Source organism: Klebsiella michiganensis (assembly GCF_002925905.1).
Classification (GTDB): domain Bacteria; phylum Pseudomonadota; class Gammaproteobacteria; order Enterobacterales; family Enterobacteriaceae; genus Klebsiella; species Klebsiella michiganensis.
In genome coordinates this window covers 285,517-392,021 of sequence record NZ_PRDB01000006.1, presented here as the reverse complement: position 1 = coordinate 392,021, position 106,505 = coordinate 285,517, and the positions used below count along the sequence as shown (strand labels likewise).

Below are 106,505 nucleotides of genomic sequence, written 5' to 3'. Positions count from 1 at the left end.
CGCCGGTGACAGGCGGCGCTGAAAACTTAGCTGAACAGAGAGAAGAAAATAGCGGAGATGGCAATCAGTCCCATTACCACCACAAACGCGTTACTGATATGGCCGCTGTACTTGCGCATGGCCGGTACTTTGTTGATGGCATACATTGGCATCAGGAACAGGATCATCGCGATGACCGGGCCGCCCAGCGTTTCAATCATCCCCAGGATGCTGGGGTTCAGGGTGGCAACAATCCAGGTGGTCACCAGCATGAACAGCGCGGTGATCTTGTTCAGTTTGTTGATTTCGATCGATTTCCCTTTTCCGCGCAGTGACTTAATCACCATGCCGTTGAAGCCTTCACGCGCGCCGAGGTAGTGGCCGAGGAAGGATTTAGTAATCGCAATCATCGCGATGATCGGCGCCATCCAGGCAATCACCGGCGCGTTAAAATGGTTCGCCAGATATGAGAGGATGGAGATGTTCTGCGCTTTCGCTTCCGCCAGGTTTTCCGGGGAGAGGCTCAGTACGCAGCTGAACACAAAGAACATCACCGTCAGCACCATCATGATGTGGGCGAAGCCCAGAATACGGGAGCATTTGCGCTCGGCGTCCTGGCCATATTCTTCACGTTTAGCCACCGCAAAAGAGGAGATAATCGGCGAATGGTTGAAGGAGAAGACCATGACCGGGATAGCCAGCCACAGGGTCATCCACAGACCATTTCCCGTTGCCGAAGCGCTGCTCAGCGACAGCGTATCCAGTACCGCGCCGTTCCATTGCGGGATCAAATACAGCGCCAATACCATCAACGCGAACACGAACGGAAACACCAGCACGCTCATGGCCTTAACAATCATTTTTTCGCCAAAGCGGACAATCCCCATCATGCCGACAATTAAAATCAGCGACAAAATAGCGCGCGGCGGAGACACCAGACCAAGCTGGTGAGTAATAAAGCTGTCGACGGTGTTGGTAATAGCAACGCTATAAACCAGCAGTATCGGATAAATAGCGAAGAAATAAAGCAGCGTGATAAGCTTACCTGCACCGGTGCCGAAATGTTCTTCCACCACTTCGGTAATATCTTCTCCCGGATTTTTGCCCGACAGGACAAAACGGGTTAAACCGCGGTGGGCAAAAAAGGTCATCGGGAAGGCAAGAATGGCCATGATGATTAACGGAATTAAACCGCCAACCCCGGCGTTAATTGGCAGGAAAAGCACCCCTGCACCAATTGCGGTACCGTACAGGCCCAGCATCCACACGGTATCACTTTTTCTCCAGCCGCTGCTCTCGCGAGCAACGAGGGTATTTTGAACGGTTTCCATAATATGGCCTCAGTAATATAGAGTAGGGTCAAATTAATTTGACTCTGATTCAGGTAATAAAAACGCTGTGTTTGTTTGGCTATTTTATAAAATGCAACTATGCTGATTCACTAACAGCGATCACATAACCTGATTTATAGTGGCAGCTTTTAACGCATCAAAATTAGTACTGAAATATTATTATTTTTTAAAGTATCATTTTTAATACGTTATTATTTATATGGGGGTGCTTAACTTGCTGGATATTTATATAATTCACGTGCAGAGATAACAACCACTATTTGTCACACGATTAATAAAACGCAAAAAATCAGGGGCAAGGAAATAAACGCCCTCCCCCTCAATTTTCGCTAAAAGCCCTTGTAGTGCTCTTTACTCAGGCCATATTTCTTCATTCTGAGATAGAGTTTTTTACGCGGAATAAGCAGATACTCCGCCACTTCATTAATGCGCCCCTGATGGAGATTCAGCGCTTCGGTGATGATCTGCCGCTCTACGTCCTCAACCCGTCGATCGAGCGGCGTCGGCTCGCCGACGTGCATCAGCGGATTCACCGTATCCGCGAGCGGTAATACCCCCACCGCATACAGTTCGGCAGCGTTCGCCAGTTCGCGGACGTTGTTCGGCCACGCCCGACGTATCATCCCTTTTAACAGATGGCTATCCACCTCCGGGACGGGATGATTCAGCCGCTGACAGGTTTTTTGCAAATAGTGGTGGAACAGCGGCTCGATATCATCAGGCCGCCTTGACAGCGGCAGGCAGGCAATTTGCGTCATCGCGAAGCAGTAATAGAGCTCCGCCACGATCTGGCTACTGCCCGCCAGCGCCACTAGCGACGCACTGCCGATACCAATCAGGCGAAAAGGCCGCTTCTCATGGCTCTGCGCCTGTACCAGCTGATGTTGTTGCTCATGAGTCAGGTGCTCCGGGTGGCTTAATACCAGCGTTCCGCCCTGCGCCTGCGCGATCGCGTCATTCAGCTTATGGGCGTTGGCCGCAGTCAGTTCGCAGTAGATAAAAGGGCCTTCGGCGTTACGCCCCAGCTGGTGCAGGTAACGTGCGCCGGTCATACGCCCGGTTCCCGCTTCGCCGTAAAGCCAGACCGCAATATCCGTCTCTGCCAACTGCTGTAAACGCTGGCGATACTGTTCAGTCCATTGGCTGCGCCCGATCAGCTCAACCCGTAATTTTTGCTGGCCGTACTGGCGACGCGCGATCACCGCTTGCCGCTGGCGCAACGCGGCGTCCACCAGCGAGAGCAGCTTACCCGGATCGACCGGCTTTTGCAGAAAATCCCAGGCCCCCTTTTTCACCGCATCCACCGCCATCGGTACGTCGCCATGCCCGGTGATAAGCAGAATCGGCAGCTGCTCGTCATCCTGATGAAACAGCGTCATCAAATCGATGCCGGAGCAGCCGGGCATGCAGACATCGCTCAGCACAATGCCGGGCCAGTCCTTCTGCAGCCACGCCCGCGCATCAAAGGGGTTATCGCAGGCGTGGACGTGATAACCCGCTTGCTCAAGCAGCTGCGTATAGGCATCCAGCACGTCGCGATCATCATCAATCAGCAGAATCGAACACTCATTACTCAACATCATTTACATCCGTTAAATTAAATTGCAGCACCACGCAGGCATTGCGCGTTAACGTCGACGCCAGGCGCAGCGTCCCTTCCATTTGCGTCATCAGCGAAACAGAAATCGACAGCCCAATCCCCAGCCCCACATCTTTGCTGGTGGTGAACGGCTTCAGCAGTGACGGTAGCAAGGCCGCAGGCCAGCCGGGACCGTTATCGGCAATCAACACGCGCAGGGTATCGCCGTGGATTTGCCAGCTCACCGTTATTTTCGCCGCGGTCGGACAGGCGTCGAGCGCATTCGACAGTACGTTGACCAGCACCTGATGAACCCGCACTTCATCGCCGCGGATCCAGACGGTTTCATCCGGTATCTCCAGCGTCCCCTGCTGCGGCTTATGGCGCATCGCCAGCAGTTCCCACGCCACCGTAAACGTCTGACGCAAATCAACCGGATGCAGCGGCGTTTCCAGTTCAGCGCGGCGGGTAAATTGACGCAGCGAGCGGATAATCGCGTCAATGCGGTTAATCAACCCTTCCGCTTTACTTAACGTCGCCCGCGCCTGCGCCGTCTGTCCCTGCTCAATCGCCCGTCCTGCCGTAAACAGATACATCGACAGCGCGTTCAGCGGCTGGTTGATCTCATGCGCCAGGGTGGTCATCGTCTGCCCCACCACCGCCAGTTTAGCGGTCTGGATCAGCTCGTCCTGGGTGGCGCGAAGATCGGCCTCAATCGTTTTTCGCTCGCCAATCTCCTGTTCAAGCTGCTGTTTTTGCGCGTTAAGCTGACCCAGCGTATGGCGAAGCAAACAGGCAATACGCCCCAGCTCATCCCGGCCATAAACCGGAATGGTGGCATCCGTCCGGCCTAAACCAATCTGCACCACCGCCTGGTTCAGCGCGGTAAAGCGCTTCACCAGCCGCGATCGGATGAAATAATGATTCAGCACCCACGCCAGCAGCAGCGCCAGCAGCGTCGCCACCAGAATCAACCCGCCGCTCACGCGGACAATCTGTCCCATACGCTGATTAAACATCTGCATTTGCTGATGACTGCTGCCAAGCTGGGCTTCAAGCAGCGTCCTGAAACGCCCCAGCGTGGCTTCTCTGGCGCGACTGGCGTCCACTAACGCTTTTTGCGCCGTCACGTAGTCGCGCATGGTATCCGGCATCTTATTTTTCACCATGCCGATTTCCAGCAGCTCATCAATCGTTTGTCGCAGCGTGATCGTGCTCGGCCAGTCGTCCAACGCGCGAATATTTTCATCCGACGTTTTCTTCAGGTTTTCGAGATAGCGGATATGCGTCTCCACCAGCATGCCGTCATCATTTCCGGATTTCAGTTCATTAAGCCTGTCGCGCAGGTCGTCAACGATTTGATTCTCAATGCGGGCCAGCGTATAGACCTGCTGCTGTTCGTTCTGGACTTCTCTGGAACGCTTCAGGTACTGCGCCGCGTCGCCCTGGCGGGCTTCTATCTGATCGAGCAGCGTTCCCTGCTGCCAGGTAAAGTCCTGCACCAGTGAATTCAGCTCAGTGGTAAAATCATCGTGCAGCCAGTCGATACGCGCCGAGAGTTCCCCCACCTTTTCGCGTACCAGAAACATGTTGTAGAGCACGCGATCCAGCTCCGACAGCAGCGCGCGGCTGTCCTGTAAAATCACCGCCAGCTGCTGGCGTTCCGCGGGCGACAAGCCCTGGCTCAGCCGCTCGATTTTATCCAGATGCTGAATAATCTGGTTACGCAGCTGCAGGCGCACCGTGGTATTCGGCGCCAGCAGAAATTCATTCAGCTGATCGACCACTAGATTGAGATTGCCTTCAATCAGAAAAGCAGAGTGGATGCGGGGAAAATACTCGTCCAGCGAATAGGGTATCTGCGAGCTTTGCTCATGCCATGAATAGAGGCTGACGCTGCTGACAATAAGCGTCAGCAGCGCGCCCATCAGAAAGGCCCCGCGCAGGCTGCTGCTGATACTGATTTGCCGCAGACGTTGCAGTATGGAACGGGCCATCATTTCAGCTCTTCCAGTTTATTGATCGCCTGCCGCTGGTTGTTGAGAAACCAGAGCTGCCACTCCATCATTTGCTGCTCCGCAAAGCTCTTATTATCGAACTTAGCCAGCCAGGCTTCATCCTCGCTGCTTGCCGGATCGACCGGGACGCCGGTTAGCAGCGCGCGTATTTCGGGCAGCGGACGCTTAAGGCGAGCCTCCGCGCTGTGCAGCGCTCGCCAGGCATCTTTCAGCTGGGCGAGACGAAAGCTGATCGCCGTATCAAACATCCGCTGAACCAGGCGCTGACGCTTAAGGATCAGGCGATAGTTCAGCGGCGGTTGATTCATCAGCACCGCCTGCTGCGCCGCCCGTGGATTGCCTGCCGTCAGCGGCGTCACCGGGTATTTCCCGGTATTCGCGTCGGCGAGGATCCGCTGGCCTTCCGGGCTCAGCAGATAGCGAATAAACCGCCGCGCCTCGCTGGCGTGCTGGCTATTTTTGAGCACCGCAACGTAGGTAGGCGACACCGCCGACTGCGGAAAATAGATAAAGGCAAGGTGCGGATCGTTCAGCAACAGATTGGCATAGTTATCAATCACCGGACCGGCTACGCCCAGCCCGCTTTTGATCTTATCCGCCACGCCAAAGCTGCGGGATGAAATCGTCACCAGATTTCCCGCGCTTGCCAGCAGCGTTTGCCATCCCTTAAGCCAGCCTTTTTGTTGCAGCAGCGACTCCACCATCAGATGATTAGTGTCCGAGCGCGACGGGCTGCTCATCAGCAGCGCCCCCTGATATCGGGGATCGGTGAGATCGTCCCAGTCCGCTGGCGCAGGCAGATGCCGCGTCGTCAGCGCCGAGCGGTTAATCAGCAAGCCAAACCCCGACATCGCCACGGCAACGGAGGTGGCGCGGATGGATTCCGGCACCAGGCGTTGACTGGCCGCCGGCGCGCCGCTGAACGGCGCCAGCTTTTGATGCTCCTGAAGATGCTGCAGCAGCATCGGTGATGAGGTCAGGACCAGATCAACGTTCTCCGCATTTGCCGTATCAAGCAGCTGTTCCAGCGAGGCGCTGGTGCGGTTGAGGGTGCGAATCATCACCGACCCCGGCTCCGTTTGCCAGCGTGCGATAATCCACGCGGTGGCGCTGGGGGAAAATGTTGTCGCCATCACCAGTTCGTTCCCCTGCGCCGCACAGGAGCTGAATCCGGCGGCCAGCAGCAGCAACGCAAGCGTTTTGCCGGGCGCCCGACTCCACCGCAGAAACATGTTTGTGATCCCGTTCATAAATATTGAAATACCGAAAAAAGAGCGTTGAGACAAAACTTACCCGTTTATGACGTCTGGCGGATTAATCACCGCTAGCCTCGAAATAGCCGCGCTGGCCGCCGGGAATATCAGCAAACATTACCAGATAATGAATGTGGAATTTGTTAATATCCGCACACGCCTGACATAAAATTAGCGGGAAATTAATTATTCGCTATTTCATTGATGCTCAATGCGTTAAAAATAACCCCTGAATTCATCAATTTGAGTCAGTTTTGACCCATTTCGACGATTTGAGTTTTCTGACCACTTATTTCACTCTTCATGCCGAATACTCCTGATGTTCATATCAATATAAAATACAGGTGACGACATGTTATCAATATTAAAAAAAGGGCCGTCGGCAAATAAAGTGCCGGCTGAGAAAATTCAGGCAACTTATGGCCGCTATCGCATGCAGGCGCTGCTAAGCGTATTTCTGGGTTATCTGGCGTACTATATTGTGCGCAACAATTTCACCTTATCCACGCCCTATCTGAAAGAGCAGTTAGATCTGAGCGCCACCCAGATCGGTTTGCTCAGCAGCTGTATGCTCATTGCGTACGGGATCAGCAAAGGCGTTATGAGCAGCCTGGCGGATAAAGCCAGCCCGAAAGTCTTTATGGCCTGCGGCCTGGTGCTGTGCGCGATCGTCAACGTCGGGTTGGGGTTCAGCACCGCATTCTGGATCTTCGCTGCGCTGGTCGTTCTGAACGGTCTGTTTCAGGGGATGGGCGTCGGCCCCTCTTTTATCACCATCGCTAACTGGTTCCCTCGCCGGGAGCGCGGTCGCGTGGGGGCTTTCTGGAACATTTCCCATAACGTCGGCGGCGGGATTGTCGCCCCGATCGTCGGCGCCGCGTTTGCAATTCTCGGTACCGAGCACTGGCAGAGCGCCAGCTACATTGTCCCGGCCTGCGTGGCGGTGGTGTTCGCCATCAGCGTACTGGCGCTGGGTAAAGGTTCGCCGCGCGAGGAAGGCCTGCCTGCGCTGGAAGAGATGATGCCGGAAGAAAAGGTCGTGCTTAACGCTAAACACGCGGTAAAAGCGCCGGAGAATATGAGCGCATTCCAGATCTTCTGCACCTACGTTCTGCGCAACAAAAACGCCTGGTATGTCTCCCTTGTGGACGTGTTTGTCTATATGGTGCGTTTCGGCATGATCAGCTGGCTGCCTATCTATCTGCTGACGGTGAAACATTTTTCCAAAGAGCAGATGAGCGTCGCGTTCCTGTTCTTTGAATGGGCGGCGATTCCGTCGACCCTGCTGGCGGGCTGGCTCTCCGACAAGCTGTTCAAAGGACGGCGCATGCCGCTTGCCATGATCTGTATGGCGCTGATTTTTGTCTGCCTGATCGGCTACTGGAAAAGCGAATCCCTGCTGATGGTGACGGTGTTCGCGGCGATCGTGGGCTGCCTGATTTACGTGCCGCAGTTTCTGGCCTCCGTGCAGACCATGGAAATTGTTCCCAGCTTTGCCGTCGGCTCCGCCGTGGGACTGCGCGGATTTATGAGCTACATCTTTGGCGCATCGTTAGGCACCAGCCTGTTTGGCGTGATGGTGGATAAAATGGGCTGGCACGGCGGGTTCTATCTGCTGATGGGCGGGATCGTCTGCTGCATTCTGTTCTGCTACCTCTCTCATCGCGGCGCGCTGGAGCTTGAGCAACAGCGTAAGAACACGCAGCAGCAAGAAGCCGAGCTGGCGCTGGCCGACGCATAATAAGCGCCTGAACCCGGCAAAAGAGAGTGCCAGCCTGCTGGCACTTTTAACCTTAAACAGGGTCGATAACCGTCACGCGGGCACCTTTAAATAGGGCGCAATGCTCGCTAATTTCTCACGGGTTTCCGTCAGTTCGCGTTCCGGCGTAGATTGCGCGATGATACCCGCCCCCGCCTGTATCCAGCAGCGCTGGCTATCCTGAAACACGGAACGCAGTACTAACGCCGCATCGAAGCGCGTATCTTCCAGCAGCAGGATTGCGCCTGAATAGAGCTCCCGCGGCGTTTTTTCAATTTGCATGATCGCGTTGAGGGCCGCCTTTTTAGGGATACCTGACGCGGTAATTGACGGAAACAGCACGGTAAACGCATCCCAGGCATCCTTATCTTCCGCGAGCTGGCCGCTGACGCCAGACCCCAGATGCTGGACGCTGCCGCGCTGGCGAACCGACATCAAATCCTCGACCACCACGCTGCCGGGCTGGCAAACCGCCTCCAGTTCGGCAATGGCTTCTTTGACCGAGAGGATATGCTCAAGCACCTCTTTACCGTCGTGCAGCAGCTCCCTCTCATTTGCCTGATTATGCGCCGTATCGCCCATGCGATCGCGGGTGCCCGCCAGCGGTTCAGTGACCACTTTCTTTCCCGTCACCGACATCACCAGTTCCGGACTAAAACCCAGCGCCTCGCGTCCTTGCTGGCGAAACATAAACGTACGGGTGGGCGTGTTGGCCTGTCGTCCATATAGCAGCGTAGCGGGCATATCAATTCGCGCCGGCAGAGGAATCGCGCGTGAGACGATGACTTTAACGTAATCGCCGCGGCGGATCGCCGAAACGGCGCGCGCAACCTGCTGTTTATACGCTTCACCGTCCAGGGCGGTATCCACAACCATTGGCCCGCATGGTGTCGCCGTATCGACCTCTTTTACCCACTCGCACAGACGGCGGCATCCGTCGGCGGAGTCCGCGTAAACGGTAACATTTCCTTTCTCAAAAATAAGTTCTTCACGGGGAGCGGTTAACGTTAGCAGCGGCCACTCGCCGGCATCATAGGCCATTCCCCGCGCATGGGCCGCAAAGTTGAACCCAACCTGGCCATATACCCGGCATCCTCTCACCCGCGGATGCGTCATAAAACGACGCGCGCAGTCGGTAATCGAATCTACCGCCCACTTTTGTTCTCCGGCATCATCAATGAATGTCGCCTGGGTGCCGTCGGCATTAATCTGCAATTGCGCCTGGCATCCTCTACCTATGTACCAGCAAGGTTGGCGCTCATAGACATAGCACTCTTCATCTCCGAACTGACGTAAGACGCCAGAAATCATCGGTAGCCATTGCTCCTCTGGTAACGCCAGGTGTAAAAATTCACTGATTTTCATCCCTTACCTCTCTGTGTTATTCCCGGATCAATCAATTGAGCTTGTCATTAGTTCTTTTGCCGAACGCAGTCGGATAGAAACAATCCACGCCGCCAGCAACGTGAATACGCCGGCAAACAGGAAGCAGGCCGCATAGCCAAAGCGCTGCGCGACAACGCCGCCGACTACGCCGGCCAGAATGGCGATAGCGGCGTCAGTACATTGAAAGAGCGTAAAATCGACACCAGCCTGCAAAGGCGAAGAAAGCGCCATCAGCGTGGCGTAAAGACAGACCAACGCGCAGGCCAGCGAAACAGATTGAACAACGATCAACCCCTGGAGAATCGGCAGCAGTAGAGGACCCGGCGCTATCAGCAGCGTCATCACTACCGCCAGCAGCGCGATGCCCTGCACGCCATAAGCCGCAAACAGCGCTCTGCCGGGTGAGAGGCATTTCATCAGCAATCCACCCGCCAGCGTTCCGGCTATGCCCGCCGCAATATTACCGCCGCTGAACAGCGCGCCGAGCGCTGACATGCTCAGACCATGATCCAACAGCAGCGGCGCCAGAAGAGGCAGCACAAACCGCATGCCGGAATTCAGCATCAATACCAGCATTAAGCCCAGACGAGCCTGTCGCCTTCTAAGCGCATAACCCAATGCCGGAACATGCGGAACAGATGCTGCGCGCGTTGGTTCGGCAACGCGCCACAGGGGTACGGATAAGACCAGGATCAGCGCCGCCATCATCAGCATGGCCGCAGGCCAGCCGACGGTCGCCGACAGCATCAGAAACACCCCGCCGCCGCACATCATTCCCAGATAGCTGCCGCCGACCTGCACGCTGTTTCCCCAACCGTACCCTGCGCGGGTCAGCTGATCGACGCAAAAACCGTCGCTGGCGATATCAATAGTGGAGGCGACTGTACCCGCCACCATAAACAGCGCAAATAGCGCGACGACTAGCGTTTCGGGCAATCCGCCTTCTCGCCCTGTCCCGCCAATCGCGGCGGCAATCGCCAGGATCGCCGCGAGCGCAGCCTGCCCGCGCAGGATCAGCATGCGGGAACGGCGCTGCGGGCTACCAGGAGGTAGCCGCCAGCGCTCGACCCACGGCGCCCAAATAAACTTCAGCGCCCAGGGCAGCATGAACAGGGTTGTCGCCCCGGCAAGCGCAAGCGATCCGCCAGCAGCGCGCACCAGCGCGGGCAAGGACTGCATCGAGAGCGCCGATACCAGACTCTGTGTCACATAGATGCCGGCAATGGCGAAAATCACCCGCCCGGTGGTTAACGTCAGCGATTTCACATTCGACGGAACGTCACTCATGCGCCACCTGCTCTGACGTGGAACTCCCTTCGGCGCGCCAGGCGCGGGCGGCCATTTGCGCGTGCCACAGCGCCTGGTAACGCCCATGAAGAGAGAGCAGCTGCGCATGGGTGCCCTGTTCAACCACTTTGCCCTCCTCCATCACCAGGATGTTTCCGGCCCCGACGATGGTAGACAGGCGATGGGCGATAATAATCACCGTCCGGTTGTGAACCAGGTTATCGATAGCTTTCTGTACCGCCAGCTCGCTATCGATATCCAGCGCGGCGGTCGGCTCATCAAGAATGACGATCGGCGCATCTTTCAATAAGGCTCTGGCAATGGAAATCCGCTGGCGCTCGCCGCCCGATAGCTGTCCGCCCATCTCGCCCATTGGCGTCAGCCAGCCTTGAGGAAGGCGGGTAATGAATTCAAGACACTGCGCCGCGCGGGCGGCCTCTTCCACTTCCTGCTGGGTCGCCTGCGGGCGCGCAATCAGGATGTTCGCCAGCAATGTGTCATCAAACAGCCAGACATCCTGGAAAACGACGGAAATCAGGCTGTTGAGCTGCTCCGCCGTCAGGCGACGAATATCGACGCCGCCGATAGAAATCCGCCCTTGCTGCGGATCGGCATAGCGCATTAACAGTTTGCTGACCGTGGTTTTACCTGCGCCGGAAGCGCCCACCAGCACGCTCATACTGGCCGCCGGAAAGGTTAAAGAGAGGTCATTGAGCGCGGGAGCGCCGCTGTCGTCATAGCGGTAATGAATATTGTCAAAGCGGATATCATAACGTTCCGGCATCTCCCCGCGTTCGGCAACGGGAAGCGGCGCGATCGCCATAAATTGCTCAATACGCTTTAAGGCGCTGGCAATCAGTTCCACCACCGAGGTGTAGCTGATAAACATGGCCATCGGTTCAGCGAAACGCATAATCATCGCGGCGGCGGCAATCAGAAAGGCGAGGTTCAATGTGCCCGTGACCACCCAGATAATTCCGCACAACACCACCACCTGTAGTCCCAGCTCCACAACGCCGGCGATCAGCATCGTCGCGCCCGCGCTCTGGCGGTGAGTGCGGGTCTGTAAGTTTTCCAGAGCATTAAAATGATCCCGCAGCGCCCGGCTTTTATCGGCATCGCTACCGCAGGCACGCAATACCATCATCCCCTGCGCAAATTCAACAATATCCCCGCTCAGCCGCTGGTGCGCTTCGCCCAGGGTCTGCATTTGTCGCCGCATCGCCGGGCGGCGCCAGTAATAAAACGGCGCCAGCAAAGGGAAGATCAGCAGCATCACCAGCCCCAGCCGCCAGTCGATCCACAATGTCGCCAGCGACGCCGTCAGCGGCGTGACGATGGTCAGCAGTAAAATATTGGCTATCGCAATCACATAATTGAGGTTTTCATCCACGGAGCCCAGCAACAAGGCGTTCGTTTCGCCCGCTCTGCCGCGCTGGAGCCTCTCCAGCGGCACGCGGCGTAATTGTTCGCCCAGGCGCAGGCGCAGCTCATGGGTGGCCTGCGCCAGATGCCCGCGGTATTCAAAGCCCAGCCCATACCAGCGGAGCGCCAGCGTCACCAACGCCGCAATGCTGAAGGCCAAAGCCCAGTGAAGAAGCCGCGATGCTTCATTCCGTAGCAGCGCATCAACGATCGGATAGAGACAGGCGAAGGCGATCCCCTGCATCAATGCCGCCAGCAGCAGAGCAACCAGACTGCGCCGCAGCGTTCCCGCCTGACTGCCCACGCTGGAGATAAGCTGGCGCCAGATCGCGCGCCAGGCCAGATTATCCACCGGGTTAGTGTCTTTCATTTTGCACCGCCTCTTCCTGCGTTCCACCCGGCGCCCACTGCTGCGCCTGCTGATAGCGTTGCCATAGCCGTTGATACAGGCCACCCTGCGCCAACAGCTGCCCGTGGCTCCCGCTTTCCCGGAGCTGACCGTCGGAAAACAGCAATATCACATCGGCCTGAGTCACCATGGAGAGACGATGCGCGACCATGATGACCGTCCGGCCGCGCATGGCCGCCGCGAGGGCTTTGATAAGCGCCGCTTCACCTTCCGGATCGGCAAACGCCGTCGCTTCATCAAGCACCAGAATGGGACGATCCTGCAAAAGCGCCCGGGCGATGGTGATGCGCTGCCGCTGCCCGCCGGAGAGAAATACCCCTCGTTCCCCGACCCGCGTGCTGTAACCCTCCGGCAACGCGCTTATAAACTCATGCGCCTGCGCCACTCTGGCCGCCGCTATCACCGATTCCAGCGGCGTATCCGGCGCGCCCAGACGGATGTTATTGGCGATCGTGTCGGCAAAAAGAAAGTTGTCCTGAAACACAAACGAGATTTGCTTCATCAGGGTCTCTATCCGCATATCGCGCAGATCCACGCCGCCAATACGAATATGGCCTTTGTCGGGATCGGCGTAACGCAGTAGCAGCCGCGCCACGGTGCTTTTCCCGGCGCCGCTTGGCCCTACCAGCGCCACAATTTGCCCGACAGGCACGTGAAAGCTCACCTCCTGCAACGCGGCGCCAGTCCGCGCTTGCGGATAATGAAAGCTTACCTGCTCAAAGGTGATACTCGCCTCTTCCGGCTGTCGATCGGCTCGCGGGCGCGAGAGTTCCGGCATCGCGAGAACCTGATAGATACGCTGAACGCTTAAACGCGTTTGCGCGACCAGGTTATTAAGCATCATCATCGGCATTACCGCTTCGGCCATTCCGCTGGCTATCAGTAAAACGGCTACCCAGGCGATAAAATCGAGACTGCCAGCGTGCAGCAGGCCGTATCCGCACCATATAAGAACGAATATGGTCGGCAGCGGGTTCAGAATTGAGAATGAAAAGCGCGCTGAAAATCCGGCCTGCCGATACCAGCTTTTGAGCACATCGACCCACTCTTCGAGGGCATGTTGATAGCGCAAAAAGCTGGTACTGCCGCTATCAAAGGTCCTCACCACCGGCATGGCCTGTACGAACTCAATCACCGCGGCGCTGACCCGTTCACGCGCCTGATGATAGCGCTGAGCCATGTTTTCCGAGCGCTGACGGGCGAGTACCAGCACCACCGAACCAAACGCCAGTACCCCCAGCGTCGCGATGGCGAGTCGCCAGTCCAGCCAGAATACGAGAACAACAGTCGCCAGCGGCATGATTATGGCGCGGGCATAGAGCGGCGTGCTGTCAGCAACAAAAATATGTAACGACTTCACATCATCCAGCATTACTTTCGCCACCGATCCGCTGCCCATTTGCTGTAACGCGCCCGGCGCAAGCTGTAGGGTCTTGCGGGCTAATCTGCTGCGCAGAATATTCTCCAGATGGAAAGCCGCATAATGAGAGGTATTGAACGCCTGCAGGCGCAGGATAAAGGTCGCTATCACGCAGCCGACTACGCCGCTCAGCGGCCAGACGGGGATGATGTCAGGCGCCCCGCGCAGATCGCGCAGGCACCATGCCAGAAAAAGCAGCGCCCCCAGGCTGGTGAAGGCCGCCAGCCCCGCCAGCGCCATAGCCAGGAGCACCTTCCGGCGAACCGGGGTAATCACCTGCCAAAGAGGAAATCGGGACAGCGATTCAGTGTTGGATGAGTGAGATGACATGGGAGTGGCTGATTTTCCTGATGAATTTTTATGGACGCCAAAAACACTATTTCAAGGTGGCGTTCCGGGAATTAATGTGAATAATAACCATTATCAATTACTCATCTACCCCATTCGGTTCTATTTATACCCGCATTGGTCTAAGCCACAGGGAGATAACCCGGTCATGACGGAGTCACCACAAACGCAATCTGCAATCTCTATTCACCAGCTAGTGGTTGGAAAACCCGCGAACGATGGCGCTATTCCTGCCCAGTGTGAGCTGCTGCGCTGCTCTTTGCAGGAAGGTATGGATATTTTGCTCTGGCGGGGCCACTTTGCTCAGCCCGAGACGTTGCAGCTGCACGACGACCTGGGCAGGATTAACTTCTCTTGCATTCTGGAAGGCACATCGCGCTTTGCGATCCAGGGGCTCAGCCGCCACACCGACTGGGAACTCGCGCGCGATCGTCATTACATTACCCATACGCCAGACTGCCGCGGCAGCGCCTCCTACTGCGGCCGGTTCGAGAGCATTACGCTCTCTTTCAGCCCTGAAGCCCTCGCGCTGTGGGTGCCGGATATTAGCTCGGTCATTAAAAATAAGATCGACTCCCACTGCTGTTGCCAGCAGCAGCGTTGTAATGCTGAAACCCACCTAACGGCTCAGGCCCTGCGTCACGCGCTGATGCGGATGCACGGCGGCTTCAGTCATGAACAAAAACCGTCGACGTTATGGCTACAGGGACAAAGTCTGGTGATGCTCAGCCTGGTGCTTGATGAACATCGCGAGGACGCCAGCTGTTCCTCCTGCCACTTCAATCCGATGGAACGCCAGAAACTGCTGCGGGCAAAGGATCTGCTGCTGGCCGATTTGACGCAGGCGCCGGGGGTCACCGAACTCGCCAGAGAGTCCGGTTTAAGCGTGCTTAAAATTAAGCGGGGATTTCGCGTTCTGTTCAACAACAGCGTCTATGGTCTTTTTCAGGCTGAACGCATGCAGGAGGCAAGAAGACGGCTGGCCAATGGCAATACTTCCGTTATGACGGTGGCGGCGGATCTAGGCTATGCCAACGCCAGCCATTTCTCCGCCGCATTTCAGAAGCAGTTTGGCGTCACCCCGTCGACCTTCAAACGTCTGATCTAACCAGGGCTTACCCCAGAAACTCCTCCGTTAACAAGGCCCGGATTCGCCATCCGGGCCTTGTTTTTTGCCGACCGTAAACCGAAACGGGCACAAATAAACCCGATTCGGGTAGCGCTCAATTGTTAATAATAATTATTCTCATATAAGCAATGCTTTTGGTATGACGTGCCATCAGGAGGAAGAATGATTTCTGGCGCCCCCTCTCAGGATCCGCTGTTATCGGACAACGGCGAAGCGGCCGATTATCAACAATTACGCGAACTGTTAATACAGGAACTGAATGTAGCGCCGCAGCAGTTACAGGAAGAGAGCAATCTGATCCAGGCGGGCCTGGACTCCATAAGATTAATGAGATGGTTACACTGGTTTCGTAAAAAGGGCTACCGCCTCACCCTTCGCGAGCTGTATGCCGCCCCCACGTTGGCAGCATGGCGCCAGCTGATGCGCAGCCGTTCGGGTGAAAAACCGGATGATGCAAGCTCCCCGGCGGACGCGGCGTGGCCAGTCATGAGCGAGGGTACCCCCTTCCCGCTGACGCCGGTACAGCATGCCTATCTGACAGGCCGAATGCCCGGACAGACGCTGGGCGGCGTCGGTTGCCATCTGTATCAGGAGTTTGCCGGCCATTATCTGACGGCGCCAAAGCTGGAGCAGGCCATCACGATCTTACTGCAACGCCACCCGATGCTGCATATCGCCTTTCGCGCCGACGGGCAGCAGGTCTGGCTACCGCAGCCATACTGGAACGGCGTCACCGTTCATGATTTACGCCAGACCGACGAGGCAAGCCGCCAGGCCTATCTGGAAACATTGCGCCAGCGCCTGAGCCACCGTCTTTTACGCGTGGAAATGGGCGAAACCTTTGATTTCCAGTTGACGCTCTTGCCGGACAATCGCCACCGCCTCCATGTCAATATCGACCTGCTGATTATGGATGCTTCCAGCTTTACGCTGTTTTTCGATGAACTTAACGCCCTGCTGGCCGGAGAGTCGCTGCCGCCCGGCGACCCCCGCTATGATTTCCGCGCTTATCTGCTGCACCAGCAGAAGATCAATCAGCCGCTGCTCGACAAAGCGCGCGCGTACTGGCTGGCGAAAGCATCGTTGCTGCCACCCGCGCCGGTTTTACCGCTAGCCTGCGAACCCGCCACGCTGCGTGAAGTCCGTAATACCCGACGCCGCATGATTGTCCCGACAACACGCTGGAACGCCTTTAGCCAACGGGCCGGTGAGAATGGCGTGACGCCGACAATGGCGCTGGCGACCTGTTTTGCTGCCGTTCTGGGGCGCTGGGGCGGCCTGACGCGGCTGCTGCTCAATATCACGTTATTTGACCGCCAGCCGCTGCACCCGGCGGTTGACGAAATGCTTGCCGACTTCACCAATATTCTTCTGCTGGATACCGCCTGCGATGGCGATACCGTCAGCAACCTGGCGCGTAAAAACCAGCTCACGTTTACTGAGGACTGGGAGCATCGCCACTGGTCCGGCGTCGAGCTCCTTCGTGAACTCAAACGCCAGCAAAGCCATCCCCACGGCGCCCCGGTGGTATTTACCAGCAATCTGGGGCGCTCCCTGTACAGCAGCCGCGCCGAGTCGCCGCTGGGCGAACCGGAATGGGGCATCTCGCAGACGCCGCAGGTCTGGATAGATCATCTGGCGTTCGAGCATCGGGGCGAGGTCTGGCTACAATGGGATAGCAATGACGCGTTGTTCCCACCGGCGCTGGTCGAGACGTTGTTCAACGCCTACTGCCAGCTGATTAACCAACTCTGCGATGATGAAAGCGCCTGGAAGAAGCCGTTCGCGGACAGGATGCCCCAAAGCCAGCGAGAGATACGTCAACGGGTTAACGCAACCGACGCACCCGTTCCTCAGGGCTTGCTGCATGAAGGCATTTTCCGCATCGCCCTCCGGCAACCGCAGGCGCTGGCGGTAACAGACGCGCATTATCAGTGGAATTATCGTGAGCTGACCGAGAACGCGCGCCGCTGCGCTGGCAGGTTAATCGCGTGCGGGGTTCAGCCCGGCGACAATGTCGCTATTACAATGTCGAAAGGCGCGGGACAGCTGGTTGCGGTCCTCGCCGTTCTGCTGTCCGGGGCGGTGTACGTTCCGGTTTCGCTCGACCAGCCCGCCGCGCGGCGCGGGAAAATCTACGCCGACGCCAACGTCCGGCTGGTGCTCACCTGCCAGCACGACGCCAGCGCCTGGTCAGACGATATTTCCCACCTGACCTGGCAGCAGGCCATCGAGGCGGAGCCGCTAGCCGACCAGACGGCGCGCGCGCCGACGCAGCCGGCCTACATTATCTATACCTCCGGGTCGACCGGCACGCCGAAAGGCGTGGTCATTTCTCACCGTGCAGCGCTGAATACCTGCTGCGATATCAATACCCGTTACCAGGTGGGTCCCGGAGACAGAGTGCTGGCCCTCTCCGCCCTGCATTTTGATTTATCGGTTTACGACATTTTTGGCGTTCTGAGCGCCGGCGGCGCGCTGGTTATCGTTATGGAAAATCAACGGCGCGATCCCCGCGCATGGTGCGAATTGATCCAGCGTCATCAGGTTACGCTCTGGAACAGCGTCCCGGCGCTGTTCGATATGCTGTTGACCTGGTGTGAAGGTTTCGCCGACGCCGCGCCGGAGAAACTGCGGGCGGTCATGCTTTCCGGCGACTGGATCGGCCTCGATCTCCCTGCCCGCTATCACGCCTTCCGCCCCCAGGGACAGTTTATCGCCATGGGCGGCGCCACCGAGGCGTCTATCTGGTCTAACGCCTGTGAAATTAACCGGGTCCCTGACCACTGGCGCGCCATCCCTTATGGCTTTCCGCTGGCCAACCAACGTTACCGGGTGGTGGATGAACTGGGCCGGGAGTGCCCGGACTGGGTACCGGGCGAATTGTGGATTGGCGGTATCGGGGTCGCGGAAGGCTACTTTAACGATCCTGTACGCAGCGAGCAGCAGTTTGTAACGCAATCGAACGCGCGCTGGTATCGCACCGGCGATCTCGGGTGCTACTGGCCAGACGGTACGTTAGAGTTCCTCGGTCGTCGCGATAAGCAGGTCAAAGTCGGGGGATATCGCATCGAGCTGGGTGAAATCGAAAGCGCGCTCAGCCAGCTGGCGGGAGTGAAACAGTCAACCGTTGTGGCGATCGGCGAAAAAGAAAAGACCCTGGCGGCCTGGGTTGTGCCTCAGGGTTCGGCTTTCTGCGTTACCCATCATCAGGACCTGGCGCTGCCCCAGGAGTGGCGCGGGCTTGCCGGAACGCTGCCCTGCTGTGTCTGCCCCCCAGAAATCTCCGCCGGCCAGGTCGCTGATTTTCTTCAGCATCGCCTGTTAAAACTGAAACCGGGTCAAACTCCTGGCGCCGATCCTCTTCCCCTGATGAATGCTCTCGCTATCCAGCCTCGCTGGCGGGCCGTGGTGGAACGCTGGTTAGCCTTTCTCGTGACCCAACAGCGACTGCAGCCCGCCGCTGAGGGTTATCAGGTTTGTGCGGGGGAAGCGCCGGAGAATGACCCTCCTTCTTTCAGCGGGCATGACCTCACCTTAACGCAGATCCTTCGCGGCGCTCGCCACGAACTGTCATTACTGAACGATGCGCGGTGGTCGCCGGAAAGTCTGGCTTTCGACCATCCGGCCAGCGCCCTGTATATCGAGGAACTGGCGACAATCTGTCAACAGCTTTCCCGGCGTTTACAGCGCCCGGTACGCCTGCTAGAGGTGGGTGTCCGCACCGCCCGCGCCGCAGAGTGCCTGCTAACCCGGCTCAGCGCTGACGAGATTGAGTATGTCGGGCTTGAGCACAGCCAGGAGCTGCTGCTGAGCGCCCGACAGCGGCTTGCACCGTGGTCTGACGCCCGTCTGGCCCTCTGGAGTGCAGACACGCTGGCGGCGCATGCTCATTCGGCGGACATTATCTGGCTGAATAACGCCCTGCATCGTCTGCTGCCGGAAGAGCCCGGGCTCCTCGCGGCATTACAGCAGCTGGCCGTTCCAGGCGCGCTGCTCTATGTGTTGGAGTTTCGTCAGTTAACGCCCTCCGCCCTGCTCAGCACGCTTCTGTTAACCGATGGTCAGCCCGAAGCCTTACTTCACAATAGCGCTGACTGGGGGGCGATATTTACCGCCGCCGCTTTCAACTGCCAGCACGGCGATGAAGTCGAGGGATTGCAGCGCTTTCTCGTACAATGCCCCGTTAGCCAGGTACGCCGCGATCCTCGTCAGCTGCAGTCCGCTCTCGCCGAACGTCTGCCGGGGTGGATGGTACCGAAACGGATCTTCTTACTTGACGCCTTACCGCTGACGGCGAACGGCAAAATTGACTATCAGACGCTAAAGCGCTGTCATACCCCGGAAGCTGAAAACCGGACTGAAGCGGATTTACCCCTGGGCGATATTGAGAAGCAGGTTGCCGTCATCTGGCAGCCGCTCTTGTCAATGGGCGCCGTCAGCAGAGAAACCGACTTCTTCCAGCATGGCGGTGATAGCCTGCTAGCCACCAGGCTGATCGGACAGCTCCACCAGGCGGGTTATGAAGCACGATTAAGCGACCTGTTTAATCACCCCCGGCTGGCTGATTTTGCCGCCACGCTGCGTAAAACCGACCTCCCTGTTGAACAACCCTTTGTCCACTCCCCTGAAGAACGCTACCGGCCTTTCGCGCTGACTGATGTGCAGCAGGCTTACCTGGTCGGGCGTCAGCCGGGCTTTGCCCTTGGCGGCGTAGGCTCACACTTCTTTGTTGAATTTGAAATTGCCGATCTGGATATTCACCGGCTGGAGAAGGTCTGGAACCGGTTAATCGCCCGCCACGATATGCTGCGCGCCGTAGTGCGGGATGGACAACAGCGGGTTCTCGAACAGACTCCCCCGTGGGTGATACCCGCGCACATCCTGCACAGCCCCGAAGAGGCGCTGCAGGTACGCGACAGACTGGCGCATCAGGTTCTCAACCCTGAAGTCTGGCCGGTATTCGATCTCCAGGTCGGGTTCGTCGACGGGATGCCCGCCCGCCTGTGGCTGTGTCTGGATAACCTGTTGCTTGACGGGTTGAGCATGCAGATCCTGTTGTCAGAGCTGGAACACGGCTATCGCTATCCGCAGCAGCTGCCGCCGCCGCTTCCCGTTACCTTCAGGGATTATCTGCAGCAACCCGCGCTGCGGACGCCCAATCCCGACTCTCTGGCATGGTGGCAAACGCAGCTTGATGATATTCCTCCGGCACCTGCGTTACCGCTACGCTGCTTGCCTCAGGACGTTGAGACGCCGCGCTTCGCACGGCTCAATGGGGCAATGGACAGCGCGAGCTGGCGTCGCCTGAAACAGCGGGCGGCTGACGCTCATCTCACCCCGTCGGCCGTACTGTTATCCGTGTGGTCAACGGTTCTTGCTGCATGGAGCGCACAGCCCGATTTCACGCTTAACCTTACGCTTTTCGACAGACGACCGCTGCACCCGCAAATCAACCAGATCCTGGGCGACTTTACTTCGCTGATGCTGCTGAGCTGGCATCCCGGCGAGAGCTGGCTGCAAAGCGCGCGGTTATTACAGCAGCGACTAAGCGAGAGCCTCAACCACCGCGATGTGTCGGCAATACGCGTGATGCGGCAACTGGCGCGGCGGCAAAACGTACCGGCTGTCCCAATGCCCGTCGTCTTTACCAGCGCGCTGGGCTTTGAGCAGGACAACTTCCTTGCCCGGCGCAATCTGCTCAAACCGGTGTGGGGTATATCCCAGACGCCGCAGGTCTGGCTCGATCACCAGGTTTATGAATCCGAAGGGGAACTGCGCTTTAACTGGGATTTTGTCGCCGCCCTGTTTCCTGACGGGCAGGTGGAGCGCCAGTTTGTACAGTATTGCGCGTTGCTTAACCGAATGGCGGAGGATGACAGCAGCTGGCAGCTGCCGCTCGCCGACCTGATTCCCCCGCTTAAGGTCACGGAGCGACGCGCCCGCCGGCTGCGCCCTGAGCGCGCTCAGCCGCGGATCGCGGCGAACGAGAGCAGCGTCAGCCTGATTTGCGACGCCTTTCGCGAGGTGGTTGGCGAGCCTGTCGCACCCGCAGAGAACTTTTTTGAGGCGGGCGCCACGTCGCTGAATCTGGTACAGCTGCACGTCTTGTTACAACGTCACGAATTCGCCGCCCTGACGCTGCTTGACCTGTTCACTCACCCTTCTCCTGTCGCGCTGGCCAATTATCTGGCTGGCGTAGCCCTGGAGGAGAAAACCAAACGCGTGCGGCCGGTTCGCCGGCGTCAGCGGCGCATTTGACGCGAAACAAACTGACTTTTCCCGGACGCCATCGCCAACGCATGGCGCGCCACTGACTTTGTCAATTTTAGGAAACGGGACCGATTATGGATAACTTGCGCTTCTCTTCTGCGCCAACAGCAGATTCCATTGATGCATCGATCGCTCAACGCTACCCGGACTGCGAACCTGTCGCAGTCATCGGCTACGCCTGCCATTTTCCTGAAGCGCCGGATGGCGAAACCTTCTGGCGAAATCTGCTGGAAGGCCGCGAATGCAGCCGACGCTTTACGCGCGAAGCGCTTCTGGCCGCCGGGCTGGATACCGCCATTATTGACGATCCTTGTTACGTCAATATTGGAACGGTTTTAGACAACGCTGACTGCTTCGATGCCACCCTGTTTGGCTATTCGCGGCAGGAAGCGGAGTCGATAGATCCCCAGCAGCGCCTGTTTTTACAGGCGGTCTGGCATGCGCTGGAGCATGCAGGTTACGCCCCGGGCGCCGTCCCCCATAAGACCGGCGTTTTCGCCTCTTCGCGGATGAGCACCTATCCCGGCCGCGAAGCCCTGAACGTGACAGAGGTCGCACAGGTCAAGGGCCTGCAGTCTCTGATGGGCAATGACAAGGACTATATAGCCACCCGCGCGGCCTACAAACTCAATCTGCACGGCCCGGCGTTATCGGTACAGACCGCCTGCTCCAGTTCGCTGGTTGCGGTCCATCTGGCCTGCGAAAGCCTGCGCGCAGGCGAATCCGATATGGCGGTAGCCGGCGGAGTGGCGCTTTCCTTCCCCCAGCAGGCGGGTTACCGTTACCAGCCCGGGATGATTTTCTCTCCCGACGGCCACTGTCGCCCTTTTGACGCCTCGGCAGAGGGCACCTGGGCCGGCAACGGTCTCGGCTGCGTGGTGCTGCGTCGCCTGAAGGACGCGCTGCTGTCAGGCGATCCGATTATCGCGGTGATCCTCTCCAGCGCGGTCAACAACGACGGAAACAGAAAAGTGGGTTATACCGCGCCGTCGGTGGCAGGACAGCAAGCGGTCATCGAAGAGGCGTTAATGCTGGCGGCCATCGACGACAGGCAGATCGGCTACATTGAAACCCACGGTACCGGCACGCCGCTGGGAGACGCGATTGAAATAGAAGCCCTGCGCAACGTCTACGCTCCCCGCCCGCCGCAACAGCGCTGCGCGCTGGGTTCCGTGAAGAGCAACGTTGGTCACCTGGATACCGCGGCGGGCATTGCCGGACTGCTGAAAACCGTTCTGGCGGTCAGTCGCGGAAAAATTCCGCCAATGCTGAATTTTCACACGCCAAACCCGGCGCTTAAGCTCGAGGAAAGCCCCTTTACCGTGCCGGTGACGGCGCAGGAGTGGCAGGACGAAGTGCGCTACGCGGGCGTCTCCTCCTTCGGTATTGGCGGCACCAACTGCCATATGATCGTCGCTTCGCTGCCCGACGAACTCAACATAAGCTACCCCGCCGCGGATGACGGCAGCAAGAGTTCCGCGCTGTTGCTCAGCGCCGCCAGCGACACCGCGTTGCGGCAGCTGGCAGCGGACTATGCCGCGGCGCTTAGGGAGAACGCGGATGCCAACAATCTGGCCTTCACGGCGTTACGCGCGCGCCGTCTCGATCTTCCCTTCCGCCTGGCGGCGCCATTAAATCATGACACCGCCGCCGCGCTCAGCGCCTGGGCTGGCGCGAAATCGACTTCGCCGGTCTATAGCGGCCACGGCGCCAGCGGCAAACAGGTGTGGCTGTTTACCGGGCAGGGTTCGCACTGGCGCACTATGGGCCAGTCTCTGTACCAGCACTCAACGGCGTTTGCCGATACGCTGGAGCGCTGTTTTGCCGCCTGTCGCGACATGCTCACGCCTTCGCTACGGGAAGCGATGTTTAATCCCGATTCAGCGCAGCTTGACAATATGGCCTGGGCCCAGCCGGCGATTGTCGCGTTCGAAATCGCGATGGCGGCCCACTGGCGCGCTGAAGGACTGAAGGCCGACTTCGCCATGGGTCACTCCGTCGGCGAATTTGCCGCTGCCGTTGTCTGCGGACACTATACCATTGAGCAGGTCATGCCGCTGGTATGTCGGCGCGGCGCGCTGATGCAGCTGTGCGCAAGCGGCGCGATGGTGGCGGTATTTGCGCAAGAAGAGGCGCTGATGCCGTTGGCCCGTCAGTTCGAGCTGGATCTCGCCGCCAACAATGGCACCCGGCATACGGTCTTTTCCGGGCCGGAAGCCCGTATCGCGGAGTTTTGCGCCGCGCTTTCGCAACACGAGATCGACTATCGTCGCCTGAGCGTAACCGGCGCGGCGCACTCCGCTTTACTTGAACCAATACTCGATCGCTTCCAGGAGGCCTGCGCGGGTCTGCTCGCCGAGCCGGGGCAAATACCGCTGATTTCCACGCTTACCGCCGAACTCATTGACGAGGCGACGCTCAACCAGGCGGATTACTGGCGCCGCCATATGCGCCAGCCGGTACGTTTTATTCAGAGTATTCAGGCGGCGCGCAAGCTCGGTGCCCGCGTTTTTGTTGAAATGGGGCCCGACGCCCAGCTGATTGCCTCCGGACAGCGCGAATACCGCGATGACGCTTACTGGATAGCCAGCGCCCGGCGTAAACAGGAGGCGAGCGCTGTCCTGAATCAGGCGCTTCTCCAGCTATACGCGGCCGGCGTCACCTTACCGTGGGCCGATCTTCTGGCAGGCGATGGGCAACGTATCTCCGCGCCATGCTATCCGTTTGCGACCGAGCGTTACTGGAAAGAACGCGCCACCTCCGCCTGCGAGCCTGCCGATGCTGTGCTTGCCGCTGGATTAGAGGTGGCCAACAGCGCCGCGACAGCGCTCGAACTCCCCCGTCTGGAGGCGCTTAAACAGTGCGCCACGCGACTGCACGCCATCTATGTCGATCGGCTGGTACAACGCTGTACGGGCGATGCGATAGATAACGGCGTGGATGCCATCACCATTATGCGCCATGGACGACTGATGCCCCGCTACCAGCAGCTGCTTCAGCGCCTGCTAAATAACTGCGTGGTCGACGGCGACTACCGCTGTGCTGAGGGGCGCTACTACCGCGCCCGCCCCATTGAACATCAGCAGCGGGAAATTCTGCTGACGGAACTCGCCGATTATTGTGAAGGTTATCAGGCTATCCCCGATACCATCGCCCGTGCCGGCGATCGGTTATACGACATGATGAGCGGCGCGGAAGAGCCGGTGGCGATTATCTTCCCGCAAGGCGCTTCCGACGGCGTAGAGGTGCTATATCAGGAATTCAGCTTTGGCCGCTATTTCAACCAGATTGCCGCCGGGGTACTACGGGGTATCGTCCAGGCGCGTCAGCCCCATCAGCCGCTGCGCATTCTTGAAGTCGGAGGCGGAACCGGCGGCACCACCGCATGGCTGCTGCCTGAACTCAAAGACGTACCGGCGCTGGAGTACCACTTCACCGATATCTCCGCACTGTTCACCCGCCGCGCGCAGCAGAAATTCGCCGACTATGACTTTGTGCATTACGACGAGCTGGATCTCGAACAAGAGGCGCAGTCTCAGGGCTTTGCGGCGCAGTCTTACGATCTTATCGTCGCGGCTAACGTGATCCATGCCACGCGCCATATCGGTCAAACCCTCGATAATCTGCGTCCCTTGCTCAAGCCGGGTGGGCGCCTGCTGATGCGCGAAATCACCCAGCCAATGCGTCTGTTTGATTTCGTTTTCGGCCCGCTGGTCCTCCCGCTACAGGATATCGACGCCCGCGAAGGCGAGCTCTTCCTCACCCCCCATCAGTGGCAGCAGCAGTGCCGCCGCGCCGGATTCTGCAAAATAGCGTGGCTTCCGCAGGACGACAGCCCGACCGCCGGTATGAGCGAACATATCATTCTCGCCACCCTGCCCGGCCAGGAGATGTCCACGTCATCAGAATCCGCGCTGGAACAGACGTTGCCGGATAACCCTGATTATCTCGCCGACTGGTCCGATTGCGCAGGTCAGCCGGAACGGTTTACCGCCCGCTGGCAGGAGGCCTGGCGGCGCCTCTCCGCGCGGCACGGCGACGATTCCCCCGTGAAACCGCCCCTCGTTACCGCCCCGCAATGGCTGGGGGAGGTGCGCTTAAGCTGGCGAAACGCAGCCTTTTCCCGCGGCGAGATGCGCGTGGAAGCCCGTCATCCAGACGGCAAGTGGCTGCCGCTGGCGCCCGACGCGCCTCTTCCTGCGCCGCAGACGCATTATCATTGGCGCTGGAGGCCCCTCAGCATCGACAGTAATAGCCGCCCGCTGGTATTCCGCCTCAGCGCCGGTACCCTTGCCTACGAAGAGGCGCTGGCGCAATACGGCATTCTTCACGATCCGCAGGCCCCTTCTGTCCTGATGATTGTCGACGAGAGCGAGGAGACGCTGGCGTTAGCGACACAGGTGAAAGAGGCGCTCACCGCCAGCCCAGGCGGCTTGATTGTCGTCACCCGCCGCGCGTGGCGAATCGAGGAAAACGAGGCGCTATCAGCGGCCCATCACGCGCTGTGGGCTATGCTTCGCGTCGCGGCCAACGAACAGCCGGAACGGTTAATCGCCGCTATCGATATGGCTGAAAACGCCTCGTGGGAAACGCTGCGTCAAGGATTAAGCGCTGTTTCATTGTCACAACGCTGGCTTGCAGCCCGGGATAATGGCTTCTGGCTCCCTTCGCTGGCGCCCAATGCGGGATGCGCCGCCGAATTACCGGCGAAGGTGTTTGCCGGCGATAACCGCTGGCATCTGGTGACCGGGGCGTTTGGCGGACTGGGCCGCCTTGCCGTGAACTGGCTCAGAGAAAAAGGGGCGCGCCGCATCGCGCTACTGGCGCCGCGCGTGGATGCGTCATGGCCAGGCGACACAGCGGACGTGGAGATTCGCGTCTGCCGTTGTGATGTGGGTGATGCCGGAGAGCTGGCCCGTGTTCTTGATGAACTGGTGACCAGCGGCGGCATTGCCGGAGCGATTCATACCGCTGGCGTATTGGCTGATGGGCCCTTGCAGGAACTCGATGACCACCAGCTGGCCGCCGTTTTCGCGGTCAAAGCGCAGGCGGCAAGCCAGCTATTACAAACGCTGGGCAACCACGACGCCCGTTATCTGATTCTCTATTCGTCCGCTGCCGCCGCCCTCGGCGCGCCAGGCCAGAGCGCCCATGCGCTGGCCTGCGGTTATCTTGACGGGCTCGCCCGGCAGTTCTCCTCCCTTGATACGCCGAAAGTGCTCTCCATCGCCTGGGGCGCATGGGGAGAAAGCGGCCGGGCGGCTACGACAGAGATGCTGACGACCCTTGCCGATCGTGGCATGGGCGCGTTAAGCGATGCCGAGGGGCGCTGGCACCTTGAACAAGCGGTGATGCGCGGCGCCGCCTGGCGACTGGCCATGCGCGTTTTCACCGACAAAATGCCCCCGCTGCAGCAGGCTCTGTTTAACGCCGCAGCAACAGAACACGCCGCGATTCCGGCCGCGACTCCCGCTGATAACCATGCTTTTCACGGTAGCATCAGCGATAAAGCGGCGGTGATGACATGGCTGAAAAATCGCATTGCGGTGCAGCTAAGACTGAACGATCCTGCTTCGCTGAACGCAGATCAGGATCTGTTACAGCTGGGAATGGACTCGCTGCTCTTTCTTGAACTCAGCAGCGATATTCAACATGACCTGGGTGTACGCATCAACGCGGAACGGGCGTGGCAGGATCTCTCGCCGCACGGGCTCACACAGCTTATCTGTTCTCAGGCAGAGACGGCGCCTGCCGTATCGCCGCCGGAAGCGTTGCAGCACGATGCCGCTGAGCGTTACGCGCCCTTCCCGTTGACGCCGATTCAGCATGCCTACTGGTTGGGCAGAACCCATCTTATTGGCTATGGCGGCGTTGCCTGTCACGTGCTGTTTGAATGGGATAAACGCCACGATGAGTTCGATCTCGCCGTACTGGAGAAAGCATGGAACCAGCTCATTGCCCGCCACGATATGCTGCGGATGGTGGTGGATGCAGATGGACAACAGCGCGTTCTGGCGACAACCCCGACGTATCGTATCCCGCGCGACGATCTGCGCGCGCTTTCCCCGCAAGAGCAGTGCCAGGCGCTGGAAAAACGGCGCCATGAACTGAGCTATCGCGTTTTACCTGCCGACCAGTGGCCGCTCTTTGAGCTGGTGGTCAGCGAAATCGACGATTGCCGCTACCGCCTGCACATGAACCTCGATCTTCTGCAGTTCGATGTGCAGAGCTTTAAAGTCATGATGGACGATTTGGCCCAGGTATGGCGCGGAGAAACGCTGCCGCCGCTCGATATCACCTTCCGCGATTACGTGATGGCTGAACAGGCGCGCCGACAAACAACAGCATGGCACGATGCCTGGGATTACTGGCAGGAAAAACTGCCGCAACTGCCTTCAGCTCCGGAACTGCCGGTGGTGGAGACTCCGCCGGAAACCCCGCACTTCACCACGTTCACTTCGACGCTTGATAGACAAGAGTGGCAGGCGGCGAAACAACGCTGGCAGCAGCAGGGCGTCACCCCCTCCGCCGCGCTGCTCACGCTGTTTGCCGCCACCCTTGAGCGCTGGAGCCGTACCACGGCATTTACGCTGAACCTGACGTTCTTCAATCGCCAGCCGATCCACCCGCAAATCAATCAGTTGATCGGGGATTTTACCTCCGTCACGCTGGTTGATTTTAACTTCTCAACGCCGCTAACGCTGCAGGAGCAGATGCAACGGACCCAGCAGCGTCTCTGGCAAAACATGGCGCACAGCGAAGTGAACGGCGTTGAGGCGATCCGCGAGCTGGGGCGCCAGCGCGGATCCCAGCGTCAACCGCTGATGCCGGTGGTGTTTACCAGCATGCTGGGGATGACGCTGGAAGGAATGGCTATCGACCGGGCAATGAGTCATCTGTTCGGCGAACCCTGCTATGTCTTTACGCAAACGCCGCAGGTCTGGCTGGATCATCAGGTGATGGAGAGCGATGGCGCGTTGACGTTTAGCTGGTACTGCATGGATAACGTGCTGGAACCGGGCGCGGCTGAAGCGATGTTTAATGACTACTGCGCCATCCTGCAGGCCGCCATTGCCACCCCTGAAGTCCTGGAGACCATGGACAGCGGGATTGCCGAACACATTCCCCGCCGCCGCTGGCCGCTGAACGCGCAGACAGACTACGATCTGCGGGATATTGAGCAAGCGGCGCAGGAATACCCCTGCATCCAACAGGCCAGAGCGGAATTAAGCGAAAATGGCGCGTTAACCCTGGATATCGTTATGACCGAGGATCCACCGCCCTCAGCGCCGTTACATGATGAGCACGATCTCGCCTCACTGGCGCTGCCGTTGCCTGAACAGACGCAACTTGACGAGCTGGAAGCGACCTGGCGCTGGCTGGAGGCGCGTGCGCTGCAGGGGATTGCCGCAACGCTATATCGCCACCGTCTGTTCACCACCCCGGAGGTTGCCCACCCATTTGGCAAAATAGTACAGGCGTTGGGCGCGCAAGCGTCACACCGGCGCCTGCTACGCCAGTGGCTGCAGTGTCTGGCGGAAAGAGAATGGTTAGTGCGCGAGGGGGATAGCTGGCGCTGCCGCATTCCGCTCAGCGAAATTCCCGAACCTCACGAAGCTTGCCCGCAAACCCACTGGAGCCAGGCGCTGGCGCAGTATCTTGTCGCCTGCATCGCCCGGCACGACGACCTCTTCTCCGGGCAGTGTTCGCCGCTGGAACTGCTGTTCAACGAGTCGTTGCGCGTAACCGACGCGCTGTATCGCGAAAACCCCGCCAGCGCTTGTCTGAATCGCTATACCGCGCAGATTGCCGCCCTTTGCGGCGCAGAACGGATCCTCGAGGTGGGCGCCGGAACCGCAGCCACCGCGGAACCGGTGCTGAAGGCCACGCGAAACACGCGGCTGTCATACCACTTCACGGATGTCTCCGCGCAGTTCCTCAACGACGCCCGAACCCGTTTCCACGATGAATCGCGGGTGTCTTACGCCTTATTCGATATCAACCAGCCGCTGGATTTTACCGCCCACCCCGAGGCGGGTTACGACCTGATTATTGCCGTCAACGTGCTTCACGACGCCAGCCATGTCGTACAGTCGTTGCGCCGATTAAAGCGGTTGCTGAAAGCCGGCGGACGTCTGCTGATCGTGGAAGCGACGGAACGAAACAGCATATTCCAGCTGGCGAGCGTCGGCTTTATCGAAGGGTTAAGCGGATACCGCGATTTCCGCCTCCGGGATGAAAAACCTATGCTCACCCGTTCGGCGTGGCAGGAAGTGCTTGTGCAGGCCGGTTTTGCCAACGAACTGGCCTGGCCGCCGCAGGAATCGTCGCCGCTGCGCCAGCATCTGCTGGTCGCACGTTCGCCTGGGGTGAATCGCCCGGATAAAGCAGCCGTGAGCCGCTATCTGCAGCAGCGTTTTGGCGCCACCCTGCCCGCGTTGCAGATCCGGCAGCGAGAAACGTTATTTACTCCGCTATCGGCCCCACCTGACGCACAGATTGCGCCAGCCGAATCGACACCGAGCTCCGGGGGAGATCCGGCGCTGGAAAAACAGGTCGCTGAACTCTGGCAAACGCTGCTGTCTCGCGCCGTGGCCAGACATCACGACTTTTTCGCGCTGGGCGGCGACAGCCTGATGGCGACAAGGATGGTCGCGCAGTTGAACCGCAGAGGGATTGCCAGCGCCAGCCTTCAGGATCTGTTCACCCATTCAACGCTCAGCGACTTCTGCGCCCATCTGCAGTCCTGTTCGTCGGGAGAGGAGAATCCTGTGCCCATTTGCCAGGGCGGTGGCGACGAAACGTTGTTTGTTTTCCATGCTTCAGACGGCGATATCAGCGCCTGGCTGCCGCTCGCCAGCGCGCTGAATATGCCCGTTTTCGGCCTGCAGGCAAAATCGCCGCAGCGTTTTGCCACGCTTGATCGGATGATCGATGAGTATGTCGCGAGTATCCGCCGCCAGCAGCCGCACGGCCCTTATGTTCTGGCGGGTTGGTCGTATGGCGCTTTTCTTGCGGCGGGCGCCGCGCAGCGACTGGATGCCAAAGGCGAGCAGGTACGGCTGGCGTTAATCGATCCCGTGTGTCGACAGGATTTTCGTTGCGCAAACCGGACGGCCCTGCTGCGGCTGTTAGCCGAAGGAGATACGCCGCTGGCGCTGCCGGAACATTTCGATCGGCTGACGCCCGACCGCCAGCTTGCCGATTTTATCGACCTTGCCAGAACGGCGGGAATAATGGCGCAAAACCTGACGCTGCAGGCGGCGGAAGCGTGGATCGACAACATCGCGCATCTGCTGCGCTTACTGACCGAGCATACGCCGGACGAAACCGTTCCGCTCCCCTGTCTCATCGTGCATGCCGCGATGAGACACGCGCGCTGGACGCCAGCGGAAACCGAATGGCAAACCTGGATAGACCGCGCCGACAGCTATGCGATTAAAGCCAGCCATTGGCAAATCATGCTGGAGCCCCCCCACGTTCAGACCTGTGCGCAGCATATAAAGCGCTGGCTCGGCGCAACCTCAACGCAACCGGAGAACACGTTATGATGCCGTCCGCCGCCCCTAAGCAACGCGTACTGATTGTGGGCGCTAAATTTGGCGAAATGTACCTCAACGCCTTTATGCAGCCCCAGGAGGGGCTGGAACTGGTTGGTCTTCTGTCCCAGGGAAGCGCGCGATCGAGAGAGCTGGCCTATGCGTTTGGAATCCCGCTGTATACCTCGCCGGAACAGATCGCCGAGATGCCGGATATCGCCTGTATCGTCGTGCGCTCAACCGTCGCCGGCGGGAGCGGAACCCAGCTTGCCCGGCACTTTTTGACCCGCGGCGTGCACGTGATTCAGGAGCATCCCCTCCACCCGGATGACGTCCGTTCTTTACAAGCGCTGGCGCAGGAACGGGGCCGCTGCTATTGGGTCAACACGTTTTATCCGCACGCGCGTGCGGGTCGCGCCTGGCTCGGGGATGCGCAGCGGTTACGTCGCAGCCTGGATCAGGCGCCGTCGGTTGCTCACGCTACCACCAGCCGACAGTTGCTCTACTCCACGCTGGATTTGTTGTTGCTGGCGCTAGAGGTTGATGCCGCCAGCGTGGCGTGCGAAGTGGTCGGTAGCTTTAGCGACTTTCACTGTCTGAGACTTTTCTGGCCGGCGGGAGAAGCCTGTCTGCTACTTCAGCGCTATCTCGATCCTGACGATCCTGATATGCACAGCCTGATTATGCACCGTTTGCTGCTGGGCTGGCCGGAAGGTCATCTTTCGCTGGAGGCAAGCTACGGCCCCGTGGTCTGGTCATCCAGCCTGTTTGTCGCAGAACATCAGGCGAATGTTCGTAGTCTCTACCGCAGGCCGGAGATCCTGCGCGACCCGCCGGGTCAGACGCGCAGCGCGGCTCCCCTGAGCTGGCGTGATTGCTGTGAAACCGCCGGACCGGAGGGGGTCGGCAGGTTGCTACAGCAGCTGCGCTGCCATCTGGGGGGTGGAAATCTGCCGGCGGCCTGCCACTCCGCTCATCAGCTCGCGTTATCACATTTATGGCAGCAGATTTTACGTGAGACCGGCCATGCGGAGATCCGACATCTGACGCCGCCGCGTCACGACCGGTTACCGGCTTTCTACCGCCACGATGAGGAGTCCCGGTGATGCAATCTGCCATGTGTATACCGTTATGGCCCGCCCGCAACGCCAGTACGGCGCATCTGGTGATGTGCCCCTTCGCGGGCGGCAGCAGTAGCGCGTTTCGCCGCTGGCGAGACCACCCCATGGCGGAGATCGCGCTTTCCCTGGTGACCTGGCCGGGGCGCGATCGCCTGCGCCATCTGGCGCCGCTCAGCAGCATTACGCAACTGGCGTCGCTGCTGGCGGACGAACTGGAAGAGAGCGTATCGCCTGACGCCCCGCTTTTACTTGCCGGGCACAGCATGGGCGCGCAGGTGGCGTTTGAAACCTGCCGGCTTCTGGAACAACGGGGGCTTCCCCCACAAGGGCTGATTATTTCCGGCTGCCATGCCCCTCATCTGCATTCCCGGCGCAGGCTCAGCGACCGCGAAGATGCCGACTTTATCGCTGAACTGATCGATATCGGCGGATGTTCGCCTGAACTACAGGAAAACAAGGAACTACTGTCGCTATTTCTTCCTCTTCTGCGCGCTGATTTTTACGCTACTGAGCACTATCACTACGACTCGCTCGACGATTTTCCGCCGCTGTACACGCCTGCGCTGCTCGTGTGCGGCAGCCGCGATCGTGAAGCCTCCCGGCCGGAGATGGAGGCCTGGCGTCCGTGGCTGAACCATATCGCAGGCGAGGTGGTGATTGACGGCGACCATTTTTATCTGCTGCAACAATCCAGGGCCTTTTTTACGCAGATTATTCACCATTTTCCCTACGTATTTTCTGCGACGACCGCTTTGCAAAATCGGTCCTGCACTTCAGAAAGGTGACGCATGCACTCTTCCTTTGATTCTCTGATAAAACAGTATCCCTTCCCCATTGCTGAACAGCTGCGCCACTGGGCGGCTCGCTATCCCTCGCGAATTGCTGTCGTTGATGCCAAAGGCTTGCTGACCTACAGCGCGCTCGATCTTCGGGTCGATGAGCTTGCTGCAGGGTTATACTCGCTGGGTTTGCGTCCGGGAGAACATGTGCTTATCCAACTCCCCAACGGCAACGCATTTGTGATCCTGCTGTTCGCGCTGTTAAGACTGGGCGTTATCCCTGTTCTGGCGATGCCCTCGCAGCGGGCGCTGGATATTGACGCGCTGATGGCGCTGGCGCAACCGGCCGCTTATGTGATTCACGGAGAAAGCCACGCAGACCTGGCCCGCCAGATGGCGCGCAAACACGCCTGCCTGCGGCAAGTTCTGGTCGCAGGTGAGACCGAAGGCGACGATTTTACGCCGCTCTTCTCGCTGCGCGGCGAACGGCAGGCGTGGCCGCAGCCCGATGCTGCCGGCACCGCGCTGCTGCTGCTCTCAGGCGGCACCACCGGGACGCCAAAGCTTATCCCGCGACGGCACGCTGACTATAGCTATAACTTCAGCGCCTCCGCCGAACTGTGCGGCCTTAAGCCACAGAGCGTGTATCTCGCTGTCCTCCCCGTGGCGCATAACTTTCCGCTGGCCTGCCCCGGTATTCTGGGAACCCTTGCCTGCGGCGGAAAAGTGGTATTGACCGACAGCGCCAGCTGCGATGAGGTGATGCCTTTAATCGCTGAACAAGGCGTGACCCACGTCGCCCTGGTACCGGCGCTGGCGCAGCTCTGGGTGCAGGCCAGAGAGTGGGAAGACAGCGATCTCTCTTCGCTACGCGTCATTCAGGTGGGCGGCGCCCGGCTTGACCCAACGCTTGCTGAGCAGGTTATCTCGACGTTTGATTGCCCCCTGCAACAGGTATTCGGTATGGCGGAAGGCTTGCTCTGCTTTACCCGGTTGGACGATCCTATGGCCACCGTTCTCCACAGCCAGGGGCGCCCTATGTCTCCCCTGGATGAAATTCACGTCGTTGACGAAGAGGAGAACGACGTTGCGCCCGGCGAAACAGGACAGTTATTAACGCGCGGTCCTTATACTATTACGGGCTATTATCGCGCTCCCGAGCACAATGCGCGGGCCTTTACCGCGCAAGGATTTTACCGTACGGGCGACAATGTCAGGCTCGATGAGGCGGGAAATCTGTACGTTGAGGGGCGTATAAAAGAGCAGATCAACCGCGCCGGAGAGAAAATAGCCGCTGCGGAAGTGGAATCGGTGCTGATGCGTCTGGAAGACGTAAAGGATTGCGCCGTGGTCGCCGCGCCGGACAAGCTGCTTGGCGAGCGGATATGCGCGTTTATCATCGCGCAACGCACTCCCTCTGACTATCAACAGCTGCGTCAAAAGCTGGTCCGAATGGGGATCAGCGCGTGGAAGATTCCCGATCAAATTGAGTATCTGACCCACTGGCCGCTCACCGCCGTCGGCAAGGTAGATAAAAAGCGCCTGACGGCGCTCGCCATTGAGCGTTATCGCCATTCAGCCCAATAAGCGCCCCGCTACCCGAAACAGGTGGAAATAAACCCGTTTCGGGTAGCAGTGCAATTAGAAATAGTTATCATTTTCAATTCACCATTATCGGTATTTTGGCGTCTCGCCGTTTTTCAGGGATTCATAACAATGAAAATGACACGGTTTTATCCTCTGGTTCTGGGGGGATTTTTACTCCCGGCCGCTGCTCATAGCCAAACCTCACAGCAAGACGAAAGCACGTTGGTGGTCACCGCCAGCAAACAGTCTTCCCGCTCGGCATCAGCCAATAATGTCTCTTCTACCGTTATCAGCGCGACGGAGTTAAGCGACGCGGGCGTTACCGCCAGTGACAAACTCCCCAGAGTGTTGCCTGGGCTGAATATTGAAAATAGCGGCAACATGCTTTTTTCAACGATCTCCCTACGCGGCATCTCTTCGGCCCAGGACTTTTATAACCCCGCCGTTACCCTGTATGTCGATGGCGTCCCGCAGCTTTCGACCAACACCATCCAGGCGCTGACCGATGTGCAGAGCGTGGAGCTGCTGCGAGGACCGCAGGGCACCTTATATGGCAAAAGCGCCCAGGGCGGGATCATTAACATCGTCACCCAGCAGCCGGACAGCACGCCGCGCGGCTATATTGAAGGCGGCGTCAGCAGTCGTGACAGTTATCGAAGCAAACTCAACCTGAGCGGCCCGATTCAGGATGGCCTGTTATACGGCAGCGTGACCCTTTTACGCCAGGTTGATGACGGCGAGATGATTAACCCCTCGACCGGTAGCGATGATTTAGGCGGTACCCGCGCCAGTATCGGGAATGTGAAACTGCGTCTGGCGCCGGACGACCAGCCCTGGGAAATGGGGTTTTCCGCCTCGCGCGAATGCACTCGCGCTACACAAGATGCCTACGTGGCATGGAATGATCTCAAGAGCCGTACGCTGTCTCTCGGCGAGGGTTCACCGGACCCGTACCTACGGCGCTGTACTGACAGCCAGACGCTGAGCGGTAAATACGCTACCGATGACTGGGTTTTCAATCTGATCGGCGCCTGGCAGCAGCAGAATTATTCCCGGACCTTCCCTTCCGGCTCGTTGATCGTCAATATGCCCCAGCGCTGGAACCAGGATGTGCAGGAGCTACGCGCCGCCACCCTCGGCGATACGCGTACCGTGGATATGGTATTTGGGTTGTACCGGCAGAACACCCGCGAAAAGCTAAATTCCGCCTACGATATGCCGACGATGCCCTATTTAAGCAGCACCGGCTATACCACCGCTGAAACCCTTGCCGCCTACAGCGATCTGACCTGGCATTTAACCGAACGTTTTGACATCGGCGGCGGCGTGCGTTTCTCGCATGATAAAGCCAGCACGCAGTATCACGGCAGCATGCTGGGAAACCCATTTGGCGACCAGGGTAAAAGCAATGACGACCGGGTACTCGGACAGATCTCCGCAGGCTATCTGCTGACCGGCGACTGGCGAGTATATACCCGCGTCGCCCAGGGATATAAACCTTCCGGATACAATATCGTGCCTACCGCAGGTCTTGATGCCAAACCGTTCAACGCGGAAAAATCCATCAACTATGAAATTGGTACCCGATACGAAACCGCCGACGTCACGCTGCAAGCCGCCACCTTCTATACCCACACCAAAGATATGCAGCTCTACTCTGGCCCGGTCGGAATGCAGACCTTAAGCAACGCGGGGAGAGCCGACGCCACCGGCGTTGAGCTGGAAGCGAAATGGCGGTTTGCCCCCGGCTGGTCATGGGATATCAATGGTAACATGATCCGTTCCGAATTCACCAACGACAGCGAGCTGTACCACGGCAACCGGGTGCCGTTCGTACCGCGTTACGGCGCGGGAAGCAGCGTGAATGGCGTGATTGATACGCGCTATGGCGCACTGATGCCCCGGCTGGCGGTTAATCTGGTGGGGCCGCACTATTTCGATGGCGACAACCAGCTGCGCCAAGGCACTTACGCCACCCTTGACAGCAGCCTGGGCTGGCAGGCCACGGAACGGATGAATATTTCCGTCTATGTCGATAATCTGTTCGACCGTCGTTACCGTACCTATGGATATATGAACGGCAGCAGCGCCGTCGCGCAGGTTAATATGGGCCGCACCGTCGGTATCAATACGCGAATTGATTTCTTCTGATCCAACGATACAGGGATGTAATAATCGCATCCCTGTCATCACCGAATTTAACTCGTTGATGGGCTTTGTTGAATAAATCGAACTTTTGCTGAGTTGAAGGATCAGATCACGCATCTTCCCGACAACGCAGACCGTTCCGTGGCAAAGCAAAAGTTCAAAATCACCAACTGGCCCACCTACAATAAAGCCCTCATCAACCGTGGCTCCATAACTTTCTGGCTGGATGATGAAGCTATTCAGGCCTGGTATGAGTCGGCAACGCCTTCATCACGGGGAAGACCTCAGCGCTATTCTGATCTCGCCATCACCACCGTTCTGGTCATTAAACGCGTGTTCAGGTTGACCCTGCGGGCTGCACAGGGTTTTATTGATTCCATTTTTACACTGATGAATGTTCCGTTGCGCTGCCCGGATTACACCAGTGTCAGCAAGCGCGCAAAGTCGGTTAATGTCAGTTTCAAAACGTTCACCCGGGGTGAAATCGCGCATCTGGTGATTGATTCCACCGGGCTGAAGGTCTTTGGTGAAGGCGAATGGAAAGTCAAAAAACACGGCAAAGAACGCCGTCGTATATGGCGAAAGTTGCATCTGGCAGTTGACAGCAACACACATGAAATCATCTGTGCAGACCTGTCGCTGAACAATGTGACGGACTCAGAAGCCTTCCCGGGTCTTATCCGGCAGACTCACAGAAAAATCAGGGCAGCATCGGCAGACGGCGCTTACGACACCCGGCTCTGTCATGATGAACTGCGGCGTAAGAAAATCAGCGCGCTTATCCCACCCCGAAAAGGCGCGGGTTACTGGCCCGGTGAATATGCAGACCGTAACCGTGCAGTGGCTAATCAGCGAATGACCGGGAGTAATGCGCGGTGGAAATGGACAACAGATTACAACCGTCGCTCGATAGCGGAAACGGCGATGTACCGGGTAAAACAGCTGTTCGGGGGTTCACTGACGCTGCGTGACTACGATGGTCAGGTTGCGGAGGCTATGGCCCTGGTACGAGCGCTGAACAAAATGACGAAAGCAGGTATGCCTGAAAGCGTGCGTATTGCCTGAAAACACAACCCGCTACGGGGGAGACTTACCCGAAATCTGATTTATTCAACAAAGCCTCGTTGACGTCAGGAGAACGCCCGGGACAACCCCAGCCAGCAACAAAACCTATATTGTCACTGGCCGGCCTTGAAGATAATTCCATCGGCCTGCTGCTGCCGAAGGAATTCAGCGCTTACTTCGCCGGAATAATCAGCACCTGGCCCGGATAGATTTTATCGGGATGCGTCAGCATCGGTTTGTTGGCTTCAAAAATACGTTGGTAGTCATTAGCAGAGCCATACATCGCTTTAGAGATGGCGCTCAGGGTGTCGCCGGATTTCACCGTATAATAACGACTTTCCGCCCCGCTTTGCGTCACCTTCACGCTGTCATTAACCTGACCAACGCCGGTGACGTTACCTACCGCCACCAGAATTTTTTCCTTATCTTCTTGCGAACCGACATCGCCGGTAACCGTCGCGGTGCCGTCGTCCGCAACATCAATATTGACCTTTTCGGCACCAGGCAGATTAAGACCATCAATATGTTTTTTCAGCTTGTCGGCCTTATCTTCCTTGCTGCCGCCGGAGACGGCGTCCCATATTTTCTCGCCCGCTTCTTTGACAAAATTTAATAATCCCATCGTTCCATACCTCCATTACTGTTTCACGATCAAATATTCATCAGACCGGTTAAGCCCATTTCCAGGATGTCGGTTCTGCTACCCAAGAGCGGCAACCGCCTGAAGCAGCACAACCTGCCATCAAAGTATAATCAATAAGCGTCAACGTGCAGGATATTTGCCCGGATACGGCAGGAAAATCGGTACTCTGCCCAGTGGGCATGACATAAAATCAGGCGTTAACCCGCAGTGATGGCGAAAACGGCTCAGGTCGGGACAATCAGCTGCAGGCCTGGATAGCGCTGCAGCCAGCGTTTTTCCGCGACGCGCTGGCTGAAAATAGCCAGCTTATGCTGCGCAAATACCGGCGTGGGCCGCAGACGGAGTGCAAACAGATCGTCCAGCCCGTAGGGCGCAATAACCTCAATAAGCCCTGAACGTCCCATTCTGACCGCGATAGCCGTCGCCGTTTCAGGCCAGTACAGCAACGCATTCTCCGTGGAGTGATAAGGTTTATTACCGTTACGTTGATGCATTCTGGCCTGATTCTTCACCGACCAGTTAAAGGCGGATGATTGCTGGCTCAGCCTCTCTTCCAGCGCCCTATCGTCGGCGGCGCTGCCGCTTTTCGCGTCGAACCAGACAACATCCACATCACCCGAAACTGGCCTTTGCCCGTAGCCGTGCAGATGATCCCAGACCGCATCTCTGACAAAGCCGGCGCCAATCCAGCCATCGCTGAGTTCCAGCGCCTGAACGGCGTACAGCGCGTTCATTCTTATCGGGTCGTTTAACAACACGCTTTGTAAGAGGTCCTGATATTTCATGGTTTCCCTGTAAACGGCGATCGGTCCGCTAAGTGTATCAGCGTTCAGGAGGCGCCGCTTCAGGCGCCCCCTATTATTGGGGTCAGTTTGGATATCGAAAATTATTTTACGTTTTAACCACTTAGATGTGAGAAAACCGCTCTCTGAGCGGATTTTCGTATCCCGATGAGCGATGCTGATAGCTCCTCTCAAACGATCTTAAGAAGATCCTTCTGAATCTTTGATCGTGATAGTGTAGGTTTTGTCGAAATCGCCTGATTTTGAAAGCATTCCGCCACCTAAGCCGCCATGTACTCGTACTTTAACTATACCTGCTTTTGTTGGTATCCCTCTAATCTGGATGCAATTATTGAATTCATCATCATCACAATACTGTAGGTGGAGACCTAAATTATCTGGATGAATATCTCCTGCAATGACCTGCTTACCATAAATATCATAAGAAAGAACTATTCCGCCAAATATATTTATTTGGTTATAGTAGGGAGTGCCAACAATTGCATCATTAAGAATCTCCCCTTCTGGAGTAAATTCTGCCTGTAACGAACAGGCGGAAAGTAAAAGTAAAGATAAAACAAAAAATATCTTCCCCATGTTTATTTTAATGGTTTAAAAACCATCCCTCCAAAAAATCTCTTGATAAAAAATTGCAAATCTTTTTTAGGTTTTATCCAATTTCTTTGTTTTCCCCAAGAAAACAATTCCAAACTAATATATCCGTTGGGATCTTGTGTGACTGAACCATTCCAGACAACCCAGTGTGTAGGTAAAATTGTTTTATTTGTACTATTTACAAGAACTCCATCGTTTATTAACGTAACGACTTTATAGCCTCGCTCAATATATTGATTTAAATCTCTGATTCCCTGGACACCCGCCTGAGTGATCCCTACATTACTAAAGACTTTTTCATAACCGGCCTTTTCAAACCATTCCGTCAGTGTTTGCCACATTGTGATGCCAGCCACTGGCGAATCAAGAGCATCAAAGCTCAGCATGGTATTCTCTGAATCCCTGAGCCCAGCTAGTGTCATCCAGTCAGTACCGGCTATCTTTGGCCTGCCATCATCATAGTAAAATGCACCTGTAGGGTGACGACAGCCTTCACCAGGTGAGATGATTAAGTCACCTATTTTAGTTTTCCCGTACCGCCAAAGTTCACGGGCAGCTTGCGCATACACATCGGGGCGATCCTTTTGCAAACAGTAAAAAAATGCAGCAGGCCCACATACACTTGCTGCTATTTGATTAGGGAAATCAAATCCGTTAAATCTTTCATCTATTTGACGTTCTATTAAATTTTTATCAAAAGGGTCTCTGGGATTGCCAATGGGGTATTCCTTTGCAATAAATGGACGTTCCGGGATGGTGATTTTAATCTGCTTTGTTTCGCCCCCTGACTCTCAGGTTTCATTGTCCCTTTTGACTCAAAATAACAGGGGTTCTCCCGCTTCACCGGAGACCAGGCTTTGCCCGACGCAAATTCTTCCAGCGTGTACATCTTAGTGAACGGAACAGGCGTTACGCAGTGCGTATGCAACATGGTTTTTCGGTAAAGATTCATTTCCATAATATAAATTGTCGAGAGTGACTCATTTATATTTCCGGTCATGTGACTTTGTGTTTCATAATTTCCCAGAAACGGCTGTTGCTTCACATCCACAAGGGGCGATTTATTCCTGCTGGAGTCCATGCGATAAATGCACAGGTCATATAACAAAGCATCAGCCGGGACATTAGAGTTAATACGGGTACTGAGATAGTAAACAGCCATAATTAATCCATTAATATATGCAGGTTAATATTTTCAGCAGATTCAGCATAATGCCATCCGGTAACCCCGTGTTCATCGGTAACACCAGCTTCAGAACGTCCGTCCGGGAACATCAGAGTGTAGCGGCAACCAGCCATTAGCTGGCCATCGTCACCGGCGCACTGAAAGCGAATACAGTTCCGGGCACCGGAATCCTGTGCCTGTTGCGCCGGGACAGGGGACTGACTGGTATTGCGGGAGGTCAGAGAGCCGGTGTCTGTGCTGGTATACTGCGTGGCTGAACCGTACACGTAGTGATCTGGGCAATGGCACAGCACTCTGTCACCTGTGGCCGCATACGCTTTGCCTTCTTCTGCCCAGTCCTGCGCGGAGGCCAGAATTTCAAAATACCCGTTACATTTGCTGCATGATGCCTTGTCGCCGGTCCGGGCTATTGCTTTACTTCCTTCAAACCAGGACGCAGTCGCTGAAATGATTTCTCCGTAACTCGTTTTATCACCCAAACAGGCCAGTGCTCTTGCCATTATTAATCCCTCAATATATAAGCGGTTATACTCACCGGCATCATACAACAATCACAACTTAACCAAAATCTTCGGCTTCTGGTTGCCGGTACAGTGCCTGAATGCGGCATATCTGGGAGGGGCAGTACCCTGTCGCATCTGCCGTTTCACGGATGCTCAGTTTCTTGACCTGCCGGTAGTACAGGACTTTATGATGCCGTCCTGATCGGCCTGTTTTCACCGGTATTTACCCAGTGTATGCGCCCGTTCAATACCCTGCTTTTGTCGCTGGCGGCGGCCCAGCCAGTCCTTATGCGACATCGCGGCCATCAGGTCGATAAGTATGTCATTGATGTCGGTTATCACGGCGCGGGTTATTGGGTCAGCCTGCGAAGGCTCCTTATCTGACAGAGCCTGCTATGAGGTGGGCACATCCAGGCTGACAATCCGCAGCACGTGTTGCTCGATCTGCTTTTTCAGCCTCATCCAGTACATTACCAGCCGTATGCCCCTGCTTCAGTCCAGACTTGAAGAGGTCAATGCCATGGCTGCCCTTGGTGAGCTGCCCGATATGGAAATATCTGACAAGGGGGGGTAAAAGTCTCCCCGCTGGATAACTGCGTCCCGGTGCAGGTTTCACAGCTGCCAGAGCTGGTTTACAGCATGCTACCGCACCCTAAAATCACGGAAATTCTCGATGAGGTAAACAGCTGGACGACGTTTACCCGACATTTTTCGCATATAAAAAATGACATTACCCATCCCGATACCCGCCTGCTCCTCACCACCATCCTTGCGAATGGCGTCAATATTGGTCTGACCAAAAGCCCCGGAAGCACCAAATCATCACTGGAAGATATCCAGCCATGGTACATCCGCGACGAAACCTATTCAGCCGCCCTTGCAGAGCTGGTAAACGCGCAGGGGTAAAGACCACTGGCGGCATTCCGGGGAGACGGGACAACGTCATCATCAGATGGACAGAATTTCAGAACAAGCAGCTCAGGCAGCTACGCAGGGCAGGTTAACCCGAAATATGGGCAGGAGCCTGGACGTCAGTTTTATACCCATATATCGGATCAATACAGCCCGTTTTACACCTGTATAATCAGTCGGGTCAGGGATTCAACCCATGTGCTAGATGGCTTGCTGTACCACGAAATGACTCCTTATTCACCTCGCGACTACTCCTCGTACGCAGCGTGATGGAAATCAATTTCCCACTGCAGCACATCACCGTAAAGCGCCGACAGCGCCTGCTTTTCGCTTTCACTCAGCGCCATGGCGCAGCGGTCGAGTTCGTTCTTCAGCCAGAGCGCCTGCTGATAAAATTCGTCCTCCGCGTGCATTTCCACCCAGCGACGCACGTCAGCATCGCTCTGGCGATGTTCGCTCGCCCGTCGGCACCAGAAATAATACATCCACTCCGCACCGAACATCAGGGTAACGATCTGCTCATAGCTTCCCTGCCGGGCCGTCCGCAGCATGCCGTCGCGAAAGCGCTGCACGCCGGGCAGATCGTCCGGATAATCAGCGGGAGCTATCCGCCGTTCTGATAACACCTGTTCAAACCATGCAATCTGCGTGTCAACCAGGGCATTCAGGACGCCAATAAGCCAGCGCTGCTGATGAATACCCGGCGCCTTGCTAACCCCGAGAGCAAAAATCGCGATTGCCGTCGCGACAAAGTTGCCCTCAAACACCAGATAGCGGTTAAAGACGGCTGTCGGCAGACGATCCTGTTCGATATCAGTCACAAAACGGTGCTGCTGCATCGCCTGCCACGCCGGTTGATGTTCGCGCAGCAGGCGTTCGCTAAACGCTTCCATTATGCTTCCTCCAGCGCAGCCTGAGCGACCGACATAAAATGCCTCACCCGGGCCAGCTCAACATCGTTCCACCAGACGCCATCGACCTTCATCGTACTGGCCACAATGACCCCCTGGGTCCGCCCGAGGATCTGACTCACGTTGGCGGGCGTCACCCCGGAGCCCACCAGCAGCGGTAGCTCCGTCGCCGCGCGGATCTCGTCAATTTCCTCCATCGTTGCGCTATCGCCCGTGCGCTGGCCGGTCGCAATCACCGCGTCGGCCTCGAAGAAATCCACGTCGCGCGTGAGCTCCTGAATCGAACGATCGGCAACGATGGCGTGGCTACCGTGCTTGACGTGGCTATCGGCAAAGACGCGAATATGTTCAGCGCGCAGCATGCTGCGATAGCGCAGCGCCTTAGCGGCCGCTCCTTCAATAAATCCTTCGTTGGCGATATAGGCGTTGGCCCACTGGTTTACGCGGACGAAATCGGCCCCGCCCGCCAGGGCGATCGCCATCGCCGGGATCGCCGCGTTCGCCAGGACATTAATGCCCAGCGGCACACCAAAACGCTCGCGAACTTTCTCGGTAATCACCGCCATCAGCGCAGAGGTTTCATGACCGATATCCTCAGGTTTGGAAAAAGGAATATCACCATGGTTTTCAATAATCAGGCCGTGAACGCCGCCCGAAATATAATTTTCGGCATCGCGAAGTGCACGCTCAACAATACCGGGGACTGATTTCCCTCGATATTTCGGCGCACCGGGAAAAGGATCGCAATGAATAACACCAATAACAACTTTATTACGTGAAAAAATAGCTTGTATTGCATTCGTTTTTTCTGCTGAGATAGCAACCATCTTATCCATCCTGTTAAGGGAACACTATGCGTGTTTACGTTACTGGTAATATTACCGTAGATGAAACCTGGTCCATTCCGGATATACCGAAAAAAGGCTCATCCATTCACGGCATTAAAGTTTCGCAGGATATCGGCGGTAAAGGCGCGAATCAGGCGATTATATTATCCCGCTGCGGAATCGACACGCGATTAATTGCCGCCACGGGAAATGACAGCAACGGCGAGTGGATCCGTCAGCAGATAAAAAATGAACCACTGACGCTACTACCCGACGGCCATTTCAATCAACATAGCGACACCTCGATTATTTTAAATAGCGCTGATGGCGACAATGCCATCATTACCACGACGGCCGCAGCCGATACGTTCAGCCTTGATGATATTATTCCGCATATGGCGGAGGCCGCCGCGGGCGATATTCTGCTACAGCAGGGCAATTTCTCCCTGGATAAAACCCGGGCGCTGTTCCAGTACGCCAAAGCCCGCGGTATGACAACGGTATTCAACCCCTCGCCTGTCAATCCTGACTTTTGCCATCTGTGGCCGCTCATCGACATCGCGGTGGTCAATGAATCCGAGGCCGAGCAGCTTAATCCTTACGGCGTGAAAACCTTAGTGGTAACCCAGGGCGCGGCTGGCGCCTGGCTGGTTCAGGCGGGTCAGCGCCAGTTTTGCCCCGCCGTCCCCGCCGAGGCGCTAGACACCACCGGCGCTGGCGACACGTTCCTCGCGGTGATGCTGGCGTCCTCGATCCTGCGCGGCGTCGCGCCGGATAGGCTGTCGCTGGCGCACGCCAGCCGCGCTGCCGCCATTACCGTTAGCCGTCGGGGGACGCTCAGCGCGTTTCCCGACGGCCACGAACTCACCGCTCTGTTAGCCGTGAACGGCGCGCGCTGACCTACTTGAACAGCGAACGATAGGTATCGACGTTCGCTTTGGTTACCACCGTGGCCGGAACCAGAATGGTTTTCGGCACGGTTTTACCTGAGGTGATAGCGTTCAGCGCATTCAGGGCTTCGGCCCCCATCTTTTCCGGGTCCTGCTGCAGAACGGCGGTGACGTAGCCGCCGTCAATACCGGAAATCGCCTTCGCCGTCAGATCCCAGCCAAAGACTTTAATATCTTTCTGGCGCCCCTGGTTTTCCACGGCGGCGATAGCGCCCAGCAGAGCGGGTTCGCCAGTGGCATAGATCGCCGTCAGATCGGGGTTGCCGGTAATCAGGTTCTCCGCTGCGGTCATTGCTTTATCCTGTACGTTCTGGCCGTCGACGACGTTAGCGATGGTAATTTTCGGATTGCTTTTCAGCGTCTCTTCAAACCCTTTCTGCCGCTGGTTCTGAATGGCCGAGTTCAGCGCGCCGACAATACCCAGCCGCGCCTGGCCGCCCATCTCTTTCTGCACGTAGTCCACGAAGTATTGACCAATAATTCTGCCACCTTCGATATTATCAACGCCAACCTGAGCCGCCTGCGGCCCGGCCGGTAATACGGCATCAATCGCAATCACTGGAATGTTAGCGGCGGCCGCTTCTTTTACCGCGGGCATAATTCCGTTAACGTCGATAGCGGCAACCAGAATGCCTTTAACACCTTGCTGAATATAGTTTTCTATCGCGTCGTTTTGCGCCACGGGATTATCGTTAGAGTTAAAAATAACTAGATCCTTGCCGCTGGCTTTGGCCGCATCCTGCGCGCCTTTATTCATCAGATTAAAGAACAGGGCCTGCTGATTGATTTGTACCAGCGCATAAGTCGGACCGGCGGCGCCGGCGGCAGAAATAAAACTCATTGATGCCAGCATCGTGGTGGCAACAGCAAGTAAACGCAGTTTTCCGGTGTGAAATAACATCATCAGTATCCTCGTCGGGAATAGTTGATAGCCAGCAGAGTTCCGCGCCGCATGCGAACGCAGAAGGATTATTTTTTGGCGGGCAAATATCGTCTATATGGCCAGAACAATCATCGACCGTTCGGCGGATACCTGCTTAATTTCATTCCGGCAACCGGTCCGTGTCGGTGCGCGACTGGAATGAGTTAAACGGGTTTGGGAATGAATTCCCGGATGATGCGGTAAACTGCCTATACAATTCTCCGCAGATTAAATTTTGTCAAGCATTTATTTCCGGTTATTGTTAGCAGAGAAATTGCTGTATCCACCGCGCTTAACTATGTTACAGATAGCCGATTCTGGCAGAAATGGCGCAGGAAATGAGTATAAAACGCGTATTGTTATCCGATGTGGCAAAGCTGGCGGGGCTGTCGAAGGCAACCCTGTCGCGCTATATGAACAACAGTATTGTGCTACCGCAGGACACCATCGATCGCATCGAAACCGCCATTCGCGAACTGGACTATCGCGGCAATAGCCTGGCACGCCGTCTTAGCAAAGGCGGCAGCGAAACGCTCGGCCTGGTGCTCCCCGATATTACCAACCCCTTCTTTGCCGAACTGGCCGATGCCGCCGAAGAGGCCGCTTCTGCCAGCGGTTACAGCCTGGTGCTGTGTATCACCCGCAACAACCCGGAAAAAGAGTGCCAGTTTATCCGCTGGCTGGATACCTGCCAGGTCGACGGCCTGCTGTTCACCACCAACCGCCCCGATAACGGCCTGCTGCGCAAAGAAGTCCAGCGTCACGAACGCATTGTCCTGCTGGATGAAGATATTCCCGGCAGTAAGGTGCCGAAAGTGTTTGCCGATAACGTCCAGGGCGGGCGGATCGCCACCGAAAAGCTGATCGCCGCCGGGCATCGCCATATCGCTTTCGTCGGCGGCCCGGACAAGCTGATGAGCGTACGCGAGCGCTATCAGGGCTTCTGCACCGCGATGGAGCAGGCCGGCCTGAGCTGGCCGCCCGAATGGGTGATGTACGGTGACTACCAGCGCGAGTTTGGCCAGCAGGCGCTGCGGACCCTGTTCAGCCAGCCGGTTCGCCCGACCGCCGTCTTCGCCGCCAGCGACTATCTGGTGCTCGGCCTGCTCGACGGTCTGCGCGCCAGCGGGCTCCAGGCGCCGGAGGCGCTATCGTTAGTCGGCTTCGATGACGCCAACTATGCCGATTTTACCCAGCCGCGGATTTCCACTATCCGCCAGCCCGCCCGGGAACTGGGCCGCACCGCGGTGAACATCATGATGCGTCTGCTGAACGACGATCGGGACATCCCGGCGGAAACCCGCCTGCCGGTAGAGTGGATTGGCCGCGACTCGATCAAGATCTGTTAAGCACATCCCAAAATGGCGCAAATGTGCCCACTTTTGGCGCAAAAAACGATCAATTAACATTTTATTCACTATAATCAGTAAACCGGTTTACCGGAGCGTAATGAATAAACTCTATTTATTACATAAGGTTAAATCACAGGGCTGCTGTGTTGTTCCTGCCCTGGCACGGATGCTGCAATGTTCTTACTGGCGAACAAATATCTTACATAGCGTTTGTCCTGACTGTGCTGGCGAGTGCTCTATTCCGCAGGTAAACCGGTTTACTAGCATGTAAACCGTGTCGGATAGCATCTCTCCCGCAGGATGGCGAACATTTTCCCGGCAACAGCGATGGGAGTTATCAGATGCAGCAGCCACAAACTACCCCGCCAAGGGTGGAGATGATCAATATCACCAAGACCTACGGGTCGATACGTTCATTGCGCGGAGTCAACCTTGAGCTGGCTCCGGGCGAGGTGCTGGGCTTAGTGGGCGATAACGGTGCGGGGAAATCGACCCTGACCAAAGTGCTCTCTGGCGCGGTGATCCCCTCCAGCGGCACGATTCGTATCGACGGTGAACAGCAGCAGTTTACTAATCCGGCCGATTCGCGCCGCTGCCATATCGAGATGGTGTATCAGGATCTGTCGCTCTGCGACACGGTCGACGTCGCGGGCAATCTGTTTATGGGCCGCGAGCCGATGAAATCACTCCTCGGTATCCCCTTCCTCGATGAGGCAAGAATGCACGCCGATGCCAGGGAGATGCTAAAAGGGCTCGGGATCTCCATTCCCGATACCCGGCTGCTGGTGCGAAATCTCTCCGGCGGCCAGCGCCAGGCCATTGCCATCGCCCGCGCGGCGGCCTTTGACCCGAAGGTGCTGATTATGGATGAACCCACCGCCGCGCTGGCCGTCGCGGAAGTCGAAGCGGTGCTGGAGCTTATTCGCCGCGTTTCCGCTCGCGGGGTGAGCGTGATTCTGATTACCCACCGCCTGCAGGACCTGTTCCTGGTCTGTGACCGGATCATGGTGATGTATGAAGGTACCAACGTCGCCGACAGACGGGTGGCCGACACCAGCCTGAGCGATATCGTTAACCTGATTGTGGGCGAAAAATTCACCGCCCGCTCTGCGGCTGCACATTGAGGTAACAGGATGAGTATCATGAACTTAAGCAGCTCCCGCATGATCCAGCATTCGCTGCCGCGCCGCCTGCTGCATAACCACTCCGGCGTGGTCAGCATCGCGCTCTTTTTCGTCTTCTGCTGCGTGGTGTTTTCGCTGATCACCAGCAACTTTCTCACCGGTACCAACTGGCTCAACATCATCCGTCAGAGCGCCCCGCTGCTGATTGTCGCGACGGCGATGACCCTGGTCATTACCACCGGCGGTATCGATCTGTCGGTGGGCTCCACCCTCGCGCTGGTCGGCGCGCTTTCCGCTATCGCCCTGAATAACTGGGGGCTGCCGTGGCCGGTGGTTCTGCTTGGCGGCCTGCTGCTCGGCGGATTGGTAGGCGCCATCAACGGCTTCTTTATCGCCTATGAAGGCATTCCGGCGTTTATCGTCACGCTCGCCACCCTGGCCGTGGTTCGCGGCATCGCGCTGCTGGTCACCCAGGGCTACTCGATTCCGGTTCCGGCTGACAGCCTGTTTACCTTTATAGGACGCGCGTGGGTAGTCGGTATCCCCATGCCCGCGCTGATCGGCATTATGATTCTGGTTATCGGGCATATTGTTCTCAATCATATGCGCTTTGGCCGCTACGTGACCGCTATCGGCGCTAACGCCGAAGGCGCGCGACGCAGCGGCATTAATACCAAAGCGGTCACCATGAAGGTCTATATCATCAGCGGGATGGCCGCCGCGCTGGCGGGGATGATCATTACCGCGCGCCTCGGCAGCGGCTCCTCCAACCAGGGCGAAGGCTTTGAACTGCAGGTTATTGCTGCCGTTGTGCTTGGCAGTACCAGCCTGTTTGGCGGCTTCGGTACCATTATCGGTACGCTGCTGGGCGCGCTGTCGATTGCGGTCATTCAGAACGGGCTGATCCTGTCGCATATTTCGCCGTTTTACACCCAGATAGCCACCGGCACCATTATCCTGCTGGCGATCTGGCTGAACACCCGCATTCTCAACCCCACGCGCTCCGCGGCAAAAGGATAGCTGATGAAAGGATCAATTTTTCGCCACCCCACCCCGCTGCCGCTTGGCGTCAGCAGCGGTTACGTGATGACGGTGCTTGGCCCGCTGCCGATTAGCGAAATGGGGGTTACCCTGATGCATGAGCATATACTGCTGGATGCCTCCGGCAAATGGGTACCGCCCTGCTGCTGTAGCGATCGCCATCTTGCCGAAATGCCGGTGAAAATGGAAAACCTCGGCGAACTGTCGCTGAATCCGCTGATGAGCCGCGATAACTGCCAGCTGTTTGACGTCGACGTCGCGATTGAAGAGCTGACGAAATATCGCGCCCTTGGCGGAGAAACGGTGGTCGACCCGACCAATATCGGTATCGGCCGCGATCCCAACGCGCTGGCGCGCATCGCGCGCCTGACCGGTCTGAACGTTATTATGGGCACCGGCCTCTATCTGGAACCTTCGCACCCCGAGTGGGTAAGAACCAGCAGCGTCGAACAGCTGACCGAACGGCTGATTTACGATCTGGGCGGCGCGGAGGAGAAACCGGAGGTGCTCGCCGGGCTCATCGGCGAAATCGGGATCTCGAGCCGCTTTACCCCGGATGAGGAGAAATCGCTGCGCGCTGCGGGCCGGGCCAGCGCCGCGACCGGCGTGCCGATCGAGGTCCATCTGCCCGGCTGGGAGCGGCTGGGTCATCGGGTGCTGGATATTCTCGAACAGGAAGGCGCCGATTTACGCCATACCGTCCTGTGCCATATGAATCCCAGCTTTGCCGATAAGCGCTACCAGCGGGAGCTGGCGCAGCGCGGGGCGTTTCTCGAATACGACATGATCGGCATGAGCTATTACTACGCCGACGAGTCGGCGCAGTCGCCCTCCGACGAGGAGAACGCCCGCGCGATTCGCGAACTGATTGACGACGGCTATATCCAGCAAATACTGCTGTCGCAGGACGTCTTCCTGAAAACCATGCTCACCCGCTACGGCGGCCACGGTTACGGCTACATACTCAAGCATTTTGTTCCCCGCCTGCGGCGCCACGGCGTCAGCGGCGAACAGCTTGAAACCTTGATGATTGGAAATCCCCAACGGGTTTTTGGCGGATAAAAGGAAAGTCATAATGCAGAAAAAAATCTTACTGGTCGGTGAATCCTGGACCAGCACCTCAACGCACGTTAAAGGCTTCGACCAGTTTGCCACCGCCACCTGGCACACCGGCGCAACGGATTTTCTGGCCGCGCTCGCGGACAGTGCCTACGCCATTACCTATATGCCCGCCCACGCGGCGGCGACAGACTTTCCGCTGACGCTGGAAGCGCTGCAGCAGTGGGATGCGATTATTCTTTCGGATATTGGCGCCAATACGCTGCTGCTGCATCCGGACACCTGGCTGAAAAGCCGCCGAACCGCCAACCGTCTGACGCTGCTGCATGACTACGTGGCCGGCGGCGGCTCGCTGATGATGATTGGCGGCTATTACAGCTTCCAGGGGATTAACGGCGGCGCGCGCTATCGCCATACCGCGGTGGAGAAAGTTCTGCCGGTCCGCTGTCTGGCGTGGGACGATCGCATTGAAACCCCGGAGGGTTGCTATGCCGAAGTGACGGAATCCCACGCCCTGTTCAACGATATTCCGGGCGAATGGCCGTGGCTGCTGGGCTATAACGAAGTAGAAATGCATCCGGAAGGCAAACTGCTGGCGACCGTGGCCGGTACCGGTCATCCGCTGCTGGCTCTTCGCGAATATCAGCAGGGTCGCTCGCTGGTGTGGACCAGCGATATGTCGGCACACTGGCTGCCGGAAGAGTTTGCTCAATGGCCCGGCTATCGCCAGCTGTGGATTAACTGCCTTGACTGGCTGACGGAACGTCGCTGATGGCCGCCACCCTTGAGCTCGCCCGGCAGCTGCTGGGCTTTAACACCATCAACCCGCCGGGCAGCGAAGCAGACTGCATGCGGTTCTTCGCCGACTGGCTCAACGATCGCGGTTTTGCGGTTTCGCTGTCGTCGTTTGGCGAGGGACGCTGCAATCTTATCGCCAGGCTGCCCGGGGCGAAGACCGGTAAACCGCTGGCCTTTACCGGTCATCTGGATACCGTGCCGCTGGGAAATGCCCTGTGGCAGTACGATCCTTTCGGCTCGCAGATAGAAGACGGGCGTCTTTATGGCCGCGGGTCCAGCGATATGAAAGCGGCGATAGCGGCGTTTGCCGTCGCCTGCGTTCATCAGCGGGAAACGATCCTCGCCGGACGCGGCGCGGTATTGCTGATTACCGGCGGAGAAGAGACCGGCTGCGACGGCGCAAGGGCGTTGATCGCCTCCGCGACGTTGCCGGACGTGGGCGCGCTGATCGTCGGTGAGCCCACCGCCAACTATCCGGCGATCGGCCATAAAGGCGCGCTCTGGCTACGCTGCGAAACGCGGGGAAAAACCGCCCACGGCGCGATGCCGGAGCTGGGGATAAATGCTATCTATCTTGCGGCGGATGCGCTGGGTAAGATTCAGCATTTTTCCCCTGGCGCGGCGCACCCGCTGATGAAGCAGCCCACCCTCAACGTCGGACGCATCGAAGGCGGACTCAATATTAATTCCGTGCCGGACCGCACGCTTTTTGATGTCGATATCCGCAGCGCGCCCAATTTACAGCACGCCACTATCCGGCAGCGCTTGACCACGCTGCTTGGCGAAAGCGTCACGGTATCCACGCTGGTCGACCTGCCCGCCGTACTGAGCCGGGAGGATCATGCGTGGATTAAGCAGGTTTATCAGCGCTGCCAGCCGCTGCACGCTAAGCCGATTGAACCGCGCGTGGTGCCCTACTTTACCGACGCCTCGCTGCTGCTGCCTGCGTTGGCCGATCCACCCTGTATTATTCTCGGTCCCGGCGAGCCGTCTATGGCCCATCAGACCGACGAGTACTGCCTGCTCAGCCGGCTGGAGGAGGCTGAGCAGCTATACGGAGACATTATCCGCGACTGGATGGCGTAGCCGCCCGCGGCGAAGGCAAAGAATGAGTGACAGTGTCACTTTAAAGCGCATACCAGGCGATCGGCGTTTGAATAATATCGCGCAATAACAGAGGATAACCGTCTCGCGTCAGAAACGCATCATCACCAGCAAGGAGGCATTACCATGTCCGTGAAAATCCGCCCGGTGCTCATTTGCACTCTCTCTTTACTTCTTTCCGCCTGCTCGGGTAGTGCTTCTGCGCCGGATAGCGCCGAAGACGCGAAGGTATCGGCAGAAGTGGATAAGATGTTTCGCGATTATCAAACGGGTTCAGATCAATCACCGCAGGCCAACGTCTCACGCTATCTGACGCAGGTCCAGAGGGCTATCTTCGCGAAAATAGACCAGCCGGCGTCCTGGCAGGGGCAAAAATGCTCGGTGCGCTTAACGCTACAGCGTGACGGGACGGTGCATAATCCAGCGGTCGAGAGCGGCGATCCGGCGTTATGCGCGGCGGTAATGTCCGCGCTGAAAGAAGCCAAAATTCCGCCCGCGCCGGATGAAAAAACCTATCAGACATTCAGTCATGTGGTTCTGGACTTCAGGCCCTGAGAGCTTTTTTTGCATGTTATCGCAGGGGCTATTCGGCCCCTGCACGATTTTCAGAACTCCACGCGGCCGCCGAAATTATAGCGTCGCCCTTCCAGCATCGCCTTCTGCCGGTAAGCGGTAGTGTAAACCGGGTTCACATCAAACAGATTGTAGATACCGCTCATCAGCGTGACGTGCTTACTCAGGCGATAACGCACGCCTAGATCTACCAGCGCATAGGCATCCGTTGAGCTGGACTTGCCGATATCCGGCGATCTGCTGCGCCAGCTCGCCTTGGTCCACAGTTCAAGATCGGAAGCGGTGTTCCACGTCAGCGAAACGTTGGCCATACTGCTGGGGAAATCGCTTAGCGCATAACCCTTATACTCACCGCTTTTTTGTTCACTGTGGGTATAGGTATAGTTGGCGTTCGCTTTCAGCGCTGCGGTCACCTGCCAGTCGCCGTTCAGCTCCAGTCCGTAGATCTCCGCATCCCCGACGTTAATGTATTGCGACACGCTATCCGCGGTATAGCCGTTGTATTGGCATTGCCGGGTAGCCGAGGCGGTACAGATGGTATGGTCGCTGATTTTGTCTTTAAATTTGGTATGAAAAAGCGTGGCGTCGAGCGCCAGCGCATCCTGCTGCCAGTACACGCCCAGCTCGGTGTTGATGCTCTGCTCCGGTTTGAGATCGTCGTTGCCGATACCAATCTCAGAATAGGGATAAGCGCCGTAGACGCTGGTAAAGCCGGCGTTGTTCTGGCGCAGGTCCGGTTTTTTATAGCCGGCGGATACGCCACCTTTCAGCGCCCAGCTTTCGTCAATGGTCCAGTTGCCGTAGAGCTTAGGCGTAACGTGATAGCCAAAATAGCTGTCATGATCCAGGCGCGCAGAAGTGGTCAACGTGAAGTCCGGTACAATCATCCACGCGTCTTCAGCAAAAACCGCCCAGCCGTGACGGGTGATTTTACTCACCGGGGTGACGCCGGGCGCCTGCTTGTCCGCAATACCAAAGGTGTCATTCAGCTCATTGCGCGTGAAGTTTACGCCTAGCGTCAACTTGTGATCGGCGAGCGTAAAGGTGTTTGCGCTATTGGCCTCAAAATTATTCTGCTTGATAAACTGCGAGTCCATGCCGGGCACGCGGTACTCCGTACGGGCCTTTTCGTAGCTGATAAAGTTCTTCACCTCCACCAGGTCATCACCGTACCAGGCATGCTGTGACAGCGAGACCGCATCGCGGTCAAAGCCCCAGTACCACGCTTTATCGTTATGGGTTTTCTCCTGATTGCCTTTGGAGGCGTTCAGATCCCAGAGCTGGGTATCGGTTGGCGAAAGAGAAATTGTGGCGTCCAGATTCCCCGCCTGATGCTTAACAAAACGTTCTTGGGTCGGGCTGTCATCATCGCGACGGTCAAGATAGTCAGCCCCCACGCTGACGCCGAGTTTGCCCGGTACGACGGGCCCCATAAAGAAGGCGTTTGTCTGGTTAGTATTGCCGTATTCGCTTTTCTCCTGCAGGAAGTAATTATCCTCCAGCACCCCCGTCCATTTTTCGAGGTTATACGCCTTTTTGGTGATGACGTTGACCACACCGCCGATAGAGTCAGAGCCGTACAGCGATGACATAGGCCCGCGAATCACCTCCACGCGCTCAATGGCGGCCAGCGGCGGCATAAAAGCGGCTTCAGACCCAATGTGATGCCCATAAGGTCGCGATTCGCGGGTAGACTGCTTGATACCGTTCACCATAAACGAAGTATAGGTCGAATCCATACCGCGCATCTGTACATCGCCGGTCGCCAGGCTGCCGTGGCCGTTGCCCACCAGCACGCCCGGCATCTCGCGCAACGCTTCCGTGACGTTCTGATTGGAACGGGTATTCAGCGCCTTCTCATCGAGCACCGAGATCGTCGCCGGCGCCTCGCGCCTCTCCTGGCTGAATCCCGTGGCGGTCACTACCATCTGTTCTTCATTTATCCCTGCGCCATCAGCGGCGTAGGCTGCCGCGGGCAGATTGACGAAGGCGAGCGCCATCGCCACGTCTATGCGTGTCTTCATCGCCACAAAAAGTCCTTAGAATTGAGTGAGATCGATCTTGAGAACGTAGTCAGGCCGATCGCTTTTTTCGTCCTGTTTGACGCTGGCGTAAAGCGTTCCGCCATCCGCAGAAAGGACCAGGCTGTTGGGCATAGCCGCCGTTTTGAGGGTGTGCTTGAGACGATGGGTTCGCGCATCGATGACGCTAATCGAGCGATCGTTGCGATGGGTCACGTAGATTTCATCGCGCATGGCGTTATAAAGCACAGCGACCGAGTTTGGCGAAGCGATACGATCGACCAGCTTGCCGGAGTCCAGCCGCACCACCAGCACATCGCGGGTGTTGGTATCGGCGATATATCCGACTCCGGCGGCGCTGTTCAGGGCGATATTGAGGAAATAGTGCTCAGCGTCAGCCGGATCGACCTTCACGCGGGAAATTAACGTCGACGTTTTGCCGTCAAGGGTAGCCAACTCCCCGTTGCCGGTGACCGCATAGACTTTTTCGCCCGATGCATCAACGGCAAACCCTACGGGGTCGATGTTCTTCAGCGTGTCAATCAGCTGCTGCTTGCGGGTATCGACCACCCAGAGCAGGCCCTGGCCTTTGCGCCCGATCCCTGACACATACAAACGCTGGTTTAGCTTATCCAGCACCACTTCGCGGACGTGGGCCTGTTTCGCAGGATCTGAATCATCGCTGAGCTGAATAGTGTTAATCACCTTATTGGTCAGCGTATCCAGAAGCGTTAGCGAGCCATCCAGCGCGTTACCCAAATACAGGATGTGATTTTCTTCATCCAGGGAGAGCGCGAAGGCGCGGCGTTCGGTAACGATTTTCTCATCAATCCGCAGAGAATCCGCCGCCAGTCGAAAGACCAGTCCCGCGGTTTTATCTTTATCAAACGAGGGCGCGGAGGCAGCGTAGAGCGTCTTCTGGCCGTTATCATAGGCCAGCTCGTAAACGCCGTGGCCGAGAGCCTGAGCGCGGAAGTCCCGCTCGGTGAAATCCTTAGCCGAGGCGGAGAGAGCATGCAGGGAAAACGAAATGACCAGCGCGAGGCGCGCGGCCTGCTTCAGGGATGCGGTAGACATGTAATTTTTCTTTACAGTAGTTTACGGAATGCAAACACTAATGAAAATAAATATCATTTGCAATTGCATTCATCTCCATCTTCCCTACCAATTTTTGTGTTCTGATATTAACCGCCGTTTTTTGTTCCCGCCGGGAGTTCGCCACGCTTCATTCATCGGAATCATTAAAATCACGCGATAATCGGCTGTAAGATGCTGACTAACTCCGCCAGACTCCCCGCCTGCATCTTTTCCATCACCCTCGCCCGATGGACCTCCACCGTGCGTACGGCAATGTTCATTATCTCCGCAATCTCCCGATTCATCAGCCCTTTCACCACCAGCAGCGCAAGCTCCCGCTCTTTGGGCGTTAGCTGCTGATAGCAGTCCACGTTCTTTTGCCGCGCAAACCGCTCGCCTGAGGCCGCCAGGCCGTGTTCCAGCGCCGTTTGTAGCGGCTTCACCGACACCGGCTTTTGCAGAAAATCCACCGCGCCGCGTTTCATCTGTTCTACCGCCATAGGTACGTCGCCATGTCCGGTCAGAAAAACCACCGCCAGGGTGCTGCCGCGCTGACGCAGCGCCTCATGTACTGCCTGACCGTCCAGCGCCGGCATCCGCATATCCAGCAGGACAACGCCGGTCCGGAAGAGATCGGCCTGTGCGAGGAAGACGTCCCCCTCTGCCCAGCACATTACCTCGTAACCCAGGCTTTCCAGTAAAAAAGCACATGCCTGGGTCACCGCCAGGTCGTCATCCAGTAGATGAATTATCGCCATTGCCGCTCCGCGCTCCTTGTTGCATGAATGTCAGTTCCACGGTGACACCGGGTCGTCCATCGGGCGCCGTTTGATTTGCCAGGCTTATTTCCCCCCGGACATAGCGGACCAGCCGCTGACAGATAACCAGCCCAAGCCCCATCCCCTCTTGTCGACTGGTCACAAACGGCTGGAATGCCTGAGCAAGCTGCTCCCCGGCGATACCACCGCCGTTATCCTGCAGGACGATCTTCACGCCTCCGGCATCGCGAACGGCATCAATCCACAGCATCTTCGCCCCGGCCTGCGCCGCATTGAGGATCAGATTCGCCAGCACCTGTTCAAGCAGAACCGGCGGTAAGACGAGCGTTAACGGGCGATCGACATCGCTGTTGAGCAACAGCCCGGGAAACTGCTGCGGCATTCGCAGCCACTGCCAGACATGGTCAATAGCCTGACGAACGCTGATACGTTCCCAGTTCTCCGCTCGTCCTGGCTCCCCGTGCGCCTGGCTGACCCAATGGCGCAGATTGCGCAGCGTTTCCGCCCCGCGCTGAGCCTGTTGATCGATGTGGCCCAGCGCGGGCAGTAAGGGATGCTGCGGATCCTGTTTCTGCAAACGGATCGTACAACCCTGCGCATAGTGGCGGATGGCCGACAGCGGCTGATTTAACTCGTGGGCAAAGCCTGAGGTCATCTCACCCAATACGCTCATCTGTCTTGCCGTTTGCAGCGCCAGCTCCTGCTCGCGCAGCCGGATAGCGTTGCGTTCAAGCTGCCTGCCGCGCCGCCGCACCAGCAGCATCACCCAGATATAATTCAGCGTCAGCAACAGCAGCGCCAGCCCGATGCCGCCCATGATTAACCGGTGCTGGATAAGCCAGTTTTTCACCTCCAGCCACAGCCGTCGCTGCTGAGGGTGCTGTTGAACTTCGCTCAGCAACGCTTCCACCTGACGGGTCGAAGCGGGCGCGCCCCAGTGAAAGACGGCGTTATCCGGGGCATTGAGCAAGGCGCGGGTCACGCGATCCGCCAGCGCGTCGCTCACCGCCGGCAGCGCGGCAAACGACCAGTCGGGATACAGCGGTGTACTGGTTAAACAAGGTATCGCCGCCGGCCCCTCGATGACCGCGGTAAAATCGGCTTTATTTACCAGTCCCTCATCAGCCATTTTTTCCAGCAGGCACACCGGAACAATCGCCGCCTGCACTGCCCGTTCACGCAGCAGATAGATCTGCGCATCCGCGGGGAATCCGCTAAAACGCAGATGCAGATCGCGTTCCGGCCGCAGCCCGGCATCGCTCAGCGCCTTGTATCCCAATAAATAGCCGCCGAAGGCCTGAGGATCGATGGCCCCTACCGTTTTGCCGATCAGGTCGGCCGGCGACGAAATACCGCTGTCGCGACGAGTCAAAATGACGCTGCCGATAACGTTGCTTATCCCGAGTGAAGAGCGCAAAGAGGCCAGCCAGCGCAGCGAAGAATGACTATTCAGCTGGACAAACTGCGCCGGATTGGTCACCACAAACTGCACCGAGCCGTTATTGACCGCCTCCTGTATCTGCTGCAGATCGAGCGGCTGAATATGGAACTGCTGATCCGTTAGCTGCTGATTGAGCATCACCTCCAGCGGCTGCCAGTGGCTGCGGGTTAAGACCTCGCCGCGCATGGCCAGAACGCCGATATTCCACGACGCCGCCCACCCGCTGCTGTTCAGCAGGAACGCCGTCACCAGCAGCGCCAGACGCTGCACATTTTTCGCTCTCACCCGATTATCCCTGTTCATTATGTTGTTTTAGATCAACAACCCGCCGGGTATGTGGTTAACCACAATAGAGCTGACCCCGCCGCGATTTTTACACTGTAAATCATCAACATTGTTTATTCATCACATGCAAAACAATGACGTGACAAATGTTTCGTTATTGCTGCGCGAGGGAAAAATATGGACAGCAGTAAACGACAGTTTCTGGCGCAGCTGGGCGTTCTCACCGCCGGCGCGTCTCTGGTGCCGCTGGCGGAGGCGAAATTTCCCTTTTCGCCGGCCCGCCGCGAAGGCGCCTCCGGTCATCGCTATGCCATGCTGGTTGACCTGCGACGCTGCATCGGCTGCCAGGCCTGCACCGTCAGTTGCGCAATCGAAAATCAGACGCCGCAGGGGGCGTTTCGTACTCACGTCAATCAGTATCAGGTGCAGTTGGGCGATCGGGTCACCAACGTCCTGCTACCGCGGCTGTGCAACCATTGTGATAACCCGCCCTGCGTGCCGGTCTGCCCGGTGCAGGCCACCTTTCAGCGCCAGGATGGCATTGTGGTGGCGGATAACACCCGCTGCGTCGGCTGCGCCTACTGCGTCCAGGCCTGCCCCTATGACGCGCGTTTTATCAACCATGAGACACAAACCGCCGATAAGTGCACCTTCTGCGTTCATCGCCTGGAAGCCGGGCTGCTCCCCGCCTGCGTCGAGTCCTGCGTCGGCGGCGCGCGGATCGTCGGCGATATCCAGGACCGTCAAAGCCGTATCTCGCAGACGCTCGCCCTGCACCATGACGCCATCAAGGTGCTGAAGCCGGAAAACGGTACCGTCCCCCACGTTTTCTATCTCGGACTGGACGAGGCGTTTGTTACTCCGCTGATGGGACATGCCCAACCCGCGCTCTGGCAGGAGGTATGAATGAGCCAAACCATGATCATTGAGGAAGTGCTGGCCCGTCCGCAGGAGGTGAGCTGGCTACCGTGGGCGGTGCAGTATTTCTTTTTCATCGGCATTGCCGCCTGCGCGGCGCTGTTTGGCTGCCTGCTTCACTGGCGCAAAAGACACGATGCGAAGCTGGAACGGCTGACGCTGCTGATTGCTCTGACCTGCGCGATTACCGCGCCGCTGGCGCTGACGGCGGACCTGCATCAAACCGCCCGCTTCTGGCACTTTTACGCCTATCCCACGCCCTGGTCGTGGATGCCCTGGGGGCGCTGTTTCTGCCGCTATTCACCCTCTTTCTGGGCCTGTGGTTTGCGGTACGGCAGTCAGGTCTGCTGCGCAATAAAAGTGACAGCGTCACAAAATGGCTGGCGCTGGCCAGCGCGCTTACCGCGACGGGGCTGCTGCTTTACACCGGACGCGAAGTCTCCGTGGTTCAGGCCCGCCCGGTCTGGTTCAGCTACGCCTTTGTGCTGGCGATGTTCTTTAGCGCGCTGCAAACCTTTTTCGCCCTGCTGATTGTCGCGGTACGCAATGATTTTCAATGCCAAAGGCAGTTGGCGATATGGCAGCTCTCAGCGCTTATGCTGCTGGCCGTCATCGTGGCGATCTGGGTCAGCGGTGATACCCTTTCCGGCTCGGCTATTCGTCAGTGGCTGGTCATTTCGCCTTCAGCTCGTCATTACGCGATCGGCTGGCTGGCATGCTGGCTTATTTCATTGATCTTTTGCGCGCTTGCCCTGCGTTATCCACTGACGCTGCCCGTTCGCGCCCTGCTGACCGTCAGCGCCATGGCGCTGAGCTGGCTGATGCGCTGGACGCTGCTGATTCAGGGGCAAACCATCCCCAAATTTAATGCCCAGTTTAATCCCTATACCCTGCCGGTCGGTACCGACGGCTGGCTCGCTATCCTTGGCACATTCGGCCTGTGGATTGCGCTGCTCATTATTGTCCGTGAAACCGTAAACGGACTCGCAAGGAGAAGGCAACATGGCTAATTTAACCCGTCGTCAGTGGCTCAAAGTCGGCCTCGCCGCAGGCGGTCTGGCGTCTTTCGCCCTGAGCTATCGCGAGGTGGCAAAGCGCGCCCTTGACGGCCTGCTCAGCGGTACATCCGGTAAAGTGACCCGCGATCGTATTTTCGCTAATGCTCTGATCCCGGAAGCCAATGCAAATACCGGCTGGCAACAAAATCCCCGGCAGGTTATCTCGATGACCCAATGTTTTGGCTGCTGGACGCAGTGCGGCGTTCGGGTGCGGGTGGATAGCGAGAAAGGCGAGGTACTGCGCATTGCCGGCAACCCTTACCACCCGCTTTCTCATGAGCACCACCTCGACTCTTCCATTCCTTTTTCAACCGCCATGGCGCAGCTGGCGGGTGAAAGCGGACTTGATGCCCGCTCTACCGCCTGCGCGCGCGGCGCCACGCAGCTCGAGGGACTCTATAGCCCGCTGCGGCTCCTTGAGCCGATGAAGCGCGCGGGTAAACGCGGCGAAGGGAAATGGCAGCGCATCAGCTTTGAACAACTGGTGAAAGAGGTGGTTGAAGGCGGCGATCTGTTTGGCGAGGGGCACGTTGATGGTCTGCGCGCGATTCACGATCCGATCGCCCCCGTTGACCCCCGGCATCCGGGATTCGGCCCAAAAACCAACCAGCTACTGGTCACCAACACCAGCGACGATGGGCGCGATACCTTTTTACGCCGTTTTGCGCTGAACAGCTTCGGCAGTAAAAACTTCGGCGCACATGGTTCCTACTGCGGGCTGGCCTATCGCGCGGGCTCCGGCGCCTTAATGGGCGATCTGGATAAAAACCCGCACGTGAAGCCCGACTGGGATAACGTTGAGTTCGCCCTGTTTATGGGAACGTCGCCCGCCCAGTCAGGCAACCCCTTTAAACGCCAGGCCAGGCAGCTCGCCAGCGCCCGCCTGCGCAATGACTTTCAGTATGTGGTGGTCGCGCCGGCGCTGCCGCTCACCACGGTGATGGCAGACGATCGCGGGCACTGGCTGCCGGTGATCCCCGGGAGCGATTCGGCGCTGGCAATGGCGATGATTCGCTGGATTATCGAAAACCGGCGCTACAACGCCGATTACCTGGCGCTACCGGGCGCGCAGGCGATGCGGCAGGCCGCTGAAAAGAGCTGGACCAATGCGACACACCTGGTCATCACCGATGACCAGCCGGAGCTGGCCGGACAGCATTTAACCCTTGCTCACCTGAATGCGGAGGGAGCCAGCGAACCGGTGGTGGTTAACGAAAGCGGTGACGTTGTCGCCGCCAGCGGCTGCCCGCGCGGCGCGCTCTTTGTAACGCGCCAGCTAACCCTGCCGGACGGGCGCAGCGTGACGGTCAAAAGCGGCTTCCAGCTGCTGAAAGAGTCCGCTGAAAAGCTCACCCTGACACAGTACAGCCAGCAGTGCGGCGTCGCGGAAGATAAGATCGCGGCGCTGGCGGATGCCTTTACCCGTCATGGTCGTAAAGCCGCGGTCATTACCCACGGCGGCATGATGGCCGGCAACGGATTTTACAGCGCCTGGGCGGTCATGATGCTTAATACGCTAATCGGTAATCTCAGCCTGGAAGGCGGCGTGTTTGTCGGCGGCGGCAAATTCAACGGCGCGACAGACGGCCCGCGTTACAACCTGGAGAGCTTTGCCGGTAAAGTGAAGCCGAAAGGGCTCAGCATCGCGCGCAGCAAAACCGCGTATGAATCCTCCGAAGAGTATCGCAGCAAGGCGGCGGCGGGCGTCTCCCCCTACCCGGCCAGAGCCCCGTGGTATCCGTTCGTCGCCGGACAGCTGACCGAGCTGCTGACCTCGGCGCTCGAAGGCTACCCCTATCCGCTGAAAGCGTGGATTTCCAATATGACCAACCCGCTGTACGGCGTGCCCGGGCTACGCGCGGTTGCGGAAGAAAAGCTAAAGGATCCGCAGCGGCTGCCGCTGTTTATCGCCATTGACGCCTTTATGAATGAAACTACCGCCCTGGCCGACTATATCGTTCCGGATACGCATAATTTCGAAAGCTGGGGATTCAGCGCGCCGTGGGCCGGCGTCGCCAGTAAGGCCACCACCGCCCGCTGGCCGGTCGTCCCTGCCGCCACCGCAAAAACCGCTGACGGTGAGCCAGCGTCAATGGAGGCATTTTGCATTGCGGTGGCGAAGCGTCTTAATCTGCCCGGATTTGGCGAAAACGCCATTACCGATGCTCAGGGTAACCGCTATCCACTCCACCGGGCTGAGGACTATTACCTGCGCATGGCCGCGAACATTGCATTTATGGGTAACGCGCCGGTTGCCGAAGCCATTAGCGAGGATCTGACGCTGACCGGCGTGCAGCGTATTCTGCCGGTTATTAGCCAGACCCTGAAAGCGGACGAAGTGAGCCGGGTAGCCTTTGTCTACTCCCGCGGCGGGCGCTTCGCGCCGGACACAAGCGGTCGCGCGGAGAATCGCGTCGGTCAATTGTGGGAAAAACCGCTGCAAATATGGAACGCGGAGGTTGCCGCCCACCGCCACGCCATCACCGGCGAGCGCTACAGCGGCTGCCCGGCATGGTATCCGGCCAGATTGTCCGACGGACGCGCTGTCGAAGCGCTTTTCCCGCGACAGCAGTGGCCGCTGAAGCTGATCTCGTTTAAATCCAATACCATGGCCAGCGCCTCGACGGTGATCCCGCGCCTGCATCACCTTAAGCCGAGCAATCTGGTGGCGCTGAATCCGCTGGACGGCCAGCGCTACGGCCTGGCGCACGGAGACCGCGTACGAATTTCCACCCCCGGCGGCCAGGCTGAAGTCGTCATTAGCCTGTTAAGTGGCGTGATGCCCGGCGTCATCGCGATTGAACACGGCTACGGGCATCGCGAAATGGGCGCGGCGCGGCACACCCTCGACGGTGAGCCCATGCCGTTCGCGGCGCAGATTAAAGCCGGCATTAACCTTAACGATTTGGGATTTGCCGACCCAACCCGCGAGGTCAGCAATACCTGGCTGGACTGGGTCTCCGGCGCGGCGGTGCGTCAGGGGCTGCCGGCAAGGATTGAGAGGGTGTAGACCGCTTCGGTACGTACAGGGTTGTGCTCCTTAGCGTACCGGTATCGAGGCGGCCATGATTAGTTATAAACCACCATCATCACGCCGGTTCCGTTGAAGGCGCCGGTCGAGGTTGGCGTCCCAGCCAGCGTTCCTCTTAACCGTAGCGAGGACTGAGAGCCGGAGTAGGTGGTATTACCCGGCGCTGAGTTAGCTGCCCCAAGTCCCAGATTGGCACGCATGCCGTTGCTGAGCGGGATATAGGTATTGCCTGTTTGTAGCTTTAACACATAGCTCACCGAGGAAGACGTGCAGGAAACGCCCACCGTACTATCAGCCGTTTTGCCCGCCGCCTGGTCAAGCATTAGCGTACCGAAACTTAGCGTTACCTGAGGCACAGACATGGCGCACCACTCGTTTAGCGGTGGCGCCGTCATGCAGTTTATACCGCTACCGGCTCCCGGCGGATAAACAAGGTCGGAAAAATTAAAGTTACCATTAGCTTCACGAAGCGTGTATCCAAAGCAGACGGTGGAAGAGCCTCCCACGACACTATAATTTCGGATGGAAATTTGATTTCTGACGCTATCGACGCTCGCGTTAAGCACTTCTCGCCAGGTTCCCTTATACGGGACGCCGGGCGGAGGATAACTCGTGGCAACATCCGATGTCCCCCAAAAGTCGCCATTCGCAGTCAGCGCGTTTGCAACCAAAAGCCCGCCATTACTGCCTAAGTTCGCTGGTGTATCCAGGCTGACGCTACCTGAACTCACGGTAATATCACCTGTGGTGATAATCCACTCAGTACCCGTACCGAAAGGGACCAACCTTACTGCGGTGACCGTTTTCCACCGATAGTTTTCACCGTACACGGGTACAGAAACCGGCACGATCATGGCTGCCGCTAAGGCTGCCTGAAATAGCTTTTTCTTCACCTGCACTCTCCTGTGCATAAAATAGCGTTACTGGTATTCGGCCCGCAGGGTTGCGGTGGCGCTAAATAATCCTTCCACCAACTCCACCCCGTTGCGCTGAACAAGGAGAGCTTCAATACTCGGCAGCGTCACGCTATTGATGTTGATGGCCTCGCCCAGCTTAAACGGCTGGCCGTTCTGGTAGATTTTCACGCCAAGATTGGCCTGCTCAGGGGTCACCACGGTGGCATTGTCGGCATCAAACCCGGCCGCGTTACCGCGTACGCTAAGCCGCAGCTGCCATGCAAGGGTGCTGTCTTCACATTTCAGGGTTAGTGGAACGGTTTCACGGTATTTTCCCTCCACGATTTTTTTTATTCGGACATCACCGAAATCCACATACACAGGGCCGCCTTCGCTTATTGAGCAAGCCGGTGGCGTCACCAGAGTGCCGATAAACTCGAGGTTTTCCGGGTCTGCCGCCTGAAGAGATGACGTCATCATCAGGCCGACCAACAGCAAGGGGGCATATCCGCTCAATTTCATCATGTTGTTTCCCTGCGCCATTTACTGATACTCCACGACAAGCGAAGCCATGACCCTGAACGGCCCACCGCTCAGAGTCACTCCGCTTTGTTTGATGGGGGCGGCGTAAAGCTTGGGGATATTGGGGTCGGTGAAATTTAGCCAGGTGCCAACGTTAAGGCGGGTATCACCATTGTACAGGGCGATGCCCAGCCCGCTTTGACCTCCCGCCAGCGCCGTGCTGTCAAAGCTTGCCGCTGTCCCCGTTATGCGCACTTTCTGTTTTGACGATACCGCCATGGAGCAATCTAAATCGAAATCAATCAGCTTCCGGTATTGCGTCCCGTCGATACGGGTGGTCATCACCTCGTTGCCAAAGTTGACGGTGATAACGTTATTGTTATGTACCACGCACGGAGGCGCTTCTATTAAGGTGCCGCTAAAGTTAACCGTTGCGTCGGCCAGCGCGCTGGTGCCAAAGCACAACGTAAGGGGAAGCACCAGGCCACGCAGATTTATGGGGGTCACTATGTCTCTCTCCTCTCGCGTCACTGGTAGTCAATGACCATGGTGCCTGTGCCGAAAAACGGACCTGCGGTAAGCGTGGCGTTATTCTGAGCCACGGGTACGGCCCACAGCCTGGGTTTATTGGCTGTGCCATTGAAGTTGACATAATTGCCGGGAGTCATGAGCGTGGTGCCGGCACTTCCACTGTACAGCCGTATGCCCAGGCCCCCTTTACTGGTCAACAAAAGACCGCTGCCAAAACTCGCCAGAGACCCTCGAATCGTCAGTTTGAGGGCATTACTGTTCAGGCCAGTACAGGTGAGGCCATATTGAATCTCTTTCTTATAATTCACTCCGTCTACCAGACGAGTAATCAGATCATCACCAAACTTCACGTCTACGGTGTTGTTACCGTCAATAACGCACTGCGGCCCATCGATCAGGGTGCCGTTGACGGTGATAGTGGTGGTATCTCCTTCAGCGGCCTTCGCCTGTCCGCCGGAAAAAAGCAGTAAGGCTCCAGCCATCATCAGATACGCTCGGGATGTTATTGAGTGTTGGCGCGTCATATCAGCCTTCCTTTGGTAGTGCCACTTTTCCCGCCCGGCACAGCGTCCCGGTGCAGGTAAACGGTAATAATCGCGCGCTGCCATAATCATTAATAAACATCAGCGTCGGATTATTTCCCAACCGCAAGGTGGGTAGCGTCAGCGCCGCTTTATCTTTTGGAGAAACCATCACGGGCTCGAAATCGTCCAGCGCTTTTCCGTTCAGGCTGTCACGCGCTTCAACAAATGAAAAATGGTACGGTGTCGGATTATTAACCTCATAGCGGTCCCCCTTAAGAGCGAGGGTCAGCGTTTCTACGCCGGGCACCGCATCAAGCAAGGGATCCACCTTAATCCCCTTTGGTCGCCAGAACACTTTCATTCGCGTCTGCATAGCCAGCATCAGAACGTTAGGCTTGTCGGATTTTGGCGGGATCTCGCGTAAGTTAAGCCAGAATACGCTTTCTCTGTCGTTGGGCAGTGAAGAGGCATCCGCAACCTGCTGTACCCTGATCATCGTTCTACCGTCGGGCTCAATACGCTGTACGGGCGGTAAAATCATCAGAGGGCCGTTTATTTTTTCTTCTTTCTCATTTTCCATCCACCCCTGGGCGAGATAGGGATCCTGCGTATTATTATTTTTCACGCTCAATCCGACAGATTTCTCCCCTTCATTGAAAATAACCCGGGAGCGTTCCACAGATAATGCAGCCTGAGCTGAATGCTGGCTTCCGGTAAACAGTAGAATACCCAGAAAAGACGTTAATTTAAGTTTCATACTTTCACCTGTCGTATCACTTACAGGACCAGAGTTATTTCATCTAGCAGATAATTTACATTTTATGTCTATCTGTACATATGCGTTTTTAAGGGGGAGATCCATTTTCAGAAATGGCATGATGAACATTCCTAAATTTGCACCCCACCCATTATTAATATTCATTTTCGTCCCTGCTTATTAGCCGAGACAGTTGTCCTGGACAAGAATTAACTTGCCAGCTTCCAGCGGAGAGTATGACTTCTCCCTTTTCCGGTTTTGATACTGATCACTTTACCGTTTGATTCCATCTGGCATAATAAATAACGCATGCTGTAGATACTGATATCCATCTCATTGGCTATTTCTCGCGTTGTCAGCCATACCTCATCATCCAGTTCGCTTTTTCGTAACCGTTTTTTGGTCAAGCGTTTTATACTTTGTAAAGCTCGCTCTTTATCATCGAGCTGTCTCTCCATATCACCAGACAACGTGGTTTTCCATATTAGCTGATCTTCATCCGCATCACGTTCGTGATTATTAACAACCTCAGCATATTTATCAGAAACCGATTTGGTACCCAGCCACGAAACGAAATCACTGTATCTGGTGATATTGACTTTCCGCATAATCGAGCGTCGATAGCCACTGAGCGCCTTAATACTACAGCCCATTTTGCGAGAAATTTCATCGTGGCCTAAACCCTGGCTCAAATAGCCTAGCATTAGCTGTTCACGCCAAGTCAACTGGTAGGGACCAGGACATTTATTACAATTTGGTTTACGTAAGTCCGGAGGCCCGCACATGAGATCGGCGAAAAACAGCATGAACAGTTTGCGCCGGATGGTCGCCACTGAGTTCCTCATCGCGAGAACTGAACTAACAACCGGGCAATGAAAGTTTTTATCATAGTGTTCACTACGTGGATAAACGCTTAACCACTTTTTCTTGAGGAGCTTAAATTTATAGTCATTGTGGGCGCGAAATCGTTGACAATCGACCCAGTCAAAGGCTTTTTCCCCAGGAGATTGCACTTGCACAATGAGATCGGCTTCCTGCGATTTTTTGACTAAGGATACGGTAATATTGCCGCTAAACTCATCCTCAAATAACTCCTCAAGGAGAAAGACCACCCCCTGAGAAAAATAATTATTCTCAGTTGCCACATAAACCGGCAAATAGGTACCTCTGGTGTCATCCATCATATTTTCTCCTCTTTCCCGAACAATTAATATCTCTACATAAATAAACACTAAAATAATTATACAATTGATGCCCCACTCACTCTCTCGGCCATGCGAGCTATATTTTAAAAGTAACGTAAATTTTGCCTGAAATTATTTACATTGCATGCGATTCAATTACCCGAATGCGCCAATGTTCAATATAATTCCCGTGTTTTCGAGGATCGCCATACTCATCAACCTTAACGGCTAACTCTGCTTCACCATGAAGACGAATATCCTTCACCACAATCTGAAGCCATCCAGGAAGATCGGACAATTTTTCCTGTAATACCAGGCCCGTCAGATCGGTGTCCGCAATCACGGTACCATCTGACAGACGGCGATTGACCGAAATGGTTAGCGCCGCTTCAGAGTGCTCATCCTCGAACAGCGGCTCTCCCGCATGGATGACTTTATACCAGGCCTGCTCACCCGCAGTTTGTATGCCCTCCTCCTGGCGAAATTTCTCCAGCCATGCGTTATCCCGCGCTTCCTTTTGCTGCTTGATCTTGTGCATCGCATCCTCGACTCGCTGATTGGCGCGGTTAAGATGGCGCTCAAATTCCTCCTGAGATAGCCGGCGTTCGCCGCGTATCGTTTCGCTAATACCGGCCAGAAAGGCCGCCTTATCAACATGAACATCTTGTTCATTCCGCTGTTCGAGTACGCCCAAAATGTCAAACCCCATCGCCATCCCGGCGGCAAAATCGGCCAGTTCATCGTCGGTTGCCGGCAGTGCGGGATGCTGTGCTTGCTTAAGGCTCGATTGCAATTTTCTGGTTACTACTTGCCACTGCGCATTTTTCTCTTCCAGCTGATTGGCACGCACGGTGAGCGCCTGGAGTTCCTGTTGTTGCTTGCCATTGTTCTCCATTGCCGCGGCGAGCTGTTCAGAAGCCGCCTGGAGGGTAACGAACTGCTGCTGTACTTCACGGTGTCGCAAAGCGAGTTGAGCCTTCAATCTCTCTACCTCATTGCGCGATAGCTGGAAATTTTCGCGTAAATCAATCTCTGCGGGACTCAGTGACGCATGTTGCCTTAACGCCTTAAACCAGCGCCCCAAAATCTGGGGATCGGGTAAAGAGGGATTCTTACTGGCCCCAGCCACTAACTTGTCCCGGTCTTCCGCTACCGTTGGCGCCTGCTTATCCGTCGGTTTAGAAGGCGTAATCGCAGGTGATGTCATTCGCTTATCGGCGGCAACAGCCGGTGGTACTCTTTTTTTTCTTGTTGCCGCCGGAGGCGGAGCTTTAGATTTCTCACCGGGCAGCGATCGCTGTACAGCAGATTTTTGACGCGGCGCAGAAGATTTGTCTTCCTCCGCTTGTGGCTGAGACGGGGATGTAATGGCTTTATTTTCATCATTGCGTGACGTCCATTCACGAGCATAGTTCAACACATCCGCCCGTGAAGATGAAATCAAAACGATACCCATCATCAGGACCAAAACGTTCCCTGCTCTACGATCCATTAAATATTCTCACCCGTTGGCTTCACGGCGAGGCTATTGAGCATTTCGGCGCGGACCTCCGAGCATAATTTTACCGCCTGAAACTTATACAAAGCGTCAATGGCATTACGCGTTTCAGGATTAACGGAACTTCGTACGTTGGTATAGCCGGAAGCGCCGAGCATCACTCGCTCAAAGCGAGACTTGAGCTCGACATGTTTAATAGGGTTAATCGACTCCAGCGCCCTGAGTTCTTTTTCGCACTGCACCATATCCAACTCCCCGTCTGAAGTCGTGGGGGGATCCACGGATTCCATGGAAGAGGTAACCTGTGACGGAATGTTTTTTGCGACGCAACCCGTTAAAAATGTACCTGCGATGATCGCTGCTATACATCCTGATTTAAACATTATTTAATGCACTCCAGTATATGATTTATTAATGCCTTCTTTCCTGAAAATAAAGCAACAGGAAGCAAGCAGATTCTTATAAAGAACATTCAAATGGTTATTTGATCCATGAATAAATAGCAGCCCAGAAAAGTTAACCAACTGACATTTTGCGTAAAGCAGTAATAACTCATCAGCCTGGGTTTTAATCATATTCCAGAAGAAAAGTGGTGATGCACTCAAAATTCCCCTCTCTTACCAGACCGTGTACCGGGGCGGAAATAAAGGCCTGAAAATTTAAAAAAGTATCTCCCGCCTTCAATGCTGCCGGCCGCATAGGGACATTGGGTTTTACCGGCGTACCGTTCTCATCTTCCAGCGCAATGGCAATACCACTCGCCGTTCCGCTGACGGCGAATAGCCCTGGCTGAGCGCTATCCTCAGTTCCCATAAAGGTTACGGTCACCGTGTCGCCCAGCGAGAGATCGCACTCCGTCAACCAGATTGAAAAACGCTCGCGTTCGCTGCGGGGATATTTCATAAATGTCTTAGAAGGCACGTTACGAAAATCGACAATCTGATCTTCTGAATCCACGTGTAATTCACAAGGGTCGGCAATCAGATTCCCGGAGAAATGAACGTCAGTATCGGCATGAGTGACCGACACACCAGTCAGCACAAGCAGCAGAGGAAAGCTTGCCAGGCTGAGTACGCGCACGATATTTTTTTTCATTATTCGTACTCCAGGCCGATATTCACCACGCTGCGCCATTCATTAGCCATCAGCGGCGCGGGAAGACGCCATAGCTGAGCCTGCACCACCAAATCGTTGCGTCCCGGATAGAGAATCTGCGGTCGACTCTGGATCGCGGGTCGTAGGAGTTCTCCCTGTCGGTCGCTAAGGCGCAACGCGACCCCTTCTACGCCACCATGCACCCGGAAAAAGCGGTCATCCATCGGTTCTGCTTCCCCATAGATAGTCAGTCTTACCGCAGACTGTCCGTTTAACATCGTGGCGCCGCGCATCATTTGGCGATCGCGCATAAACGAGTATTCTCCCGGGCAACGATCTAATTTGATGTACACCAGTACTGATGGCGTAACGCTACCCGGCCGTTCCAGTCCCCAGGCAACGGTGCTGCCCAAATCGATCTCTTGTTCTGCCGACTCAGGCAGCAGCGCGCACGGTGACGCAACAAGCGTTCCGCTTGCGCGAATGCCGCCATTCAGGCCATCGGTATCCCAGTTAGCGGCGCTCGACGCGGAAACGACTCCAGCCATCAAAAGCCACAACATGAGGGTGGTATGACCAAATCCTTGTTTCATCAGGCTTCTCCTGTGTTCAGCTTCGGCGTCCATCAGCTTGCCGGGGTATCCGCAGCCTGGCAGATGTTACCGCTGCAGCTAAACCGCAGGGTTGGCTTACCGCCGAAGTCGTTAATCGTGGTGACATGCGGCACGGTATAGTGCGCGCTATTGACCATCGAGGTGGACTTCGGCGGTACCATCACCGTTTGAAATCCGCTGGCCACCGCCACTTTCGGCGCAGCGGTAATCCCGATCACCGTCATGTAATAGGGCGTCGGGTTTTCTACCCGATAGCCGCCGTTCACTTTATGCAGCACCAGTTGGTTATCCCAGCGGCTATACTTCTCCGGCAGAATGGCTTTGGGGCGATAGAACAATTTTATTTTGGTGTGTAACGCCAGCTGCATCACGTTGGGTCGCTCGCTTTTTGGCGGCACCTCGCGCACGTTGAAATAAAAAATGCTCTCTCTGTCCTGAGGTAACATCGCGGCATCCGGCATGGCGTTGATACGCATCATGCTCTTCCCTTTCGCTTCAAGACGCTGCAGCGGCGGAACAACCACCAGAGGACCGCTGATTTTTTTCCCGTGTTCATCCTCAATCCATCCCTGCGCCAGGTACGGCATTGACGTGCTGTCGTTAGTAATACTCAGGGAAATGCTCTTTTCCGAACCGGGGAAAATCGCCCGCGTTCTGTCCAGCGCAATCGCTGCCCCGGCTTCGTTAACCAGACCTGCCGCCAGGCTTGCCAGCACTATCGTCATCGCTATCTTTTTGCTTTTCATTACATCACCATTCACTTTCTCAGCCGCGAGTGACCGGTTTGCACGGCAGCAATAGCTGCTGTGCAGGGATAACCCGTGGCAGTACGACTTCACACTGAGCGGAACCACTCCAGTGCACGGTTAAGCGTTCATCCGGATTCACGCCGGTCAACCAGGCCAGTCCGCTGTCGCTGACCATCCCCAGTTCGCGATCTTTTGCGTTATGTACCGTGGCGCCGAATGGCGGATGGCGCCCATCTTCCTGGCTGAGGATGGCCACGACCTTAGAGCCTTTCAGCACATCAAAACGACGGAACCCGATGGCCCCTTCAGTCAGGGCGAGTTCAACAACCGGCGTTCCGCCAGACTCGACATCGTCTGGCAGACGATTAACGTCAATCTCAGCGCGGGTTCGATAGTAATTTGGCACCCCAGGGATTACCGCGATGCCAAAAGCATTGGTATGGCCCTGAAAGCCCACCGGAACATCGCTTACCCCATCAGTACTGACCATCAGACGAGTCCCACCCTGTACCCCACCAGGGTGCAGCGCCACGCCTTCAGCGGTCGCGGTCATACCGCCGCTGGCGGAAATACCAAACGAGGAGTACTGGCTTTGCGCCCAGTTAAAGTTGGTGGTGACATCCGCCATATTGCCCAGGTGCGAGTAGTACCCGCTCATCTGGCTGCGAGTGCCTTCCCCACCGCCGACGCTGTTGCCGGCGTTGATGCTGTAATAGTCGTTGTTATCCAGCCTTTGGCTCCAGCTGGCATTTTGTGTATAGCGGTCGCGGCTCATGCTGCCGTTATAGCCAACGGTTCCCGATCCAAACGGCATCGTCAGTGAGATATAGGCGCTGTCATCCTTACGCCCGTTAAATTCACTGCGGGCGGCGTTGAGGGACAACGACAGATGCCGCCAGTCGCCGAGGTCAAAATATTTATTCAGCGACACGCTGTAGCGATCGGTTGCCGGGCGGTTCCAGTAAGTCTGATGCGACCAGTTGATGTGCGTCGACAGGCGCAGGTCTGCGAAATTTTTGGTCGCCTGGAGGGTATAAAGCTCTTTGCTATTCCCGACGTAGCCTTCCCGATAGCGCATATCCAGATATTCACCCATGGTGAGATAGTTGCGCTCAGAAAAACGGTAGCCGGCAAACGTCACTTCACTGTTGATTTCATCAAAACGTTTGGAGTAGCTCAGGCGCCAGGATCGCCCTTGCCTCTTTTTATCATCCGGGAAACGCGCGCTGGCATGAGTCACGTCAGCAGAAAGTGTCCCGAAGGCGTTCATATCACGACCCGCCCCCACCGCCAGGCTGTTGTAGTCCTGGGAAAAAATGCCACCTCCGTACAGCGACCACGCGTTGGTAAGCCCCCACGAGAGCTCACCTGTGGCGAAGTATGGTCCCTGAGTGCTGTGGTTATAATCGCGCGGACGACCGGTGGTCATTTTATAACGCAGCTGGCCGGGGCGCGTCAGATAAGGAACCTGAGCCGTTTCAACCGAGAATGTCTGCACGGAGCCATCCTGCTCTTCAACGCGAACATCCAGACGTCCGGTCAGGGCGCTGTTGAGTTCCTGAATACGAAACGGGCCAGCGGCAACCGTCGTTTCATAGATGACTCGACCCTGTTGGCTGACCGTCACTTTGGCGTTGGTACGGGCAATGCCGGAGACTTCAGGCGCGTAGCCTCGAAGTTTAGGCGGCAGCTGGCTTTCATCGCTCGCCAGCGACAAACCGGTATAGCGCCAGGAGTCAAAGAGATCGGAAGAGAGATAATCCTCACCAACGGTGAGTTTCGACATCATTCCAGGTAACGCGCGATAGGCGTAGAAACGACTCCAGTCAAAATTACGTGAATTTTTATCCGCGCGTCCGGTCGTATTGTAATAGCTCCCCTGATAATCCCCCCTCAGGCGCCAGGCACCCAGGTTAACACCTGTTGTACCGCTGATACTGGCACTCTGGCTCTGATTGCCCTGACGAGGCCAGGTGACGTTGGTATTCAGGTTATAGTCAACCAACATCCCGGGGATGCCCTCTTCCCAGCGGGAAACAGGCAGCCACGAAGCATCCTGATATTCCAGCCAGGCCTGGGGGACCGCAATTTGCAGGGAAGATTCTGACAGATCGCCGCGCAGGACGACGCCTTCAAGAGCGGAAAAATCAGCGCAACGCCCCTCGTCGAGCCATTGAATCATGTTGAGCGCGTCATCCCGCAGACCGAGAAGTTCGACCTGCGCAGGCGTCAGACAGGTTTCTACAACCACCCCATCGTCACGGGTTCTTTCAATAAAAGAAATTTCCTGGTCAGAAATACCGTGCTCATTTAAACGCATGCTGAGCGTATAGGTTCCGGGCATAATATAGCCGGCCCGGGAAAAGCGCGATAAGTCGATATTTTCCCGGTCTTCCGAGTCCAGAATATCAATATTAAATTCTACCGCCACTACCGGTGATGTAGAACCCAAAATGGCAATAGCAATGTAAATACCCAGACGTCGCAGGTAAAAAGCTGGTGGTCTGCTTTTTTTCATTTTTTAAAATCCGTTTATTGCCTGGTAGAATTCACCGGCGGGAAGCGTCAATCCCGGAAATAATTTAGATGAGAGGCTCATCTGTTTTTATCATTCATATTTCCCGCTACTGATAGGTCACCATGAAACGAATAATTCCGTACCAGTCGCCTTCTGACAACGTTTTTCCACCGCGCACTAACGATAATAAATAACGTAATTCATTATTTTCATTTTGGATCATGACGGCAGGCATCGGTATTCCATCACGCGCCACATCGCCAGCCTGATTGTGGATACGCAGTCCAAGCCCCTGCGCCTCGCCATTGACTTTAAAAATATCCGGGCGGAATATCTCCGTTTCGCCACTAAAGGTAATATTTACGCTTTGCCATAAACCGCCGCGACTCCGTTCCAGTGAGCAATTCACCAGCCGAACCGCAAAAGGTTTGATGACCGCTTTGCCTTCCTGATTAAGATCGCTATACGAGATCACGCCGAATGGAATCTCCTGCCAGATATCGTCGGTATGAATAGAACAGGCCGACTCCTGAATTTGACCATTCATTGTAACCAGGCCCCGCCCCTGGTCGGATGCCTGAGACAGCGGTGATATGCCTAATAACAAACTCAACATCAGAGAACGCGATATATTTACCATGACTGTGCTCCTGAATATCGGGCTGCAAATGCAGCCCGAATAAAGCTACATGAGAACAGGACTCACCTTATTCATAAGCCAGGGTAAAGTTGGTCACTGCTTCAAAATCACCCGGAGTGACGTTGGTTACGGTAGAGATTTTTTCGAGGTAAGCGCTGAAGTTTAGGGTATTGTCGCCAATGCCCAGGCCGCGACCGCTAGTAGGTACCAATAAAGTCACGGGTTGACCAGAACCATCTTCAATACGCACGCCGGCGCCAGCGGCCTGACCGGAAATAGCCAACATGGTCATATCTCCTGGGACATTACCGCCAGCAAAGGTCACTTTAACGGTGTTATACATCGGGTCGCCGTTTGAATCCTTCTCGAAGGAGCAGTTTTCCAGCTCGATGTCGAACGGACGAGGAGTGGAAATACCGCCGTTATCTAAATGAGTATTGGAAATCTGACCCAGTTCAATACGCTGATCGCCGTAACCATTTTTGATTGAGCATGGTGCATCAATAATGGAACCCCAGAAAGTCACCTTGCCGCTTCCCTGATCGGCCTGAGCTGCGAAAGAGGCGACACCCATAGTGAGAACAACAGCAGATGCAATTTTGCTAATTTTCATAATACATTCCGTTATATTAAAAGTTACTGGATAACCATCCTGAAAATAACATCAGAAGATAATAACGCATATTTATGCTGACAAAATACCGCTATATCCTCTTGAGTTATGTGCATTCCTGACAGCGAAATCATACTAACTTGAAAAAGCTTACAATTGAACATATGCATCTACTACATGGGGTATTACGAGCTAATAATTTCATTAAAAAATAATTTACAGGATAAAATCTCGCAAAAGCAGTTTAATACGACAATGTATGTAAAAATATTACCAATAATTTAAAAAAATATATGCGCAACCTAAAAAAATTTCATCGACAGCATCACGCAATTAAAAAAACCATGTATTTCATGCAATTGCAAAAGTTCGATGCGCTTGTGGAATATTAGGACTCATCCGTAAGAAAATTCCTAATACATATTGTAGGAAGCGAAGTTTAAAAGCTGAAAAATCCTACGAAAGGGCAGGATTTCTTTATAGAGAGGAGCGCGGAGAGGCTATATTTTACCAGTTGGTCAAAATTCCCTCTGCGGAAGAAATAACCTTATAGGGATGTTGGTCATGCGATCATGATCCACAGCAATATCTTATGCGGTATCTTGCAGGGTTAGAGGAAAGGAATAACCAGGTAGCCGACTCGCTGCCGTAGTGAACCGTCAGGGTGATATCGCAGGCCAGAGAAAACCGCATACCCCTACAGCAAGAGGTGTTATTTTGCCTGTTCCTTGTTATTCTGCTGAATTGTTGTCCAGGTGATTATCATTCAGCGTGGTGATTTTTCAGACGCTGCCCTGGCGCTTGCCGACTCACACTCCAGACCAAAAACGCGGAGAGCGGCAACACCATTCACACCTGCCCTGCAGGTGTTTTTTCCACAGGGAGATTAACCGTGAGATTTGCATCAGTGCCTTTCAATCAAAATCAGGTGGGATGGCCGCTTAATGAAGAAGATCTTTATCGACAGCCCTCGCTGAGCGGAGACATTAAAGCTGACTGGGTGATTATCGGCTCCGGCTATGCCGGCGTAAGCTTTGCCCGCAGGCTGACCAGCCTCAATCCGCAGCTGAACATCGTGCTCATCGACGCCGAATGCGCCGCGACCAGCTCCTCGGCGCGAAATTCCGGCTTTATCATCGGCCTGCCGCACAATATCGGCAGCTCTACCGCCGAGCTGAAAAAAGCGCAGGATTACCGCGCCCTGCTCCAGGAGGGGATCCGCCTGCTCGATGAAACGGTGACCGAGCACCAGATTGCCTGCGAATGGGAAAACGTCGGGAAATACCACTGCCAGATAGATCCGTCCAGCGAAGCCATTATGCAGGAGTATGTGGATAACCTGCAGCTGATGCAGGAGCCTTACAGCCTGCTGGACGGCGAAGCGCTGTACCAGAAGCTGGGAACCCGCCTCTACAGCAAAGGAATTTACACCCCCGGCTGTATTCTGGTGAACCCGGCGAAACTGATTGCGGGCCTCGCGCGTCATCTGCCGGAAAACGTCACGGTTTACCATCAAACCCCGGCGCTGGCTATGCGTCAGGAAAACGGCGGCGTCAGGGTGACGACGCTGCAGGGCACGATCCGCGCCGACCAGGCGATGCTGGCGACCAACGCGCTCTCCCGCGAACTCTCGCCCACTGTGAGCCGCCAGGCGTCAATGGCGACCTACGCCAGCATTACCGCCCCGCTCACCCCTGAACAGCGCCAGCGTCTGCCGGCAATGGAAAGCTGGGGATTAACGCCGGTCAACGCGATCGCCGGCGCCACGCTACGCTATACCCACGATCATCGTTTTCTGGTCCGCCAGCATGTCGATCCGGCATTGCGGGGAGTGATTACCGCCGGACAGACCGCCAGCGCCGCGCGCCAGCATCTGGCGCTGTTCCATACGGCCTATCCGCAGCTGCAGGATGTGCCGCTGGAGCGAACCTGGTCCGGGACCATCAGCGTCACCCGCAACGGCGCGCCGGTCTGGGGGCGTCTTGCGCCGCAGATCTGGACCGCCGGGGGCTGTAACGGCGCCGGCGTATCTAAACAGACTATCGCCGGGACGCTGCTTGCCGATCTGGCGATGGGCCAGGACAACCCGCTGATCGCCGCGATGCAGTCGCTCGGCCAGGCGAACGTTATGCCGCCTTCGCCATTCCTCGATATCGGGGTGGCGGGCGCATTATGGAAAGAGCGTTATGTGGGGCGCAAAGAGATGCCCGCGTAATCGCTGTCTGACAGGTTTCACTGCCCGGGCGTGAAACCTGTTGTTTGGGCTACTCCGGGATCGCTTCATCTTTACGCAGGGTCAGGACTTCGAATCCATCCGCGGTGACGGCGACGGTGTGCTCCCACTGCGCGGACAGTTTTTTATCGCGGGTGACCACCGTCCAGCCATCTTTTTTGGTTTTAATCCGGCTATCGCCCTGGTTCACCATCGGTTCAATGGTAAACACCATCCCCTCCTTGAGCACGGCGCCGGTGCCGGGTATGCCGTAATGCAGCACCTGGGGATCTTCGTGCATCTCTCTGCCGACGCCGTGGCCGCAGTACTCCCTGACCACGCTGTAACCGTTACCTTCGACATAAGTCTGGATAGCATGGCCGATATCGCCCAGCGTCGCACCCGGCCTGACGACCTTGATCCCTTTCCACATCGCTTCGTAGGTTTTCTGCACCAGCCGACGGGCCAGCGGTGAAACCTCGCCAATCAGATACATTTTGCTGGAATCGGCAATCAGCCCCTCTTTTTCCAGCGTAATATCCACATTCACGATCATGCCGGATTTCAGATGCTCGCTCTCCTTTGGCATACCGTGACAAACCACTTCGTTGATCGACGTATTCAGCACGTAGGGGAAATCATATTGCCCTTTGCTGGCCGGGCGGGAATGCAGATCGTTGACGATAAAATCCTCCACCCGGTTGTTGATGGCCATGGTGGAGATACCGGGCTGAATAAAGGTATCCAGCATGTCAAAAACCGAGGCCAGCAGCTCACCTGCGCGGCGCTGTCTGGCCAGCTCGTCCGCGGTCTTAATGGGAATTGATAGCATTGATCACCTCCAGCAACCGGTCAGAGCCGGACTTGAGCATCAGCAGCTTAATTTGCTGATGGTTAAGTTCGGGATAGAGCTCGCTCATCATACCCAGACGGATCCAGTACTCCGCCTGCGCGTTGACCGAACGCGACATCGCCTTGCTGGCGTCACGAATATCATCGTGCAGCAGGTCGGAAATTTTTACAATGCCCATTTATACGTACCGTAACAATTTATATATGTTTCGTATATTACGCCTCCCCGCTCAAGCAGACAACGTTTGCCGTCAGAAAGCAGAAAATGGGGTTGCGGTTTATGTCGCCCGCGCTACGGCTGGTTAAGGTTCAGAGCCACTATCTGGATGTTCCGAGGTTCAACAACGGTGCCTTTCGTCGTCACAAATGCGTTGTGGACGACGTCCCCGCTCTCTTTATCCACCAGCGCAATATGCGGTTCATCATGCAGGATATTTTTATGCCCCCACGCCATCAGGGAAAACAGGATCGGCGCCAGGCTGCGGCTTTTTGGCGTAAGGATATACTCATAACGTTCGCGCACGCCTTCTTCCTGATAAGGCGTTTTGCTCAATAAACCCAGTTCCGTCATTTTCTTTAACCGGTTTGCCAGCGTCTGCTTAGGCATTTTTGTATGCGAGCGGATCGTTTCAAAGCGGGTCACGCCGTAGAAAGCCTCTCTTAAAATCAACAAAACCCACCGATCTCCCAGGATTTCCGCTGCCGCAGAAAGCCCGCAAAGCTCCGGTAATAGGTAGGCAACTGAATTATTTTTTGACATGTCCGCTTTCGCTCTTTAACCTGAGTATGAATATTAGACCTAGATTACCAAGGAGAATACAATGCCCTTCGTCAATGTACAAACCATTAAAGGAATAATGAACCCGGAGCAAAAAAAAGAGCTTTTACGCCGCATGACCGATCTGATTGTCGAAATTGAAGGGAAAGGCGATCCTGAGTTCCGCCGTTCAGTCTGGGTTCGCATTGATGAGCATGAGCCGGAACAGTGGAGTCTGGGCGGCATACAGCCCACGGCTGAAGCGATCGCGGCAAAATTTTCGTCTGCTCAATAGCTCCGCAAGGTCGCGTATTTCTCCATTTACGCCTCGCCCTGTCGCCGAAATGCCAGCAGCGAGGCCCGGCTTTCACCACAATGCCGGCAACAAGTCCAGCGTGTCAGCTACCAGCGCCCGCCTGTCGTTGCCCGGCTTCCAGATAGTGACCATCGTTTGGCCGATCCCCTGATTGCCAACTTCGGTGCGCAAGGTTGTGACGTTTTTCCAGCGCGCCGCATTCATGTGCGTCGGCAAGAATCCCCAACCGCAGCCCTGTTCAAGCAGGCCGCGCAGCATCTCCAGGTCGTTGGTGAAGATGGTATGTCCTGAAATTTGCAGACGGCGGGCCACGGGCTCGTCAGTATCCGGGTGCATAATCACCTGCGGCGCCAGCGAAAGTTCCAGCAGGGATAGCGGTTGTTTAGCGCCGGGAAAAAGCGCTTCGGCGGCGTAAAAATCCATCTCGATTGCCCCTAAGGCGCGCCACTCCATAGCGTCTCCCACGCTACGATGGCGCGCCTGGCAGATCCCCAGGTCGGCCTGCCCGCTCGCCAGCAGCTTTTCCGCCTCGTCGCGCGACGCGTTTATCAGACTCAGACGAACGTTGCGCTGGGCCATAGCGCTAATCAGCCCCTGCAGCAGCGTTCTGGGGGTAAAGGGATCGTAGACCAGGGTCATGTCCTGCGTGGCGCTGTTCGGCACCGCCCTGGCAAACGCTTCAAACGCTTTCACCTGGCGCATCAGCAGGTGCGCCTGCCGCTGCAGCTGCTCACCTTCCGGCGTCAGGCGCAGGCTTCGCCCTTCGCGCAGGAACAGCGCATACCCCAGGCCATCTTCGAGGAACTCAATTAAATCGCGCAGCGTCGTCCGGTCCTTGCCCAGCTGGCGCGCCGCTTTCGCCAGGCTTTTGCACTCAACCACGGCGGTGAAGGCCTCCAACTGGGCAAAAGAATATATCAGGCTCGGCATACGGCCCTCCATTCAGTTGTTGTGGGGGATTTTCCCCCATGATGCGTTTTTTATTATAGGCCGCGTTTTTTTAAGCTGAACACCTTCCTGAGCTGAACGAGTAAAAATATGAAAAGCAAAGTGTTTAACCCTGGCCTGCTGTCTGGCGTTGTTATCAGTCTCTGCAGCGTCCTGCTGGCGCCCGCCGCGCAGGCCGCCTGTACCGGCACCGAACTCAGCGTCTGTCCCGCCCCCTTTGATGCGCCGCTTCCGGATCCCCACAACATGCTCACCTGGAGCCAGACCGACCGGGTAATCGGCTTTCGTAACGACTACCGCAATTACGCGGGCGATGTGTTTCATCACGGTAATGCCGTGCCGTTGCAGGCCGCGGCGAAACGCTTAACCGACGCAAGCTATCGGGTGAACGGTCAAACCTGGAATCTGCAGGATTACCTGCGGCGCCAGAACGTCAGCGGCATGCTGGTGCTGAAAAATGGCAAAGTGGCCTGGAAATATCTGGCAGAAGGCAATACCGACACCACTCTCTGGACATCGCGCTCGGTGGGCAAATCCGTGGTTGCCACCCTGGTGGGCGTGGCGATTAAACAGGGCAAAATTCACTCGCTCGACGATCTCATCACCCAGTATGAACCCGACCTGAAAGGCACCGCCTGGGACGGTGTGACCCTGAAGCAGCTGATTAGCCACACCTCCGGGGTGGCGTGGAATGAGGACTACACTAATCCGCAATCGGACTTCGCCCGGCTTACCGAGTGTGAAGCCAGACCCGGCGCCTATGACTGCGTACGTCAGTTGGTGTCCGGCCTGCGCCGCGCGCATCCTGCCGGCGAGAACTGGTCTTACTCCTCCGGCGGCGCATGGCTGCTGGGGGATGTGCTGGAACGCGCCACCGGCATGACGCTGGCGGCATATCTGGAAAAAAGTATCTGGCAACCCTACGGTATGGCGAGCGACGGCGTGTGGCATGCCTACACAAAAGGTGAGCACGATGTGGGCGCGCACGGCTTTAACGCCACGTTAGAGGATTGGGGGCGCTTCGGTGAGTTCATTCTGCATAACGGCGTGCTGCCGAACGGCGAGCAGATCTTGCCGGAAAACTGGGTTGCCAAGTCATCACGCTGGACTCGGGCGGCAGGCTCGGTGTCCGCGGCGCATCCACACGGTATTTACGGCTACCAGTGGTGGAACAATGAAGTGCCGGCCAATGCGACCAACGTTGAACCTGCGCCGCAGGCATCCCTTCAACATTCGCTGTGGGCGCTGGGCATTTTTGGTCAGATGATAATGGTTAATCAGGCGGAAAATCTGGTCATCGTTCAGTGGTCGACCTGGCCGCAGGCTGAGCCCGCCTTCAGCGCCCAACCGCTGGAAGCCTCGCTGATGTTTAGCGCGATAGCGAAGGCACTGCATTAACGCCGGTTTGGATCCCGTCGGTGCTGAGCGCCTGAATCAGGGGCCTGGCACCGTCGCCGGCGGCAGAACGTTCACGTTTACCCATAAGCTCCCCGTCCGCTCCAGGCCAGAGCGGACGGGAGGCGTGAAGGTTAATCGACTCTACATACCACGGTGGCATGATCCCACCATGCGTTCTCATTAATATTCACCTCAAGAACCGTAAATTGCTCCGCCCGAATCTCGTCCAGCAGGGCCTGGAGCGGTCGCAACGTACGCCAGGGTTTGCCCTCTTTAAGTAAATGATGGCTGATAGGATCGTACGCGAGAATATCCTCGGGATGACGCGGGGTTCCGCACATGGAGCCGATCACCAGCCGTCCTCCGGGTTTCAGTAATCTTCTGACTTCGGCGAAGCAGAGGTGGCGGGCATCATCAATCAGGCAATGCATACAGCTGCCATCAACAATGAGCTCAAACGTCGCATCCTGACACTGATGAATATGGCAGACATCTCCAACAAAAAAATTTGCCGGGAGACCCGCTTGCTGAAAACGATTTTGTGCCCATCGGATCGCGGTTTCGGACCAATCTATTCCCCACACCGAATAGCCTCGTTCCGCAAAATACTGCGCGGCCATCGCGCCATTCCCGCACCCCAGCTCAAGGACAGGCGCGCCGGGTTGGGGGAAATAGTGCTGTAAATGAAGCCAGCTAAAAACGCGCTCCTGTTGTTCTTTGGCCCGGAAATAACCTTCGCCAGCCCAGGCGATAGCGCCATTTGCCAGCAACTGCCGATACTCTTTTTCATAGCGGTTCATAATCAAGACGCCTTTGTCAGCAGCAACGCTCGTCACTTTACGCGCGGTAGAGGCAGGAGAAAAACCAACCGTCAGACACTCTCCGTCATCTCAGGCAGCAATTGTTCAATCACGTCGATAATACTTCTTACCCGCGGTGGGATAAAGCGGGCGTCAGGATAGACCGCATAGAGAACGCGATCGGGTAATCGCCAGGCGGGTAATACCGGTACCAGCCTGCCGGACTGCAAAGCGTGGGCCGCAAGGGGTAACTGCATGCCGCCGATACCGATGCCGGACTCTAACGCCTGCAGCAGCGCTTCGCTGGTGTTAGCCCGAAACACGGTATTGACTTTCATATCAACCGTTTTATCACCCGAGACCAGCCGCAGCGGCGCGTCCTGCGCGATGCCGCTGAACCGCACGTGCGGGTGGGCGGCCAGCTCGCTGACGGCATGCACCGTTTTAAAACCGGGGGCGGCAAAGAGCGCAGTTTCAATACGCGCCAGCACGCGCGCCGCACTCCCCGGCGGCGGTTCACTGCTCAACCGCAGCGCGACATCCACTCCTTCAGCAACCAGATCGGCAATGCGGTCATCAAGAGAAAGCGTCAGACGCAGCTCGGGGTGCATTTTCTGCAGCGCCAGCAGATGCGGCAAAAAGAGCTGCCCCAGGCCGCTCGGCAGCTGCACGTGCACCCGGCCTTGCCACTGGCGATCGGTTGGCTGTAAGCGCCTTTCCGCTTCATGCATCGCTTCCAGCAAAAGCTGCATATCGCGCCGGTAAATTTCTCCCTGCTCGGTCAGCGCCATCGCACGCGTGGTTCGGTGCAGCAACACCACCCCAAGCTCCTCCTCAAGCGCCGCGATCTGCTGACTGACGGCGGATTGTTTCATTCCGCACTGGCGGGCTGCCGCTGAAAAGGATCCCGCTTCTACCACGCGCAGGAAGGTGGCAATGGCGTTGAGCTTATTATTCATTTAATGATTCTGCTTATAAGTGCCATCAGTTTTACGGGATATGCGTGAAAAAAATAATATACCACACTGCCTCTGTCACCCACCCTGGAGAAGCAACGTGAATAAGATACCGCAACCCAAAATCGCCCTGGTCGCCGGCGCCAGCGGCATTATTGGCAGAGAACTGGTGAAAACGCTGTTACGCAATCGCTGGGAGGTTATCGGCCTCAGCCGCCATGCATCGTCCCACCCGGAAAACATTCCCTTCATTCACGTCGATTTACTGGATGCGCAGCACAGCGCGCAAAAACTGCATTCGCTCAACGGCGTCACCCACATTTTTTACAGCGCATGGGCCAACGCCGGGAACTGGGCGGAAATGGTTGAACCGAACGTCACCATGCTGCGCAACCTGGTCAGCAACATCGAGCAAACCGCACCGCTACGGACGGTAAGCCTGATGCAGGGATACAAAGTGTACGGCGCGCATCTTGGTCCGTTCAAAACCCCGGCGCGTGAAAGCGATCCCGGCGTACCCGGGGCCGAATTTAACGCCGCTCAGCTCACCTGGCTCAGCCATTTCCAGCGCGGAAAAACGTGGCGCTGGAACGCGATCAGGCCGGGCGTGGTCGGCAGTACGGTGCCCGGCAACGCCATGAATCTCGCACTCAGCATCGCGATCTATGCTTCGCTATGTAAAGCGCAGGATCTACCGCTGCGTTTCCCCGGTTCGGAAAAAACCTGGCACAGCATTGTCGATCACACGGACGCCGGGTTGCTGGCTGATGCCACGCTCTGGGCCGCGACCTCGCCAACGGCGCAAAACCAGGCGTTCAACGTCAATAACGGCGACATCTGGCGCTGGTGCGAGCTGTGGCCGCGCATCGCGAGCTGGTTTGAACTGGCATCCGCCCCGCCGGTCAGACTGTCATTTAACCAGCTGTTTGTGGATTACCGCTCGCACTGGCGCGAACTGGCCGGGCAGAGTCTGGTGGAAGCGGACATCTTAAGGCTCAGCGACGGTAAATTTGCTGATTTCGTCTTTGGCTGGAACTACGACATGTTTGGCGATGGCAGCAAACTGCGCCGGGCGGGCTTCACTGAAATGCAGGCCACCGACGATATGTTTTTCCGCCTGTTCGCTCAGCTGAGAGCCGCGCGCATTATCCCCTGATAACGCCTCCGCCAGACAGATATTCTGCCACTCTCAAAGAGCCATTAACGCCGCGCGATCAACCCACGCTTCTGTTTTTCGCGCGCGACTCGCGCTTCGCGCTCTGGCTCTCCCCGCTTTTTAATTAAATATAAAACGATAAAAGTTTATTGTAAAACGATAAACACCAGGATAATCTGCGCGCTCTTTCACCGACCAGATTGCCAGGAGAGGCAAGTCATGAACAGAAGTATGCTGCGCGGGGGGTTACTCTCCGGGGCGCTGCGGCGCGCGCCGGCGATGTCAGCCGAGATGTCAGGATTTGCCGGGACGGGCGCGTCAGTTGCTCCACGCTATTCAGGGTCCAGTACACCTTGTATTCATTGCGGTTGTACTCATTTTAAGGAGAAAGCATGATCGGGTATCGATACCGCAGATACTGCAGTGACTGGCAAATCCTGTGCTCAGGCCTGGCTTTTGTCGCGGTGATGGCGGCAGGCATTTATTTGCAACCCGGCTTCAGACCCTTAACCACCCAGGTATCCGGGGACAAAGCGCTGGTTGCCTTTTTAACGCCGCTGCTCAAAGGCGCGCACGGTCACGTCGCCGCAGCGCTCATCACGCCAGGCGGCGTGCGCTATGGTATCTGGGGCAATGATTATGCCAGGCAGTTTGAGATTGGCAGCCTCAGCAAAACCCTGACCGCCAGCCTGCTGATTGATGCCATCCGGCGCGGCGAAGTCACAGCCACGACGCAGGTCGGCGATCTGGTGCCAGAGCTCGTCGGTCCGGCGCGGAATATTAGCCTTGAGGAGCTCGTCTCGCATCGTTCGGGCCTGCCTCCGTTCGCCTCATCGCTCACGCAGAAAATCGCCATGCTTACCGCCATTGTGAGACGAGAAAACCCGTGGAGCTACGATCGCCAGGAGCTGGCGGAAATGATTAACCGGGCGCGGATACCGAAGGTCAAAATATTTGATTACTCCAATTCCGGGTTTGCCCTGCTGGGGCTAGCGCTGGAACGCGCCTCTCACCGTACATTCGCGGCGTTGCTGGAACAGCGCGTTTTTGCACCGGCCGGGATGACCCGTTCGCTTGTGGCGCAAGAGACGACGCCGCCTGACGCGGCATTTATGCCGGGCTGGTCAGCGTCAGGTTTACGCGAAGCGCCGTGGATCTTAAACGCCTTCTCGCCTGCGGCCGGCGTACGTTCCACTATTGTCGATATGACGAAATATGCCCAGGCGCTTATGGCAGGAAAACTGGCCGGAAGCCAGGGCATGGCGCCGCGGTTCGCGACCGACGATCCCGATTCACGGGTAGGCTATTCATGGTTCACCACCGCTATCAAGGGACGGGATATTATCTGGCACGATGGTCAGTCCGCGGGCTATGCCGCCGTGATGGCCTTTGACCCCGAGCGTAAAACCGCCGTCGTGATCCTCTCAGATACCGCATGGCCGGTAATTGTGCCGGCAATCAAATTGCTGCTTTCCACGCTATCCGACGTTAAGGAAGAACGATGAACTGGATTAATATGCTGTGGGCGATATTGACCCTGCTGTCAGTGGCGGTCTTTATTTCCGGAAACGGGTTTGCACGGTACAAAGTACGCCTTATTAATTATGTTCTCTTCACCTTCATTGTTATTTATATTGCCGAGTCATTACAAACCATCGATAACCTGAGTAAAACAGGCTACCTGATGCGAATGTTGACCTGGACAATACAGGCGGCGTTTATTGCCATCGGTCTGTTTAGCGTCTGGCAGCGCCCGTGGTTCCGCGGCCCGTCGCGACGGGCGGCCGGACTACACGTTGTCTTATCTCTGCTCCTTATGTCATGCTTAGGCGTGCTGGTTCCGTAATCGCACCATTATTCAGGAAGGTTAAAGGTGAAAAACGCACGAAACAAACTCAGCCTGTTCTTACTGGCTGGAATATTACCGCTGTTTTTTATTCTGGCGGTCATTACGCCAGCGTGGATCTATTTTACCGGCGAGTCGTTTTTCCTCGCGAATATGCTTGAGTTTGCCGAGGTTCCGCTCGGTAATGAAAGCGGTCTGACGGCACCGACTTTTAAACTGCTGGCGCTGCTGGCGATACTCTATTTACCCGCCGGGCTTTTCGCCTGGGCGATCTGGCAGGGGATCCGCGTCACTCAATACGTCAGAAAACGCACCATTCTGAGCCTCGACCTGGCGCTGAGGGTACGAAAAATTGCGCTGGCGATGCTGGGGATGGGTCTCCTGCTGCCGCTGTTTCGCTTCCTGGTGCCGCTGGTTTTTTACTGGCCGCATCCTTATACCCAGATCGTTCTTTTACTTAGCGATTTTGTCCTGTTGCTGACCGGCGGCTTGTTATTTGTGACGTTTCACTCCATGCTCGAAGGGATCAGAGCGGAAAATGAGAATAAGGAGTTCATCTGACTATGGCGGTAGTGGTTAATCTGGACAAATTGCTGGTAGAGAGGAAAATGACGTCCAGAGCGCTGGCGGCCTATGTAGGGATTACCGAGCAAAACCTGTCTTTGCTCAAATCAGGAAAGGTGAAAGGCATCCGCTTCGATACGCTGGCAAAAATCTGCCAGGCGCTGGAGTGCCAGCCAGGCGATATTCTCGCCTGGGAGGCGGATTAACGCCCTTTCTCGATCGTGCAGGCCCACTGCTGGCTCATGCTGCTCTGGCTGGTGGCGATTTGCAGCGACAGGCTGGCGTCAAGGGTATGCGTGACGCTGTATTCAAGCACCACATCATCCAGATCGCGGGCGACGCGCTCAATGCGAAACAGAGCCTGGCCGGGTTCAATATTGAGCAATCCCGCCGTGCGGCTATCGCAGCACACCGGCGTATAGCGTTCCGTGGCGTTGGCCGGCGAGTAGCCGAACGTTTCCCGCAGCTGCTTATACAGCGATCGGCTGCCGTCCACGTGGCTCAGATCGTTATAGATACGGCCATTAAGCCAGGTCAGCACATGGCCAACCGGCCGATCGCCCTGCACTAACAGCCGCTCCAGACGCACCAGCTGGCAGCCTAAATCCAGCCCCATTTGCTCCGCCACCTGGCGGTCGGCCATGGTCGAAATCAGCGACAGAACTTCCACGGCTATCTCCCCCGGCGGAGCAAAGGTGGTCAGTACGTCCGGGAGGTCGGTGTAGTATTTCTGCAGCGCATCGCGGTTAATAAACGTCCCTTTACCCTGTTCGCGGTACACCATGCCAATACTGGCCAGCGAATCTATCGCCTGTTTAATGGTACCGCGCGCGACCTTAAACTCCCCGGCGAGCAGCAGTTCGCCCGGGAGTTTATCGTCATAGGTAAAAGAGAGGATCCGCTGCAGGATAACGTCTTTTATCCTTAAATAGAGAGGGAGTCCATCCGACTCAAACATACTTGTGCTCCAACTCAGAGGTAGTGTATCTGGCTCCTGTAAGCGCTAAGTATATCCTGATTTATCTCCTGATTACCGTCTATGTTTGCGCTGGCGAGAATGGGCGGCGTGCGCGCATTTTCCAGCATGATTTCGCAAATACGTAATACCAGGCTGTTGGCGATAGTCGCGCCCATGATGGTGGAGAGCGGCGCGGCTTTCTGCGCCATCCCCGGCAGGCTCACCGCCGCATCGCCATATTCGCAGTGGTTATCAATGGTGATATCGGCCACATCCACCAGCAGCTTGCCGCTGGAGTGGCGCGACGTGACGCGCGCCGCCGTCGCCAGGCTGGTAATCGCGATAACCGTTGCGCCGCACGCTTTCGCCGCCAGCGCGACATCAATGGTAATCGCGTTGCGTCCCGACACCGAATGGATCAGCAGCGTATCTTCAGCCCTTAGCGGCGACTGCTCCACCAGTACCCGACCGAGGTGCTCCACATTTTCCACCGCGCTGGTGAGGGTTAACGGCCTGACGTTAAGCATCAGCGCAGGCGTAAAAAGCGGATTGATGATGGCCAGGCCGCCCGCGCGATAGCTCATCTCCTCCGCCAGAATCCCGGCGTGGCTGGCGCCAAAGACGAAGATGTTGCGCTGCCCCATAATGCTGTGGGACATGATTTCCGCCGCCCGGGTGAGTTCATCGGGGCGCTGCTCAAGAAAAGCCAGCTTCTGGCGGATCTGACTGTAGTACTGTTTCAGGGCCTGACTCATAGACTTCCTCCCGATATCAGAACGCCAGCAGGCGGGTCAAAAGATGAATGACTGGCGCGAGGACAAACATATCGCTGTCGCCTGCCCATAGCGCGGTATCCGGGATCGTATTGTCGATAAAGCCGGTGACGCAGAAATACTGCCCCCAGGCGACCACGGTCGAGGTGATAAACCCCGCCAGCAGAGCGCCTTTATAGCCTCCGGTAATATTGCCGAAGACCCCCGCCGTACCGGCGTGAAAGAAAATCACAATCATACTGGGAATAAAAACGTAGCCGGTATAGCGGCCGATCAGGGTCAGCCACAGCAGCGAGCCGACAAAAGCGCCGACAAACCCCAGCACCACCGCGTTTGGCGCAAAGTTAAACAGTATCGGGCAGTCCAGCGCCGGTTTTGCGCCGGGCACCAGCCGCGATCCGATGCCGTTAAACGCCGGCACCATTTCGCCAATAAACATCCGTACGCCGAGCAGCACGACGGCAATGCCGCCGGTAAACATCAGCGATTGTTTGAGGGCATAGATGTAGAAGCTCAGGTCGCCGGATTGCGCCAGAATCTCCGCCGCTTTCGGCGTACCTTTAATCTGCAGAATAAAGGTGCCAATAAAGAACAGCAGCGCCATGGTCAACGCCGTCACCACGTTGGAGTCGCGCAGGAAACCCAACTTTTTAGGGACTTTGATATCTTCGGAGCTGATTTTGTTGCGGGCGAAAATCTGGCCAAAAATCGCCCCCAGCAGCGCGACGGAGGCGGAAGTATGCCCCAGCGCCACGTTGTCGTTGCCGGTGATTTTTCGCACCCAGGGCTGAACCAGCGCGGGCTGTAGGGTCCAGTAGAGCCCCATAATCACCGTTAGCATCAGCGTCAGCTGCACCGCTGAAATAGCGGGCTCGGTGTTCACCATCACCCCGGCAAAGATCATCGTCGTCCAGAACATCATATGTCCTGTCAGGTAGATGTATTTAAAGCGCGTCAGCCGGGCCAGCAGCAAATTGATGGCGAATCCGCCGGCAATGGCGATGGTCACGCTGCTTCCGTAGCGTTCGCTGAAGCGCGCCTGGCCGATAATATTGGTCAGGTTCATGGAGCTGAGACCGAAAACTTCGGTCCAGATCGGCTGAAATATCAGCAGCGCGGAGACGATAATCCCGGCCCCCGCGCCGATGATCAGAAAGCCCAGAATGCCTTTCAGGGTGCCGGACACAATGTCCGCCAGCGATTTCTTTTGCAGCACTAGCCCCAGCAGCACAATCAGGCCAATTAAGATCGACGCTTCACCAAATATATTGATGGTGATCCAGCGCAGCACGCCAAGAAACTCGCTCATGACGGCTCTCCTGCGGGCAGAATTTTCGCCTGGGTCAGCGCCGCGGTGATTTCGGCGTTATCGATATAGTTGTTCACCACCACCACCGGACAGGACAGATGCTTAAGGTTGTCCACCAGCTCCGCGTTGGTTATCACCACATCGGCGTTGGCCGAAGCGGCGGAAGAGACATCCATATGTTCCACGGAGGCCTGAATCCCGTGCTGTTTCAACACCGCCTCAACGTTCATTTTTAAAATCAGGCTGGAGCCCATACCTAAACCACAGACTGTCAGAATTTTCATCGCTATTCACTCCGTGTTCATCACGCTACAAACGCTGCGAGCCGCTGGCTAACAGCCGATAAAGTTGTTCTGGATCGTTCGAATGCATCAGGGTATGCAGGTTATTTTCATCGCTGAGTACGGTCACGATATGCTGGATAAGGTGGATATGGGCATCGCTGCTGGTTGCCGAAAGCCCCAGCACCACCTGCACCGGGTCGTTTTCCGCATGACCAAACGCCAGCGGTTCACGCAGCCTGACCGCGCTGATCTGCGCTTTCATCGCCCCCTGCTCCGGGCGGGCATGCGGCAGCGCCAGCCCGGGGGCAATGACAAAATAGGGGCCCAGCTCGCGGTAGCTATCGACCATTGCCTGGACGTATTGCGGGCTACAGGCTCCCGCGCAGCACAACGCGTTCCCCGCCTCGCGGATGGCCTCCTCAGGGGTAGCGGCCGGGCAGTCTACACGTATCGCCTGACGCTCAATCATCGGAGGCTCCTTGGGTTAAGTGATGACGGATAGAGGCAAGCGTGGTCGCCAGCGCCCGCTGGACGAACGCGCGCCCTTTCTCTTCGCTGGCGGCAGTTGGATCGCCCAGCACCGCATAGTCAGAAAACTCGGTCCAGGGTATCGGCTGATAGCGAAAATTGTTCGGGAAAGCCGGATAGTGCGCGCGGGCGTTGGTCATGGTGACGAACTCTGGCGCCAGCGCCAGCATCAGCGAGGTTTCGACCTCATCAGCATGCATATAGCCGGGGTAAGCCACCGCGGTGGTTTGCCGTCGTTTTACCTCCTCCTCCATCCCCGCCCAGCTATAGTTAAGCAAGGTAATACCCTGCTCTTTTAGCTGCCGGGAGGCCGCTTTCATCGCATCAAAATTGCCGTAATGCGCGTTAATCACCGCCGTGGTGGTGATACCGTAGCTGGCCATGTTTTCCGCCAGCGACACCAGCAGCGACGTCAGCCGTTCATGACCGATATCAATCGCGCCCGCGTGGCCGCGCAGGGACCAGACCTGGCTGTAGGAAACGACCGGCAGGCTCAGGGCGCACTCGCCCAGCTGCTCGTCAAGCAGCGCGCAAAACCGCTCGGCCAGCAGGTTATCGGTATCCAGCGGCAGGTGGTCGCCGTGCGGCTCGACGGCGCCTAGCGGCAATAAGGCGATCCGCGCCTTTTGTAACGCCCGCCGGGCCTCGCTTTCGTTTAAACGATGCAGCTTCATAACATCTCCTCAGGCAAAAGCGAGGTAATGCGCCGGGTTGTCGACGAAGAAATCATGCAGCAGCGCTTCGCCGTCAAACCCGGCTTCCCGGGCCTCGTCAATGAATCTTGGCCGCCAGTCGCTAAGGATAAATTTCAGTCCCAGCCCCCCTTTGCCGTAATGCGCGCTCATGGATTTACGGGCAAAATCGCCGCCGATTAAGATCTGCTTTTGATAACCGCGCTGGCAGAGCGCCAGGATGGCCTGGGTACGGATGTGCTCTGGGTGATATTTGATGCGGCTGATACCGTCGAAAGAGAGAAACGCCCCGGTGTTGGCGATCTGACGGTGCAGCCAGGGATCGGGGTTACGATCCATATGAGCAAAACATAAGCGGGAGAGATCCAGCCCCCATTTTTTAAAGAGCTGCGCCTGCTCGAGTCCCATCGTCCCCATTTCCGTATGGCTGTGCATCGGCGCCCCGGTGCGCTGCTGGGCGCGAACGATAACCTCCATGGTTTTTTGTTCCAGAGGGGAAATGGCGTTATAGCCGGTACCGCACTTCACCACGCCGGCCCGATGTTCGGTGCCCTCTATCCCCTCAGTGACCTCGCGACAGACATGTTCAACCAGTTCATCAACGTCTGAATGTGCAATCCACTCGGCGAAAGTCTGCGCGGAGCCCGGCCGCTTGCTGCTCCACAGAAAGCCTTTGTTAAAACCCGCAGTGGCGATAATGTGCAGCTGCTGGCGCTGCGCCATGGCGGCGACGGCTGCGGCCTGACGGCCATAATCCGGCGCGGTGGCGTCGTAGATGGCGTTACCACCCGCCCGGCGGAAGTCGCTTAATTCACGCTCTGAAGCCTGCGGATCGTCGAGTAACAGATCGTCATCCTGACGCTCGGCCCAATAGGGCGGAATACAGTAGATATGGTCATGGCTGTAGGTGACGCCCAGCTGATTAGCGGAAATATCCCCGTTTAACGTTCGAATGATGCCCATGTTTCTTGCTCCCCGGAACGGATAAGAAGGTGCTTTCAACATAGGCGCGCCCCACTTGACCAGTCAAGTGATCAAGTTCGCATCAGTCATATAAAATTTCTATCTGTGAGGTAGGTCGACATTAACATTTATGTGACGTTGTCACATAAATGAATTCGGGATAAAAAAACCGTTACTCATGGAAAAACATACGTATCCCGGGTGAGGTGATTAAATTTATGTTAATTAAATTCAATGGGATACACACTCACCAAGCCAATGCATTCCTGACTAATAATTCATAGCTTTGATTAAAATGTTTAATTGAATGAATCGATAAAGAGAGTATTGTTAAAAACAATGATGAGCGGAGATAAATAAATGTTACGTGATTTTTTGAAGGTAGAAAAAGAGGATCGTCTGGTCGAACAACAGGACGCCAGCAGCGGTAAAGCGAATTCAACGGACGTCACCGAATGGATTATTGTGAATAAAAATGGTGATAAAAAAGGCCGGGTGGCGTTATTCAATCAATTTACCACCCGCCGTTCCTATTGCGTGAATTACCGCATCACCCAGTTTGATAATAGCGGCAAAGTGGTTGTCGACCGGCTGGCGGAATCAATCTGATCCCGGGGAACGTTATCACGCCGGCGTCCCGCGCCTTTAGCCCGGCCCGTCGCTGGCAGCGGCCAGCAGCGGCACAATCACATCGCTTAACGGCGTGGGGATATGGTGAATACGGCCATATCGCTGAACGACCCCGTTGCGAATATCCCACTCCAGCGGCAGCCCGGCCTCGCGATCCGTCAGTATTGAAGTGCTTAAATCCGGAGGCGCACGGTGAAAACCGGCGAGAATTTCCTGCGGCACGCCGTCGTCCAGGCTGGCGCCTGCGGCGCGCGCCACCGTCAGCCCCTCCTGCAAATAGGCTAAAGCAAGCGCCGTGATATCGTCGCGGGCAAACATCCCTGCCCGCCTCCCCGCCAGCACCATCAGACCGGCGACCGCATTCTGCAGCAGTTTACGCCACGCAACGGAGAGAAAATCCGCGCTGATATCCACTTCACAGCGCGTGTCCCGTAGCGCGTGTCGCACCCGCTCGGCCCCCTCAACATCCGGCAGCGTCAGGCGCGGTTTCGCCCGCAGCCAGACTGACGCTTCAGGCTCACGCTGCGCGGGGAACCAGACGACCGATGGCAGCACGGCCGCTTCCGCCACGTACGGCGCGAACAGCGTTTTTTGTTCAACGCCGTTTTGGAGCACGCAGACTACCGTTCGATCGTGACACAGCGCTTGCAGCCACGGTGCAATAGCCGCAATTTGTGTCGCTTTTACCGCCACAAATACCAGGTCGTACGGCGCGGCGACCGATGCCGGTTCCGTCAAGACCGGCCCCGGCACCACAATATTTCCACCATCAAAACGCAGCGAAAGCTGCGGGTGCGCACGGCGGCCGCATACCAGAGGCGTACGGCCAACCTCGTGCAGCGCCGCGGCGATGGTGGTACCAATTGCGCCCGGACCGATCAGCGCAACGGTGGGTTCTTCAACTGTCATCTATGCCTCCAGGCCGCTTCCGGCCCCTGAGATTTCATTAGTACGTAACATAAACGCGACTTCGTTCGCATTACCATTTTATTCATATGGGTAATCTGAATGTGTGTGTCAGCGTACACACTTTTCACCATCAACAAGGAAGGTACATGTTTCCAGAATACAGAGAGCTGATTTCTCGATTGAAAACCACGCATCCGCGCTTTCAGTCGCTATTCGAAAAACATAATGCACTCGATCACGACATTTCCCGCATAGAAGGAGTCGATGGCAAAGGATACAGTCTCGAGCTTGTACAGATGAAGAAAGAAAAACTTATGTTGAAGGACGAAATGCTCAAAATCCTCCAGCATGAAAGCCTGATGTAAACGAGAAGGCCGCCGGATGGCGGCCTTCTTATAGCACCAGGCTACGAGCGAATAAACGCCAGCAGATCGGCGTTAATCACATCGGCGTGCGAGGTATGCATACCGTGCGGAAAGCCGGGATAAATTTTTAGCTGGCTGTTCGGCAGCAGCTTATCCTGCAGTATCGCGGCGTTTTGATAAGGCACAACCTGATCATCATCGCCCTGCATCACCAGCACCGGCAGCGTAATGGCTTTTAAATCTTCGGTCTGGTCGGTTTCCGAAAACGCCTTAATCCCCTCATAGTGCGCTTTTGCGCTACCGGTCATGCCCTGCCGCCACCAGTTCTGAATCGTGCCCTGGGACACCTCCGCGCCTTCACGGTTAAAGCCGTAGAACGGCCCGGACGCCACGTCGAGATAAAACTGCGAGCGGTTGGCGGCCAGCGCTTTGCGAAAACCATCAAACACCTCGATTGGCGTACCGCCCGGATTACTCTCCGTTTTTACCATCAATGGCGGAACCGCGCTGATCAGCACCGCTTTGGCCACGCGCCCCTGCGGCTGACCATACTGCGCAACGTAGCGCGCAACCTGCCCACCGCCGGTAGAATGCCCGATATGCACGGCATTATGCAGATCCAGATGCTCCGCCACCGCTGAGGCATCGGCGGCATAATGATCCATATCGTGACCGTCACTCACCTGATCTGAACGACCATGACCGCGTCGGTCAATCGCAATAACCCGGAACCCTTCTGCCAGGAAAAACAGCATCTGGTTATCCCAATCATCGGCACTTAAAGGCCAGCCATGATGGAATACGATCGGCTGCGCCTCCTTCGGGCCCCAGTCTTTAAAGAAGATATTGACGCCGTCTTTGGTTGTCACAAATGCCATGTTACAAACTCCTCTCGTGAGAAAACAAGGCTGCGGGCCTGACGCCTGCAGTGGGTCGGGTCTTAAGGCGGGATGCTATGTCTGGACGATAGCGTCTCGTTAGGTGTGAAAATGACCTGGCTGGAAAAGTGTAGATGATTTTTGCCGATACTGAGCGTTCGCTTTGTATCCGATAAATGGGCTGTAAACAGCCCGGTTAAGCATGCAGGAAGGAAAATTTAACGCAGGACGAACTTAATAACGCCGGATGGTTACCGTTTCGGCTCCCGCCTGGTCGAGCGCGGCGAGGCCCTCCTCTATCCGCCCGAGGCTTATCAGCCCGGGGGAGTGGCGAAAATCCTCGCGAAAAATGGCCAGATTGCCCCACGGCGCGTAATAGGCGATGTCGCCGCGCCGTGGGGTCATTGAGGCGCCAGAATCCGCGCGGCGCAGTTTCGTCGGCAGCCAGGCGATTTTTTCCGTGGAACCATAATCCTCGAGCTTCACCGTCATCGGCAGCTGCGCCAGGAACTCATTAGCCGCTGCGCTCTCATCCAGCGAGCCGACAACAGTGGCGCCATTGAACTCAAACTGAATCTTCACCGCGTTTTCCCGCCCGGCGGCAAATGCCGCCCCCGTCGTAGCAATAAAAATCAATAACGTGGCGCTAAGAGAGTTGAACATCCGCTCACCCTGCCAGGCCACGAGCGCGCAGGACTTCACTCACCACCGCTACCGCCGAAAAGGCATTTGGCCAGCCGGCATAGAAAGCAGCATGCGCAACGATCTCCCCCGCCTCTTGTGCGGTGAGGCCGTTATCCATCGCCCGGTTAAGGTGGTAGCCAATTTGCGCGCTTTGCCCGGCGGCAATCAACGCGCTGACCGTGACCAGGCTGCGGTCGCGCGGCTTCAGCCCCGGTCGCTGCCACAGGTCAAGAAACAGCGGTTGAGTCGTAAACTTCACCAGTCCAGGGGAAATCGCGCCGAAGTTCTGTTCTACGGTTGTTGAACGCTGGTTCTCCACCGCCTGATTAAGAGGGAGCAGCTCCGGGGAGGCAGCAGCCAGCTGCTCGCGGCCAATGCCGCGCGCGACAAAAATATCTTTCGTCACCGCAACGGCGGCCATCGCGTTGGGCCAGCCGGAATAAAAAGCCAGATGCGTGATGATCTCTGAGATTTCAGCCGCCGTGACGTCGTTATCCAGAGCAACTTCAACGTTATGTTTTAGCTCCGCCGGCTGATTACGGGCGATAAGAATCGCCACGGTCACGATGCTGCGGTCGCGACGCGAGAGTTCTGTTCTCTGCCAGAGATCCCCTATCAGCACCTCGCTGCCGAAACGGGCAAGCGCCGGCGCGACGGATTGAATATCCTCAGCGGACAATACGGATGGACTACGTGGGGCCATTTTTTCACCTCTTTTTTCTTCTGCCAGGGCTGGCGCGCCCAGCATTAACGACATTGCAGCTACGGCAATAAAAGCTTTCATTGTGAACACCTTCCCGGCACGTTAATTCTTCAGCCTTTCCACCAGTTGACGCTGGTATTCAGGCAGTTGATCGCGGCTGGCGCGCTGAAAAACCAGCGGAGGCAGCCAGGTCATTCCCGCATGCAGCGCGCTGGCCTTCATTGGCGTAAAGATGTCGGCCAGGCTGACGCCCGTTCGCCCGGTCTCGCCGTATGTCGCGTCACCGCCTGCGGCCGTCGTGACAATCAGCATCTCTTTGCCCTGCCATACTCCCGGCCCTACGCTGCCCCAGGTATCGTTCAGCCAGGCCTTCATCATCGGAGTGATGTTGAACCAGTGGGTCGGGAAGATAAAAACGATGCGCGAGTGTTCCCGCATGAGCCGTCGCTCTTCATCGGCATTGATATTTCGGGTGTCAAAACCGTAAAGCGCCTCGAGATTGCGTACGGTCACGCCGGGTACGCTTTGCGCTGCGGCCTCAAGACCTTTGGTCATGACCGATTGCTCGGGATACGGATGAGAGACGATAACCAGCGTGTTAGCCTCTGCCGCGCGGCTGGTAGAGGTAAAGCTAAACAGAAATGCGGTGACGGCCAAAAGCCAGAACAGACCGGGAATACAGCGGTGCGAATAGTTCATCAAGCTCTCCTTCTCTTTTGCCACAGGGTAAGGCGCGGAATAAGAAGGAGCCAGCCCTCGCTATCGAATGGGGCTGTGAGTTATTTTCATCAATCGGGCTACAGACCGAGCGGCTTCATTTCCCGCACAAGGGAGATTAACAGGCGCAGCCCGGTGGGAACCTGATGACGGCTGGAGTAATAGATATAGAATCCCGGTCCGTATGACGCCCAGTCGGTCAGCACCAGACGCAGGCGCCCTGCGCTGACGTGCTCTGCTATCAGCGGTTCCGGCAGGTACATCAGGCCAAACCCCTGCAGAATGGCCACCACGCCCGTCTCGGCCAGATCGACCGTTAACAGCGGCGGTACTTTGACGATGAGCTGCTCTTCGCCACGTTCAAACTCCCATCTATAAATGCGGTTGTTTCCCAGACGATTGCTGACGCAGCGGTGCTGTTGAAGATCGTGAGGATGCCGGGGCTCGCCAAAGCGGGCAAGATATTCCGGGGATGCGGCGACCACCCAGCGCACATCGGCGGACAGCCGCTGCGCCACCATATCTTCAGGCACGGTTCCGCCATAGCGGATCCCTGCGTCAAACCGCGCTTCCGTTACATCAACAATGCGGTTGCTGGCTACGATATCCAGCTCAATATCGGGGTAACGTTCAGCAAAAGCAGGCAGGACCGGGGCCAGCAGCAGCGTGGCCGCCTCAACGGCGACGTTGAGCCGAATATGTCCCGCAGGCGAGTCGCGAAACTGGTTGAGCTGTTCAATCGCGCCATCTATGGCGGCCACCGGCTCGCTCACCGCGCTGGCCAGACTCTCGCCTGCCGCCGTCAGGGTTACGCTTTTGGTCGTACGGTTCAGCAGACGCACGCCCAGCCGCGCCTCAAATCCCTTGATCGCGTGGCTCAGCGTCGATGCGCTCACCCCAAGTTCAACGGCAGCTTTACTAAAACTCTGATGGCGGGAGATGGCGAAAAAATAGACAAGATCGGCCATGTCGGCACGGGTTACATTCATAAGGTCTCGCTAACTAGATAGAAATTAAGCTGAAAAACAACGTTACCTTGATGTGATGGCGTATCGTGACGTTGATGCGACCAGGAAAATCAAAGACCTGGATGCACGAGCCATCTTCCGGGCGGTATGTTTATACTACAGGCGTCAGCCTTGATAAACTGACCTTCCGACCGGAGATAAACCCATTTTATCCGCCAGAGGCGCATTTATGTTACCTGATTGCGATAAAGCCATCGTCCTGCTGCATGAAATCTACGGCATCAACGCGCATATTCAGCGATCCGCCGCGACCTGGCGCAGCCGCGGCTTCGATGCGTACACGCCAGCGCTTTTCCCTCACTCTGCGCCGTTCGCCTATGAGCAGCAGGAGCAGGCCTGGCACCACTTTTCCGATAACGTCGGATTTGATACCGCCGCCATCGTGTCGCTGCTGGCCGAACTAAGAGCGAAATACGGCACGCTAATCCTTATCGGCTACAGCGTAGGCGCCACCTTAGCCTGGCTGGCCGCCAGAAGCGGACTCTGCGACGGTGCGGTTTGCCACTACGGTTCACGGATCCGCCAGTACTGCGATGCGGCGCCTCCGTGCCCAACGCAGGTGATTCTCGCCCGCCATGAACCGGCGTTCGATCCCCGCGCCCTGCAAAACGAGCTGGAGAAATATCCCTCCGTGGCCTGCCGGATGTTCAATGCGCAGCACGGCTTTTGCGATGCCGACAGTCCGGCGTGGGATGCGCGCCTTGCGCAGCAGGCGGACGAAGACACGCTGCGGTTTTTAACGCTTATTCAGCAAAGACAGGAGGCCTGATGCATCAGATATTTCAATGGATTAACGAACCCGCGACATGGTCAGAAGAGGACGGCGAACTGCGCGTAGTGACCGATGCGCAAACCGACTTCTGGCGCGAAACCTGGTACGGGTTTGAGCGTTTTTCCGGGCATATCTACGCCACGGAAGCCGCGGGGGACTTCACCTTTCAGGTAAGGGTGCGAGCAGATTTCAGTACGCTGTATGACCAGGCAGGGATCATGTTAATGCAGGACGCCAGGCGCTGGATTAAGGCCGGTATCGAGTACAACGACGGCGCGCCCGCTATCGGTAGCGTACTGACGCAGGGAACATCAGACTGGGCAACCGGTATTTTCCCGGGCGACCCCGGTGAGTTCTGGCTGCGTCTGACCCGCCGCGGAGAAGCGCTGCGCCTGCAGTATTCAACGGATGGCCAACTGTGGCCGCTGCTGCGGCTGTGCCCTTTTCCGGGCGGCGCGGCGAAGGTCGGCATCATGTGCTGCACGCCGCAGCGCAGCGGCCTGCGGGTTACTTTCGACCAGATATCACTGCTGCCGCCGAATGATAAAGATTTGCACGATCTGAGCTGAGCAGCCGGCTCGCGCGCGGGCAAAATCGCTGAAGAATCGCGACGGAGGTATGATTTCTGGCTCCTCGGGCTGCCCGTGCTCGCGCCTTGCTGCTAGATTGGCAGCAGCAACCTTCAGGCGAAAAATGAGGAGGAGTCATGTTTTCCTACATCATGCTCGGCACTAACGATCTGCCGCGCGCGATTCGTTTTTACGACCCGTTGATGGAGATGCTGGGGCAGCCCCGGAGCGGCCGCAGCGAGCAAGGCGCATCGTGGGGGACATTCAGCGGAAACCGCACCATCGGGCTGTGCGTTGGCAAACCGTTCAACCAGCAGCAGGCAACAGCGGGCAACGGCGCTATGGTGGCCCTGAACGCACGTTCGGTAGAGCATATTCAGCAACTGCATCAGCTGGCGCTACGCCTGGGAGGAAGTGATGAAGGCGCCCCAGGACATCGCCCGCAGTACGGTGAAGGTTTCCACAGCGCCTACGTCAGAGATCCGGACGGCAATAAGCTGGCGTTTGTTTATTACGCAAACGCAGACTAAGCCCCACGCCGGAAAGTTAAGGCAGGGTTAGCGCATGGCGAAACCCTGCGCATCTCTCAATATCGCGACGGATGCTCTCAGCCAGATGATTCGATTTCGGCAAATGGCCATGCAAATCGCGGCCTTGTCTGCATCAGCCTTCCGTAAACATTCCCGACCTGAACGTCTCCCTCATGGCTTCGATCTCTTGCTGGCGGGCCGCCTTTAAGGCAGACAGCATATTGCAGGTAAAATCCACAAAGCCAACGCCGTTGGCGGTCACCAGGTTACCGTCGCGTACCGAAGGCTCGTTTCTGTACCGCGCGGCGCCGCTGTAGGCTGACCCCGCCCGGCTCTGCAGGTAGGCCAGCCCGTTCGAGGTGTGGTCGACATCATTGAGAAAGCCATGCGCACCAAGGAATGCCGAAGCGTCGCATATCGCGCCTACCACGATCTGCCGGGCCTGCGCTTGTTCTACCAGAGGCACAACCCGCCGGGCCTCCTCTCCCCACCAGTTCATTCCGCCCACCAGCACCAGCGCGGCGTAATCATCGGGTATCGTCTCGAAGGTATAATCCGGCAGGCAGCGCACCCCGCCAATTGACCTCACCGGCCCCTCATCGGCAGCCACGGTTCTGACTTCGTATCGCGGTTCCCATACGCCAAACCCGCGGCGCAGCCCCGGTGCCAGCAGCGCGAACTCCCAGTCGGCGTACTCCTGGATGAGGACAAACAGCACTTCTTTACGCGTATCCATAGACATCGCACTCTCCTTTTATTAACAGAATTTGCCGTCGCAGCATCCGGGGTACCGATGGACACTATCGCCGTACTGCCGCCAAAAACTGTATAAACTCACAGTATAAAAGGCAAGGCTATTTTGCCCCTTGCGGCAACCCGAATCGATTTTTGCGAGTCAGCTCCCCGGATAGAAAACTATCCGGGGCAATGGCTATCGTCTCCCGCGCGCTGAGCCCGCGTTTAATGAAATAGGCCTGCGCGCTAGGAGAACCTCCCTCGTGATGTACAGCGTATATCCCTCCGGCCGCAGCCTGGGTGCCCGCAGTTCTTTCAGCGTAATACCGACGATATCTCCCGATTGAAGACGTTGACGGATCGCGCTACCGCTAAGCCGCAGCGCTCGTCTCAGGACCGACAGCAGGCTGGTCTGAAAGGCGCGCGTGACCCTGACATCCACCCTCACCTGAGAAGCGCGAACAAGGTTGATGCGCCAGCGTTCCTGAACCACAAAGTCAGGCGTACCCGATAGCGCCGCGCGATTACGCCGCAGAACGACCGGATCGTGAGAGTAAGCTTCGACGGCAGATTTATCGTTAGCGATAAATCGCGCGTAGAGCTGCGGGTTGATTTTGCTGACGGGCAAACGCGAGAACAGGCTGATGTTCCAGGTATACGCGCAGCGCACGCACTTATAGATACTCCAGACATCGAGCACTTTTTTTTGCGAGTTGACCCGGAAGGCGCCGGATGGGGTGAAATCCTGCTGCCCATGACAGGCGGGGCAGCGCTTGCTAATCAGCTGATAGCCGACTGGCCTGACGTTCCATGTAATTTTCATGGTGAACCTTTTTTTAACCCATACAAAAGCGGATCCGTCGAAAACGGACCGTGATTTTTGCGATGTGAAAAATATTTAGAGAATACTTTTCAGTGGATTAAAAAAAGATTTCCAACGCGACGACCCTGTCTGACCGTGAATGAATGCGTTCAAGAGTAGCAAAGCGGCAAGCGGGCTAAATATGCATTAAATCAATAAATACATAGAAATCATTCACAAACGACGTTGTTTACCTTCTGTTCACAAAACGAGAAGCGGCTCACTGATCAAACAAACCTAAACGTTTATGTTTAGCCTCATAAACGTTTAGGTTAAGGAAATAGCCGTCTGTATCGCGGGTAATTTCATAAATACAGAGAGCGAAATATGCGTAAAGCAACGATGCGGGATGTGAGTGAAGCGACGGGATTTTCTATGTTTACCGTTTCACGCGCGCTAAACGGTGGCGATGGCGTTGCTGACGACAGCCGGGAGCTGATTTTAAAAGTGGCGCGAGAACTCGGCTACGTACCTAACCGCGCGGCCCAGGCGCTACGCCGCTCAAGCAGAGACTCGGTGGCGGTGATTACCGCCCATGCCTCGAACTCTTACTACCTCAACCTGATGTCCGGTATTCAGCAGATGCTGCAGCCGTCGCAGTGGACCGTAGTGCTTGGCGATATCGCGGTCAACGGTACCTACGACCGCGCGCAGGAAGATCGCATGATTAACCGCCTGATCGAGTCGCGAATGGCCGGGATCATTTCGACGGTGACGCTTCAGCCGGAAAGCCTGAGCCTGCTGGCGAAATGGGATATTCCGGTCGTCTTCGTTGACTCACCTCCCCGCGGCGAGCACAACTTTCCCAGCGTCACGACCGACAATTATCAGGCCAGCCTGCTGGTGGGGAACCATCTGGCGCAGCACGGCTATAAAAGCTGGCTGCTCCTTATCTACCCGGACCGCTGGACCACGCGTTTTGAACGCGAGCGCGGTATTCGCGAGGCCGCGGAGCGCTGCGGCGCAACGCTTGAAGTTGTCGAAACGGAGAACGACGCGCAGTCGGCTGCGGACACCCTGAGCCGATACCTGGACCGCCAGACATCGCTGCCGGACGCGCTCATTGCCGGTAACAACCCTATTCTGCTGGGTTCACTTAAACAGCTTCAGCAGCGCCAGATAGCCATCCCCGACGATATGGCGCTTATCGCCTACGATGAATTCGACTGGGCGCCGCTATTAAATCCGCCGCTAACGGTGCTTAATGAAAACAGCGAAGAGATTGGCAGGCAGTCGGCTGAAATGCTTATCCAGTTAATTAATCCGGAAGGAAAAGGAGAAATTAATACCCAGCGTAAAGTTCCCGCCGAACTGGTTATTCGCCAGTCCTGCGGCTGTAGAAAATAAATAACCATTAAAAAGAGGCAATTGAGATTGCTGACAACGTATCGCCCGGACGGCATTGCCCGGCGGCGCTTCCCCTGCACGGGCCGACAGAAATGGTGCTTGCGGTTTTCGTCGGCCGGGTAAGGCGCCACCCGACAAAAAAGCGGGCTACGGCGTGCTATACGCGCTCATCATTTTAGCGATGTAAATAACGGCTGAATTTCAGTCGCTACCGAAAAACAACATCAGGGGATTATTTCTGAGGCTTCCCCACACCTGGCCGTACCTTATACCACACGATAATGAAAGGAGCAGAATATGACCAAACTTCGCAAAGCATGGCTGGCTGTCGCGGTTAGCGCGGTAATCACCACCATGACAGGGTTTATTCCCGCAGCCAGCGCCGCGCCGCAGGATGGCAAAAAAATCTCCCGCATCGGCTTAATGGTGCAGGACATGTCCAACCCCTTCTTCTCGGCAATGGAAAGGAACGCTAAGCAGGCCGCGGCGCAAATCGGCGCAACCCTTAACGTACAGGATGCACAGGTCGATCTGGCAAACCAGAACACGCAGATTGACGCGTTTATTCAGCAGAAAGTGGATCTCATCATTATTTCCGCCGTCGATGAATCCGGGATCGAGCCGGCCATTCAGCGGGCAAAAGCCGCCGGAATTATCGTTATCGCAGTCGATACGCCCGCGAAAGGCGCAGACGCGGCGATCATGACCAACGCCATCCAGGCCGGGGAAACCTCCTGCGAATACCTGTTCAGCCAGATGGGCGGCAAAGGCAAAGTGCTGCTGGTGGATGGCACGCCGATTCAGACCATTATCGACCGCATCAAAGGCTGTAAAAACGTCGCGCAAAAATACCCGGATATCAAAATCGTCGGCCAGCAGGCATCGCGCAACGACCGCGCTTCCGGCCTGATGGTGACCACCGACATGCTCACAGCCAATCCGGACGTCGCCGGTATTTTCGGCATGAACGATCCTTCCGCGCTCGGTGCGGTACTGGCCGTTGAACAGGCGGGCAAAGCGGGCGCGATCAAAGTTACCGGCGTCGACGGTAGCCCGGAAGCGGTTGAAGAACTTAAGCGCAGCGGCTCGCCGTTTATCGGTACCGCAACGCAAAATCCGGGCGAAATGGTGCGCCAGGCCATCACGCTTGCTCAGGATATGGTCGACGGCAAACCGATCGCCTCTCATACCGTCCTGATCCCCAGCGTACTGGTCACCCGCGATAACGTCGACAGCTATCCGGGCTGGTAATCACTTCGTCACTTTAAGAGGCAAAAACGGGATGACGCTCAGGTTCATCCCGGAGGGCAAAGACAATGGCCGATACAACATCACCTCCCTTGCTCAGGCTGGAAGGGATTTCAAAACGCTACGGCGCGACCCTGGCGCTGAACAACGTACGCTTTGATTTATTCGCCGGAGAGGTCCATGCCCTGATGGGGGAAAACGGCGCGGGCAAATCCACGCTGATGAAGATCCTCTCCGGTAACGAGCAGCGCGATAGCGGCGTTATTTTTATCGACGGGCAGGAGATTGATATTCGCACGCCCAGGGATGCCCGCAAATATGGCATCGCCATTATCCACCAGGAGCTGAATACGGTTCCCGATATGACGGTGGCGGAAAACCTGTTTCTCGGCCAGGAACCGACCGCTTTCGCCGGTATTCTCGATCGCAAACGGATGCACCGGGAGGCCCGGGAGAAGCTGGACCGGATTAACGCGGACATCGACCCGCAGGCGCCGCTCGGCTCGTTGAGTATCGGGCGTCAGCAAATGGTCGAGATCGCCCGCGCCGTCAGCGAAAACGCCAAAGTGCTGGTGCTTGATGAGCCGACCGCCGCCCTGTCGCGGGCGGAGACTCTCCAGCTATACCGGCTGATCGAGCAGATGCGTCAGGATGGCGTCGGGATGGTCTATATCTCGCACCGCATGGAAGAGGTATGGCAGCTGGCAAACCGGGTCACGGTCTTCAGGGACGGCACGTGGATCGGCACGGAAATCCTCGGCAACGTCTCAACCACCGATATCGTCCGCATGATGGTCGGCCGGCAAATCGTCGATCTCTATCAGCACGAGCCGCGTGCGCCCGGCAAGGTACTGCTGGAAGTCAGGGACCTGGCAGGCAGTGCGACCGGTCCGGTCTCCTTTGAGGTCAACGCGGGCGAAGTGGTCAGCATGTCCGGTCTGGTGGGCTCCGGGCGAACTGAAGTCGCTCGCCTGCTCTTCGGCGCCGACCCGCGCACCCGGGGAAGCGTGCGCATTGACGGCCGGACGAGCAATCCGGCAGACCCCACCGCCGCTATCGCCGACGGTATCGGGATGGTGACCGAAGACCGCAAAACTCAGGGATTGTTTCTCGGGCATTCGGTTGAGCACAACATTGATATCAGCTCGCTGGATAACTTTGTCGCCGGCGGCGTGGTGAAACGCAAGACGATTCGCGCCGCCGTCCTTGAGCAGATGCGCAGGCTGCGGCTGCGGGAAAATGCGGTTGAACTGCCCGTCAGCGCCCTGTCCGGCGGAAACCAGCAGAAAGCGGCGCTGGCGCGCTGG

The 106,505-nt window shown here is 56.7% G+C and carries 91 protein-coding genes and 3 pseudogenes (1 of these 94 running past the window's edge); 37 read left to right on the top strand and 57 right to left on the bottom strand.

Annotation, left to right across the window (positions count from 1 at the left end; genetic code table 11):
* Positions 1 to 26: 26 nt before the first annotated feature.
* The 4 genes from CDA56_RS16150 to pgtC form a co-directional block, all read right to left on the bottom strand.
* On the bottom strand, positions 27 to 1,310 hold the full coding sequence (locus CDA56_RS16150; protein ID WP_009652134.1) for an HAAAP family serine/threonine permease: 1,284 nt from the start codon (positions 1,308 to 1,310) through the stop codon (positions 27 to 29).
* A 350-nt stretch (positions 1,311 to 1,660) separates the two neighbouring features.
* Positions 1,661 to 2,911 (bottom strand): two-component system response regulator PgtA, encoded by a 1,251-nt coding sequence (pgtA, locus tag CDA56_RS16145; RefSeq protein ID WP_064374688.1) that lies wholly within the window; start codon positions 2,909 to 2,911, stop codon positions 1,661 to 1,663.
* A complete protein-coding gene (pgtB, locus tag CDA56_RS16140; protein ID WP_104011379.1) occupies positions 2,901 to 4,907 on the bottom strand; it encodes a two-component system sensor histidine kinase PgtB in 2,007 nt (668 codons plus the stop codon). The genes pgtA and pgtB overlap by 11 nt, the downstream gene beginning before the upstream one ends.
* Positions 4,907 to 6,160, bottom strand: coding sequence for a phosphoglycerate transport regulator PgtC (gene pgtC, locus CDA56_RS16135; protein ID WP_049070598.1), 1,254 nt, complete (start codon positions 6,158 to 6,160; stop codon positions 4,907 to 4,909). Before pgtC ends, pgtB begins: the two co-directional genes overlap by 1 nt.
* A gap of 373 nt (positions 6,161 to 6,533) precedes the next feature.
* On the opposite strand from pgtC, the gene pgtP reads away from it, so the two are divergent.
* Positions 6,534 to 7,922: a phosphoglycerate transporter PgtP gene (gene pgtP, locus CDA56_RS16130; protein WP_064407246.1), complete on the top strand. Its 1,389-nt coding sequence runs from the start codon at positions 6,534 to 6,536 to the stop codon at positions 7,920 to 7,922.
* Positions 7,923 to 7,994: 72 nt separating this feature from the next.
* Here the strand turns inward: pgtP and CDA56_RS16125 are convergent, their stop codons facing one another.
* The 4 genes from CDA56_RS16125 to ybtP are packed head-to-tail and all read right to left on the bottom strand — an operon-like array spanning position 7,995 to position 14,107.
* Entirely contained in the window at positions 7,995 to 9,305 is a 1,311-nt protein-coding gene (locus tag CDA56_RS16125; RefSeq protein WP_064374685.1) for a salicylate synthase, read from the bottom strand.
* A gap of 27 nt (positions 9,306 to 9,332) precedes the next feature.
* Positions 9,333 to 10,613: a yersiniabactin-associated zinc MFS transporter YbtX gene (gene ybtX / locus CDA56_RS16120; protein WP_103814406.1), complete on the bottom strand. Its 1,281-nt coding sequence runs from the start codon at positions 10,611 to 10,613 to the stop codon at positions 9,333 to 9,335.
* Positions 10,606 to 12,408 carry a yersiniabactin ABC transporter ATP-binding/permease protein YbtQ gene (gene ybtQ / locus CDA56_RS16115; RefSeq protein ID WP_103814404.1) on the bottom strand — a complete coding sequence of 601 codons (1,803 nt, stop codon included), beginning with the start codon at positions 12,406 to 12,408 and terminating at the stop codon, positions 10,606 to 10,608. Before ybtQ ends, ybtX begins: the two co-directional genes overlap by 8 nt.
* Complete coding sequence (gene ybtP, locus CDA56_RS16110; RefSeq protein ID WP_046877587.1) at positions 12,395 to 14,107, bottom strand: yersiniabactin ABC transporter ATP-binding/permease protein YbtP; 1,713 nt, start codon at positions 14,105 to 14,107, stop codon at positions 12,395 to 12,397. The genes ybtQ and ybtP overlap by 14 nt, the downstream gene beginning before the upstream one ends.
* Positions 14,108 to 14,363: 256 nt before the next feature.
* On the opposite strand from ybtP, the gene ybtA reads away from it, so the two are divergent.
* The 8 genes from ybtA to CDA56_RS16065 all read left to right on the top strand — a co-directional run bounded on the left by ybtA (position 14,364) and on the right by CDA56_RS16065 (position 37,856).
* A complete protein-coding gene (gene ybtA, locus CDA56_RS16105) occupies positions 14,364 to 15,323 on the top strand; it encodes a yersiniabactin transcriptional regulator YbtA (RefSeq protein ID WP_025106339.1) in 960 nt (319 codons plus the stop codon).
* 183 nt (positions 15,324 to 15,506) lie between these two features.
* A complete protein-coding gene (locus CDA56_RS16100; RefSeq protein WP_103814402.1) occupies positions 15,507 to 21,605 on the top strand; it encodes a non-ribosomal peptide synthetase in 6,099 nt (2,032 codons plus the stop codon).
* A gap of 86 nt (positions 21,606 to 21,691) precedes the next feature.
* Complete coding sequence (gene irp1 / locus CDA56_RS16095; RefSeq protein ID WP_103814400.1) at positions 21,692 to 31,168, top strand: yersiniabactin polyketide synthase HMWP1; 9,477 nt, start codon at positions 21,692 to 21,694, stop codon at positions 31,166 to 31,168.
* Complete coding sequence (locus CDA56_RS16090) at positions 31,165 to 32,262, top strand: Gfo/Idh/MocA family oxidoreductase (RefSeq protein ID WP_103814398.1); 1,098 nt, start codon at positions 31,165 to 31,167, stop codon at positions 32,260 to 32,262. Before irp1 ends, CDA56_RS16090 begins: the two co-directional genes overlap by 4 nt.
* Positions 32,259 to 33,062, top strand: coding sequence for a thioesterase II family protein (locus tag CDA56_RS16085; protein ID WP_103814396.1), 804 nt, complete (start codon positions 32,259 to 32,261; stop codon positions 33,060 to 33,062). Before CDA56_RS16090 ends, CDA56_RS16085 begins: the two co-directional genes overlap by 4 nt.
* 3 nt (positions 33,063 to 33,065) lie before the next feature.
* Positions 33,066 to 34,643 carry a yersiniabactin biosynthesis salycil-AMP ligase YbtE gene (ybtE, locus tag CDA56_RS16080; protein ID WP_103814394.1) on the top strand — a complete coding sequence of 526 codons (1,578 nt, stop codon included), beginning with the start codon at positions 33,066 to 33,068 and terminating at the stop codon, positions 34,641 to 34,643.
* Between the two features lie 129 nt (positions 34,644 to 34,772).
* Positions 34,773 to 36,794, top strand: coding sequence for a siderophore yersiniabactin receptor FyuA (gene fyuA / locus CDA56_RS16075; RefSeq protein ID WP_103814392.1), 2,022 nt, complete (start codon positions 34,773 to 34,775; stop codon positions 36,792 to 36,794).
* Between the two features lie 93 nt (positions 36,795 to 36,887).
* Positions 36,888 to 37,856 (top strand): IS5 family transposase, encoded by a 969-nt coding sequence (locus tag CDA56_RS16065; protein ID WP_023279773.1) that lies wholly within the window; start codon positions 36,888 to 36,890, stop codon positions 37,854 to 37,856.
* Between the two features lie 172 nt (positions 37,857 to 38,028).
* On the opposite strand, the gene lysM is transcribed toward CDA56_RS16065, so the two are convergent.
* The 7 genes and pseudogenes from lysM to CDA56_RS31160 form a co-directional block, all read right to left on the bottom strand.
* The gene (gene lysM, locus CDA56_RS16060) at positions 38,029 to 38,478 is read right to left on the bottom strand and encodes a peptidoglycan-binding protein LysM (RefSeq protein WP_025106332.1); all 450 of its coding nucleotides are present in this window, start codon (positions 38,476 to 38,478) and stop codon (positions 38,029 to 38,031) included.
* 245 nt (positions 38,479 to 38,723) lie between these two features.
* A complete protein-coding gene (locus CDA56_RS16055) occupies positions 38,724 to 39,284 on the bottom strand; it encodes a nucleotidyltransferase family protein (RefSeq protein ID WP_048252239.1) in 561 nt (186 codons plus the stop codon).
* Positions 39,285 to 39,482: 198 nt separating this feature from the next.
* Positions 39,483 to 39,878: a hypothetical protein gene (locus CDA56_RS16050; protein ID WP_032694979.1), complete on the bottom strand. Its 396-nt coding sequence runs from the start codon at positions 39,876 to 39,878 to the stop codon at positions 39,483 to 39,485.
* Positions 39,879 to 39,880: 2 nt separating this feature from the next.
* Complete coding sequence (locus CDA56_RS31270) at positions 39,881 to 40,465, bottom strand: hypothetical protein (protein WP_242446369.1); 585 nt, start codon at positions 40,463 to 40,465, stop codon at positions 39,881 to 39,883.
* A gap of 113 nt (positions 40,466 to 40,578) precedes the next feature.
* Entirely contained in the window at positions 40,579 to 41,058 is a 480-nt protein-coding gene (locus CDA56_RS31265; protein ID WP_242446368.1) for a hypothetical protein, read from the bottom strand.
* A 2-nt stretch (positions 41,059 to 41,060) separates the two neighbouring features.
* On the bottom strand, positions 41,061 to 41,582 hold the full coding sequence (locus CDA56_RS16040; protein WP_071846111.1) for a PAAR domain-containing protein: 522 nt from the start codon (positions 41,580 to 41,582) through the stop codon (positions 41,061 to 41,063).
* Positions 41,583 to 41,640: 58 nt separating this feature from the next.
* Positions 41,641 to 42,050: pseudogene (locus tag CDA56_RS31160) on the bottom strand (recombinase family protein); the annotation flags it as partial.
* Here CDA56_RS31160 and CDA56_RS16030 point away from each other — a divergent pair.
* Positions 42,049 to 42,722: pseudogene (locus CDA56_RS16030) on the top strand (Tn3 family transposase); the annotation flags it as partial. The pseudogenes CDA56_RS31160 and CDA56_RS16030 overlap by 2 nt on opposite strands.
* Positions 42,723 to 42,745: 23 nt before the next feature.
* Here CDA56_RS16030 and CDA56_RS16025 read toward each other — a convergent pair.
* Both CDA56_RS16025 and CDA56_RS16020 read right to left on the bottom strand, forming a co-directional pair.
* On the bottom strand, positions 42,746 to 43,390 hold the full coding sequence (locus CDA56_RS16025; RefSeq protein WP_102802893.1) for a TenA family protein: 645 nt from the start codon (positions 43,388 to 43,390) through the stop codon (positions 42,746 to 42,748).
* Positions 43,390 to 44,235 carry a BtpA/SgcQ family protein gene (locus tag CDA56_RS16020; protein ID WP_102802894.1) on the bottom strand — a complete coding sequence of 282 codons (846 nt, stop codon included), beginning with the start codon at positions 44,233 to 44,235 and terminating at the stop codon, positions 43,390 to 43,392. The genes CDA56_RS16025 and CDA56_RS16020 overlap by 1 nt, the downstream gene beginning before the upstream one ends.
* 26 nt (positions 44,236 to 44,261) lie before the next feature.
* Here CDA56_RS16020 and CDA56_RS16015 point away from each other — a divergent pair, with 26 nt between their 5' ends.
* Positions 44,262 to 45,134 (top strand): ribokinase, encoded by an 873-nt coding sequence (locus tag CDA56_RS16015; protein WP_102802895.1) that lies wholly within the window; start codon positions 44,262 to 44,264, stop codon positions 45,132 to 45,134.
* A 1-nt stretch (position 45,135) separates the two neighbouring features.
* Here CDA56_RS16015 and CDA56_RS16010 read toward each other — a convergent pair whose 3' ends face one another.
* Positions 45,136 to 46,089 carry an ABC transporter substrate-binding protein gene (locus tag CDA56_RS16010; RefSeq protein WP_048262825.1) on the bottom strand — a complete coding sequence of 318 codons (954 nt, stop codon included), beginning with the start codon at positions 46,087 to 46,089 and terminating at the stop codon, positions 45,136 to 45,138.
* Positions 46,090 to 46,433: 344 nt separating this feature from the next.
* On the opposite strand from CDA56_RS16010, the gene CDA56_RS16005 reads away from it, so the two are divergent.
* The 7 genes from CDA56_RS16005 to tolA all read left to right on the top strand — a co-directional run bounded on the left by CDA56_RS16005 (position 46,434) and on the right by tolA (position 53,140).
* Positions 46,434 to 47,456 (top strand): LacI family DNA-binding transcriptional regulator, encoded by a 1,023-nt coding sequence (locus CDA56_RS16005; RefSeq protein ID WP_038424520.1) that lies wholly within the window; start codon positions 46,434 to 46,436, stop codon positions 47,454 to 47,456.
* A 380-nt stretch (positions 47,457 to 47,836) separates the two neighbouring features.
* Positions 47,837 to 48,583: an ATP-binding cassette domain-containing protein gene (locus CDA56_RS16000; protein ID WP_162557591.1), complete on the top strand. Its 747-nt coding sequence runs from the start codon at positions 47,837 to 47,839 to the stop codon at positions 48,581 to 48,583.
* A gap of 18 nt (positions 48,584 to 48,601) precedes the next feature.
* Positions 48,602 to 49,603 (top strand): ABC transporter permease, encoded by a 1,002-nt coding sequence (locus CDA56_RS15995; RefSeq protein ID WP_014229399.1) that lies wholly within the window; start codon positions 48,602 to 48,604, stop codon positions 49,601 to 49,603.
* A 3-nt stretch (positions 49,604 to 49,606) separates the two neighbouring features.
* Positions 49,607 to 50,686 carry a phosphotriesterase family protein gene (locus CDA56_RS15990; protein WP_048262831.1) on the top strand — a complete coding sequence of 360 codons (1,080 nt, stop codon included), beginning with the start codon at positions 49,607 to 49,609 and terminating at the stop codon, positions 50,684 to 50,686.
* 13 nt (positions 50,687 to 50,699) lie between these two features.
* Positions 50,700 to 51,455 carry a glutamine amidotransferase gene (locus CDA56_RS15985; protein WP_102802896.1) on the top strand — a complete coding sequence of 252 codons (756 nt, stop codon included), beginning with the start codon at positions 50,700 to 50,702 and terminating at the stop codon, positions 51,453 to 51,455.
* Positions 51,455 to 52,567, top strand: coding sequence for a M20 family metallopeptidase (locus CDA56_RS15980; RefSeq protein ID WP_102802897.1), 1,113 nt, complete (start codon positions 51,455 to 51,457; stop codon positions 52,565 to 52,567). Before CDA56_RS15985 ends, CDA56_RS15980 begins: the two co-directional genes overlap by 1 nt.
* Positions 52,568 to 52,711: 144 nt before the next feature.
* Positions 52,712 to 53,140, top strand: a complete 429-nt coding sequence (tolA, locus tag CDA56_RS15975) for a cell envelope integrity protein TolA (RefSeq protein WP_014838514.1) — start codon at positions 52,712 to 52,714, stop codon at positions 53,138 to 53,140.
* Positions 53,141 to 53,190: 50 nt separating this feature from the next.
* On the opposite strand, the gene CDA56_RS15970 is transcribed toward tolA, so the two are convergent.
* The 4 genes from CDA56_RS15970 to ttrS all read right to left on the bottom strand — a co-directional run bounded on the left by CDA56_RS15970 (position 53,191) and on the right by ttrS (position 58,761).
* Positions 53,191 to 55,182 (bottom strand): TonB-dependent receptor domain-containing protein, encoded by a 1,992-nt coding sequence (locus tag CDA56_RS15970; protein ID WP_032694973.1) that lies wholly within the window; start codon positions 55,180 to 55,182, stop codon positions 53,191 to 53,193.
* A 15-nt stretch (positions 55,183 to 55,197) separates the two neighbouring features.
* Positions 55,198 to 56,256 carry a 7-bladed beta-propeller protein YncE gene (gene yncE / locus CDA56_RS15965; protein ID WP_103814390.1) on the bottom strand — a complete coding sequence of 353 codons (1,059 nt, stop codon included), beginning with the start codon at positions 56,254 to 56,256 and terminating at the stop codon, positions 55,198 to 55,200.
* Between the two features lie 170 nt (positions 56,257 to 56,426).
* Positions 56,427 to 57,014 carry a tetrathionate respiration response regulator TtrR gene (gene ttrR / locus CDA56_RS15960; RefSeq protein ID WP_014838517.1) on the bottom strand — a complete coding sequence of 196 codons (588 nt, stop codon included), beginning with the start codon at positions 57,012 to 57,014 and terminating at the stop codon, positions 56,427 to 56,429.
* Positions 56,989 to 58,761: a tetrathionate respiration histidine kinase TtrS gene (ttrS, locus tag CDA56_RS15955; RefSeq protein ID WP_103814388.1), complete on the bottom strand. Its 1,773-nt coding sequence runs from the start codon at positions 58,759 to 58,761 to the stop codon at positions 56,989 to 56,991. Before ttrS ends, ttrR begins: the two co-directional genes overlap by 26 nt.
* 177 nt (positions 58,762 to 58,938) lie before the next feature.
* Between ttrS and ttrB the strand changes: the two genes are divergently transcribed.
* The 3 genes and pseudogenes from ttrB (at position 58,939) to ttrA (ending at position 63,747) form a co-directional block, all read left to right on the top strand.
* Complete coding sequence (ttrB, locus tag CDA56_RS15950; RefSeq protein WP_103814386.1) at positions 58,939 to 59,667, top strand: tetrathionate reductase subunit TtrB; 729 nt, start codon at positions 58,939 to 58,941, stop codon at positions 59,665 to 59,667.
* A pseudogene (ttrC, locus tag CDA56_RS15945) lies at positions 59,668 to 60,689 on the top strand (tetrathionate reductase subunit TtrC).
* Positions 60,682 to 63,747 carry a tetrathionate reductase subunit TtrA gene (gene ttrA / locus CDA56_RS15940; protein ID WP_102802901.1) on the top strand — a complete coding sequence of 1,022 codons (3,066 nt, stop codon included), beginning with the start codon at positions 60,682 to 60,684 and terminating at the stop codon, positions 63,745 to 63,747. Before ttrC ends, ttrA begins: the two are co-directional and overlap by 8 nt.
* A gap of 59 nt (positions 63,748 to 63,806) precedes the next feature.
* On the opposite strand, the gene CDA56_RS15935 is transcribed toward ttrA, so the two are convergent.
* The 14 genes from CDA56_RS15935 to CDA56_RS15870 all read right to left on the bottom strand — a co-directional run bounded on the left by CDA56_RS15935 (position 63,807) and on the right by CDA56_RS15870 (position 75,909).
* Positions 63,807 to 64,661, bottom strand: coding sequence for a hypothetical protein (locus CDA56_RS15935; RefSeq protein WP_048262843.1), 855 nt, complete (start codon positions 64,659 to 64,661; stop codon positions 63,807 to 63,809).
* Positions 64,662 to 64,688: 27 nt separating this feature from the next.
* Complete coding sequence (locus CDA56_RS15930; RefSeq protein WP_025106314.1) at positions 64,689 to 65,189, bottom strand: fimbrial protein; 501 nt, start codon at positions 65,187 to 65,189, stop codon at positions 64,689 to 64,691.
* A gap of 18 nt (positions 65,190 to 65,207) precedes the next feature.
* On the bottom strand, positions 65,208 to 65,693 hold the full coding sequence (locus CDA56_RS15925; protein WP_025106313.1) for a fimbrial protein: 486 nt from the start codon (positions 65,691 to 65,693) through the stop codon (positions 65,208 to 65,210).
* Positions 65,694 to 65,713: 20 nt separating this feature from the next.
* Positions 65,714 to 66,241, bottom strand: a complete 528-nt coding sequence (locus CDA56_RS15920; RefSeq protein WP_025106312.1) for a fimbrial protein — start codon at positions 66,239 to 66,241, stop codon at positions 65,714 to 65,716.
* 1 nt (position 66,242) lies between these two features.
* Entirely contained in the window at positions 66,243 to 66,998 is a 756-nt protein-coding gene (locus CDA56_RS15915; protein ID WP_102802902.1) for a fimbrial biogenesis chaperone, read from the bottom strand.
* A 209-nt stretch (positions 66,999 to 67,207) separates the two neighbouring features.
* The gene (locus tag CDA56_RS15910; protein WP_064404990.1) at positions 67,208 to 68,182 is read right to left on the bottom strand and encodes a LuxR C-terminal-related transcriptional regulator; all 975 of its coding nucleotides are present in this window, start codon (positions 68,180 to 68,182) and stop codon (positions 67,208 to 67,210) included.
* Between the two features lie 136 nt (positions 68,183 to 68,318).
* Entirely contained in the window at positions 68,319 to 69,641 is a 1,323-nt protein-coding gene (locus CDA56_RS15905) for an FKBP-type peptidyl-prolyl cis-trans isomerase N-terminal domain-containing protein (protein ID WP_224243708.1), read from the bottom strand.
* Between the two features lie 32 nt (positions 69,642 to 69,673).
* A complete protein-coding gene (locus CDA56_RS15900; RefSeq protein WP_025106308.1) occupies positions 69,674 to 70,063 on the bottom strand; it encodes a hypothetical protein in 390 nt (129 codons plus the stop codon).
* Between the two features lie 184 nt (positions 70,064 to 70,247).
* Complete coding sequence (locus tag CDA56_RS15895; protein ID WP_102802903.1) at positions 70,248 to 70,775, bottom strand: fimbrial protein; 528 nt, start codon at positions 70,773 to 70,775, stop codon at positions 70,248 to 70,250.
* On the bottom strand, positions 70,775 to 71,323 hold the full coding sequence (locus tag CDA56_RS15890; protein ID WP_228276618.1) for a fimbrial protein: 549 nt from the start codon (positions 71,321 to 71,323) through the stop codon (positions 70,775 to 70,777). Before CDA56_RS15890 ends, CDA56_RS15895 begins: the two co-directional genes overlap by 1 nt.
* Positions 71,324 to 71,400: 77 nt before the next feature.
* Positions 71,401 to 72,135 (bottom strand): fimbria/pilus periplasmic chaperone, encoded by a 735-nt coding sequence (locus CDA56_RS15885; RefSeq protein WP_046877957.1) that lies wholly within the window; start codon positions 72,133 to 72,135, stop codon positions 71,401 to 71,403.
* Positions 72,136 to 72,154: 19 nt separating this feature from the next.
* The gene (locus CDA56_RS15880) at positions 72,155 to 74,656 is read right to left on the bottom strand and encodes a fimbria/pilus outer membrane usher protein (RefSeq protein WP_102802904.1); all 2,502 of its coding nucleotides are present in this window, start codon (positions 74,654 to 74,656) and stop codon (positions 72,155 to 72,157) included.
* Between the two features lie 106 nt (positions 74,657 to 74,762).
* Complete coding sequence (locus CDA56_RS15875) at positions 74,763 to 75,296, bottom strand: fimbrial protein (RefSeq protein WP_046877959.1); 534 nt, start codon at positions 75,294 to 75,296, stop codon at positions 74,763 to 74,765.
* Between the two features lie 67 nt (positions 75,297 to 75,363).
* Positions 75,364 to 75,909, bottom strand: a complete 546-nt coding sequence (locus CDA56_RS15870; RefSeq protein WP_025106302.1) for a fimbrial protein — start codon at positions 75,907 to 75,909, stop codon at positions 75,364 to 75,366.
* 892 nt (positions 75,910 to 76,801) lie between these two features.
* Between CDA56_RS15870 and CDA56_RS15865 the strand changes: the two genes are divergently transcribed.
* Complete coding sequence (locus CDA56_RS15865; protein ID WP_102802905.1) at positions 76,802 to 78,124, top strand: NAD(P)/FAD-dependent oxidoreductase; 1,323 nt, start codon at positions 76,802 to 76,804, stop codon at positions 78,122 to 78,124.
* A 49-nt stretch (positions 78,125 to 78,173) separates the two neighbouring features.
* On the opposite strand, the gene map is transcribed toward CDA56_RS15865, so the two are convergent.
* The 3 genes from map to CDA56_RS15850 form a co-directional block, all read right to left on the bottom strand.
* Complete coding sequence (map, locus tag CDA56_RS15860; protein ID WP_004850994.1) at positions 78,174 to 78,953, bottom strand: type I methionyl aminopeptidase; 780 nt, start codon at positions 78,951 to 78,953, stop codon at positions 78,174 to 78,176.
* Positions 78,934 to 79,152 (bottom strand): ParD-like family protein, encoded by a 219-nt coding sequence (locus CDA56_RS15855; RefSeq protein WP_014838522.1) that lies wholly within the window; start codon positions 79,150 to 79,152, stop codon positions 78,934 to 78,936. Before CDA56_RS15855 ends, map begins: the two co-directional genes overlap by 20 nt.
* A 113-nt stretch (positions 79,153 to 79,265) precedes the next feature.
* Entirely contained in the window at positions 79,266 to 79,733 is a 468-nt protein-coding gene (locus tag CDA56_RS15850; RefSeq protein WP_014229412.1) for a winged helix-turn-helix transcriptional regulator, read from the bottom strand.
* 61 nt (positions 79,734 to 79,794) lie between these two features.
* Here CDA56_RS15850 and CDA56_RS15845 point away from each other — a divergent pair, with 61 nt between their 5' ends.
* Entirely contained in the window at positions 79,795 to 80,025 is a 231-nt protein-coding gene (locus tag CDA56_RS15845) for a tautomerase family protein (protein ID WP_014229413.1), read from the top strand.
* 72 nt (positions 80,026 to 80,097) lie between these two features.
* On the opposite strand, the gene CDA56_RS15840 is transcribed toward CDA56_RS15845, so the two are convergent.
* Complete coding sequence (locus CDA56_RS15840) at positions 80,098 to 80,976, bottom strand: LysR family transcriptional regulator (protein WP_025106299.1); 879 nt, start codon at positions 80,974 to 80,976, stop codon at positions 80,098 to 80,100.
* A 108-nt stretch (positions 80,977 to 81,084) separates the two neighbouring features.
* Between CDA56_RS15840 and CDA56_RS15835 the strand changes: the two genes are divergently transcribed.
* On the top strand, positions 81,085 to 82,392 hold the full coding sequence (locus tag CDA56_RS15835; RefSeq protein ID WP_049079767.1) for a serine hydrolase domain-containing protein: 1,308 nt from the start codon (positions 81,085 to 81,087) through the stop codon (positions 82,390 to 82,392).
* 131 nt (positions 82,393 to 82,523) lie between these two features.
* Here the strand turns inward: CDA56_RS15835 and CDA56_RS15830 are convergent, their stop codons facing one another.
* Together CDA56_RS15830 and CDA56_RS15825 are read right to left on the bottom strand one after the other, a co-directional pair.
* Complete coding sequence (locus CDA56_RS15830; protein ID WP_048262861.1) at positions 82,524 to 83,192, bottom strand: class I SAM-dependent methyltransferase; 669 nt, start codon at positions 83,190 to 83,192, stop codon at positions 82,524 to 82,526.
* A gap of 71 nt (positions 83,193 to 83,263) precedes the next feature.
* Entirely contained in the window at positions 83,264 to 84,151 is an 888-nt protein-coding gene (locus CDA56_RS15825) for a LysR family transcriptional regulator (RefSeq protein ID WP_049082563.1), read from the bottom strand.
* 97 nt (positions 84,152 to 84,248) lie between these two features.
* On the opposite strand from CDA56_RS15825, the gene CDA56_RS15820 reads away from it, so the two are divergent.
* From CDA56_RS15820 to CDA56_RS15795, 5 genes are all read left to right on the top strand, one after another.
* Entirely contained in the window at positions 84,249 to 85,304 is a 1,056-nt protein-coding gene (locus CDA56_RS15820; protein ID WP_025106295.1) for an SDR family oxidoreductase, read from the top strand.
* A 392-nt stretch (positions 85,305 to 85,696) separates the two neighbouring features.
* Entirely contained in the window at positions 85,697 to 86,809 is a 1,113-nt protein-coding gene (locus CDA56_RS15810) for a serine hydrolase domain-containing protein (protein WP_025106294.1), read from the top strand.
* Complete coding sequence (locus CDA56_RS15805; protein WP_103814379.1) at positions 86,806 to 87,150, top strand: hypothetical protein; 345 nt, start codon at positions 86,806 to 86,808, stop codon at positions 87,148 to 87,150. The genes CDA56_RS15810 and CDA56_RS15805 overlap by 4 nt, the downstream gene beginning before the upstream one ends.
* 27 nt (positions 87,151 to 87,177) lie before the next feature.
* Complete coding sequence (locus CDA56_RS15800) at positions 87,178 to 87,711, top strand: DUF2975 domain-containing protein (protein WP_025106292.1); 534 nt, start codon at positions 87,178 to 87,180, stop codon at positions 87,709 to 87,711.
* Between the two features lie 2 nt (positions 87,712 to 87,713).
* Positions 87,714 to 87,920: a helix-turn-helix domain-containing protein gene (locus CDA56_RS15795; RefSeq protein ID WP_004120193.1), complete on the top strand. Its 207-nt coding sequence runs from the start codon at positions 87,714 to 87,716 to the stop codon at positions 87,918 to 87,920.
* Here CDA56_RS15795 and CDA56_RS15790 read toward each other — a convergent pair.
* The 7 genes from CDA56_RS15790 to CDA56_RS15760 are packed head-to-tail and all read right to left on the bottom strand — an operon-like array spanning position 87,917 to position 93,221.
* Positions 87,917 to 88,672 (bottom strand): GntR family transcriptional regulator, encoded by a 756-nt coding sequence (locus tag CDA56_RS15790; protein ID WP_103814377.1) that lies wholly within the window; start codon positions 88,670 to 88,672, stop codon positions 87,917 to 87,919. The genes CDA56_RS15795 and CDA56_RS15790 overlap by 4 nt on opposite strands.
* Before the next feature lie 14 nt (positions 88,673 to 88,686).
* Positions 88,687 to 89,427 carry a sugar isomerase domain-containing protein gene (locus CDA56_RS15785; RefSeq protein WP_025106291.1) on the bottom strand — a complete coding sequence of 247 codons (741 nt, stop codon included), beginning with the start codon at positions 89,425 to 89,427 and terminating at the stop codon, positions 88,687 to 88,689.
* 16 nt (positions 89,428 to 89,443) lie between these two features.
* Positions 89,444 to 90,754, bottom strand: coding sequence for a PTS ascorbate transporter subunit IIC (locus CDA56_RS15780; RefSeq protein WP_004851013.1), 1,311 nt, complete (start codon positions 90,752 to 90,754; stop codon positions 89,444 to 89,446).
* The gene (locus CDA56_RS15775; protein WP_004851015.1) at positions 90,751 to 91,038 is read right to left on the bottom strand and encodes a PTS sugar transporter subunit IIB; all 288 of its coding nucleotides are present in this window, start codon (positions 91,036 to 91,038) and stop codon (positions 90,751 to 90,753) included. The genes CDA56_RS15780 and CDA56_RS15775 overlap by 4 nt, the downstream gene beginning before the upstream one ends.
* 25 nt (positions 91,039 to 91,063) lie before the next feature.
* The gene (locus CDA56_RS15770) at positions 91,064 to 91,507 is read right to left on the bottom strand and encodes a PTS sugar transporter subunit IIA (protein WP_025106290.1); all 444 of its coding nucleotides are present in this window, start codon (positions 91,505 to 91,507) and stop codon (positions 91,064 to 91,066) included.
* A complete protein-coding gene (locus tag CDA56_RS15765; RefSeq protein WP_025106289.1) occupies positions 91,500 to 92,240 on the bottom strand; it encodes a creatininase family protein in 741 nt (246 codons plus the stop codon). Before CDA56_RS15765 ends, CDA56_RS15770 begins: the two co-directional genes overlap by 8 nt.
* A 9-nt stretch (positions 92,241 to 92,249) precedes the next feature.
* The gene (locus CDA56_RS15760; protein ID WP_025106288.1) at positions 92,250 to 93,221 is read right to left on the bottom strand and encodes a phosphotriesterase family protein; all 972 of its coding nucleotides are present in this window, start codon (positions 93,219 to 93,221) and stop codon (positions 92,250 to 92,252) included.
* Positions 93,222 to 93,581: 360 nt separating this feature from the next.
* On the opposite strand from CDA56_RS15760, the gene CDA56_RS15755 reads away from it, so the two are divergent.
* Positions 93,582 to 93,830, top strand: a complete 249-nt coding sequence (locus tag CDA56_RS15755) for a hypothetical protein (protein WP_004120166.1) — start codon at positions 93,582 to 93,584, stop codon at positions 93,828 to 93,830.
* A gap of 36 nt (positions 93,831 to 93,866) precedes the next feature.
* Here the strand turns inward: CDA56_RS15755 and CDA56_RS15750 are convergent, their stop codons facing one another.
* Positions 93,867 to 94,760, bottom strand: coding sequence for an oxidoreductase (locus tag CDA56_RS15750; protein ID WP_025106287.1), 894 nt, complete (start codon positions 94,758 to 94,760; stop codon positions 93,867 to 93,869).
* Positions 94,761 to 94,906: 146 nt separating this feature from the next.
* Between CDA56_RS15750 and CDA56_RS15745 the strand changes: the two genes are divergently transcribed.
* Entirely contained in the window at positions 94,907 to 95,125 is a 219-nt protein-coding gene (locus tag CDA56_RS15745; RefSeq protein ID WP_004102179.1) for an HP1242/YdcH family protein, read from the top strand.
* A gap of 41 nt (positions 95,126 to 95,166) precedes the next feature.
* On the opposite strand, the gene CDA56_RS15740 is transcribed toward CDA56_RS15745, so the two are convergent.
* The 5 genes from CDA56_RS15740 to CDA56_RS15720 form a co-directional block, all read right to left on the bottom strand.
* The gene (locus CDA56_RS15740; protein ID WP_014838530.1) at positions 95,167 to 96,003 is read right to left on the bottom strand and encodes an alpha/beta fold hydrolase; all 837 of its coding nucleotides are present in this window, start codon (positions 96,001 to 96,003) and stop codon (positions 95,167 to 95,169) included.
* Positions 96,004 to 96,237: 234 nt separating this feature from the next.
* Entirely contained in the window at positions 96,238 to 96,666 is a 429-nt protein-coding gene (locus tag CDA56_RS15735) for a cyclophilin-like fold protein (protein WP_047723791.1), read from the bottom strand.
* Between the two features lie 4 nt (positions 96,667 to 96,670).
* Positions 96,671 to 97,471: a carboxymuconolactone decarboxylase family protein gene (locus CDA56_RS15730; protein ID WP_046877977.1), complete on the bottom strand. Its 801-nt coding sequence runs from the start codon at positions 97,469 to 97,471 to the stop codon at positions 96,671 to 96,673.
* Positions 97,472 to 97,492: 21 nt separating this feature from the next.
* The gene (locus tag CDA56_RS15725; protein WP_025106283.1) at positions 97,493 to 98,089 is read right to left on the bottom strand and encodes an NAD(P)H-dependent oxidoreductase; all 597 of its coding nucleotides are present in this window, start codon (positions 98,087 to 98,089) and stop codon (positions 97,493 to 97,495) included.
* Between the two features lie 98 nt (positions 98,090 to 98,187).
* Complete coding sequence (locus tag CDA56_RS15720) at positions 98,188 to 99,096, bottom strand: LysR family transcriptional regulator (protein ID WP_049082568.1); 909 nt, start codon at positions 99,094 to 99,096, stop codon at positions 98,188 to 98,190.
* Positions 99,097 to 99,304: 208 nt separating this feature from the next.
* On the opposite strand from CDA56_RS15720, the gene CDA56_RS15715 reads away from it, so the two are divergent.
* The 3 genes from CDA56_RS15715 (at position 99,305) to CDA56_RS15705 (ending at position 101,006) form a co-directional block, all read left to right on the top strand.
* On the top strand, positions 99,305 to 99,904 hold the full coding sequence (locus tag CDA56_RS15715) for a dienelactone hydrolase family protein (RefSeq protein WP_049070544.1): 600 nt from the start codon (positions 99,305 to 99,307) through the stop codon (positions 99,902 to 99,904).
* On the top strand, positions 99,904 to 100,476 hold the full coding sequence (locus CDA56_RS15710) for a DUF1349 domain-containing protein (protein WP_004851043.1): 573 nt from the start codon (positions 99,904 to 99,906) through the stop codon (positions 100,474 to 100,476). Before CDA56_RS15715 ends, CDA56_RS15710 begins: the two co-directional genes overlap by 1 nt.
* Before the next feature lie 137 nt (positions 100,477 to 100,613).
* On the top strand, positions 100,614 to 101,006 hold the full coding sequence (locus tag CDA56_RS15705; protein WP_014229433.1) for a VOC family protein: 393 nt from the start codon (positions 100,614 to 100,616) through the stop codon (positions 101,004 to 101,006).
* 133 nt (positions 101,007 to 101,139) lie between these two features.
* On the opposite strand, the gene CDA56_RS15700 is transcribed toward CDA56_RS15705, so the two are convergent.
* Both CDA56_RS15700 and CDA56_RS15695 read right to left on the bottom strand, forming a co-directional pair.
* Complete coding sequence (locus CDA56_RS15700) at positions 101,140 to 101,748, bottom strand: DJ-1/PfpI family protein (RefSeq protein WP_014838537.1); 609 nt, start codon at positions 101,746 to 101,748, stop codon at positions 101,140 to 101,142.
* A 189-nt stretch (positions 101,749 to 101,937) separates the two neighbouring features.
* Positions 101,938 to 102,564 carry a DUF1062 domain-containing protein gene (locus CDA56_RS15695; RefSeq protein WP_102802910.1) on the bottom strand — a complete coding sequence of 209 codons (627 nt, stop codon included), beginning with the start codon at positions 102,562 to 102,564 and terminating at the stop codon, positions 101,938 to 101,940.
* A gap of 366 nt (positions 102,565 to 102,930) precedes the next feature.
* On the opposite strand from CDA56_RS15695, the gene CDA56_RS15690 reads away from it, so the two are divergent.
* The 3 genes from CDA56_RS15690 to CDA56_RS15680 all read left to right on the top strand — a co-directional run.
* Complete coding sequence (locus CDA56_RS15690; RefSeq protein WP_004851052.1) at positions 102,931 to 103,950, top strand: LacI family DNA-binding transcriptional regulator; 1,020 nt, start codon at positions 102,931 to 102,933, stop codon at positions 103,948 to 103,950.
* A gap of 297 nt (positions 103,951 to 104,247) precedes the next feature.
* The gene (locus tag CDA56_RS15685) at positions 104,248 to 105,201 is read left to right on the top strand and encodes an ABC transporter substrate-binding protein (RefSeq protein WP_014229437.1); all 954 of its coding nucleotides are present in this window, start codon (positions 104,248 to 104,250) and stop codon (positions 105,199 to 105,201) included.
* Between the two features lie 65 nt (positions 105,202 to 105,266).
* On the top strand, positions 105,267 to 106,505 hold the 5' portion of the coding sequence (locus CDA56_RS15680) for a sugar ABC transporter ATP-binding protein (RefSeq protein WP_102802911.1). Its footprint extends 294 nt past the window's final position; 1,239 of the gene's 1,533 nt are visible here — the first part of the coding sequence; its start codon is at positions 105,267 to 105,269; its stop codon lies beyond the right edge, outside the window.

Excerpts from the sequence above, each read along its gene's own strand:
- CDA56_RS15855 (WP_014838522.1), bottom strand. The coding sequence starts at position 79,152 with ATGGGCATTGTAAAAATTTCCGACCTGCTGCACGATGATATTCGTGAC.
- CDA56_RS15890 (WP_228276618.1), bottom strand. The coding sequence starts at position 71,323 with ATGGCTGGAGTCGTTTCCGCGTCGAGCGCCGCTAACTGGGATACCGAT.
- CDA56_RS15705 (WP_014229433.1), top strand. The coding sequence starts at position 100,614 with ATGTTTTCCTACATCATGCTCGGCACTAACGATCTGCCGCGCGCGATT.
- pgtB (WP_104011379.1), bottom strand. The coding sequence starts at position 4,907 with ATGGCCCGTTCCATACTGCAACGTCTGCGGCAAATCAGTATCAGCAGC.
- CDA56_RS16015 (WP_102802895.1), top strand. The coding sequence starts at position 44,262 with ATGCGTGTTTACGTTACTGGTAATATTACCGTAGATGAAACCTGGTCC.
- pgtA (WP_064374688.1), bottom strand. The coding sequence starts at position 2,911 with ATGTTGAGTAATGAGTGTTCGATTCTGCTGATTGATGATGATCGCGAC.
- ybtE (WP_103814394.1), top strand. The coding sequence starts at position 33,066 with ATGCACTCTTCCTTTGATTCTCTGATAAAACAGTATCCCTTCCCCATT.
- CDA56_RS15895 (WP_102802903.1), bottom strand. The coding sequence starts at position 70,775 with ATGAAAAAAAATATCGTGCGCGTACTCAGCCTGGCAAGCTTTCCTCTG.
- CDA56_RS15735 (WP_047723791.1), bottom strand. The coding sequence starts at position 96,666 with ATGTTCAACTCTCTTAGCGCCACGTTATTGATTTTTATTGCTACGACG.
- pgtP (WP_064407246.1), top strand. The coding sequence starts at position 6,534 with ATGTTATCAATATTAAAAAAAGGGCCGTCGGCAAATAAAGTGCCGGCT.
- CDA56_RS15930 (WP_025106314.1), bottom strand. The coding sequence starts at position 65,189 with ATGATGAAATTGAGCGGATATGCCCCCTTGCTGTTGGTCGGCCTGATG.
- CDA56_RS15695 (WP_102802910.1), bottom strand. The coding sequence starts at position 102,564 with ATGAAAATTACATGGAACGTCAGGCCAGTCGGCTATCAGCTGATTAGC.
- CDA56_RS16005 (WP_038424520.1), top strand. The coding sequence starts at position 46,434 with ATGGCGCAGGAAATGAGTATAAAACGCGTATTGTTATCCGATGTGGCA.
- lysM (WP_025106332.1), bottom strand. The coding sequence starts at position 38,478 with ATGGGATTATTAAATTTTGTCAAAGAAGCGGGCGAGAAAATATGGGAC.
- CDA56_RS15970 (WP_032694973.1), bottom strand. The coding sequence starts at position 55,182 with ATGAAGACACGCATAGACGTGGCGATGGCGCTCGCCTTCGTCAATCTG.
- CDA56_RS15765 (WP_025106289.1), bottom strand. The coding sequence starts at position 92,240 with ATGAAGCTGCATCGTTTAAACGAAAGCGAGGCCCGGCGGGCGTTACAA.
- CDA56_RS15980 (WP_102802897.1), top strand. The coding sequence starts at position 51,455 with ATGGCCGCCACCCTTGAGCTCGCCCGGCAGCTGCTGGGCTTTAACACC.
- CDA56_RS16055 (WP_048252239.1), bottom strand. The coding sequence starts at position 39,284 with ATGAAATATCAGGACCTCTTACAAAGCGTGTTGTTAAACGACCCGATA.
- CDA56_RS15920 (WP_025106312.1), bottom strand. The coding sequence starts at position 66,241 with ATGACGCGCCAACACTCAATAACATCCCGAGCGTATCTGATGATGGCT.
- CDA56_RS15825 (WP_049082563.1), bottom strand. The coding sequence starts at position 84,151 with ATGAATAATAAGCTCAACGCCATTGCCACCTTCCTGCGCGTGGTAGAA.
- CDA56_RS16040 (WP_071846111.1), bottom strand. The coding sequence starts at position 41,582 with ATGGCAAGAGCACTGGCCTGTTTGGGTGATAAAACGAGTTACGGAGAA.
- CDA56_RS15995 (WP_014229399.1), top strand. The coding sequence starts at position 48,602 with ATGAACTTAAGCAGCTCCCGCATGATCCAGCATTCGCTGCCGCGCCGC.
- CDA56_RS16020 (WP_102802894.1), bottom strand. The coding sequence starts at position 44,235 with ATGGTTGCTATCTCAGCAGAAAAAACGAATGCAATACAAGCTATTTTT.
- CDA56_RS15725 (WP_025106283.1), bottom strand. The coding sequence starts at position 98,089 with ATGAACTATTCGCACCGCTGTATTCCCGGTCTGTTCTGGCTTTTGGCC.
- CDA56_RS15885 (WP_046877957.1), bottom strand. The coding sequence starts at position 72,135 with ATGAAAAGCAAAAAGATAGCGATGACGATAGTGCTGGCAAGCCTGGCG.
- fyuA (WP_103814392.1), top strand. The coding sequence starts at position 34,773 with ATGAAAATGACACGGTTTTATCCTCTGGTTCTGGGGGGATTTTTACTC.
- CDA56_RS15700 (WP_014838537.1), bottom strand. The coding sequence starts at position 101,748 with ATGTCTATGGATACGCGTAAAGAAGTGCTGTTTGTCCTCATCCAGGAG.
- CDA56_RS15770 (WP_025106290.1), bottom strand. The coding sequence starts at position 91,507 with ATGATTGAGCGTCAGGCGATACGTGTAGACTGCCCGGCCGCTACCCCT.
- CDA56_RS15750 (WP_025106287.1), bottom strand. The coding sequence starts at position 94,760 with ATGACAGTTGAAGAACCCACCGTTGCGCTGATCGGTCCGGGCGCAATT.
- CDA56_RS15835 (WP_049079767.1), top strand. The coding sequence starts at position 81,085 with ATGAAAAGCAAAGTGTTTAACCCTGGCCTGCTGTCTGGCGTTGTTATC.
- CDA56_RS15785 (WP_025106291.1), bottom strand. The coding sequence starts at position 89,427 with ATGAGTCAGGCCCTGAAACAGTACTACAGTCAGATCCGCCAGAAGCTG.
- CDA56_RS15905 (WP_224243708.1), bottom strand. The coding sequence starts at position 69,641 with ATGATGGGTATCGTTTTGATTTCATCTTCACGGGCGGATGTGTTGAAC.
- yncE (WP_103814390.1), bottom strand. The coding sequence starts at position 56,256 with ATGTCTACCGCATCCCTGAAGCAGGCCGCGCGCCTCGCGCTGGTCATT.
- ttrB (WP_103814386.1), top strand. The coding sequence starts at position 58,939 with ATGGACAGCAGTAAACGACAGTTTCTGGCGCAGCTGGGCGTTCTCACC.
- CDA56_RS16125 (WP_064374685.1), bottom strand. The coding sequence starts at position 9,305 with ATGAAAATCAGTGAATTTTTACACCTGGCGTTACCAGAGGAGCAATGG.
- pgtC (WP_049070598.1), bottom strand. The coding sequence starts at position 6,160 with ATGTTTCTGCGGTGGAGTCGGGCGCCCGGCAAAACGCTTGCGTTGCTG.
- CDA56_RS15780 (WP_004851013.1), bottom strand. The coding sequence starts at position 90,754 with ATGAGCGAGTTTCTTGGCGTGCTGCGCTGGATCACCATCAATATATTT.
- ybtX (WP_103814406.1), bottom strand. The coding sequence starts at position 10,613 with ATGAGTGACGTTCCGTCGAATGTGAAATCGCTGACGTTAACCACCGGG.
- irp1 (WP_103814400.1), top strand. The coding sequence starts at position 21,692 with ATGGATAACTTGCGCTTCTCTTCTGCGCCAACAGCAGATTCCATTGAT.
- CDA56_RS16025 (WP_102802893.1), bottom strand. The coding sequence starts at position 43,390 with ATGGAAGCGTTTAGCGAACGCCTGCTGCGCGAACATCAACCGGCGTGG.
- CDA56_RS16150 (WP_009652134.1), bottom strand. The coding sequence starts at position 1,310 with ATGGAAACCGTTCAAAATACCCTCGTTGCTCGCGAGAGCAGCGGCTGG.
- CDA56_RS15870 (WP_025106302.1), bottom strand. The coding sequence starts at position 75,909 with ATGAAAATTAGCAAAATTGCATCTGCTGTTGTTCTCACTATGGGTGTC.
- ttrA (WP_102802901.1), top strand. The coding sequence starts at position 60,682 with ATGGCTAATTTAACCCGTCGTCAGTGGCTCAAAGTCGGCCTCGCCGCA.
- CDA56_RS15900 (WP_025106308.1), bottom strand. The coding sequence starts at position 70,063 with ATGTTTAAATCAGGATGTATAGCAGCGATCATCGCAGGTACATTTTTA.
- CDA56_RS15790 (WP_103814377.1), bottom strand. The coding sequence starts at position 88,672 with ATGTTTGAGTCGGATGGACTCCCTCTCTATTTAAGGATAAAAGACGTT.
- CDA56_RS15775 (WP_004851015.1), bottom strand. The coding sequence starts at position 91,038 with ATGAAAATTCTGACAGTCTGTGGTTTAGGTATGGGCTCCAGCCTGATT.
- CDA56_RS16090 (WP_103814398.1), top strand. The coding sequence starts at position 31,165 with ATGATGCCGTCCGCCGCCCCTAAGCAACGCGTACTGATTGTGGGCGCT.
- CDA56_RS15740 (WP_014838530.1), bottom strand. The coding sequence starts at position 96,003 with ATGGCATTTGTGACAACCAAAGACGGCGTCAATATCTTCTTTAAAGAC.
- CDA56_RS16000 (WP_162557591.1), top strand. The coding sequence starts at position 47,837 with ATGATCAATATCACCAAGACCTACGGGTCGATACGTTCATTGCGCGGA.
- CDA56_RS15810 (WP_025106294.1), top strand. The coding sequence starts at position 85,697 with ATGATCGGGTATCGATACCGCAGATACTGCAGTGACTGGCAAATCCTG.
- CDA56_RS15880 (WP_102802904.1), bottom strand. The coding sequence starts at position 74,656 with ATGAAAAAAAGCAGACCACCAGCTTTTTACCTGCGACGTCTGGGTATT.
- CDA56_RS15760 (WP_025106288.1), bottom strand. The coding sequence starts at position 93,221 with ATGGGCATCATTCGAACGTTAAACGGGGATATTTCCGCTAATCAGCTG.
- CDA56_RS15850 (WP_014229412.1), bottom strand. The coding sequence starts at position 79,733 with ATGTCAAAAAATAATTCAGTTGCCTACCTATTACCGGAGCTTTGCGGG.
- tolA (WP_014838514.1), top strand. The coding sequence starts at position 52,712 with ATGTCCGTGAAAATCCGCCCGGTGCTCATTTGCACTCTCTCTTTACTT.
- CDA56_RS15795 (WP_004120193.1), top strand. The coding sequence starts at position 87,714 with ATGGCGGTAGTGGTTAATCTGGACAAATTGCTGGTAGAGAGGAAAATG.
- CDA56_RS15910 (WP_064404990.1), bottom strand. The coding sequence starts at position 68,182 with ATGATGGATGACACCAGAGGTACCTATTTGCCGGTTTATGTGGCAACT.
- CDA56_RS15805 (WP_103814379.1), top strand. The coding sequence starts at position 86,806 with ATGAACTGGATTAATATGCTGTGGGCGATATTGACCCTGCTGTCAGTG.
- CDA56_RS15745 (WP_004102179.1), top strand. The coding sequence starts at position 94,907 with ATGTTTCCAGAATACAGAGAGCTGATTTCTCGATTGAAAACCACGCAT.
- CDA56_RS15875 (WP_046877959.1), bottom strand. The coding sequence starts at position 75,296 with ATGGTAAATATATCGCGTTCTCTGATGTTGAGTTTGTTATTAGGCATA.
- CDA56_RS15710 (WP_004851043.1), top strand. The coding sequence starts at position 99,904 with ATGCATCAGATATTTCAATGGATTAACGAACCCGCGACATGGTCAGAA.
- CDA56_RS16100 (WP_103814402.1), top strand. The coding sequence starts at position 15,507 with ATGATTTCTGGCGCCCCCTCTCAGGATCCGCTGTTATCGGACAACGGC.
- CDA56_RS16050 (WP_032694979.1), bottom strand. The coding sequence starts at position 39,878 with ATGGGGAAGATATTTTTTGTTTTATCTTTACTTTTACTTTCCGCCTGT.
- CDA56_RS15915 (WP_102802902.1), bottom strand. The coding sequence starts at position 66,998 with ATGAAACTTAAATTAACGTCTTTTCTGGGTATTCTACTGTTTACCGGA.
- CDA56_RS31265 (WP_242446368.1), bottom strand. The coding sequence starts at position 41,058 with ATGGCTGTTTACTATCTCAGTACCCGTATTAACTCTAATGTCCCGGCT.
- CDA56_RS15730 (WP_046877977.1), bottom strand. The coding sequence starts at position 97,471 with ATGAAAGCTTTTATTGCCGTAGCTGCAATGTCGTTAATGCTGGGCGCG.
- map (WP_004850994.1), bottom strand. The coding sequence starts at position 78,953 with ATGCTATCAATTCCCATTAAGACCGCGGACGAGCTGGCCAGACAGCGC.
- ybtQ (WP_103814404.1), bottom strand. The coding sequence starts at position 12,408 with ATGAAAGACACTAACCCGGTGGATAATCTGGCCTGGCGCGCGATCTGG.
- CDA56_RS15990 (WP_048262831.1), top strand. The coding sequence starts at position 49,607 with ATGAAAGGATCAATTTTTCGCCACCCCACCCCGCTGCCGCTTGGCGTC.
- ybtP (WP_046877587.1), bottom strand. The coding sequence starts at position 14,107 with ATGGCGCTGGCGGGGCTGGCGGCCTTCACCAGCCTGGGGGCGCTGCTT.
- CDA56_RS15845 (WP_014229413.1), top strand. The coding sequence starts at position 79,795 with ATGCCCTTCGTCAATGTACAAACCATTAAAGGAATAATGAACCCGGAG.
- CDA56_RS16010 (WP_048262825.1), bottom strand. The coding sequence starts at position 46,089 with ATGATGTTATTTCACACCGGAAAACTGCGTTTACTTGCTGTTGCCACC.
- CDA56_RS15720 (WP_049082568.1), bottom strand. The coding sequence starts at position 99,096 with ATGAATGTAACCCGTGCCGACATGGCCGATCTTGTCTATTTTTTCGCC.
- CDA56_RS15830 (WP_048262861.1), bottom strand. The coding sequence starts at position 83,192 with ATGAACCGCTATGAAAAAGAGTATCGGCAGTTGCTGGCAAATGGCGCT.
- ttrR (WP_014838517.1), bottom strand. The coding sequence starts at position 57,014 with ATGGCGATAATTCATCTACTGGATGACGACCTGGCGGTGACCCAGGCA.
- CDA56_RS15985 (WP_102802896.1), top strand. The coding sequence starts at position 50,700 with ATGCAGAAAAAAATCTTACTGGTCGGTGAATCCTGGACCAGCACCTCA.
- CDA56_RS15690 (WP_004851052.1), top strand. The coding sequence starts at position 102,931 with ATGCGTAAAGCAACGATGCGGGATGTGAGTGAAGCGACGGGATTTTCT.
- CDA56_RS15755 (WP_004120166.1), top strand. The coding sequence starts at position 93,582 with ATGTTACGTGATTTTTTGAAGGTAGAAAAAGAGGATCGTCTGGTCGAA.
- CDA56_RS15685 (WP_014229437.1), top strand. The coding sequence starts at position 104,248 with ATGACCAAACTTCGCAAAGCATGGCTGGCTGTCGCGGTTAGCGCGGTA.
- CDA56_RS15840 (WP_025106299.1), bottom strand. The coding sequence starts at position 80,976 with ATGCCGAGCCTGATATATTCTTTTGCCCAGTTGGAGGCCTTCACCGCC.
- ybtA (WP_025106339.1), top strand. The coding sequence starts at position 14,364 with ATGACGGAGTCACCACAAACGCAATCTGCAATCTCTATTCACCAGCTA.
- CDA56_RS15715 (WP_049070544.1), top strand. The coding sequence starts at position 99,305 with ATGTTACCTGATTGCGATAAAGCCATCGTCCTGCTGCATGAAATCTAC.